This window comes from Mucilaginibacter rubeus (genome assembly GCF_014643835.1).
GTDB lineage: Bacteria > Bacteroidota > Bacteroidia > Sphingobacteriales > Sphingobacteriaceae > Mucilaginibacter > Mucilaginibacter rubeus.
Genome location: NZ_BMKD01000003.1, coordinates 346,029 through 461,371, shown reverse-complemented (window position 1 = coordinate 461,371; position 115,343 = coordinate 346,029). Strand labels below are relative to the sequence as shown.

Sequence of the window (115,343 nt, the reverse complement as noted above, 5' to 3'; positions counted from 1 at the left end):
CAGCTCCTAACGGGGGTCAAGTGGTTCGTCAGGATCAATTTGTTTGGCTTCTTCTACCGGGTAATATTCAACTTCGGTCTCGGAGTTACGCTTGGCCAGTTTGTAAGGCACATAGTTCAGTTCCTTTTGGCAGCGAGCATCCATATTCATAATAAAATCGGCTTGTGATTTATCGGTTACCACAATACCGGGCTTATTGGCAGGGATGCCATATTTATAAATGAGCCTGGCACTGTTACGCATATTTGTTGTAGTATGACGTGCATGAGGTTCAATGATGATCACATTTTCAGGAATATGAAGGGTTTTCATTAAATAAACCTTCATTTCCCCGGCTTCATTATATTTTGTTTTATATGGATGCACATTGCCGCCCGATACAATGATAAACGGGGCTTTGCCCGCCTTATATTCCTGTACCGCCAGCCTGCAACGCAGCATCCCCTCCCCGCTCAATGGCGATGTCAAATTATCCGGACCAGCGCCAGGTACAAGAATATTTGAATAAGGATAATCGGCCCATTTAATGGTTTTGATACGGGTTACGGCAGCTTTGTTTGCGTTTAGCTCCATTGGCTCGTAATTGGCAGGGTCCTGCCTTTCGTTGATCTGCAGATAGAGCAGGGCTGCCTGCATAGCGGGTTCAAAAAACAGCTTTGTTCCTTTAATATCACCTAACAATGTAGCAGAAGCATCATACATTAGCGTAAAATATGCTCTCGATTTAATATTGTAGCTGATAGAGTCTATCTGCGGATAATTAGGCTTTTTGCCTTCAGCATAAACGCCAATAGTGTAATTGATGCTACCTGCGTCCTGCTCCCATGCTTTTATAAGCAATTGCTCGGGCGATAGCTTTTTATACAAGCTGTAAAGACCCGATGGGATCAGTTTCGATTTAACCATCCTGTTAAGCGCGTTACCTGTTTTATATAGTGCTGCAAGCCGGTCGCTTACGGTTTTGATGTCATCATCAGTTAGTTTTGCCGCAGTTACTAAGCACGCCGCGTCTTTACAATCAGTGAGGGAAGTGCTAAGGGCGCTTAGCTTTTTCTGAGTGAGCTGTGCCAGTTCAGGATCGTTTTTAAGTAAAGTGCTTACTTCGGCATCCTGCTCAAGTAAAGTCAGCAGGCCGTAGTTTTTAATCTTTATATAATCTGTCGGGCCATTTTTAACAGGGGCCTGGGTTTGCGCGAAGGCACTTATACCGCCTAATCCAAGCATGGTTAGTAGCAGGAGTCTTTTCATTAAGCTGCTTTTTAACAAGCCGCAAATAACGTCTAAGCAGATAAACTCAAAGTTAACTACCGGTAACTTTCCTCTTACAAAACAGGCCTAATTTCAATTTTAATTAAGATATACCATCTTTAGGCGTAAAAAATCCATATCAAATTTGATATTTGCAAAAGCTGATAAATCTTTCAACCTTCATCTATGGAAAATACTGCCTTATTAAAAGCCATTATTGAAAATGCTATCGATGGCATTATTACTATCGATGAACGGGGGATTGTCGAATCTATCAATCCTTCGGCCTGCAGGTTATTTCAATATGAGCCTCATGAAGTTATCGGCAAAAATGTATCGATACTGATGCCCCAGCCATACCGGCAGGAACATGATCATTATATCAATCGATATCAAACTACCGGTAAACCACATATCATTGGTATAGGTCGTGAAGTAACAGGCTTGCGTAAAGACGGCACCCAATTCCCGTTCAGACTTGGGGTTAGTGACGTAAATTTTTCGGGGCGTAAAATATATGCCGGTTTTATACACGACCTTAGCCGTGAGAAGGAAGCAGAGGACAAGCTAAAGGAATACACATCACACCTGGAGGAAGTGGTAGAGGAACGCACGCTCTCCTTAAAACAATTTGTTCTCGAACTGCAAAAAGCCAAAGAAGAAGTGAGCCAGTCCCTCGAAAAAGAGAAAGAACTGGGACAATTGAAAAGCCGTTTTGTTTCCATGGCATCGCATGAGTTTCGTACGCCACTAAGCGCTGTTCAATTATCGGCCTCGCTTATTGATAAATATGCCGAGCCTTTGCACAGCCTGCAGATTAGCAAGCATGTTAATAAAATCAAAAATGCCGTTGGCAACCTCACTACCATTCTGAATGATTTTCTCTCGCTCGAAAAACTGGAAGCCGGCCGTATTGAACCATCATACACCAGGTTTGACCTGGTTAAGCTGGCCGAAGAGCTAACTGAAGAAATGCAGATTATGGCCAAGCAAAACCAAAATATCCTTTATCAGCATACAGGTACAGATAGTATGGTTTACCTCGATATTAACCTGCTCAAAAACTGCATCATCAACCTCATCACAAACGCCATCAAATATTCGGGCGAAGACAGCTTTATTGAATTTAGTACTGAAATAAATGCTTCCGGCTGTTCCATTACTGTAAAAGATAATGGCATAGGCATTCCCGAAAGCGACCAGAAGCATTTATTTGAGGCATTTTTCAGAGCGCACAATACAGGCAATATCGCGGGTACCGGTTTAGGCCTTAATATTGTGGCCCGGTACACTGCCCTTATGAACGGCAGGGTTGATTTTCAAAGTAACGTAAACGAGGGTACTTCATTCACCATTTCATTTTCCGCATCATGAACCAAAAAATCCTGATCATCGAAGATAACAACGATATCCGCGAAAACGTGGTAGAAATACTGGGGTTGGCCGGTTACACGGTATTTGAAGCCGATAATGGTAAAACCGGTATTGAACTGGCCGTTAACAACCTGCCAGATGTAATACTTTGCGATATCATGATGCCCGAGCTTGATGGTTATGGCGTTTTATTTATGCTGAATAAAAATCCCGAAACCGCCGCCATACCTTTTATATTTTTAACCGCAAAGGCCGAACGGATTGACCAACGCAAAGGCATGGAAATGGGTGCCGATGATTACTTAACCAAGCCTTTTGATGATATTGAACTGCTAAACGCCATTGAAAGCAGGCTCAGGAAAAAAACTGCCCAGCAAAGCTTTTATAGTCAATCGCTCGAAAACCTAAACTCAATTGTATCGAAGAATAGCGGTCTCACCGAACTTAAACGTATTATTAGCGAACGCAAGGTACGCCTGTTTAAAAAAGACCAGGTAATTTATTACGATGGTGATAAGGGGAATGGCTTGTACCTGATATTGAAAGGCAGAGTTAAAACCGTTAAACTGGCAAACGATGGCCGTGAGTTGATGACCGCCATCCACTCTGCCGAGGAATACCTTGGGGTAAATGCCATGCTCTCGAACGAGGCTTACACAGATACAGCAACCACCCTGGAGGATAGCCAGCTGTGCCTGATCCCGAAAGATCAATTGGACAACCTGCTCAATTTATACCCAGATATTGCGCGTGAGTTTATCAAACTGCTTTCTAATCATATCCGCGACAGGGAAGAGCAATTATTGCAGCTTGCGTATAACTCAGTACGAAAAAGGATGGCCGATACCCTGGTGCGACTGCATAAACAGCAGGGTGGGGATTTCAAAATTTCGCGGGAAGACCTTGCTGCTATGGCCGGTGTGGCAACTGAAACTGTGAGCCGTACCCTTACCGATTTTAAAGATGAAAACCTAATCGATAAAAAAGGGAGCCAGATCACCGTGCTTTCGCCCGAACGGCTGGCCAAAATGAAAAACTGACCGCTGCTATTTTTAGATGATCCTGCTCATTCACTGAGCAATGACTTGATTACAACAAACCATTTGCACCCCTGTGCAACCTATTTTTGTATCAACACCAACAGCTCCTGTGGCGTTTCATAAGTTGTACCTTTGTAGCTGAGTACTTTAGCGCCAACGCATACGGTATCAACGGTTTTGGTAGTGTGTGTAATATAGATCTTCCCGCGCACGTCCGGTTCTGTACCGTCACTCACCATTTTCATACCGGTTAGCAATTGCATTACACTATCAACGCCCGGCTTTTTATTAAAGTTTTTTTCTTTCCCTTCGGGGAAGTAATAATCAAACTTATCGCAGGTGATCCTGAACTGTGTTTCGCGGCCAAGCTCGGTGAACTTAAATTTGATGGATTGGACATCATCATTTGAGCTGGTTTCGCTTTTGCAGGCCGCAAATGACAGTGCTGCAAGGAAAATAAGTTTATAACTTTTCATTATCAGTTCGATATTACGGTTCCAATAAAGTTAAGGTGTTTACCAATAGAATAAAAGTTGATATAAAAATCCTCTCAGGGGGCAGGGACCTATTTCAATTCATCCAACACCCTAAACATTTTCTCCTTTATACTCCTGTTCGGGCCGCTGAAATTATTAACCATGATAGAAAAACAAAGCTCTCGGCCGTTTTTGGTTTGATAACCGGCATAACACAACACATTATTGATGCTGCCGCTTTTCATTTTCATATCATTATAAACCGGCAGACTTGTATAAAAATCAGCAAACCAGCTTTCCTTCTTTGCCGATTGCAGGATGCGGGCCAGCGTTAACGTAGTTACCCTGTCACCGGGCGAAAGGCCGCTGCCGTCGTAAATATTCATGCTGCGGGTATCTATACCTTTGGCCGCCCAAAACTTTTGTACCTCATCCACACCATTTGCCGTTGTAGGCTTGCGTCCCTGTTTCCAGGCTATGGTTTTGAGTAACTGCTCGGCGTACAGGTTAATACTTTTCTGGTTAAGCCAGTAAATTATTTTGCTTAAAGTTGGTGATGATATAGTTGCCAGATTTTTAGCATTTACAGGCAATGGCAGGTTTTTAGCGCTCAAAGTATTGGCTGACTCCGGCTCATTACCGATAATGATACCTAAACTCCTCAGCGTATCATTGAGCCGCAACGCAGCATCATAAGCAGCATCAGGGACAGCGGCCGAAATACTTTTTTTCTCCTGATCAACAGCATAAGTTCCGCGCAGATATATTACTTTACTGCCAACCGGTAAAAAAGCATAAGCATTATCGCCTGAGCCGGCAGAACCATTTGTCAACTCGCTTTTAAATGCAAGGTATGGCATCAGCGGAACAGTACGTGATATGCCAACCGGGTTACCAACCGCACCCGTACGCAGCTTTATATCAAATTGATTTTCGCGCCAGCAAAGACCCGATGTACCGGCTCCGTAATAGTTACCGATGTCCTGCCAGATCCAGCCTTCGGGGATGGATTGTGTACCGAAGATGCTGTCATCGCCAATGATGCGGCCGTTAACTTTTTTGATCCCGGCCTTTCGCAAGGCGTCGGCCATAAGGGCCAATACATGCCCCTCTTTGGTTTGCTCATAACGCCAGCTGCCCAGGGTTGGGTCGCCGGCACCTTTAATGACGATATCGCCGGTCAGGGTGCCATCGGCCCCAATCTCACCGGTATAACCCAATTGCGTTTGATATTGAAAATCGGGACCTAAAATATTAAAAGCCGTAATACTGGTAATGGTTTTAAGCGTTGAGGCGGTAGCCAAACCCATGTTAGGGTTACCGCCAAACACCTGTTCCCCGGTTTTGGCATCAAGTACGGTTAATGATACTGAAGCATAATTGCACTGGCTATCCGCCTGCAACCTCCCAAAAGCATTTGATATTTTTTGCTGAAGCGTTTGCGCCGCAACAGACTCTCCTATAAATAAAAAACTAATTACCAGTAAGCGCCTCATCCTGTTTTTTAACGTTCCGTTGCGAAATATAATATATGGGCACACCAATCAATACAATAATTAAGCCCGGCCAGGTAAACTGCGGTTTGTAAATGATCAACAATACACAAAATATCAGTCCCATAATAATGTATATGGCAGGCAAAATTGGGTATCCCAATGCTTTATAAGGGCGCTCAGCATTTGGATGTTTTCTCCGCAGAATATAAATGCCGAAGATGGTAAGAACATAAAAAATAACCACTACAAAGGATATCATATCCAACAAATCACCGTAACGGCCGCTTAGGCAAAGTATCGAAGCTACCACGGCCTGAATCCATAAACCAAACTCGGGCACGCCAGATTTATTTAATTCACCTGTTTGTTTAAAGAATAACCCATCTTTTGCCATAGTGTAATAAACCCTTGCACCCGAAAGTATCAGGCCGTTATTGCAGCCAAAAGTTGATATCATGATCATTATTGCAATGATATAAGTACCGAGATTACCAAATATGATATGCGATGCAGCTACAGCAACACGGTCTTTATCGGCAGTTGCGATATCATGCATAGATAGCACGCCAGTATAAGCAACGTTAGCTGATACGTAAATGATAGTTACTATTAAAGTCCCTAAACCAAGACTTAGGGCAACATCCCTTTTAGGGTTTTTCATTTCACCTGCTATAAAGGTTACGCTATTCCATGCATCACTACTGAATATCGAACCTACCATCGAAGCTGCAATAGCACCCATGGCAGCAGCAAGGGTAAGACTAACAGTTGTATTATCCGCTTTAAGGTTATGAATATCCCAGGCGTTACTCCAGTTGGCATGCCATATTTCAGGCTTTAGCGCTACAAAACCAAATATGATCAAACCAAACAAACTTAAAAGCTTGGTAAGTGTGAATGTGGTTTGGATAAGTTTGCCACTTTTTACTCCTTTGGTATTAATATAAGTAAGTAATACAATGATGAAAATTGACATCAACTGAGCGGCGCTGATCTTTAAGAAACCGAGTTGAAAAAGAATGTTCTCCTCGCTAAGCGGATGAATCAAATAAGCAGCAAACTTACTAAAGGCCACCCCTACCGCCGCAATAGTACCTGTTTGGATCACTGCAAAAAAGCTCCAACCATATAAAAAAGCGATGAGCTTGTTGTAAGCCTCTTTTAAATAAACATATTGGCCGCCAGCTTTGGGAAACATACCGCTCAATTCGCCGTAGCTAAGGGCCGCGGTAAGGGTCATGAAACCGGTGATAACCCAGATAGCTATCAGCCAGCCTGCCGAGCCTACGTTACGGGTAATATCTGCACTAACAATAAAAATACCTGAGCCTATCATGGATCCTGATACCAGCATGGTACCGTCCAGCAAGCTAAGCTCATGTTTCATTTTTGGTTGCGATGAGTTTTTCGCCATATATTGTTTTAGGGTTTAAATCTCTAAACTATTCAAAAAACTTTAATATTAACGATCACTATAGTAAATAAATAAAATTACTATTTTGCAATCACCAATTGTTATTACACACTGTTAAACCAAGCAGTACTACTTTATTAAACCAAATTTGTGATATGGATTTTCTGAACAATTATTTAATTTATTTAATTCCTGTTTTGGGGCTTATCGGGATCCTTGTTATGGCTATTAAAGCCGCCTGGGTTACCAAACAAAACGCCGGTGACGGCGACATGGCCACACTCGCCGGTTACATTGCCGATGGCGCTATGGCCTTTTTACGTGCCGAATGGAAAATATTAGGCGGCTTTGTTGTGGTTGCCGGTATTTTGCTGGCATGGTCGGGCACAACGGTTACCACTTCAAGTCCTGTTATTGCCATATCATTTCTGATAGGCGCGTTTCTATCTGCCTTTGCAGGTTATCTGGGGATGCGTATTGCTACCAAAGCTAACGTACGTACTACACAGGCTGCACGCACCAGTTTGGCACAGGCATTAAAAGTATCATTCACCGGCGGAACAGTAATGGGCTTAGGCGTTGCCGGTTTGGCCATTATTGGTTTAGGATCGCTTTTTATTGTTTTTTATCAGTTTTATGTTGTTAAAGTAGCAGGCAGCAGTGTTAACGGCGAAGCCATGGCAAAAGCGCTTGACGTTTTAGCCGGTTTTTCATTAGGTGCAGAATCCATAGCTCTGTTTGCCCGTGTTGGCGGCGGCATTTACACAAAAGCGGCCGACGTAGGTGCCGACCTTGTTGGTAAAGTTGAAGCCGGTATCCCCGAGGATGACGTGCGCAACCCGGCCACCATTGCAGATAACGTAGGTGATAACGTAGGCGATGTTGCCGGTATGGGTGCCGACCTTTTTGGCTCGTATGTAGCCACCATGCTTGCTACCATGGTATTGGGACGCGAGATTGTATCGCACGATAATTTTGGTGGTATTGCCCCCGTATTGCTGCCAATGGTAATTGCCGGCCTTGGCTTGATATTTTCGATAGTGGGCGCGGCTATGGTGAAAATCAAATCTGAAACCGACAGTGTGCAAAAAGCATTGAACATAGGTAACTGGGCATCAATTATACTAACTGCTATAGCTACATATTTTGTTGTACAATGGATGTTGCCTTCGGGCGAATTTCACATGGTGCGTGATGAAGTTAACGGGGTGGTAAAAACTGACGTGATACCTTTTACAAAAAACGGTGTTTTTGGATCGATATTGGTTGGCCTGGTAGTAGGTACTTTAATGTCGATTATAACCGAGTACTACACCGCCATGGGTAAACGACCGGTATTGAGCATTATCAGGCAGTCGTCAACCGGTCACGCTACCAATATTATTGGTGGTTTATCTGTAGGCATGGAATCAACCGTGTTGCCTATTCTTGTTTTGGCATCGGGTATTTATGGGTCATATTATTTTGCCGGTTTATATGGTGTAGCTATTGCCGCTGCCGGTATGATGGCAACAACGGCCATGCAACTGGCGATAGATGCTTTTGGGCCAATTGCGGATAATGCCGGGGGTATTGCCGAAATGAGCCGCCTGCCCGAAGAGGTTCGTCACCGTACCGACAACCTGGATGCTGTTGGCAACACTACGGCCGCTACCGGTAAAGGTTTTGCTATTGCTTCGGCAGCATTAACTTCACTGGCTTTATTTGCGGCTTTTGTGGGTGTTGCAGGTATTGAACATATTGATATTTATAAGGCCAACGTACTGGCAGGTCTGTTTGTTGGCGGAATGATTCCGTTCATTTTTTCTGCTTTAGCTATTGCGGCGGTGGGCAGGGCGGCTATGGCCATGGTAGAAGAAGTTAGGCGCCAGTTCCGCGAAATTCCGGGTATCATGACTTACGAGGGTAAACCAGAATACGAAAAATGTGTGGCTATCTCCACCAAAGCGTCGATCCGCGAAATGGTTGCCCCTGGTTTAATCGCACTGATCACCCCTATTATCATCGGTTTTGCCTTTGGCCCCGAAGTGTTAGGCGGCTTGCTGGCCGGTGTTACCGTATCGGGTGTATTGATGGGGATTTTCCAAAGCAATGCAGGTGGTGCATGGGACAACGCCAAAAAATCATTTGAAAAAGGCTGTGATATCAATGGCGAGATCTTCTACAAAAAATCAGAACCGCACAAAGCATCAGTAACAGGTGATACTGTAGGTGATCCGTTTAAAGATACTTCAGGCCCATCCATGAACATCCTTATTAAGTTAATGTCGATAGTTTCACTGGTTATTGCCCCGCACCTGAACAGCCATCCGGCTGCAACCAGCGCAAGAATCCAAAAAGAAATGAACAAACAACCTATGAGCATCCATATGGTTGTTAAAGTAGAAAAAAGCGTTTAATAGTTTTTATAGTTAATAAAGAGAGCCGCCTGTTGAGGGCGGCTTTTTTTGTCTGAACCAGAATTTATACGATTTGCCGGATTATCGGTTTATTAATAAGAACGGGCCGCGGAGAACATAGACGAGATTTGAGAACCTCTATTTAACATAATCCCTTTCACCTTTCACCTTTCACCTTTCACCTTTCACCTTTCACCTTTCACCTTTCACCTTTCACCTTTCACCTTTCACCTTTCACCTTTCACCTTTCACCTTTCACCTTTCACCTTTCACCTTTCACCTGTATTCCAGAATATCCCCCGGCTGGCAGTCAAGCGCCTTACATATGGCTTCGAGTGTTTCAAAACGGATGGCTTTCGCCTTGCCTGTTTTTAGGATAGAAAGGTTTGATATGGTGATCCCTACCCTGTCGCTCAGTTCATTTAATGACATTTTTCGTTTTGCCATCATCACATCAAGATTTACTATTATCGGCATGACTTAAATAGTTAAAGCTTGCTCCTCTTTAAGCCTCGCCCCTTGCTTAAATGCTTCGGCCAGGATAAATATCAAGATAGCAAATACCAGCGTGCCAAAATTAAACGCCGATGTATTGATGATTTTTAGCGGCACATGCAATTTAGCTATTAACACCTGATAGGATACCTGCTGCCCTATATAATCAGTCAATGTAAACAGCAATAACAGCATCCCTGTGCTTTTGATCAGCCTAATACATCGCTGCTCAAATAAAGTACCCTCTACAATATTTACAATAACCTTATTAATAAGATAGGCTATTCTTATTACTATCAGAGTTGTAATAAGTATCAGCCCAGTTTCAATCGCGTTTAATGGCCAGCTTACAGATATATTATCATTATTAACTACTATATCACTGTTTATAATTATATTCTTTAAAGTATAGTTTTCACCTATCTTCATTTCGCCCCCATTTTTTTGCGAAATGAAGCTTCCGTCAATAGTGGCTTGCAATGTTGGACCGTATCTTTTAGCGCCATCTATTGTACCTATTCCATCATTGTATCCATCCTTAAACCCCTGCCAGAAATCGGCAGCCATATTCTGAAAAACAAACAAACCAAACACTATATAAACAAGTATTTGCAGGGCACGTACCTTTTTCATTACACTACAATATTAATTCAATTCAAATAAAAACAATATTTATTAAATAACAAAATAAATTCATTGTTTTACAATAAATTTTATGCGATATACATAAATTTAAAATTTTGAATATAAAATTTTACACTGGTATTGCTATTTCTGATTTATATGTTTTATTTTAGAAACAAAATATTAGCTTTGCACGTTCTATTCAGAATATAACGAATAGAGAGGTTTATTAAATAGATGAGACAACTCAAAATAACGCAATCCATTACCAATCGCGAGTCGCAATCGCTTGATAAATATCTGCACGAGATTGGTAAGGTAGACCTAATAACCGCCGAAGAAGAAGTAATTTTAGCGCAAAAGATCCGCGAGGGCGACCAGGCGGCATTGGAGCGTTTAACCAAAACTAACCTTCGCTTTGTTGTATCTGTTGCTAAACAATACCAAAACCAGGGCCTCACACTGGGCGATTTAATTAACGAGGGTAACCTCGGCCTGATTAAAGCCGCCAAGCGTTTTGATGAAACCAAAGGCTTTAAATTTATATCATATGCTGTATGGTGGATCCGCCAGTCAATATTGCAGGCTATTGCCGAGCAATCGCGTATTGTGCGTTTACCGCTTAACCAGGTAGGTTCATTAAGTAAGATCAGCAAGGCTTTTTCAAAACTTGAACAGGAGTACGAGCGCGAACCATCGCCTGAAGAACTTGCTGATATATTGGAGACCACTGTTGATAAGATCTCCGACACACTGAGTAACTCTGGTCGCCACGTATCAATGGATGCACCGTTTGTACAGGGTGAAGAGAATACATTGCTTGATGTACTGGAAAACCAGGAACCAAACACCGATTCGATCCTGATCAATGAGTCATTATCTGAAGAGATCAAACGTTCACTATCAACCTTAACTGAGCGCGAGCGCGAGATCATTGTATTGTTCTTTGGCTTAGGCACCAACCATCCGCTTTCATTAGAGGAAATTGGTGAGAAGTTTAATTTAACCCGCGAGCGTGTGCGCCAGATCAAGGACAAAGCCTTGCAACGCTTGCGCCATACTTCAAGGAGCAAGATCCTGAAATCATACTTAGGTTAATCAAAAAATTTAAAGGAGATATTAAAAGCCACCAGTTATGTAACTGGTGGCTTTTTTCTTTAGCATGGTTAGCTGCAATACAACAACTGCCGCCCCTCAACTACTAATGACGATTTATCAAAATGACTTAATGACTAAATAAGCCGCCTGTCAAAACTAAAAGGCTCTCTTTTTAAAAGTTTAATATTAAAGGCATCGGAATGCAAAGGATTAAGCAGATAATTAAACTCGGCAGGTACAATTGATGAGGGTACTTTCATTAATAAGTATTCCTGCTTTTTCAGAAAAGCATCTCCAAGCTCGCGCAAAATTACCGGCCCGGTGATATCCCGCCAATCCGCAGGTAGCTGTTCAACCTCAACAGTAATTATTTTACTATCGGGAACTTCTATTTCAGTAAGACAATAATTTCCCGGAATTATCAGCGGATCTAAATGTACCAAAACCTCAAGCACTGCTAACGACCGGGATGAAGCAAGATAAAGCATCGGCTTACCTTCACTATTCCACCTACCTCCATACAAGCGAGCCCCAGTGCCGCTCAGGTCGGCAGCATAATTGCATTTGGTAATACGGTAAAGTATCATCAGGCAAAAATACCGTGCTCTATACGGCCAAGCTCTTTAAAAACCATATCGAAGCCGGCTGATGTATCCAGGATAGTTACAGGTGCCTCGCCCCTGAAAACTACCGATGGCGTTTTAACCCAAATCTTGAATTTATCCATCGATTCAAAAACCTCCTCGCCGCGGGTATAAAGCCGTGCAAGTTCAATAGCCTTTTCGGCGTACTCGGTTTTGATAATGGCGTCATCCTCGTAGCGTTGTAAAGTACGCTCAGAGATATGTAATATATTGGCGAGCTCCTGGATGTTTAGGGAGATTTTTTTTGCGAAGGAAAGCAAAGCGCTTTTAGCGATCCCTTTACGTGCAAGACTGATAATATCAAAATCACTTAAATTATTAATGTCAGACAAAGCATCTGAATTTGATTGATTTGACTTATTTTTTACAACTATATCTTGCTCAAAGTCTATTTTGCTCGATCTATAAGCAGGTACAGCTTGTAATTCTTCAGCATTAATGGCACGCAATTTCATACTGAGGTCTTTCAACCGCATAATACGCTCTCGTGATTTGCGAAGCTGATCTTCAATAGATTCTGTCGACTCATTAGCTACTTTTTTGCCAATTCTAACTTCTTTCTCTACCGTTATTTCCAAATCGCCTAAAAGCTTATCTATAGGAGATTTATCCAATTTTTTAGCTTCAGCTGCGTTTTGTTTATGGAAAACCTTTTTTGACATTTATCCAAATATAACTACCATTTGTCGCATTTACAAATATCAAGCCAACAAAAAAGCGATAAGTTTTAACCTATCGCTTTTTATCACTGAGTCATTGTTCATTAAGTTATTGACCTGTGATTTTAAGACTTACGAAGTTTTGGAAACTTCGTAAGTCTGGTTAAGAGTTTATTCTGCTATTATCAAAAAATAGTTCTTCTTACCTTTTTGAGCTACGATGAATTTACCGCCAATCAAAGCATCTGCATTATAAACATCATCGGCAGTACCTATTTTGACTTTATTGATAGCAACACCACCACCTTGTATCATCTTTTTAGCCTCGCCTTTTGAGGCAAAAACAGCTGTTTTAGCAGCTAAAAGATCAGCAGCATTAATGCCCTGCTCCAGTTCACTCAATGCTATATTATAATTAGGTACACCGGCAAATAAGTCTAACACTTCCGCATCGCTAAGCTCATTCAAAAACTCAATCCCGATATTCCCAAATAAAAACTCTGATGATTTTATTGCCTTTTCGTATTCGGCCTCACTATGCACACGGATGGTGATATCCTTAGCCAGTGCTTTCTGCAATACTCGGGTATGTGGTGCAGCATCATGCTCAACCTCCATCGCTTCAATAACCTCACGATCAAGCAGAGTAAAAATGCGGATATATGACTTAGCGTCAACATCGGTGGTGTTTAACCAAAACTGGTAAAACTGGTATGGCGAGGTGCGTTCGGCATCAAGCCACACTGCTCCGCTTTCTGTTTTTCCAAACTTGGTACCATCAGCTTTTTTGATAAGGTTGGTAGTTAAGGCAAAAGCCTCACCGCTATCTTTGCGACGGATTAGCTCAGTACCGGTAACAATGTTTCCCCATTGATCGCTGCCACCCATTTGCAATGAGCAGTTATGGTGCTTCCATAAGTAGTAAAAATCATAGCCCTGTACCAACTGGTAAGTAAACTCTGTGAACGACATACCTGTGTCGCCTTCCAAACGTTTCTTCACCGAATCTTTGGCCATCATATAGTTAACCGTAATGTGTTTACCCACATCACGGATAAAATCAAGAAAAGTAAAGTTTTTGAACCAATCGTAATTATTTACCATTTCGGCACTGTTGACACCGGTATTAAAATCGAGGAAACGGGTAAGCTGCTTTTTTACGGCTTCCAGGTTGTGCTGCAGCACATCCTCTGATAATAAATTACGCTCGGCAGATTTGCCCGACGGATCGCCTACCATGCCGGTAGCCCCACCAACCAAAGCATATGGTTTATGACCTGAACGCTGAAAGTGGATCAGGGTCATGATCTGGGTAAGGTGACCAACATGCAATGAATCGGCAGTTGGATCAAACCCGATATACCCCGAAGCCATACCTTTATTTAACATATCCTCGGTTCCCGGCATTTCGGTATGCAGCATGCCGCGCCAGCGTAATTCTTCAACAAAGTTCATATCAAGTTCTGTTTCAAAAAGGTGCAAATATAAATGAAATTGATACACTAATTTTCACTAATTGAATCGAATTTCACTAATTGCAGATACCCCCTTTGAAAAATTCGTGTAATTCGATTTAATTATCTATTCGTGAAAAAATCCGTGCTTATATAGGTTAACTACAGGTAAAATCTGTTTCAAATAATTACTTATATTTCGTATCTTGAGCAAAACCGGGTATTTTGCAAGGCAAGGCTTATGAATTTTTTATCGCATTTTTATTTCGACAGGGATACGACCAACTGTTACCACGTGCTGGGAACGGTGCTGCCCGACCTGCTGAAAAACGCCGATAAAAACATCATCCTTCATCCCGAAAAACTGCACCACACTGATAACAAGGTTAATTCGATCATAGCAGGATGGAACAAACACCTTGATGTCGACCGGTATTTTCACTCATCTGCTTTTTTCACCACCCGTTCGCATGAGCTTAAAAAGTTGTTAGCCCCGGCCTTAATAAACTCGCCGGTAAAACCATTTTTTTTAGGGCACATCGCACTTGAGTTAATTATTGATAACCTGCTGCTGACCACTGGCAAAATAAGTGTCACTGAATTTTACGACCATTTAGAAGGTTGTCAGGACGATAAAATAAAAAGCTTTTTAACCTTTGCCGGGCTTGAGGATACTGCCGTTTTCTTTAAATTTTATGAAGGTTTTAAAAAAAGCCAGTATCTGCATACTTATGCCGAAACGCACCAGATTGCCTATGCATTAAAACGGATCTGTATGCGCGTTTGGAAAAACCCATTCACACCAGAGCAGGAGGTGATCATGGATGAAATATTGAGCAGTTACCGCGAGGAAATGCTGAATGATTTTATGCAGATTTTTCAAGAGATAGAAAATAAACTCAACGCAAATTAAAGTTTGTCTTTATATTTACTGGTTAAAAAACCTTATCTCAATGAAAAAAACAATCTGCATACTGTTATCGGTATATTCAATTTTAACCTACTCCTGTAAAAAAGACAAGAAGGAGACCGCATCGATAATAGGAAAATGGTATTGGGTTGAGCAAACCTATGATGATTACACTAATGATAAATTGACTGATCATCGTGATTATACCACTACGCTTGACCCGCTTAGTTATTTTGAATTTAAAGTCGATGGCACATTCATTGAAAACCCCCAAGATCGTAATGGGCTTTTTGAATATGGCAAATATCAAATTGCTGGCGATAGCTTATTTGTAAAAAGGGATATTGACCAAAAGGCCACTCGGTATGCTATAAAAAAAATTACAAGCTCAAGCCTGGTCATACATTTTTCTGGCAGTTCCTCTATATACCGGGGAGAAGTAGAATACACTATGAAAAGGCAATAATTATTTGTTAACTGGCCTTAATATTAAGACTTACAAGAGTGGCAATTAGTATCAAAAGTTATTCTAACTCGTTTCTGACCTAAAATTGCCTGAATATAAGCAATTAACATTAAAAAATTTCTTTTTTCAATAAAATATATCCGTACCTTTGCAGTCCCAATTAACAAATTGGGAAAAGGAGAAAAATTATTTAATGGCAAAAAAACAAGAAGCAGAAAAAGAATTAAAAGCGAAAGAAGCTGAACTGGGTACAGTTAAAGCGGCTGGCGAAAAAGAAACTATTGAATCAGAAGCTGATTCAATATCAATTGAAGAGATCAAATCAAAAATCGCGGCTACACCAAGCGAAGATTTCGACTGGGATGCTGACGACAAAAAATTTGGTAACTACAGCGATGACGACCGTGAGAAATTTGAGAAATTGTATGATGGAACTTTCAGCTCTATCACCAAAGGCGAAATCATCACCGGTACTGTTGTTAACGTTAACAACAAAGATGTTGTACTTAACGTAGGTTTCAAATCAGACGGTTTAGTATCAGTATCAGAATTCCGTGACACACCTGATCTGAAGATCGGTGACAAAGTTGACGTTTTTGTTGAATCGCAGGAAGATGCTAACGGTCAGTTAGTACTTTCACGCAAACGTGCAAAAACTCAAAAATCATGGGAGCGCATTAATTCAGCCCTTGATAACGATGAAATCATCACCGGTTTTGTTAAGAGCCGTACTAAAGGTGGTTTAATTGTTGACATTATGGGCGTTGAAGCCTTCTTACCTGGCTCACAGATCGATATCAAACCTATCAGGGATTACGATGTGTATGTAGGTAAAACTATGGAATTCAAAGTTGTTAAAATCAACCACGAATTCAAGAACGTTGTGGTATCGCACAAAGTGCTTATCGAAGACGATCTGGAAAACCAAAAAACTGAAATTGTTGCTCGCCTTGAAAAAGGTCAGGTATTGGAAGGTACCGTTAAAAACATTACCGACTTTGGTGTATTCATTGACCTTGGTGGTGTTGACGGCTTACTGCACATTACAGATATTTCATGGGGCCGTATTGAGCACCCACGCGAAATTTTGGCATTGGATCAAAAAATCAACGTTGTTGTGCTTGACTTTGATGACGAGAAAAAACGTATCGCTCTTGGCTTGAAACAATTAACCCCTCACCCTTGGCAAAGCCTTTCTGAAGACATTCAGGTTGGTTCAAAAGTGAAAGGTAAAATCGTTACCGTTGCTGATTACGGTGCATTCCTTGAAATCATCCCTGGTGTTGAAGGTTTGATCCACGTATCAGAAATGTCATGGTCACAAAACCTGCGTAACCCTCAGGAATTCCTGAAAGTTGGTGACGAGATCGAAGCTCAGGTATTGACTTTAGACCGCGAAGAGCGCAAAATGTCACTAGGTGTTAAACAATTAACTCCTGATCCATGGCAAAACGCTGCTGAAAGGTACGCAGTTGGTACTCAGCACGTAGCTACAGTTAAAAACATGACCAACTTTGGTGTATTTGTTGAACTGGAAGACGGCATCGACGGCTTAATCCACATCTCTGACCTTTCTTGGTCTAAAAAAGTTAACCACCCTAACGAATTCACTAAAGTTGGTGAAAAATTAAACGTGGTTGTACTTGAGCTTGATGTTGAAAACCGCAAACTGAGCTTAGGCCACAAACAGCTTGAAGAAAACCCTTGGGATACTTTTGAAACTATCTTCACTATCGACTCGATCCATGAAGGTACTGTTATCAAAGTAACCGACAAAGGTGCTATCGTAGCTTTACCTTACGGTGTTGAAGGCTTTGCGCCAACCAAACACTTAGTTAAAGAAGACGGTAAGAGCTTAAAAGCTGAAGAAGCTGCTGAATTCAAAATCATTGAATTTAACAAAGAAAACAAACGTATCGTTATTTCACACTCACGTATCTGGGAAGAAGCCCGCGCTGATGCCCGCGTACAGGAATTTGAAAACCGTAAAAAAGAAGCAAAAGCTGCTACTAACGCGGTGAAAAAAGTGAAAGATTCTGTTGAAAAATCAACTTTAGGCGATCTTAGCGTATTAGCTCAGTTAAAAGAGCAAATGGAAGGTGCTGAAAACAAAGCCCGCAAGGCTGCACCTGCTGCTAACAGCTCTGAAGAAGAAGCATAATTTTAGCTTAAGCAATTATATAAGCCCCTTTGGTTATCCGGAGGGGCTTTTTGTTTCCCTTTTATTTTATTGCGCTCATTTGCAATGAGCGCTTAATAGGGCTTGGCAATTGTATTGCCCGTGGCGTTATAAACGCAAACCCGTGTTATGCACTCGTTAAAAACGAGCGCGAGTTAGTTTTGTATATTTGGGATATGACCACCGGCGAAACCAACCTCAATACCCTACTTAAAAACATGACACCCGTAATTAATGAAGGTGACTATGTTTATTTCACAACATCATCATTAAGTAACATTAACACTGATGCTATCATAGCTTTTTTTTTAAAGAACAGGAAGCCGTAACCCTCATTCTAAAAAAAGAAACAGCCGATAAGCTAAATCTTGAATACAGCTATATTGCCGCCTGGATCACTTTAACCATCCATTCATCACTGGAAGCGCCTGGTTTAACCGCTGTATTTGCAACTGCGCTGGCCAATGAAAATATCAGCTGCAACGTAGTAGCTGCTTATTATCATGATCATATTTTTGTCGCGAAAAAAAGATGCAGAAAGGGCGATGTTGACTTTAAGAAAACTTGCCGAATAACTGAATTGTAAAAAGTCTCCCCTATCGGGGGAGATTTAGAGGGGGCTTTTGAAAACAAATTATTACTTTTGCCCAAATCCACCCATACGATGCAAAATCTAACACTGCTCGACGGACAAAAGTTTCAAATTACCATACAACGTTTATGTCGCCAGTTAATTGAAAATCATAACGACTTTTCAAATACAGTATTAATTGGTATTCAGCCGCGTGGCATTTATTTAGCCAAACGCGTTGCAGAAGAACTTAGAAAAATCCTTCCCGATAAAAACATACTGCAAGGCGATCTTGATATCACCTTTTACCGCGACGATTTCCGCCGCCGCGAATCACAACTGGTACCTAATCAAACAAAAATAGATTTTATTATTGAAGGTAAAAAAGTGATCATGATGGATGATGTGCTGTGGACAGGCCGTACTATTCGCGCCGCTATGGATGCCATGCAGGCATTCGGCAGGCCGGAGAAAATAGAGCTACTGGCTTTGGTTGATCGCCGTTACTCGCGCCACATCCCGGTATCTGCCGATTATGTGGGTATCGAGGTCGATTCTATCGCATCACAAAAAGTGGTAGTTAGCTGGAAGGATACTGACGGCGAGGACAAGATCGTTCTTGTTTCAGAGGTACAGGAATAAAATATAATATACACAAAGCGTCATTGCGAGGTACGAAGCAATCCCAAATTGTACAGAGCTATCATGCAAGAAGTCTCTGCTAATCGGGGATTGCTTCGTACCTCGCAATGACGGAATAAAAATAAAAATTCAGAAATCGAACATCCGAAATCCGAAATCAAAATAACATGGCAGGACTGAGCACACGACACTTATTGGGTATAAAAGATTTGAACCAAGCAGATATTGAGCTGATATTTGAAACTGCGGATACCTTTAAATCTGTTTTAAACCGACCGATCAAGAAAGTGCCGTCGTTACGGGATGTTACCATCGCTAATATTTTCTTTGAAAACTCAACCCGTACCCGTTTATCATTTGAACTGGCCGAAAAAAGGCTTTCGGCTGATGTGATCAACTTCGCGGCCTCATCATCCTCTGTAAGCAAAGGCGAAACGCTGATCGATACAGTAAACAACATCCTGGCTATGAAGGTTGATATGGTAGTAATGCGTCATCCGTACGCAGGCGCCGGGATCTTCCTGTCAAAACATGTTAAAGCACAAATCGTAAACGCAGGAGACGGTGCACATGAGCACCCTACCCAGGCCTTGCTTGATGCTTTCTCTATCCGTGAAAAATACGGCGATGTAGCTGGAAAAAAAGTGGTGATTGTGGGCGATATCCTGCACTCACGCGTGGCACTTTCCAACATCCTTTGCCTTAAACAACTGGGTGCCGAAGTAATGGTTTGCGGCCCAACCACGCTTATTCCAAAATACATAGGCTCGTTAGGTGTAAAGGTTGAACACAACCTTATTAAAGCCCTTAATTGGTGCGATGTTGCCAATATGCTCCGCATTCAGCTGGAACGTCAGGATATTAAATATTTCCCTTCACTAAGGGAATACACCATGCTTTTCGGGCTTAACAAAACCATTCTGGATTCGCTGGATAAAGAAATCACTGTGATGCACCCCGGCCCTATTAACCGTGGTGTGGAGATCACCAGCGATGTGGCCGACAGCAAACAGTCTATCATTCTCGACCAGGTAGAAAATGGTGTTGCCGTACGCATGGCTGTACTTTACCTGCTGGCCGGACAAACACCAACCATATAAGCGCATGTTTCAGATATGAAATTCAATTTTAAAACATATCTGAAACATACTTACAAAACCGAACTGGTTTATCTTGCCGTTATTGTTGCACTGTATTTTTACGACCACAACAATATCATCTTTCTTTTATTTTTCCCGTTCTCGTTTGTACAGGGTTACTATCGTTATCAGTATAAATTAACCCAGGCCGAAAAACTTAAGGCCAAAGGCCTCACCGAAGAGGACATCGACAACATTAGCTTTGTAAAAAAGTGGGAGCACTCGCGCCAACGCGGTATGTGGAACTATTGTATCATCGACGGCGGGTTTATTTTCGGATTGGCAATATCCCTTATCACAAGTGTAGCCTGGCTAATTTTCAAAGGCAAAGACATGCACACATTACTTGCCGAACCCGGCGATATGTTTGCTTTTATCGGTTTTAATTATATCATCGGAGCCGGTATTGCCGTTATCATATTCCGTATGAAATGGAAATACAATGAGAAACGTTTTGTGCGCCTAACCGATCCTTTGGCCGATAATTACTTTGCCAAAGATTACCAGGATATTTAAGTCAGTAGTCGTAAGTCAACTTTTCCCTTCAGGATAAAGACTAAACGACATTAATTAAACACGAATTATTTCATGAAACTCAGGTTCTGCTTTATCTTACTTTTATTTTCCCCTGGCATAATCTTTGCCCAAAGCCATCAGCAGTTCAAAACCGATTCGGTATTTGTGCTGGTGAAGAAATTCTTCAATGCCAAACAAGCTGACTCCATTTATACCTTAACCGGGCCTAATTTCAGGCATGCCGTAAGTGCGGGCCAGTTCCGCAGTCTTACCGAGCAACAATTGTTCCCCTTAAATGAAATTAAAGGTTCAACGGTAATCAGCTTTGTTAACAATAAAGTAAGTACCTACAAACTGGTATTTCAGTCGGCAACATTGCAACTGCTTATGAGCCTCGATGCAGGTAATAAAATTGAACTTTTTCTGTTTCAGCCATTTAAAGATGTCACAGCCGATAAAACCACACAGGTACCTACCTCCAACAAACTGCTCAACCCAATGGATAAACAGGTTGATGAAATTGCCCGCCCGTATATTCAAAAAGTAAATACAGTAGGTTTGAGCATAGGCATATTAAAAGACGGACAGATCAGCACTTATAATTACGGAGAAACCGCCCGCGGCAATAACCAGCTACCAACGGGCAATACAATCTTCGAAATTGGTTCTATTACCAAAACATTTACCGCTACTTTACTGGCTTATTACGCCAACGAGGGCAAAGTAAAGTTAACTGATCCCATAACCCAATACCTGCCCGATTCAGTAAAAACCAATGTCGCACTGAATGATATAACTTTGCAAACGCTAAGCAATCATACTTCTGGGTTGGCAAGGATCCCGGAAAACCTTCAGTTTGATTCTGCCAGTGCAGCAAATCCCTATAAAAGTTATAATAAAAGGCTACTGTTTAGTTATCTAAAAACCTGCAAACTCAACAGTAAGCCAGGAGAACAATACGCATACTCCAATTTGGGAGTTGGTTTATTAGGAATGATACTATCACAGGTAAGCGGCAAAACATTTGATCAGATGGTGCAGGAAGTGATCTGCAGTCCCTTGGGGATGAAAAATACAGTACAGCATTTAAGCGCTTTACAACTGCCCCATTTTACCAAAGTATACAGTCAATACGGTAATGCAACAGTAGCCTGGGATTTTAACGCCCTTGCCGCCTGCGGGGCCCTCCATTCAACGGTAAATGATTTGCTGATATATGCAAAGGCAAACATGGCAAATGGTACAGACAAGCTATCAAAGGCTTTTGAGCTAACCCACCAAATCACCTACAGCAAAGATGCCAAAATAGCCCTCGGCTGGCACATTATTTTGGTTGATGGTGTAGAATACATTTTCCATAACGGTGGCACTTACGGCAGCAGTAGCTTCCTGGCTTTTAATGCTGATAAGAAACTGGCAGTGGTTATACTATCCAATGCTGCTGAAAGTACGGATGCTGTGGGGACGGGGATTATTAAGAAGTTGCAGGCGGAGGGGAAATAGAACAAAAGAAACAGGGATTATGCGATTTCCCTCTCGAGAGTAATGGCCCATGAATTGACAGTTCCCTCCCTTGGGAGGGGTGCGTTAGGATTCTGTGTTGGCAGGGAGGTGTTTCTACGCCTTGATAACGATTAGGTATCTCGCTTAAACCCCTCCCTACACCCTCCCAGGGGAGGGAATCGCTCAATCCCCGCCCTTAAATTTCTCTAATTGTCTAATGCTGGTCTATTACTCTCAAGGGGGGAATTTAATCACTCGCATAAAAAGAGCCCGAAAACTTTTCAGTTTTCGGGCTCTTTTCTCTTCGCACTATCCAAAAGGCTGAATCTAATCGAACTTCAATTTATTAATATTTCAAGGTCGATCCGTTCCTGATCTCGTCTGAAGCTACTTTTACCAGCTTGTCATCAGGTTTCAGGTCGCCACCGAAGATCTCGATACTATCGCCATTACTCAGGCCTTTTTTAACATCAACCCAAACGGCCTTATGATCAACAACTTTTATCACAAACACCTTTTCGGTCGAAGTTGCTACGGCTGTTTTAGGTACAACATAAGTACTGTCGCCGGCAGGCAATGGTACACTTACTTCGGCAAACATGTGCGGGATCAGCTTTTTGTCTTTATTGTAAACGTCCATTTCTAAACGTTCGGCACGTAATTTTTCATCAAGCGCACCTGCTATACGTTTTACCTGGGCGGTAAATTTTTGGCTTGGCAAGGCTCTTACGGTAAAATTAACTTCACTTTTGTTGCTCAATGCGCCTGTGTAAATTTCAGGCACTGATACCACTAAACGTAAACGGCCCTGATCCTGAACTGTAAACAATGGATCGGTACTTTTTCCTCCTGGACCAACATAGGCACCCAAGTTAACGTTACGACTGGTGATCACGCCATCAAAAGGGGCGCGGATCTCCAGGTAAGCCAAATTAGCTGATACTTCTTTTAAGCCGGATTTAGCGGCATCAATATTGGCCTGATCGGCGTTCTTTTTAGCTTCGGCTTGCTCCAGGTCGTTTTGTGAAACAGTACCCGGCGTTTTGCTGGTGCTTACCAACCTGTCATAGGTGGCTTTGCTGGCAAAGTAAACCGCTTCAAATTGTTTAATGCGAGATTGCGCCGCAGCCAATTGCGAGTTAATTTCCGGCGCTTCAAGCACAGCCAATAACTGGCCCTGCTTAACTTCTGAACCGATATCAACCAAAAGCTTTTTAACATAGCTGTTGGTTTTGGCATACAGGTCAACTTGTTGGTAAGGGATCAGCTCACCAGGTATGGTGATGTTGCTGCTTAACCTGCCTTTGGTTACCGGCACAATTTGTACAGTGGGCGTTTCAACAGCTTCCTGTTGCTCCTGCTCTTCCTGTTGTTCTTTCTTTTCTTTATCATCCGAGTGGCAGGCACTCAATGAGCCTATTGCCATTGCTAAAACGGCAAGCAGCAGTATTGATTTATTTTTTAGCTTATTCATGGTGGTGCAAAGGGACATAAAATTTACTTTCTTTATCTTCCGGGTCTAATGAAACAGATTGAGTTGTGGCATTACCTTGTACCCAGGCAAAAACCAATGGTAATATCAGGAGCGCTGCAAAAGTTGAAGCGATAAGTCCGCCAATAACGGCGCGACCTAATGGTGATGTTTGATCACCACCTTCACCTAAGCCGGAAGCCATCGGGATCATACCTACAATCATGGCCAAACTGGTCATCAGGATAGGACGAAGACGTAACGCTACAGCTTCACGGGCCGACTTCAGTGCATCGCCGTTGTGTTTACGCAACTCTTCGGCATTGGTGATCAGTAGCACTGCGTTGGAAATAGATACACCCACCGACATGATCATACCCATGTATGATTGAAGGTTAAGTGTAGCGCCGGTGATTTTTACCAGCAGCAATGAACCAAACAAAACAGCCGGCACAGTTGATAATACCACCATCGACATTTTGAACGACTGGAAGTTTGCAGCCAGCATCAAAAAGATCACCAATACGGCTACCAATAAGCCCGATTGTAAGCTATTAAGCGTATCGGTAAGGGTTTGGCTCATACCATGCATCTCAACTGTTAAACCGCGCGGTGGTTTGCCTAATTCGTCAATGGCTTTCTGCACATCATTGGTTGCAGTACCCAAATCCTTTTTGTTGATGTTTGCCGTTACTGATAATGTTGGCACAGCGCCTACGTTATCGTTTTCGCCAAAGGTGGTACCTGTTTTAACATCAGCTACATCACCCAAAACCGGGCGGGCCTGGTTTGCCAGTACAGGGATCTCCTTAACATCATTCAAACTGGCCATCTGGTATTCTGGTACCTGTACCTGCACAAGGTAGCTTAAGTTTGATTTTTCATCAATCCAGTTATTCTTTTCGGTAAACCTTGATGATGAGGTTGAAGCTACCAATGAACGTGATATATCATTTAAACCTACCCCAAGCTGTGCGGCCCGTTGCCTGTCGATATTAATATCGATAGTTGGATAATTAAATGATTGACCTATCTGCACATCGCGCAGGTATTTGATATCTTTAAGTTTATTGATAACCTTAAAGGCATACTCAACATTTTGCTTTTTGTTTTTACCGGTAATAGCTACTTCAATAGGCGTTGGCGAACCCTGGCTCAGGATCTTATCAGTCAACTCAATCGGCTCAAATGATAGTTTAACGTTGGGTAACTGTTTTGCCATCTCGTGCCTGAATTTTTCCTTCAGGTCATCAAGATTAACCTTATAATCCTCCGTTAAACTCACCTGCATCACAGATTCCTGCGGACCAGCCATAAACAGATAGATAGGGTTGGTTGAGAATGATGAAGGGTGCGAGCCAACAAATGTCGAAGTTATAGCTATGTGGTTTTTACCCACAATATCGCCCAATATATGTTGCGCCTTAACAGCTATTAATTCCGTACGCTCTAAACGCGTACCATCAGCAGCCCGCAAACGTACCTGGAAGGTACCTGAGTTTACCTTAGGCAACACGTCACGGCCTATGATATTGAATAACAGGAAAGCAAGGCCAAAGGCAACGATTACATAAATCGTTACCAGTATCTTGCGGTTAGGCAACATGCGGTCCATTAGGCGCATGAAGCTATCCCTGAATTTGTCAAAGCGGGTTACCTCGTCGCCTGTATGTTCAAGGGCAGCCTTCATGGCTTTTTCTTTTTGTTCCCATGGCTCACCTTCATCCTCCAGTGCAAAACCATCTTTATGGCTGTGGTCTTCATGTTTGTTTACCATGATCCAGTTGGCCATGATTGGTACAAAGGTTTGCGCCAGGAAGTAAGATACGATCATCGAGAAACCGATAGCCAGCGCCAGCGGCAGGAACAATGCTCCCGGAATCCCGTTCATGGTAAATGCAGGTGCAAACACCGCCAGGATACAGAACAGGATCAACAATTTAGGGAACGCGATCTCCTTACAGGCATCCCAGATAGCCAAAGCTTTCGGCTTGCCCATATCAAAATGCTGGTGAATATTCTCAATTGTCACCGTCGACTCATCCACCAAAATACCTATCGCCAGCGAAAGCCCGCTAAGCGTCATAATATTGATGGTTTGGTGTGCCAGCGACAGGAAGAAAATAGCCGAGATAATACAGGTGGGGATAGTAAGGATCACGATAAGCGCCCCGCGTTTATCACCTAAAAACAGCAATACCATAAGCCCGGTAAGTACCGCCCCTATCGCGCCCTCTTCGGCCAAACTTTTTACCGCGTTAATTACATAAACCGACTGGTCAAACACGAACGACAGCTTCACATCATCGGGTAGTAAGGCCTGGAATTTTGGCAATGCTTTTTTCAGGTTTTGCACTACTTCCCAGGTTGAGGCCGTGGCCGATTTGGTGATTGGCAGGTAAACCGAACGCTTACCATTAATAAGTGCATAGCCGTTGGTGATATCGGCGCCATCTTCTATAGTGGCAACATCCTTCATAAATACGGTTTGGATCCCATTTTTATAAAGCGGGATATCTCCAAAATCCGGGATTTTCTTTATCGTGGTGTTTGAAGGTGCAAGGTAGTTGTAATCGCCTATACGCACGTTACCTGCCGGGGTGTTCTGGTTATTCTCGCGCAGGGCGGCCACGATCTGGTCGGGTGTTAAATTGTGCGAGCGTAACAGGTTTGGATCGACCTTAATCAGGATAGTACGCTGGTTACCACCAAAAGGAGCCGGCGCAACAAGGCCGGGGATTGAGGTAAATGACGAACGTACGTAAACCAAAGCATAATCGAGCAATTCGTTATTGCTTCGGGTAGCGCTGCTCAACACCAGCTGACCAACCGGCAGCGTTGAGGCATCAAAGCGCAAAATGAAGGGTGGCTGCGAGCCCTGGGGGAATGCGGCCTGCGCCCGGTTGGTGTAACTCGTGACCTCCGCCGCGGCCTGAGCCATGTTTGTGCCCTCGTAAAAAGTAACTTTTATTAATGTTAAGCCTTGTATGTTTTTTGTTTCGATGCTTTTTACGCCCGATACGAAAAGCAATAGGTTAACATATTGCTTACCAAAGTAAGCTTCCATTTGGTTTGGGGTGAAACCGCCGTATGGGTGCGATACATATATAACCGGCAGGTTCAGATCGGGAAATATATCGATCTTGATAGTCCGTACCGCATTTATACCGAAGAAGAACAGCCCGGCTACTATAACCAATATGGTAATTGGTTTTTGCAGCGCCCCTTTTATCATTCCCATTGTATATGTGTGTAACTGTTAAAAATTATTGATAAAAATCCCGAAATCGCCGGTAGCTGCTGATTTGAACAGCAGCGCCTGCCATACATTGTTCAGGGCTATGTATTTGTCAACCTCGGCCCGGTTAAGGGTATAAAGCGCCTGTGTAAAATCAACTATATTTGATAGTCCGTTTTTGTACAGTGTATATTTTTGAATGTAAGCGTTGTTAGCGGCCGATACTTCAACCGGTACCTCGTTTACATTTTTAAGGGCATTGCTTATGCGTGTTTCGGCCAGGGTACGCTGCGCTTCCAGTTGCTTATCAACCAGTTCGTAGTCGTTTTTCAATTGCTCTGAAGTGAACTTTTGCGATTGAACCTGGTAGTGCGTCCTGAAAACGTTTGTAAAGTTCCAAATCATGCCAATACCAAACAGATAGTTATAACGGGTTGGATCAACACCTGCACCATAGCTGCCGGTATAGCTTGATTGATCAACGCCATAATCCGACTTAAAGCCCGATCCCCTGCCCTGGTAAACACCAAACAAGCTAAAGGTTGGCAAGGCGAAAGTGCGGAGATATTTAGCCTGCTGATCGCTCACGTTTACCCTGTTTTGATAGAATTTCAAAGTTGGATGATCGGTCGCGGCAACAGCACTTAACGCTTCCAGGTTATTGGGCTGCCTGGTAATGAAAGCGCTATCCAATTGAAATTCCTGCGCGGGTATCCCTAAATAAATAGATAGCTGATTACTTTGGTCCTGCACGGCTTGCTGTGAGTTGGTAAGCGCTATTTTGGCATTAGATACCTCGGCATTGGCCAATGATGAATCCACGCCCGGATTTAAACCGTTCTTTACGCGGGCAACTACTACCTTTTGCAGTTCCATCGCACGGTTGAGGTTATCCTGCTGTGCTTTGGCAAGTTGCTGAGCCGCAAGGAGGTTTAAGTAAGTAGCAGCAACACGTACCTGGTGCTGAAATTGCTCCTGTGCAAGATCTGTTTCATCGCGCGATACGATGGTTTTCTGTACGCCGATCCTTTGCTTTGATCTGCCGAAGGCGAAAAAGTCCCAGCTAACGTTGGTTAAATAGAGGGCCCCAAAAGCGGCATTCCAGTTCTGTTTGGCCAAAGCTGGCCCCGATGAGGATACCGACAAGCCACGGTAACCATACGATGGTCCGTTTTGGCCGTTCACTGTTCCGTAGTCCTGCTGCGCGGAGAAATTTACATCCGGCAGATACTCCGTTTTTGTTTCTTTGAGGTATGCCTTAGAGGCGTTAAGCTGGTTTGCCTTCGACTTGATGGAAGCATAGTTAGCAAGGGCCATTTGTTCAGCATCCTTAATGGAAAGGACTTTTTGCTGAGCTTGTACGTGTAAGACATATGAAACACTCAAAAAAAACAGGAGTAATTTTTTTGAATTTGTGTTTAACATGAGGTGTATTTTATACACGGCAAATGTATATCTATATGATTCATGAAAAAAATGAATTAATTTTGTGTAAATCATTAGCAAAACTAATAATGAATATTGCACTACATCATTTCAGGTTAGTTGATACTATTTCAAAAGAGGGTTCGCTGACCAAAGCAGCAAGCGCTTTACACCTAACTCAATCGGCCCTGAGCCACCAGTTAAAAGAGCTGGAAAAGGAACTGGATATAGAGGTGTTCCATCGCCAGGGAAAGAAGCTTCAGCTTACCGAAGTGGGTTATCGTTTTCTACGAAGTTCGGAAAAAATATTGGCCGAAATACGCACCCTTGAAGAAGATATTAACAACTATAAAAATGGCAAAACAGGCAAGCTCAATATCAGTATGCAGTGTTATACAGCGTACCACTGGCTGCCTGGTGTAATTAAGGATTTCAAGAGCCAATGGCCTGATATTAACATAAATATAGTTTCGGATGCCAGCCGCCGACCGCTCGAATACCTCATGCGTGGCGACCTTGACCTGGGTATTGTGCGCACCCAAATGGTGAACACACAAATCGTTTATGAACCCATTTTTGAAGACCGCCTGATATGCATTTTACCGGCCGATCATCCGCTTGCAAAAAAGGCCGTTATTGACATCTGCGACTTCCAGGATCAGGAGTTAATTCTGGCCCTTTATGACCCCTCTTACCAGGAGACTCCGGTCATCGAAACGCTGATCCAGGAGCAGCATGTAAAGCCCAAAACACTTAACCGGATCCACTATACTGATGCCACTATTGAGATGGTAAATGCAGGCCTCGGAATAAGCGTTATGGCCGACTGGATAGTGAAGCCATACCTCCCCGGTAAACACATTGTTACAAAACCATTACATCACAGTATAGCAAAACGCACGTGGTATGCCGCTACTTGTAAGGATACACCGGTAATTCAAAACTTTTTGAGCTGTTTAAAAAACCATTTCTGCAAAACCGAGCTACTATGTAATAATGTTGAAGAGGTTGCTACTTACCCCGAACTGCGTGCGATATAGCATGCTGCTACTTTCTATATTTATACTCAACGGCCTTCATGCACAGGTTGCATTAAGGCCGTTTCCGCAACATTGTAAGTATACTTCCGGTACAATCAAGCCCAATCACCTCAATCAGCAACAGTTGGATAGGCAGGTAACCAGTTTTTACGATCAATGGAAACACAGGTATATAAAACCGGGCTGCGATAAAGAACAGTTTTATGTTTGGTTTGAAAAGCCCGGGAAAGAGTGCGTATCCGAAGGGCAGGGTTACGGTATGGTGATTACCGCGCTAATGGCCGGGTATGATAAACAGGCAAAAACCGTTTACGACGGCTTGTATAATTATTACAAAGCTCATCCGGCCAAAGCATCCCCTTATTTAATGGCCTGGGCCCAGCTAAAGAACTGTAAAAACCACGACCGGGATGCCGCCACCGATGGTGATATAGATATCGCATATTCCCTTCTGTTAGCTGATAAGCAATGGGGAAGCAAAGGCCATATCAACTACCTGCAGGAAGCCAGGATCGCGATGGCGGCAATTATGCACTATGAAATCAATCCTAAAACGTTTTCTGTTTTATTAAGCGATGGCAGCGACGGAGATAGCGAAGATTATTATGATATGCGCGCTTCTGATTTTATGCCTGCCAACTTTAAAGCATTTGAAAGTGCCTCAAAAACCGGTAAATGGCAGAAAGTCATTGATAACAACTACCGCTTATTCGGCTATCTGCAAAAAAACTACAGCCCGGATGCAGGCCTGGTGCCCGATTTTATCAGAGGAATAAAGACTAAAGCCCGGCCTGCTCAGCCCAACTACATGGAGTCAAAGTATGATGGTTATTATAATTACAATGCATGTCGTGTTCCATGGCGCATAACAACTGATTATTTATTATATGGCGATAAGCGCGCAAAAGCTTTTGTAAACCCGATAAACCGATGGATCAAAGAAACTACCAACGGCGACCCTGATAATATTTCGGCAGGGTATACGCTTGAAGGAAATGATATTAAAGGGCGATACTTTGAAGCATTGAGTTTTATTGCTCCCTTTACGGTATCTGCCATGGTCGACAAAAGTAATCAGCAGTGGCTTAACAAGGTATGGGACTATCTCGTGGCTTTTAAACTGAAGGATTATGATTATTACGATAATACTATCAAAATGTTGGATATGATTATTGTGAGTGGGAATTATTGGAAGGTGGAATAGCGCCTCCAACTGTTCATGTCATTGCGAGCGTAGTGTGGCAATCGCACGGAGGCAAGGCCGCTCTGTATAGTATACGATTGCCACACTACGCTCGCAATGACATGGTTTTAATTACTCATAATCCAACAACATTTCCGCCGCCCTTAAACCACTGGTAAGCGCAGCCTCAACGGTCCCCATAGCTATACCCTCATATAAATATTCGCCTGCAAAAAACAAGGTATCGCCTATTGGATGACTCAAAATCTTCCTTGCTTCAGCCGTTTCTGTGGTATCGTAGCTGTATGATCCGCGCGAAAATGGATCGGCTGTCCAGTTGATTACATTCCAGGTAAGGAGTTTTTCTTTCAGCTTCGCGATATCTATCTTAAAGATATTCGAGATAGAACCAAGGGCTTCTATCAGCATATCTTCATCGCTTGTATTTATACGGGCTGCAGCGGGTGGCCCGCCAAGCCAACCGGTAAGCAGCGGGCGATGTACAGGCATCTGGGTCCACCAAACGGGTATGACCTCGTTTGAAAACAGAAAGCCCATATCTTCGAGATCGGCACCGGTCATTTTCCGGGTTTCATCGCTGTACCAAAACGCTTCGTCAAATTCAAGCAAAACTTTGATCACCGCACCAAAGCCAAGCGATTTCAACGCATTAATATAATAATCAACCGGGGGATCAAAACTCAGGGTGCCTTTCAGTCCCGCTTCGGCCTGTAAAATTCCAAGCGGTACAGCAATCAGCAATTGTCGGGCCTGATAGGTTATCCCTATGTCTGTGCTTACCGTAACATGATGTTGGCCCCAGTCAATGTCTTTTGCAACGGCATTTAGGTAGATATGCCCACCTCCCTGTTTAAATTCATCTGCCAGGTGGCTGATCAACCGGCAATAACCACCTTCCACACGGTATTGCGCATCTTCGTGCTCATTTTGCCATTCTTTACGGATAGAAAAGGCGCTGGCTTTTTTTGGATCGGCGTTGTCATAGCCAGATACATATCCTCTCACTGATTCACGGAGACCTGCATACTTTTCGCCCGAAAATTCCTGTTGCAGGAACGCTTCAATACTCATGTCATGCTTCAGCTGCATAATGCTTTCCAGAAATTCGTCCCAATGTTCAATAACGTGCCCTTCGGCTATAAACTTCCCATCTTCATATTTCCACATAGAGGCCGAGGCCGGATTATATTTAATGCCGGCTTCATTAAGCAAGCTTTGGGTTATGGGTAAATCACCATGAATAAATTCGGCGCCCAGCTCTGCAGGTTCTAAAGATGTACCATGTTCCAGCGTATGGATCCGACCTCCAAGTCGGTTACGCCCTTCAAGCAATACAATATTCTTCCCAGCTTTGGCAAGCGTACGGGCGGCCATCAAGCCGGCTGCTCCTCCTCCAATGATAATTACATCTGTATTTTCCATATGTAAAATGCGTTGAGCAAGATAAGCAGATTTTTAAAGCTCCGCCTGTATGACAAGTCATTCTTAAACAAAATTTAACTTTGAAAACAGAACGCGGCACAAGTCCCCCCAACCACTATCCAAACACACAAGACTTGCGCCAAAGACAAAAAGCAAAGGCTCAAAGCCGCTAAGAAAAAATCTTTGCGTCTTCGCGCCTTTGCGAGAATATTAAGTTTAAAAAGTTTTACGGTAGCGTTATCACCTGCTTATCCAAATTCCAGCCTTCAAGTAATATCGTTGGTTTTACCATGCCCAATTTGGCTACAGGAGCGCTAACGGATACCGTGATGCTTTCACGCGGCGCCAAGCTAAAGTAATTGCCTGTCCAGTAGCTTGGCATTACCTCCTCACCGTTTTTCATCAATTGCGGGCGGACAAAAAATGCCAGTTGATTGGAGTTATTGGTGAACTGCATAGTCCATTTATTTTCACTTACTCCTTTTTCAGCTTTGATCACTTTGCCTTGTACCTGCGCATGTTTCATATCATTCAATGATGTAAAGTCATCAGTGGCCGATAACCAGTAAACATTATGTGATACATTTTTGCCTGTGGCATTAGTTAAGTTTAATACAACAAAGCTTACGCCTTTGGTATTGGCAAGTGCATCTTTGAGCTGGATCACTTCCTTAACTCCGGTTTGTGCTAATCCTACATTGCCAACCTTTTCTGATTTTATCAGTTTACTGTTGATATCATAAATATCGGCCGTTGCAGCTAAGCTGCCTGTTGCATGGTGCGTACGGTTGATGACAGCTATCGACGAATTATCATAATTATATTGAATGTGAACAGGTTCGCAAGCATTTTGCATTGTATAGTAGCCTGCGTTAGGTTCAAGGTACCAATCGTAGATCTGCCATATTACACTTGGCAAGGCCGCATTTAACTTCCAGAGCATTACGCCGCCGGTTTCGTTCAGTTTATGACCATCGGCTTCAAAAATACCCTGGTAGCCTACGGCGTTCATGAGCTGCATCTTGTCCGAAAAATTAACGATGCTACTTGGTTTGCCATACCTTTTGGTCATTTCTTCATAATACTTATCATATTTACCGGCTCCGGTTGCCGCGTCATGGTAGCCCCATGAATTATTAAGCGGGAATGGCAAATTTGTATCCCAAACCAAATTAGGGATGATCTTTGGCAGGGTAGTATAAGGCGGCTGCGACGGTAAGCCTGTTTCATCCTTAAATACCCAATCCTTAGCATCATCGGCCAGCTTATAATAGTCTTTAGGATCCTTCCACTCGTACGGGCCACCGCTGTAAACACCCGATGGCATCTCATCAGGCCACGAGCCCTTCCAGCCGGCAGGCAGTTTGGCAAAACCCGATGAACTTGGAATGAACGGACGCGTACCATCTAAAGTGATGATATCATTACGCATTACATCATATAGCTCTTTACGGGCATGGCCTTCGTTCCCTCCTGTCCATACCAATAAACTCGGATGGTTACGGATGCGATAGATGGTACTTTCTACGTTTTTGATGAATACGTTACCTGCCAGCGGCCAATCAGGCGAACCTTTAAATTCGCCCTGGGTATCGCCGGTGATCCAAAAATCCGACCATACCATCTGCCCGTATTTATCGGCAGCATTCCAGAAAGCGTCCGGCTCAGTAACGCCACCGCCCCAAATACGTACCAGGTTAACATTAGCATTGCGGCACAGGTGCATCTCATAATCATAACGGGCCGAATCGCGGTTCACCATCATATCCGGTACCCAGGCGCCACCTACCAAATGCACTTCCTTCCCATTAACATAAAACTTACGGCGTACAAAACCATTGGCTGTAGTTTCGGCTTTTGAGGCCACCTTGCGGATGCCAAATACAAAAGTGGTATCGTCACTTACAGTATTCCCTTCAGCGTACTGCATACGGATCCGGTATAAGTTTGCTTTACCATAACCGTTAGGCCACCATAATTTAGGCTGATGGATTATCAGCTGGCTAATCTTATCGGCATTTAAGTCGACCGCTTTTTCGGCACCGGCTGGTACAACCACAGACTGGCTAAACTGAACCGGTACGCCTGCAAAATTTTCGGGCTTTATACTGATGGTGAGTTTACCACCACGCGTTGCAGTTGTATTGTTTGTTAATGTCAGGTTTAATGAAAGCTTTGCTATGCCGGTATCGGGCAGGTTTGGCAGATCAGTAACCAGTTTTGGCCTGCTAATAGTCACGGCACCGCTTGTACGCAGAAAAACCGGCTGCCAGATCCCCATATTACGGTCGCGCACGGGCGGGATCCAATCCCATCCTGATGAGCAAAGCATAGTTACGTTTTTGCCGATATCACCCGTTGGCCCCCCATTTTCATAAAACGGACCGAGGGCTTTCAACTGCTCCTTTGCAGGATATCCCGGATAATCAAGCGGATAAATTTTTACGGCAAGGGCATTTTCAGCACCAGCTTTAACTATATTGCTTACATCAAGGTTATGTTCAGCAAACATACCAGCCATCTGGGTACTGTCGGCAATTTGCTTGCCGTTAAGCCATACAGCTGCCCGGTAGTTGATACCTTTAAAGATCAATTGGAAACGACGGCCTTTATCTGCGGCAGGCACTTTAAAAGTAGTGCGGTACCAGTATGGTTTTTTCCAGGGATTAGGGTCATTGGGTAAATGACTGTATTGTTCCAGGTTATATTCTTTATTAAACTGATCGGAGGCATCAGGGATCAGCATATTATTAAGGCCCTGGTATGGGTCTGGATAAATGTGATTGGCCACCAGTCCGGTGAGTACTGTAGATGGTACTTTTACAGGAAACCAGTATACCGGCGAGTGGTATTGTGTATTGGAAAGTTCAGTGCCTGGTGCACTTACCAAAGCCGATGATTGCAGATCGAAATTGCTTAATTTAACTTGTTTTACAACTCCTGATTGTGCCGAAACAATGGCGGGCAAAACACAGGCTGCCATAACACTTAAAGCAGAGCGGATACTTTTGTTCATTTAGTATATCAATAAATAAGTATGGCAAAACTACTTAACATACAACCAGATACAGCGGTACTTATTTATCAATTTATTGTACAAATGATACGTTTTGGGGCTTTAGTAATCAATTTACCAGTTTCTTATCAAGACAACCTCTGTCCTTGTTAAAACGGTTAATGAAACCCTACTTCTTGATTGTTTTATTCTGCAGTACAATAATTGGCTCGTACATATCCCAGTTGGGTTTATAATCCTTTTGGTTCATCAGGCCCTGCGCCCCTACTGAAAAATTGCCCAAAACCAGATCAGTATCGCCATCGCCATCAATATCACCGGCTTCCATCGAAATCCAACGGCCTAATAAATTAACCGGAACCTCGTGTACTTTAAACTTTCCCGGACTAACCTGCTCGTGATAGGTAAAACCTTCGGTAGGATGATATTTATAATCAGGAAAGAAAGCTATTACAGCAAGATCAAGATCTCCATCCTTATCAAAATCGGCGGCTATTGCTTTGGAGCAGCCGTTGATATGGTAAAAGTAGGTTTGTATAAATTTCCAGTTGCCTTGATTGGTAAATATATAAACTCCATGATAGGGCTTAAATATAGGCGAGTAATCATTGTTATCGCCGCAGGTATATACAATGTCGAGTTTGCCGTCATTGTTAACATCCACCAACTGGAAACTGCTCGACCCATATACAGATGGAAAACGTATGATATTTTGGGTAGTAAATCCTCCCTTTTTATCGTTCAGAAACAGCCAGATCCCTTCATCGGCCTGGGCAAACAGGCAGGCAATATCAGGCCAGCCATCGCTGTTAAAATCGCCGGTATAAACTATTTCAGGACCAGGAACTGCACGGATGATCTTTCTTTTGAATGTATGATTAGTTTGTTGCTGTAATAGGAACAAACCACCCCGGTCGCGGCCAAAACCGCAACTAACATAATCCATCAGGCCATCTTTGTTAAAGTCGGCCGCCGCACTTTTAACCGGGCGTGGCAGACTATCGGCCATTAGGGTGGTATCTTTTGATTTCTTGTCGAGATTAATATGTGTTAAGGTTCCTTTGAGTTGATCATTAGGCGGAAGTATCCCGATGCAGGTAACTACGACGCTGTTAGGTTCGGTTGCCGATTGATAAAAGGTAGCATCGGTTATTGGCGAATGGAATTTTTTTATCAGGGTAGCTGTAAGGTCACTATTCCAGCGGTAAAGCTTATTGCCGGCATCTCCTGCATAAAAGTGCTTATCAACATCATTAAACTTAACCATGGTGGTCATGGCCTCCCCTGATTTTGTGTCAACATTAACAGGTCTTTTCACCGAAAATATAGCCGAATCGAGTAAAGCATCCGGTTTGGGAATTTTTAGTTTTTTGGGTGAGGCGTACTTATAGTACACAACAATCTTTGTCCAGTCAGCAAGAGACAGCGTGGCCCCCGGACCTGCTATATACTGGTCCATAAAGGAGCGCATGCCAAGTTTTGCTCCCATGGCCGGTAATATGTGCTTGTCCCAGGTGGCACTATCCAGTAAAGAAGCATCGGGTGGTTCATGGCAGCTGCCGCAATGTTGGAACGCCGTTTTTTTAGCGTCGGCCAAAAGTTCTTCGTCGCTCGGTTCATTATCGCCGCAACTATTCAATGCGGCAATAACAACAGCTGCGAATATTATAGTCAGCAACAATACGTTTCGTTTTATTATGCTCACCCCTCCTGCTTTCCTCATACAGTTCGGTATCGCTTTACTTTTTGGTGTGATTTTCAAGCATTATCAATGGCAGGTGCTGGTCCCAATTAGGTTTAAAACCATCCTGGAACATAAAACCATCTGCATAATTACCTAATACAATGTCGGGTTTGCCGTCCTTATTCAAATCTGCAATTTCCATGCACATCCAGTGGCCAAGCTTGCTAATTGGCAAAGCGTGGGGCTTAAAGTCTAAAGGTTTAGCCTGTTCAAAGTAAACAAACTCTTCGGCAGGCGTATTTTTCATATCGGCAAAGAAAGCTATCGTAGCAATATCGATATCTCCATCACCATCAAAATCGGTGGCAATGGCTTTAGTACAACCATTTATAGGGTAAAACCAGCGTTGTTTAAAGTTCCAGTCGCCCGTGTTGGTAAAAATGTATAAGCCGTGGTAAGGTTTCAGAATCCTCGAATCACGGTAGTTGTAGCCGCAGGTTAGTACCAGGTCAAGTTTGCCGTCATGATCCATATCAACCAATTGAAAACTGCTTGAACCATAAACCGGCGGAAAATATAGCAGGTTCCGGGTTGTAAATCCTCCTTTTTGATCATTCAACAACAACCAAAGGCCTTCATCGCCGCTTCCGGTTAACAGCATTACATCTGTCCAGCCATCGTTGTTAAAATCGCCGGCTAAAGCTTGTGCAGCGCCCGGCTTGTCATAAATGGTTTGTTGCTCATACGTATGATCCTTATTTTGCTTAAGCAGGTAAACGCCTCCTTTAAATTTGCCCTGACCGCAAACTACAACATCCTGCAAACCGTCCTTATTAAAATCGCCTGTTATTGTGCCAACAGGCCGGGGCAAATCAGATGCAATGTAAGTTTGCTCGTTATTAACATGCTGCGCATCAAGGTTCACTTTAACTACTTTACCATTCGGAAAATCAACCGGTGCCATACGCCCAATACAGGCGAAAAAGCCTATATTATTCCCGGCACTATCCTTGTCAAAACTAACCCCAACTGCGGCTGATGGAAATTTGGCGAGGGAGTCCATTTTTAAATTACTGTCCCAGGTATACAATTTTTCATCCACAGCGTCGGCACTATACATACGCCCTGTAGCTGCATTGGCAGCAAGCATAGTAGTAAAAGCGGTATAACCTACCCGTGCAGGCTTTTTAAGTGTAAAACCAGCCCAATCATTTATTAATGGGATTGGCTTTTTAGCCGGCAGCAAGGTGTCGGGTGCAGCTTTTTTATAATAATCTAAAATGGCTGTCCATTCGGCAATAGTGGCGCCGGTAGTATCAAGCGGATTATCCTTATAGTATGACGAACCGCCATAAGTTGAAATATGCAGCAGCGGGGCCATATTAACCAGCGTGTGGTTAAGCCAAACATCCTTAGGTAATGCATCAACAGGCACTAACGAGTGGCAGCGGGTACACTTTAATTGTACCAGGTTTTTACCATCAACTATCACATCGCCGGTAAATTTATAAGGTTGATATGCCGGTTTCCGCTTGCAGCTATTGATGAGCGTTAAACCGGCTAATATTGCAGAAAATGAAAAAAGGTATGATATGGTTAATAAGCTTTTTTTTAAATTCATAAAATAGCTCAGCCCTTAATTTTTAAGTTTTAATTTTTTCCAGATATATTCGCCTACCTGTTTGCCCTGTACAGCGCCCTGATTAACGCTGTTCCGGAAGTGGATGCCGCCGTAAAACCTGCTTATTGAAGTTTCGTCGGCAGCTTTCAAAAATGAGTCGAAATGGCGCTGCATGCCTATGTAACGCAGATCGCTGGTATCCTGATAGGCAAAGTTATCGCCAAATAAATGCGTAAGCACCACAGCCGAGGCCCCACTGATATCGCTGTGGCCGCTCGGATACTCGGGGAATGGTGGTGTTTGCAGCATTGGCAACCAGTCGTGGTCAATTTTATCATTGATAATGGTTACCGGTCTTATATAATTAGTTTCATACTTAACCTGCCAGCCGCAAATAAAAGCATCAAACAAAGCTATTGAGGTAAGTGCATAAGCCTGCGCAGTTTTTACAACATCAGCATGGGTTTGCTTGCAGGCAATTGCGGTTATGCCGATCCAGTGACCGCCCGGGGTGATTTTCTTGTTAGCAAACATCATGTGGCCATTATGCTCAATAACAAAAGGATTATCATCCCAAAACTTTGCAATAGTTTTTTGCTCGGGCGTAATGTTTTTGCTTTGGTTATACACCTCCATTGTTTGTCTAAAATACTCGCTGTTTTTATCCTCGCTAAAAGCAGGTGGCGGAGGCAAAGGGAACATGGTTGAGGTGTCAACGGCGAAAGTATGCATAGTACCCCAGCAAAACTCAACACCATCCAGGTAATCGGGAGGAGTAGGATGCCAGTTACCCGGATTATCGTTGCCCAAAAACCTTGGCTTGCCACGGGTTTGGGGATAATTATCAACTGCTGCTCTTTTTAAGATGTACTTGCCAATTTTTTCGCCAAATGCCATTGAGCGGGCATAGGTTGAATCATCCATGTTGTCTTTATACATGGCGTAAACCTTGGCCTCATATTTTTTGAGCGAATCGATAGAGAAGGTAACCTTATGAGCTACTGCAAAAAACGCTGATGTAGCCGCAAGCGTATAATTATACTTTACCCCTGCCTTTGGTTCGGGAGGTTTACCAAAGCCCCGCAGCTGAGCTGTAATTGAATTGTATCCGGGATTAGAATAACGTATTGCCTCATAAGCAGCCAGCGAGGTATATCCATAAATACGGCTTGCTACGGGAGGGCTGAACACATCATAAATAATAACCTGCGTAAGCTGATCAATGTTGTTATGTATAACATCAGCATCTTTCATCATCGGTGTTTTTTTAGGCTTACTACCGCAACCTAAAACAAGGGCACAACCCGCAACGGCTATAAATATTTTAAAGCATCTCATTTATAATAGTTTATTTAATTGGTACATTACGTTGATGGCCATAACTATCGGTTACAGTTATCGATGCCATGTTATCATCAATATTAATGAATCTGCCCGATTGCGACAAGAAAGAATTACCATTATAAAACTCCTGTTTAGCAGTTTTACCATTTTTGTATTTTATGGTTGCAAATGCATCAAGCGGCTGCAGATTATAGGTTTTAACTGGCCGTTTCAGTTCAAACAATTTCATACTGTCACGATTTTGAGTAGCTGCCAACAGGTAGTTACCACGGGCTCCTTTAAGCTTCACCAGGGCCTTGCCATTGCCAGGAATATAAATACCGCTTTGCATAATGCTGAGCGGTTTAAAGCCACCTTTGCCATCTCCCTTTAGCAATAAACCATTAAAAGCATCATAACGGCCAGTTGCAACCTCAGTGCCGTAGTCATTGCCGTTCAGTGCAACATCAAGGTTGCCATCTCCATCAAAATCATCAACAGTAATGCCGCATAGTTCAGACATTTGCGCTTCAACCGGGAGTGGAATAGCCGTAAACTTCCCTCCCCCGTCATTGCGTAAGTATACCGATTGCAGGTAGTTCACTTTTAAACGCAATGCCCCCTCACGCATTTTTGGGGTTATCACCGAATCCATTGTCGCTGTTGCAAATGACCTATAATTCTGGAATCTGATACGCATGCTGATCATTTGCTTCACAATATCGTCGCGCCCGAAAGCCGGAAATTCCTGCAATTGGCCCTGCTGATCTTTCAGGAAAACAGAGGGGAAAGCATCGTAGCTGCCATTCTTATCAAAATCCTTAGCAGTAATATAAATCGGGTATTGATCGGTTGCTTTATAAAAAGTATTGAGGCCGGTATTGCCTATAATGTAATCAGTATCTCCGTCGTGGTCAAAATCGCCGGAGGCAATTGTATTCCACCAACCAAGCTTATTTTCAACGCCGGTGCTTTGCGTTACATTTTTGTATATGCCATGATCGTTTTTAAGGAATGTGATCGGCATCCATTCGCCGGTAAGAATCAGGTCGGGCCACCCGTCATTATTAAAATCGGTAAATGTGGCATCGCAAACCAAACCTATATTATTCAATTCTTTTGCCGCTGATGCGGATACGTCGGTAAATTTGATAACGCCGTTCTTGCTATCGTTACGCAAAATAAAACTTGAAACCGGCTTAGGATAGTTCCAGGGATCCACACGGCCGGAGATAAACAGATCCATTTTGCCGTCGCGGTTTATATCTGCTGCTTTTACACACAGTTTGCTGGTAAAGTTTTTAGGCAGGGCATCGGGTTGCAGTTTGAAGTTGCCTTTACCATCGTTAACATAAAGCCTGTCCTGGTAATTTGATGAACCAGGCTCGCTTTCATAACCGCCGCTGGCAACGTACAGATCAAGGTCGCCATCGCCGTCGGCATCAAAAAGCAACATACCTTCGTCTTTCACTCTTACAGGCGATATCATATGTGCCATATCGTTGGGATCTCCAACCGGGATGATAGTTTTAGGTTGAGGCACTAAATCGCGCTGAATAAATTTTCCGCTGGCTTGCTGCAATAATAACTGAGCCGGATATTTTGTAGTGCCGCCTACCACCATATCATCAATGCCGTTACCATCTACATCGCCAACCGCTACGGCCGGCGTATATTCCGACAGTTTATGCGGAAGCAGTTTCTGAACATTAAAATCGATATAATCCTGATCATTATGTTTATAGGTTATTCCTGCCGATTGAGTGACATCTTTAAACAACGCAGTGTTATCAACAGAGGGCTGTTTATTGGTATAATTAAGCTTCGCATCGCCAATTTTAACCTGGAGTGTTTGATTCGTTTTAACATGGGTAAGCACCTGTTTTTTACCGTTATCCCAGCGGATCACTACCGAATCGAGTTGAGATATGTTACCCAGGCCAAAGTGGGCGATATCCTGTATGGTTGATAAATAACCACGGTAAGGTGTATTTTCATAATATTGATGTTTGCCGTGATCGTAATAAATATCGGCAAAAGCACCAAGACCGTTCAGGTTTTTAGTACCGCCGTGAAACTGTATATGTAAGTAGTTACTACTGTTTGTTGCTTTATTACGGGAGGTGTTTCTGTACACCATGGCTTCATCATTAATATTGTTGATCACCATATCCATTGCGCCGTCATTATCCAGATCGGCATAGGCACATCCGTTTGAAAACGAGGGAGCATCAAGCCCCCAGCTTTGGGTTACATCTTCAAACTGCACACCATTGGTATTGCGGAAAGCATAGTTGGGTATTTTCACAATCGGGATTTGGTCAAGCACCTGTTGGGTTGACGCTACCGAATAGGCCATTTGCCTGAAAGTTATAAAATCATGATCAGTTACATCGCGCGGATAGCCATTGGTTATTACAATATCGCGATACCCGTCATTATCAAAATCGGTTATCATGGGTCCCCAGCTCCAGTCTGTTTGTCCAACACCACTTAAAAAAGCCACATCGCTAAATGAGGGGTCGCCAATAGAATCATTACCGCCAATTCGCGGGCCGTTGTTTAATTGTAAAGTATTACGGGTGTATTGATATTGATATTGATACCTGTCGAAATTTTGAAATATCTGGTAATTATTAGGCGGCATGAACATCTTTTTACGGTAGTTATCCTCGGGGTTCATGTCAACCTCAAAAACATCGGCAAGACCATCGTTGTTTACATCCTCAATATCCTGCCCCATGGAGCTGAAGGCGGTGTGCTTAAAATACTCCTTCACTTTATCTCTAAAAGTGCCGTCGCCGTTATTGATGTATAAAATGTTATCGGTTAAAAAATCGTTGGTTACGTAAATGTCTTTCCAGCCATCTCGGTTAATATCTACAATGGTGGCAGCATGTCCATAGCCTTCGGTCCCAATGCCTGCCCGTTTGGATACGTTGGTATAAACCGGGTGTTTTAACGCCGGATCCCAGTCGCAGCGGTAAAGCTGCCCGGTACTCCGGTGACTTCCATTAGTTATTATCGGCCTGAAAGTACTTTGATTATCTCCGGCTACAGCCTCATTAACGGTGAGGTACATATCCAGGTCGCCATCGTTATCATAATCAAAAAACGACGCCATGGTTGAGTGAAGTTTTACATTGAGGCCATACGCTTTAGCCATTTCTTTAAAGCGCGGTACGCCGTCGTTACCTATTCCCTGGTTTACATAAAGCAGATTAGTGCGCTTAACCGAATCATCAAGCAAAGTATAGCACACATATATATCCATAAGGCCGTCGTTGTTGATATCAACAACAGCCACTCCCCTGCCCCAGCCGCCACTCCCCTTTACACCGGCTACGTCGGTAACGTCATCAAATTTCATATCGCCCTTGTTAAGGTATAGCTTATTTGATGTAGTATTGGCTACAAAGTAGATATCCTGCAGGCCATCATTATTAAAATCGCCTATGCCCACGCCACCGCCATTATACAGGTTAAGTTTGGTAAGCGGGTTTATGGTGTCATTTTCAACGATTTTATTATTGAAGGTGATACCCGAGTGCGAAGAAGGTACCTGTTCAAAAAGTGTAGCTTTTTTACAGGCACTAAATAAAACGGCAACCAGGCATATAAAGGGAAGGGTATACTTCATTATTGGTTAGTAAACTATAAAAAAAGGTGGAGATAACTATCTCCACCTAAAGTTAAATATTTAAAATCAATGGTTAATTAATAACCAGGGTTTTGTTTCAATACACCTTGTCCGGTTGATGCAGACAAATCAATTTCACTTTGCGGAATTGGATAGTATTCGTTTCTGCCTTTGGTGAAATGAGCGCCTTTTAGCTGTAGGTTGATATTGATATCATATGCAAAGAAGGCGTTGATCTCATTTGCCATGCTTCCAGTACCCTGATCCCAGCGTTGTAAGTCAAAGAAACGCTGACCTTCCATCGCCAGTTCAAGCTTACGCTCAAAATGTATGGCTGTACGCGCATAATTTTTATCAGCAAACACACCGGCAGGGTAAGGTTTGATCAGATAATTATCAGCCGGAGTAGTTTTAACTGTATACTCAGATTTTGAGGGATCATAAGCAGAGTTTTTGTAAACCCACCATGAACTGCCGGCAGCACGGTTACGGACTAGGTTCACATAATCCAAAGCTTTATTAACATCCCCAACTTCAACTTCGGCTTCAGCAGCCATTAAAAGTACATCACTCCAACGCATCAGGTTTACGTTATTTGAAGTAACCTCGTTAGCTGCCCAATAGTTTTCGGTACTTGAATTGGTACCTTTTTCGGCAGACGAGTAAACGTTTTTACGCGGGTTAAATACACCGTCTGTAGGGTCACGGATCCAGGCAGCCGGAGGATTACCCCAATCAAGATACGGAATATTTGGGCGGCCCATGGTGATATCAATACGAGGATCTACAGTACCGGTATATGGATTAGTCTTTCCACTAACTAATTGACCATCATTAAAAGTAGTAAACAACGGCAAACCACTGGCATCCGTTTTAAATGAGTTAGCCAGTGATTGAGATGGATTAAACCAGCCGCAGCAAGCGCCAGGGCCTCCGGTATAGGGAAAGTTAAGCTCATCACCGGTATTACCATTGTTACCACCCGAGTTATCATTTACCGAAGCCTGTGCTGCAAAAACTGATTCGGGGCTATTTTTTTGGGCAGCCTGCGGACTAAAGTTCCTTTGAAAGTTCACGTTTAACGCAAACTTGCTACCGTCACCTTTTATCCCGTTTGGTATTAAGTCATCAAACAGCTTCTTGGCTTCTAAAAATTTATGCTGAAACATTTTTGCTTTTGCCAAATATGCAACGGCAACCCATTTATTAGCGCGGCCTTTTTGTGCCTGGGTAACAGGAATATTGTCAATACCGGCTTGCAAATCAGCTTCAATATTTGGCCATATATCCTTGTCGTTAGGCAAGTTGTAATTGGTGGCAGTTTCGTCAACATAAGGAATCATGTTATACATTTTTTTAAGCTCCATATAATAATACGCTCTTAAAAATTTAGCTTCACCAGTTATCCTTTTAACATCATCAGCGCCTATATCTTTCGCAAGGGCAAGCGTACGCAAAACGTCATTTGCACGGGCCACACCATCAAAGCATAATGTATACTTTGAAGTGATATACGGATTTGAGGTTGCTAATGTAAAATTACCCACCGGCAATGCGTCGTTACCGCCGTCTGATGGTTCAGAGCCTTTATAGGCATCTCCGGCAGCCACGCTGCCAAATAACCAGTTAGAACCGGCCGCGTTAATACCGCCGCCGCGACCGCCTACACCATCAAGCAATGAATAAGTGCCTATAAGCAAACTCTCAACACCTGTTTTATTAGCTACGATACTCGGGCTTAACGACCGTTGTATAGGCCTGTTCAAAATATCCTTCTGGCAGGCGTAAACCATACACACTAACAATACGGCTAATGGTATAATTACTTTTATGTTTAATTTTTTCATAACTTTTATGATAATATAACTATTAGTATTAGAATGTTGCGTTTACACCAACGTTATAAATTTTCTGATTTGCAGGATAGTTACCGAAATCAATTCCGAAGCTGGTGTTATCCTGTAAGTTTGAATTTTGAAGCTCGGGATCTAAACCTTTGTATTTTGTTATGGTAAATAAGTTATTGGCTAATAAATATACCCTTATCCTGCTGACACCTAAACTTTTAATTTTTGATTGAGGAATAGTATAGCCTAATGTCAATGATTTAAGTCTTAAGTAAGATCCATTTTCAACATAAAATGAGTTGAATACGCTCGAAGTACTTAAGTTGGCATTTCTGCTTAACTGAGGTACAGTTGCATGGCTGTTATCAGCACCTTCGCGCCAAACATTAGGACCTAAAATGTCGGCGCTTACGTTGCCGTTAAACACCTGAGGGAAATAAGTCCAGTATTTAATATAATTAACTACTTTATTACCATAAGTACCGTAGAAGAACGCATTAAAGTCGAAACCTTTGTAGCTTGCTCCTAAGGTTAAACCACCGGTAAATTTAGGGTTAGGATTGCCTATAAACGTCCTGTCCTTATCATCAATGGTGCCATTATGGTCTACATCCACATATCTGAATGCACCAGGTGCTTTACCAGGCTGGGCTGGCGCAGCATCAACTTCGGCTTGGTTTTGAAATAAGCCCGATACCTGATAACCAAAAAACTCACCTACAGGTTGGCCTGGCTGCAACCTAACAAAATTTTGCAAACGGGTTGAGCCTGAGCTGTTGTAGTCTTTATATTTCAGGCCACCGCCCAAAGCAACCATTTTATTTTTGTAATGGCTAAAATTTAATCCTATGTCATATCTCAATCCGTTACCCGCCGTACCGTGGTAACCGAAGTCAATATCAATACCTTTGTTACTGATGTTACCACCGTTTACATAAGGTGCAGATGCGCCACCTTGCGGTGCGAACAATGATGAAGGGAATAGTAAGCCAGATATATCTTTTTTATACAACTCCACAGAAAGGGTAAACTTGTTATTGATAAAAGTTGCATCAAAACCAACGTTGGTCACCTTATCAGTTTCCCAGGTTGTTGATTCATTACCAATTTGAGATTTATATAAACCGGTTAAGGTTGAGTTGCCTGTACCTGTTATATCGTAGTTAGCATTACCATTTGATTTTGCGTATAAACTATAAGCATTACTTTGGCGCTGATTAACACCCGATAACGAACCCAGGGTTCCGTAACCTCCCCTGATTTTTAAGTCATTCAGCCAGCTTACGTTTTTCAGGAAGTTTTCTTTAGAAATACGCCATGCACCAGTTATTGAACCAAACGTACCATATTGATGGCCAGGAGCAAAGAACGATGAACCATCATGACGAATAATACCACTGATATAATATTTTTCATCATAGTTATAGTTAACCTGACCGAATTGTGAATATAATGTGTTGTTGTAAAGCTGGTCGACAGCGTTTGTTGGTGTACCATCACCATTTTCTACAGTTACGTAGTTAGGATCATAGCTTAGCGCATAGGTAGTATTACCAGCTCTTATACCACGGCCATAATTTGTAATAGCCTCAGTTGCAACGAAAGCTTTAATACTGTGTTTGCCAAATTGCTGGTTGTAGCTTAATTGATTGGTCCATGTGTATGAGCTGTTATAGCCTGCAACCTCAGTGAACGAATTGTTGGTGGTATTACCTTCAGAGTTTTCATACGCGGTTGGGGTAAAGTAGTAGTAGTAGTAGTTATCTACCGTTCCACCAAACTGGGTGCGCACAGTGAAATGTTTCAGGAAGTCAACCTCAGCAAATACGTTACCGGTAATATCCCAGTTGTTGTTCCTGTCGTTTTTTGTACGTTCCTGACGGGCAACCGGATTGCTTGAGTTACCCAAAGACCCAGGCCGTGTACCCGCATAGTTGCCCATGATATCGTAAACCGGAATTATAGGTGGTTCACGATAAATATATGATATGCCGTTGCCTTCATTTTGGTTGTTGCTTACATTGGGATTTCTTTTGTAGAAGATGTATGCGTTTTCACCTACACGAATATTTTTTCCAACATTAAAATTGGTATTAATTCTTGATGAATAACGCTTAATGTAAGTATCAATAAGCGTACCCTGTTGATTATAGTAACCTATCGAGAACAAATAAGTCGATTTTTCGCTACCACCGCTTGCAGTAATGTTATGGCTTTGTATAGGTGCAGGTTTAAACACTTCATGAAACCAATCTGTACCTACTTTATTTGCCCTGGTAATATTATTTACATCCAGCTTATCTATGCCGTTCGGACCCAAACGGTCGGGGTTCAACGGTTTCCCGGTAAGTGTGTTCAGGTTGTACCAGTCAGCGGTAGTACCAGGGTCACCTACATGCGCACCTGCAGGCTGTATAAAATCAGGTATTGTCCAGGTTTTAGTGTTCTTTGGATCAAACTGGGTATTTGTAGTAAGCGCATTTGAATTTTTAAATGATTCATACACCGCTTGCATATAAGTTTGAGTGCCCGCAAGTTTAAAACCATCCGCAAGCGGCCTTTGGGTACCATACATGCCATCATAAGTTATAGTGGCAACACCAGATTTACCTTTTTTAGTAGTTACTACAACTACACCGTTTGAACCACGTACGCCGTAAACCGACGCAGCACCGGCATCTTTTAATACCTGGATTGATTCGATATCGTTAGGGTTAACGTTATCAAGGTTACCTTGTGTACCGTCAATAATTACCAGCGGGGCTGTGCTGTAAATAGAACTGATACCACGAATATTAACAGATGTTCCCCCACCCGGGTTACCGGAATTGGTAACTGTTACACCGGCTGCCTGGCCCTGAAGTAAAGAGGTTGTGTTACCAGAAGGCACAGTTTTTAAACTCGCCACGTTAACAACCGCTACCGAACCTGTAATGTCCTTTTTACGTTGTGAACCGTAACCAGTAACAACCACCTCATTAAGCGTGCTGCTGCCTGATTGTAGCGTAACCCGAAGGTTTACATCGGTACCTACCTTGACTTCGGTAGTTTGATAACCGATGTAAGATACTACCAGTGTATTGCCCGGGCTTAGGGTTAAGGTGAATTCACCATTAACATCAGTTACAGTACCTGTACTTGTACCTTTGACGCGTATAGAAGCGCCAACAACAGGTAATTTATCGTCGGAGCCGATAACTTTACCTTTGTACTTTGTTTGTGCTGTAACTACCAATGAAGATACCAGGCAGCATAGCAGCAAACCCAAGTATCTTCCTTTTAGGAGTAAACTTTTAAACATGAGATTGAGATTTAGTTGATTAATATATTTGATTTAAGCTTTTAAGTCGATAATTGGTATTGCTAAGTTTTAAAATAGAAAATTGCACACTTGCGGGTAGCCTGTTTGAACTGAGCGATTGTGAGATAAGCTCTGTTAAACAGATTAATGGAAGATGAAGTGTTGGAAAGTAAAAAATGTAAAAGTTTTATCATATGAACTTCTCTCGTATAATTTTTTTTAAACTTTTTATCCGTGTAGTCACCTTTTTTATGCTACCGCAACCGAAGCAACATTAAAGTTAAAATGTTATAATAATATTAGATTTTGAACGATTTCTGCCAAAACAGAAATTTATATTGGCTATGGAACTAATGTAATTAGTGTGTACTGTATACACAAGTAAAATAGGTAGATTTACAAATTAATTATTTATAGGTCGATTTATCCACTAAAATTACAAATTGAGAATATTTCATTAATACATTGCTAACACATGGCCTACTTTTTTAAAAATATCGTATTGTAAAAGTGTTGCTATTATTCTGTAACCAGTGCAAAAAAGTTGTTGAAACAATAAATATTACCCCAACCGAGCTGTTATCTTAAATATTTTGCCCTTAGTTTAATGTGCGGGCCCTCCCTGCCATAATTTACCAAAGTGTTAAAATATCATTATACTTTGCAAATACTGTCAGGTCAACATTTATTATTAATTATACAATAATAAATGTTAAATATACATTTACCCAAGCAGTACTTTTCAAACAATAAATGTTCAGATTACATTTATTACAATCGATTTCACGCCATTATACAACATTTTATACACTTTTTCCAAAACAAAACGGCACCGGTAAACTTTACTTACCGGTGCCGTTCAGATATTTTCGTGCATCAAAAAATACCTTTACTATTTTTAACAAAGTGCTAAAAATGTATTACACTTTAAATGGCACTATTTAGCCCACCAAACCGATGTATTATGCGTATCGGCCGAGTTGGTTCCTATTTCAACTACAAATTCGCCTGGTTCCCAGTCATACTTAAGCTGCGTGTTATAAAACTTCAATAGCTCCGGAGTAATAGTGAAGCTTACCTGTTTTGACCCACCCGGCTTAAGGCTTATTTTTTGATAACCCTTAAGCTCTTTTACCGAACGGCTGATACTTGCTACAGGATCGCTTATATATAACTGTACCACTTCTTCCCCCGCATATTTACCCGTATTGGTTACTGTAACAGTAGCCGTTAAGGTTTCATTACCTTTTAATTTGGTTTTGCTTACGCTAACAGCGCTGTAGTTAAAGGTGGTATAGCTTAAGCCGTAACCAAACGGATAAAGCGGATCGTTTGAAATATCAAGATAATTTGACCTGAATTTTGAAGGACCGCCTTTGTATGGCCTGCCCGTGTTTTTGTGGTTGTAATAAATAGGTATTTGCCCTACGCTGCGCGGAAATGTAGCAGTTAATTTACCGGCCGGGTTATAGTCGCCAAATAATACATCGGCGATGGCGTTACCGGCCTCGGTGCCGGGCGCCCAAACGTCAAGTATCGCGTTAGCATGCTTATCTTCCCAGGTTAGGGTAAGCGGACGACCGTTAAACAGCACAATCACCATCGGTTTGCCCAGTTTTGAAAGTTCCTTCAGCATGTTTTTCTGGCTTTCGGGAATATCGATATCCGAGCGGCTTGACGATTCGCCCGACATGCTTTGGGATTCACCAACAACAGCCACAATCACATCCGATTTTTTAGCAGCGTCAACCGCTTCTTTCAATAATTCGTCAGCCGGCTTAGCATCTAAAGAAACCATTCCGGGACCAAAGTTCAGCCTTTTAATAAACAAACTATCTTCAGTTACATTAGCACCTTTAGCATAGTTAATGGCAACATTGTTACCCACAACATTTTTAATACCTTCCATTACGCTCACCGATTTTTGCCACTCGCCGGCAATAACCCATGTACCCAGCATATCGCGGTGATTATCGGCCAATGGGCCTACCAATGCGATGCTACCGCCTTTTTTAAGCGGAAGCGTTTGATTATCATTTTTTAATAATACGAAGGAATGTTTAGTAATCTCTCTTGCAGCTGCGCGGTTCGCAACTGATAGCTCTTCTTTAGCCTCTTTACCGGCATCCATCGATTTGTAAGGGTTATCAAACAAACCTAATTTGTACTTAGCTTCCAATACACGCTGGCAGGCCTGGTCAATTTCCTGCTGGGTGATTTTCTTTTGTGTAAGTGACTTTTTCAACGTTTTCAAGAACCCCTCTCCTACCATATCCATATCCAAGCCGGCTTTCAGCGCAAGGGCAGATACTGTTTGCAAATCGCCAAGGCCATGATCTGTCACTTCGTTTACAGCGGTATAATCAGATACCACGAAACCTTTAAAACCCCATTGTTTTCTTAATAAATCGGTTAACAACCATTGGTTAACTGTTGCAGGCACACCATCAACTGTATTAAATGAACTCATGAAACTGCCCGCACCGGCATCAACTGCTGCTTTATATGGCGGCAGGTAATCCTGGTACATTTTAATGCGGCTCATATCAACTGTGTTATACTCACGGCCGGCTTCTGCGCCACCGTAAAGTGCAAAGTGTTTAACGCAGGCCATCACGGCATCGGCATCTTTCATACTGGTACCCTGGTAACCCTGCACCATAGCTTTTGCCACTTGTGAACCATACCATGGGTCTTCACCCGAGCCTTCAGAAATACGGCCCCAGCGCGGGTCGCGGGCAATATCAACCATTGGCGAAAACACCCAGTTCAAACCTTCGCCGGTTGCTTCTTTAGCTGCAATTTGTGCCGACTGTTTGATCAGGCCCATGTCCCACGTTGCCGACATGCCCAAGGGGATAGGGAAAATAGTACGGTGACCGTGGATCACGTCCAAACCAAAAATAAGCGGAATGTGCAGCCTTGAGTTTTTAACGGCTATATCCTGGATCTGGCGGGTTTGTGCTGTACCCCAAACACCAAACACTCCACCAATTGATCCATTTTTTATATTTTCTTCAACCCCTTTATTTACTACCGATCCTGTTGTTGCCGCTCCGATGGTTACCAGGTTTAACTGCCCAATTTTTTCATCGAGTGTCATTTTACTCATCAGGCCTTTAACATAGGCATTCATTTTTGCATCTTCGGTTTTGCTTTGGGCCAATACCTTATTATAAGGCATCAACGCCAAGCAAAGTGGCGTAATGGCTATAACAAGCCGACTTGAAAAATACTTTTTCATTTTTTAATTTATGTGGGTAGTAAATAATTGGTTAACAAATATGACTAATAATCAGAGCATTTCATTGCGCCTTTAAATATTTTTGACAATTTTAGAAACAGGATGCTACGGCATTTATCATAGTGTATTAAGTACACAATTGTAAATATTATAATTAAAAAATCAAACTTTATTTGTACAATAGCACAAATGTTAAGTAAACAGCAACTTATTGAGTACAGCGAGGATGCCCGCAAAAATTACGTAAACCACATTTCTATTGATTGTGTTGTATTTGGATTTCATGAGGGGCAAATGAAAGTGCTGCTATTAAAAACCCATGACGAAGAGAAGTGGTATTTGCCCGGCGGTTTTGTACTTAAGGAAGAACCGATAGACAATGCCGCTGTAAGGATACTACAGGAACGTACCGGTTTAGATAAAATATTTTTACAGCAGTTTCGTGTATTTGGTGATCCCGACCGTTCAAAGGTCCATAACGATATGTATGCCGATATGCTGCCAAAAGAACAAAACTGGTTTTCTGGCCGGTTTATATCTATTGGCTATTACGCGCTGGTCGACTTTTTTGGCGTTATACCCCACCCCGATCAGTTTTCGGAGCTTTGTGCCTGGCGCGACCTGGATGACATGCCCGAGATGCAGCTCGACCACGAAAATATTTATAAAAGCGCTTTGGATGCCTTGCGCCTGCAGCTTAACTATCAACCCATAGGTTACAACCTGATGCCGAGAGAATTTACCATGCCCGAGCTGCAAAAATTGTATGAAGCCATTTTAGGTAAAAAGTTGGACAGGCGTAACTTTCAACGCCGGATCTTAGCTTTTGGCATCCTTAACCGGTCTGAAGAGCCACGTAAAGGCGGTGCGCATAAGGCGCCGTACCTGTATTCGTTCGATATAGAAAATTACCAACACGCCTTAACCGAAGGGTTTAAAGGCGGTTGGTAATTGCCGATAAAAGGGTTATGGCTCACGCCGCGGCTATCGCCCGTTTTAATGTAAAATAAAATGTACTGCCCGAACCTATTTCACTATCCACGCTAATTTTACCTGCTTGCGCCTCAATAAAATCCTTGGCGATGGCAAGGCCTAAACCCGTGCCGCTTTGCTCGGATGTAGCATTAGGCACCTTAAAATAGCGCTCAAACAAACGGGGCAGATATTGCTGTTCTATTCCCTTGCCATGATCAGTTACCGAAAACTCTATCTCATCGTTCTTATGTTTTTTAACAACCAGTTCAACTGTCGATTTTTCGTGGCTATATTTTATAGCATTCGAAAGCAGGTTGATGAGCACCCAGGTTGTTTTATCCAAATCGGCATGTACTTTGGGGAGGCTTTGATCGCATTTCACCTTAATTTCTACATGCTTTTGATCGGCTATAAACTTAATGGCTTTTACGGCATAATCCACAATATTTTGAGGATGCGTACTGCCGAAGTTAAGTTGTAATTTACCTGTTTCAACCTGTGCCATATCCAGCAGCTCGCCGGTGATGAGCAACAGGCGGCGGGTATCGTCTTCTATATTACCTATCAGCTGGCGCTGCTCGGCATTTACTTCGCCTATACGTTCATCTTCCAATAATTTCAGGCTCATTTTTATGGATGAGATAGGGGTTTTTAACTCGTGCGATATGGTAGCGATGAAATTAGTTTTTGCCTCATCCAACTGTTGATACTCGGTAATATTTTTTAGGATAATCACTTTGCCTATCACTTTATCCCTGCTGCTTACCGATAATGATTCGCGCGAATAAAAACCTTCGCGCTCATCAGCAAAGATCCGAAGCTTTGCCTGGTCATTAACAAGCAGCTTGCGCATCAGGTCATTTTCGATGGCAATATCTGGCGCGTATTTACCGTTGAGCTGATCTGGCTTCATGCCGATCAGGTTGCAGGCCACCTGGTTGGCAAAAATGATAACACCTTTTTCGTCAAGACCAATAATGGCATCATGCATGGAATTGATAATAGTTTCAATCCGCTTTTTCTCAAACAGGATACTGGCCAGGTTACTGTTTTCAAACTCATCAAGCTTGCGGGTCATGTTATTGAAAGCCTGGCCCAGTTCGCCAAACTCATCGTCCGACTCAAAATGAATCTGCTGATGGTAGTTTTTGTTTGATACCTCTTTAATACGGACCGTAAGCTCCTTAATTGGGTTGGCGATGTATCCCGGGAAATTAACCGCGAAACTGAATGCCACCAAAAACAAAAACGCGCCTAAAAATGCCACCAGCAACGACCCTCGTTTTGAAGTTGTGTTAGCTATCTCATTCTTTCGCGCGATGGCATCCATGTTGAGCTTCATTATCCCATATACCTGCCTGTGCAGGCGATTGCGTAAGTCGTCTTCGGTTATTTTATTATCAGGTTCCTGCGTTAAACGTTCAAAAATAGCACGCAAAGAATCAGTAAGCTGCAGCTCGCCAACCTCGGTAATATTATGTTCCTGCAATACCAAATTGTCATTTATCGTTTTTTGTTGGTCTGCCGATAGTTTGTCGGTGCGCGAATCAATAGCGGTAAGTATATTTTGCATATACTTTACTGTTTTATAATTATCCTTTAATATAGCACCTGCATCGGCAGATAACCGATTTAGGAAATATATCGACATTCCGCAGCAAATTATTGCCAGTACAAACAGGAAACCTATCCCTGCCCGGAGTTTATTTTTTATTGTCATGGCTATGAAAGTATTACAAGGTCAATATCAGTTTTCGACATTTTATTTAGTAGCTGTGTAAACACCGCTGTTTTCATGATAAGCTGGTAAAATTTAAACCGCGGCTTGCCGATGCAAATCGTGGTAATATCATATTTTTCGGCCGTTTCCCAAATAGTACGTGCTACGTGATCGCTCTTTATCTTAAGCACTTCACCACCCAATTGAGTGGCCAGTTTCATATTATTTATGAGATGCCTTTGCGTGGCTAAGTTAATTTTATCGCTGCTCTCGCGCGAAGTTTGCACATACAGCAAATACCATTTGGAGCGATAGTATGACGATAACCTTGCTGTTTTACGGATAATAACCTTAGCCGACTCATCATTGGTACTGATACAAGCTAAAAACAGCTCGGGCCTTAGCTTAATTGTTTTAGGCACCTCAATATCAATTTTCCGCTCTACCTGGTGGGCCACCTCACGCAGGGCCAACTCGCGCAACTGCAAGATCCGCTCCGCCTGGAAAAAGTTACTTAGCGCTGTCGGGATCTTTTTCTCATCATAAATTTTGCCTTCTTTAAGTCGTTCAATCAACTCATCGGCGGTAAGGTCGATGTTTACCACCTCGTCGGCCAGTTGCAGAACCTTATCGGGTACACGCTCGTGGATGGTTGCACCGGTTATCCGTTCCACTTCCTCATTAAGGCTTTCCATGTGCTGAATGTTCACCGCACTGATCACGTTAATGCCTGCATTCAGGATCTCCAGTACATCCTGCCATCGTTTTTCATTGTTGCTGCCCTCAATGTTGGTGTGGGCAAGCTCGTCAACTATAACCACCTCGGGGCGCAGGCTTATTACAGCTTTCAGGTCCATCTCCTCCAGCTCCTTCCCCTTGTAAAACAGTTTACGGCGGGGTATTACAGGCAAACCTTCCAGCAAGGCATGGGTTTCTTTACGGTTATGGGTTTCGATGTAGCCAATTTTCACGTCGATACCATTGCGCAGCAGGGTTTGGGCCTCCTGCAGCATCCGGTAGGTTTTGCCTACACCGGCACTCATGCCTATATATACCTTGAACTTTCCGCGGCGCGATTTTCTGATCAGCTCCAGGAAATGCTCTACAGATTGCTCTTTAGTGTCCTCATTCATAAGTCGCCTTTGAATCTTCCTTTAGTTTTTATGGTGTTCCATGCCGGTCAGGCTTTCCGCTCACTTTGCACATGCTTTAGTCACGATGCCTGGATTTGCTGTAATAGTTAAGCATTTAATTGCTGCTAAAACCCATAAACGGCTGCCAGCACAAACTGTGATGCAGACTTTGTCAGATCACCATTGCGTGCTTTAAACTGCTCTACCGATCCGTGATCCAATCTCACCTCGGGTATTAATGTTAACGGGCCTGCTTTAACGTTAGCAGTAAGCGTTGCCGCTGTAACCGATTTACCATTTACCGGCCCTGCAATTGCGGTATAAGTACCTGTTTTATGCTTAAAATATTCGCCCCTTAAACCAAGTGTAACATATTTTGAAACTGCCAGTTGCGGATACAAAGCTACGCCCGAAAAACCGCCGGTAACACCTTTGTTTGCCGAAAAGTCGGCCGCGTTCAGGCCAAGCTTAAACGCGTTTGTTATTTGATAGGCAGTTGTTAAATCAAACTCGGTGCCTACAATCCCTCCGGTAATTACGTTTAAATAGGCGGTCCAGCCCTTAACCGGGTTTAATATCAGCTGAGCGCCAAAACTGTTTACTTGATTTGACGACCGGTAATAATTCCAATTATCATTAAACACACCGGCCATCACGTTCACTTTATCCGAAAACGAATATGCGGCTTTAAAACCCGCGTTTTGAAACGGGCCATTGGTAAACAGATAAGAGGTTGAGTAGTTAAAATTGCCAACCGGGCTCACAACTTCATAACCTATAAAGGTAGCCATATATCCAGCAGTAAGTACAAATTTATCTGTTACATCATAAGCCACATACAAGTTTTGAATATGATACGAATCGCCATCAGATCCGTTTGGTATCGACTGGCTTTGTCCTCTCGGACCAAATGATAACTCGCCTACAAAAGCGGCCCTGCCAACCTTTTTCTTTAAACCCAGATCTATCATCCCGATAGAAATTGAATTGTGATCCGTTGCAAAACTCGTCGGGATCTGCGATCCCCTGTTCGCGAAATCATACTTAAAATAGGTATCAACCGAGCCATAAACCACCAAAGGCGCATCGGATGTGGTTTTGACCGTATCCTGAGCCTTAACTATAAAAGCACAGGTTAACATCGAAAATATCAATAGCAGGAAAAATTTCATTTAAGTAGGTATTAAAATTTCCGGGTTCCTTATTGGTAACCCAAATTGTGTTTGTATCCTCGCCGTTGCTAATTATTGCTAACCCCGGCGAGGATTTGAGCTGCGCTAAAACCGCGGCAGCCTGGTTTTTACTTCTTCAATCCATCCAAAGCTACATTCAGCTTTAATACATTCACTTTAGCAGGACCAAACAAACCTAACAAAGGCTGCTCAGTATGCTCATCAACCAGTTTGTTTACGGCATCAACTGATAAACCGCGAACTTTAGCTACACGGGCAACCTGTACTTTTGCTCCGGCTGGTGAAAGATCAGGGTCCAAACCGCTGCCTGACGCTGTAACCAGTTCGGCAGGAATTTGTGAGCGTGTTACGTCAGGGTTATGTTTCAGGAAATCCTCAATCCTGCCTTCAACCTGTTTCAGGTAATCAGGATTTGACGGGCCTTTGTTTGAGCCTCCTGAACCGGCAGCATTATAATCAACTGATGACGGACGACCCCAGAAATACTCGTCTTTAGTAAACTTTTGACCAATGTTGGCGTAGCCAACTACACGGCCTTTGTATGTAATGGTTTCACCATCGCCTTTACCCGGGGTAAATTTACCTATACCGGCTATAGCTAAAGGATAGATGCCTGCTGTTAATACTATCAGTATTAGGGTAAGCTTGATGGATGGCAACAAATATGTTTTCATTTTATTTAATTTTTAAAGATGAGTTTGGGAACGTGGGGTTTGTGACGGATGGTAGTTAAAGCTTATCTGTCGCCCTAAAACCATACCTCACGTCCCCGGCTCATTTAGTTTTTATATGAATAATGAAACAGCTAAATCAATTAATTTAATGCCTATAAAAGGTATAATAATACCGCCTAAGCCATAAATGAGCAGGTTACGGCGTAACAACGCACTTGCGCCTATCGGTTTATACTCAACGCCACGCAAAGCCAATGGTATCAGCAACGGAATAATAATAGCATTGAATATCACCGCCGAAAGTATCGCCGATTGCGGACTGTGCAGGTCCATAATGTTCAGCGCTTTTAAGGCGGGCATTGATACCATGAATAAAGCCGGAACAATGGCGAAATATTTAGCTACGTCGTTTGCTATACTGAAAGTTGTGAGCGTACCACGTGTCATCAGCAACTGTTTACCTATTTCCACAATCTCGATCAGCTTGGTTGGGTCGTTATCCAGATCCACCATGTTACCGGCTTCTTTGGCAGCTTGAGTACCGCTGTTCATGGCTACGCCAACATCGGCCTGGGCAAGTGCGGGGGCATCGTTTGTACCGTCGCCCATCATGGCTACAAGTTTACCGCCTTGCTGTTCTTTCTTAATGTAGTTCATTTTATCTTCGGGCTTGGCCTCGGCAATAAAATCATCCACACCGGCTTTCTCGGCAATAAACTTGGCGGTAAGTGGGTTATCGCCGGTTACCATCACCGTTTTAACACCCATTTTACGCAGGCGTTCAAAGCGTTCGGCAATACCGGTTTTAATGATATCCTGCAACTCAATCACACCCATGATCTTTTCATTTTGTGATACAACCAATGGCGTACCACCGTTTGATGAGATCTTTTTAACATTCTCCTCTACATCTGTTGGAAACGGGTTACCAGCTTTTAAAGCAATATTACGGATGGAGTCAAAAGCACCTTTGCGGATGCGTAAACCATCGGGGGTATCTAAACCGCTTGAACGGGTTTCGGCAGTGAATTTGATAAACACTGAATCGGCTGGAGCGTGGATTTTTAGTTTGTGCGGACCTTGCTCGGCCAGCTCTACAATCGACTTACCTTCAGGGGTTTCGTCGGCCAGTGAACTTAATACGCAAGCCATTACAAACTCCTGCTCATTTACCCCTGCTGTTGGGTAAAAGCTGGTTGCTTTACGATTACCAATGGTTATGGTACCAGTTTTATCCAGTAATAAAGTGTCTAAGTCACCCGCTGTTTCAACAGCTTTACCACTTTTGGTGATCACGTTGGCGCGTAAAGCCCTGTCCATCCCGGCAATACCGATGGCCGATAAAAGGCCACCGATAGTGGTAGGGATCAAACAAACAAACAACGATATAAAAGCGGCTATAGTGATGGGCGTATTTGAATAATCACCAAATGGCTTCAGGGTAACGCACACAATAACGAAGATCAGCGTAAAACCAGCTAATAAAATGGTTAAGGCTATTTCATTAGGGGTTTTCTGGCGTGATGCACCTTCTACCAGCGCGATCATCTTATCCAAAAAGCTTTCGCCCGGTTGGGTAGTAACCAATACTTTAATCCTATCGGATAATACCTTGGTACCGCCGGTAACTGATGATTTATCACCACCGGCCTCGCGGATCACCGGGGCGGATTCACCTGTAATAGCCGATTCATCAATGGTAGCGATACCTTCAATAATTTCACCGTCGGTAGGGATATTATCCCCTGTTTCGCAAATGAAAACATCACCTTTTTTTAGTTGTGACGACATCACTTTTTCTTCCTTACCGTTAACCAGTAAGCGGGCAGGTGTCTCTTCGCGGGTTTTGCGGAGACTTTCGGCCTGGGCTTTACCACGTGCTTCCGCAATGGCCTCGGCAAAGTTGGCAAACAGCACAGTTAACAATAATATAATGAATACCGTAAAGTTGTAGGCAAAGCTACCCTGGCCTTTATTGGTCAGCGAAAATATGCTCACAATGAGCATTACAACTGTACCGATCTCTACAGTAAACATTACCGGGTTGCGGAACAGCACACGAGGGTTTAACTTGATAAAGGATTGTTTAAAAGCATCCCTCATCTGATCACCCTGAAACAATGTATTTTGAGTTGAGTTCATGATTATTTTAATGAAAAATGTTCAGCAATTGGGCCTAAAGCCAGTGAAGGGAAGAATGACAACGCTGCAATGATCACGATCACCGCGAAGATCATCAACCCAAAGGTTGAAGTATCACTCTTCAATGTACCGGCCGATTCAGGTATATATTTTTTGTTAGCCAACAATCCGGCAATAGCCAGCGGACCAATTATTGGCAGGAACCTGCCCAATATCATCACGATGCCGGTGGTATAGTTCCAAAAGATATTACCATCGCCCAAACCTTCAAAACCCGAACCGTTGTTGGCTGCGGCTGAAGTATACTCGTACAACATTTCGGAGAAACCATGTGTACCGGGGTTATTTAACCAGGCCGAAGGTTTAACAGCCCAATCGGCACCGGCTACGTTAACCACATAATATGATGATATGGCCAAGCCTACAAGGATAATGAACGGGTGAAGCAAAGCGATCAGCGAAGCTATTTTCATCTCCCTCGCCTCTATCTTACGGCCTAAAAACTCAGGCGTACGGCCAACCATCAGTCCTGAAATAAATACTGCTACTATGATAAATATGTAGAAGTTGAGGATACCAACGCCGCAGCCACCATAAAAACAATTAACCATCATACCCAGCAGCATCATAGTACCTGATACCGGCATAGCACTGTCATGCATGGAGTTTACCGAACCTGTAGAGATAATAGTAGTCACGATGCTCCAGTAAGCCGAGTTAGCCGGACCAAATCTTACTTCCTTACCTTCCATAGCACCGGTTGGCTGGCTGATACCCATTTTTGCGATGGCAGGGTTTCCGTTCAGTTCGGCATTCATAGTCGGGATCAACAGCATGAGCATACCCAGCGTCATTACGCCGAAGATCACATAAGCGAATTTCTTTTTATTGAGATAAAAACCCAATGCAAACACCAACGCGATCGGGATAGCAACCTGTGCTACCAGCTCGACAGTATTGGTTAAATAGTTAGGGTTCTCGATAGGGTGGGCGGAGTTTGCGCCAAACCAGCCGCCGCCGTTGGTACCTAAGTGCTTAATAGCAACCAGAGGTGCAACCGGTCCGCGGGATACGTGAACAGTGTCGCCCTGCATACTGATGAAAGTATCTTTACCTGCATAGCTGGTAGTCATGCCGTTAAAAGCGAAGATCACGGCTATTACAAACGAGATAGGCAATAATATACGGGTGATTGATTTTACAAAATACTCCCAAAAGTTGCCCAGCTTATCGGTAACCTTATCTTTCATGGCCCTGAAAACAACCACCAGCGCAGCAATACCTGTAGCAGCCGATACAAAGTGTAGGAACATAAATACAAAGTGCTGTGTAAAGTAAGTAGCACCGCTTTCGCCAGAGTAATGCTGCAGGTTACAGTTTACCAAAAAGCTGATGGCAGTATTGAAAGCTGTATCAGGCGACTGCCCTGGGTTAGCATCGGGGTTAAGCGGCAAATGACCTTGTGCCATTAAACACACAAAGGCATATACCAGCCAAACGCTGTTGATGGTAAGCAGTGCCAGCAGGTGCTGTTTCCAGTTCATTTCGCGTTTGGTGTCGATACCGCTGAAACGGAAAATAAAGCGATCAAGCGGGGCGAGAAAATCGAGCCAGGTTTTTTCGCCCTTAAATACCTTAGCTATGTAGCGGCCAAGGGGAATGGCGATGGCTAAGGTGAGCAGGTAGGTGAAAATTACACCCGTTAGTTCAGTGTTCATAGTTTAATTTTAAAATTTTTCGGGTTTAAGAAGTACGTATACCATGTAAATGAACACGGCTATTGCTACGATGAATAATGCTGCCATGATTTTAGATTTTTTCGAAGTACGTTACAGATTTAAAAAAGACCCAGAATACCACTACAAATGTGGCCAGGTAAGCGATTGTGAGTAAAGCATCCATTTTTATGTGTTTTGCAAAGGGCTTTGCCAAGTGGATGCCAAGAAAAATTATTATTATATAAAAAACTGATTGTTAATTATTTATACAAGTATCAAATTAAGATTTTATTTATTTAGCAGGAATTCAGCTATCATTTTGATAGGTGATTATCAAAGTGGAATTACATTTCTCCTTATCATGGCATTATGATATCTTCGATCACTTAAATCTTATTTTTATGGGACAAAGCGCGTCATTATATCAGGTTACCAACGCCGACTTTTTGAAAATAGCGGATAACCTAAACGATCTTAACCTATTTGACATCGCAAAATCAAGCAGGCACTTCGATAAATCTTTTGAAGGACTTCGGTTTGTGCTTTCAAAAAACAGGGATACCGAAACTACAGACCTTGTACAGGAAATATTTTATCCTGTTTTGTTTTTAGGAGAAGAAATAGACTACGCAAATTTTGACTTTGAAAATACTCCGGACGATTTCGACAGCGTTGCCTTATATTTTCATGATCCATCGAAAGTAGCCCTGATCAACCAACTTCTCGAATTGGTTAGTAATGACGATTTTGTAAAATCATTTAACGCCGATGAGTTAAATACGAATGATATTTATCCGGGTAAGGTCTGGAGCACAGGCACAGGCGATGACCACGCGTTCAATATAACGCATATGCTTCAGGAATTTATCAATCTGAAAAAGGTGTTCAACAGTGCAGCGATTGGTAATGATTATGTTATTTGTACTATTGGGTAACGAAAAATAATGTTTTTTATGAAGGTATTTGTGCGCTGTATAACAACGAAACGGAGCTATTGGAAAGTCATATTTACCCCAAATTTGTTATAAAGTATACAAAAAAGAGACTGGGTCGAAATACCTGCGAAAGTTAGCTGGGCCAAATGTTAGACAACGGAATGAGTATTAAACTATATCTTTAAGGGAGGGCAAAACAGGAGTTTTCTTTGCGAGAAAAGTGGTTTACTGAGAATATTTATGTACCAGCGTAACTTGGTCTAATAACAGTGGCCTCTGGCCTGTGTGTACGGCAGCCAGAGGCCGCTTGATAGTCGACACCCGGAGAGTTGTCTGAACTCGAATTTTTAGAATTTAAGAATTGCCAGAACCAAAGAAAGATTCAATAGATTCAGGTTCAGACAATCCGAAATTACTCCAGGTTATATTCCTTCAACTTCCTATACAACGTAGCCACACCAATATTCAGTAAATGCGCAGCTTCCGCCCTATTACCATGAGTATGGTTCAAAACCCGTTGAATATGCAGTTTCTCTACAGAAGAAAGGTCAAAAGCTGAGATTGGTGCACCGCTTTTCACCTGTTGCTGCTGAACTTCATAAGGTAGCAGGCTCTCATCAAGCACATTGCTATCGGTCAGGATCACCGCACGTTCTACAATATTCTTCAACTCGCGGATGTTACCGGGCCAAGGATAGGCTTCCAGTTTTTCTATGAACTCGTCGCTGAGGGTATTTACCTGCTTTTTTACTTTAAGGGCAAAATGCTGCATAAAGTATTCGGCCAGCAGTTTGATATCTTTTTTACGCTCGCGTAAGGCTGGCAGCGTGATCTGGAATACTGAAAGACGGTAATACAAATCAGACCGGAAATGGCCGTCATTGATTTCGTTGAGCAAATTACGGTTGGTAGCTGCCAGAATCCGTACGTTAACCTGGGTGGGTTTAGTATCGCCAATTTTAATGAATTGCTGCGATTCAAGCACACGAAGTAGCTTAGCCTGCAGATCGTGATCGAGCTCACCTATTTCATCTAAAAATATAGTGCCGCCGTTGGCCTCTTCAAAAAGTCCTTTTTTATCTTTAACTGCTCCCGTGAATGAACCAGCTTTATGACCGAACAGTTCGCTTTCCAATAATTCCTTAGTGAATGCGCTGCAATTTACCGCCACAAATGATTTTGCGCTGCGGTTGCTGGCCTGATGAATAGCTTCGGCAAAAATTTCCTTTCCGGTACCGGTTTCACCCAGTAATAACACAGTAGTATCGGTAAGTGCCACCTTTTGGGCCAGCTTGATCACATCACTGATAGCAGTTGATTTACCGATGAGCCTGTCAAAACCAAACTTATCATTCAGCTTGCTTTCCAGTTCTGCAACTTTTTGTTGCAGCAGGGCTTTATCCATGGCCTTGCTTACCAGCGGGATGATCTTTTCGTTATCATCCCCTTTGGTGATATAATCAAATGCACCGGCTTTTATGGCTTTTACGCCATCATTGATAGTTCCGTAGGCCGTTAATACGATGATCTCGGTGTTGGGATAGTTTTTTTTGATGGTTTCAGAAAGGGTGATGCCATCAATATCAGGTAGCTTTACATCGCTTAATACCACATGTATGGTATCCTGCTGTAATTTTTTAAGGCCCTCTTTGGCTGTAGCCGCAGTAATTACCTCATGGCCTTCCAACTGCAGAATGCGCGCCAGCAAGTTACGGAGGCGTTCTTCGTCATCGATAATTAATAGCTTACCTTTTTGCATCGTGGCAAATATGGTAATTTATTTTGAACCTTGATTTTTAGGATTTAAGGATTTCTTGATAGAATAGTCCTAAATAGTCTCATTCAAAACCTCAGGGAATCCCATAATCAAGCGAATCAAGGTTACCAACGGTAACGCCTTGTCGCCCGCATCAGTTGCCTGTGGCGTTTAGCCTCATAATAATCGCTGGTTACAAGGATAGAATGAATCACGCCCGGGATCCAGAAGAAAAGGGTTAAAAATATATTCAATATAAATGCACCTATCCTGCCGGTGGTGAGGATGGCAAGCGGTGGCAGTAAAAAGCACAGAAAATATCGCATGGCAGTAGTTTTAATGTTTAAACCATTTAGACAATGCGCCGGGAAATTTGTTACTGCTTTATTTCTTCACCAAGATTAGGTGGCAACTGGTCGCCAAAAAAAAGCGCTTTCAATTCAGTAGCATCATTCGGGTTCATTTTTCCGCCTAATATTAACCTCAATTGGCGGCGGCGAAGCGCACCCTCATACAATGCGCGCTCTTTATCCGTTTCAGGTACCAGCTCGGGCACGTTTGTCTTTTGGCCATCTTTATCCAAAGCAACAAAGGTATAATAGGCCTCATTACTTTTTACTTTAGTGCCTGATGGAATGTTTTGCGCCCATACATCCATCCTTACCTCAACTGAAGTAGTGAACGCGCGGGTAACCTTTGCTTCAATACTAATCACATCACCTAACTTTATCGGTGACTGGAACGATACGTTATCTACTGAAGCTGTCACCACGATCCTGTTACAGTGCTTTTGTGCCGAAATAGCAGCGGCAATATCCATCCAATGCAGCAGACGGCCACCCATCAGGTTGTTTAAAGTGTTGGTATCATTGGGCAATACCAGTTCGTTCATGATGGTGTATGATTCCTGCGGCGATTTTCCGGTCATATTCAGTCTGCTTTTGGGGCAAAGATAGGAAAAAACCTCACCCCAGCCCTCTCTTTTGGGGATTGGCTGAACGTACCTTGTAAATGTTTTGCCCCTGCCGAAATCCCTTTGCCCTGAAATAAAAACATGTCATTATAAGAAGAACGACGAAGCAATCGCACGCAATACAGGGTGACCGTGCTTTCGTACCATTGCTTCGTACCTTATAATAACGTGTTTTTTGTTTACTACTCCGTCTTCAAACTCTTTACCGGGTTCATCAGCGCGGCTTTCACGCTCAAAAACGAAACCGTTGCAAAGGCAACCAGCAACACCAGGAAAAATGGAATAACAAACAGGAAGGGGTTGATATCCATCCTGAAAGCATATGTTTGCAGCCATTGATGAATAGCGTACCAGCCTATTGGTGCCGAAATCACAAACGATACCACTACAAGCAGGGCGAAGTCTTTATACAACAATCTTAAAATACTGTTTACTGAAGCTCCCAGTACCTTGCGTATGCCAATTTCCTTGGTGCGCTGTACAATGGTGTATGATACGAGGCCAAATAAACCTAAACAGGCCACAAAAATGGCGATGCCGGTAAATACGCCAAACACCTGCCCAAAGCGCTGATCAGTTTTGTATTGCTCGTTAAAATGCTGATCTAAAAAGAAATAATCAAACTGGTCGCCTGGGAAAAAACTGGCCCAGGTTTTCTTTAAGTCGGCGATGGTTTGCGGCATATTGGTTGTACTTACCTTTACCGATACCGGGCCCCGAACATCAGGGATACAACGGAAGATCATGGAATCGTAGGCATCATGTAAGGATTGCTGGTGAAAATTATCAGCCACTCCTATTATCTCATAAACCTGTCCCCAAAAATCGATGCGTTTGCCAAGGGCATCGGCAGGTTTGCTAAAGCCTAACTGTTCAACCCCTTTTTTGGTGAATATCACTTTATGTGGTTCATCTCCAAACTCTTTCGAAAACTTACGACCGGCTATCAGTTTGATATCATAAGCGTTAAGGTAGTCATAGTCGGCACCAATAATGCGGTATTGTTTGCTTGTGCTTTGATCGGAGCCAACCAACTTAATACCGCCAGCGTTCCATTGCACAGGTTCGCCGGGGATAGAAGTAGATACGGTTACACTTTTAACGGCAGATTGCGCCAGGCATTCGTGTTTAAATGAGCTCATGCTACGGTAAAACGAATCTACCTTAACCAACGGAGCTTTAATGACCAGTGTTTGATCTATTTTTACCCCTAACTTTTGGCTTTGCATGTATTTAAGTTGTTTGAACACTGTAAGCGATCCTATCAGTAAAAATATCGACGCAGCAAACTGGAATACCACCATTGCCTTACGTAATATCACTCCCCCTGGCGATGCCAGGATCTTGCCTTTCATCACCTCAACCGGCCTGAACGCCGATAATACAATGGCCGGGTAAAAACCGCTGAAGAATGAGCCCAACACAAAGATTCCCAAAACAGCCAACCAAAAAGTTGCTTTAGCAAATAACGTAAAACCCATCTGCATGCCGGAAATATTGGCAAATGCAGGCAAACAGGCCATAATGATAAGCAATGCCAGGCCAATAGCCATGGCGTTAAGCATCATGGCCTCCAACATGAACTGGGTAATCAACTGTGCTTTTGCCGAGCCCAAAGTTTTACGCACCCCAACCTCTTTAGCCCGGCCAATACCTCGGGCAGTAGCCAGGTTGATATAGTTGATCCATGCTATGATGATCACAAAAATAGCGATGCCCAAAAGCAGGTACACCGACTTGCCATCTCCATTGGGCTGAAACTCCAGCATCCTGTTGGAATACAGGTGGATATCCTTTACCGGCTGAAGTGTATAAATGCCGCCTTCGCCCGTACCAGGATATTTATCATAAGCTTTTTTTACTACAGGGATAAACTTAGCTTCCAAAGCACGCGGATCAACTCCCGGTTTAAGCAGCAGGTAAGTTGTGCAGCCGTCACTCAGCCAGGCATTATCGAGATTAAAATCTTTATTAGGCGGATTTTCTTTAAGCAGCGTAGCGTAGGATTGCATGATATCGAAATTCATATGCGTGTTGGCAGGCATATTTTCCATTACGCCGGTAATTTTAAGCGGCTTATCTGTATTAATATACAAGGTTTGTCCCACGGGATTTACGCCATGAAAAAGTCTATCGGCAATTTGCCGGGTAATTACCGCGGTGTTGGGTTCTTTAAGTGCGGTATTTCCGTCGCCGTTTATTAGCGGGAAAGAAAATGTTTTGAAAAATGCATCGCTTACATAGTAAACATTCCGGATCACCATTTTCTGATCCCTGTAATTGGCTATGGTTTGCCCTGCTCCTACAATCTTTACGTACTCTTCAATATCGGGGAGCGCATTTTTAAAAGCTGTGCCGGGTGCAAAGGCCCCACCGGCCCACTGAGTGCTCAATTTGCCATTGTTGTACCTATCCTGGTTAATACGGAATACACGATCTTTGTTGACATGGAAATCATCGAAACTAAGCTCAAAGCTAACATATTGCAAAATGAGCAAGCAAGCCGCCATGCCAATAGCCAGTCCTACTATGTTTATAGCGGAGAAAGCTTTGTTTTTTGAAAGGTTTCTAAAAGCAACCAGCAGGTAATTTTTAAGCATAATTGTGGGGTTTATACTGGCAATTCAGCTAATCGCGTGCCTTATTTTTAAATTACTGATTATAAGTAACTTGCGTCGAAACCAATCTACGAAACTGTTCGTTTTCGCACAGTGATTGTGCGGTTGTGATGATTTAGTGATTAGTGGTTGGAGATTAGAGGTTAAGCTAAATTCCTTTTTTTTGGAGCAAGTATTGTGTGGTTAGAGGTGTGGGCCTACCGGTTCCTTATGTTCCCCCGGAGGGCTCTTAAAGAAGACCCTGAGGCTTCATGGAATTTCTTATTCACTAATTACGGTCGCTTATATTGCAAAAGTTTATTAAAAAAACTGTGTATTTTGCTTGGCGGGTATTTCGCGGCCCTCTTCGAGAGACCCTGAAGAGACGAAAATATAGTGATAGCAAGCTAAAGAAATGCGGTAAAAATGCCTATTTTGTTTTTTTATAATTAATTTCATATATCACTGAACCTCAGCACAATCTTTTATGGACACGGCAATCGAACAAATATTCAAGGTATTCAATCATATTGTTAGGGAGCTACAGGTTTATTTTACCAGCGGTATTTTGGTGTTATCAAATATTTATGTAATTGATTTCTTCTATTACAATTGTTCATTGTTTAACACCATCAATCAGAAACAATTCCTGATTCCCGCCATAATAATCACGTATGTTATAGGGCACATTTGTATGGCATTTTTCTATATACTATTAGAATGGAGAGGACTCGATAAAAAGCTTAATAAATTAATGGGGTTCAGTTATATCATTAAGTCTTCAGTCCTTCCAAGTATTTATAAAAAAGATAAAGAAGCATATGTCCATTTTATTGAAAGATATATAGTATTATCTATGATGCGTTGGAACTTTAGCGCTGCTTTTTTTATTAATTTCCTTATTGATCTCTCTTTTACAATTTTCATCAAATATTACTGGCAAGTTGTTCTTTTAACAACCTTGAGTTTAGTAGTATCTTTTATAATGTTTGTTTTGACAAGTAAAACGGAAAAAGATTATGCAGGAAGAATCCAATCAATGGAAAACCTGTAACCCGCCATCCTACTGATAAAAGCGAACTTCCTTCCCCGGCGCAAGTATTGTGTGATTGGAAGAGCGGGGCTTACTTGTGCCCTTAGCATTAGAAAGTTCGTTGTCCGGGCAATAAAAAAAAGGGGTGGGCACAGGGAGACGGACGGTCGACTATTTAAAAAAACAACACGGGTTATGGTGGATTCCTTACTTTTGATAATGTCGCTAAAAATAGTAATAACATCTACCTTCACTTACAACTCAATATCGTCCAATGATAAAAAGAATGGCCGCCATCTTCATCCTAAACCTGTTTACCTGTAAACTAATAGCCCAGCAGAACACAGGGCCGGTTAAAACAACCCATCAGGATACATTAAAAGGGTCAGTAACACCTGAAAGGGCATGGTGGGATGTGCTCCGTTACGACCTGACTGTAAAGCCAGATTACATTAATAAAACCATCAGCGGTAAAAATGTAATTCAATATAAAATTGTAAAAGCAAAGCACACCGCACTAATGCAAATAGACCTGCAATCGCCCTTAAAAATAGATAGCGTAAAAGCAGGAGGCGCAAACTTAACATTTACAAAAAACGGCGATGCATGGTTTGTAAAGCGCCTACAACGGTCAAAAAATAACATTCAAAACATTACGATTTACTATTCGGGCAAACCAAAACAATCAGTTAACCCTCCATGGGATGGTGGTTTGGTATGGCAAAAGGACTCTGTAGGCAGACCATGGATGGCTGTTGCCTGTCAATTGCCGGGGGCAAGTGTATGGTTTCCATGTAAGGTTTACATTGGCGATAAACCCGATAAAGGAGCTTCGGTTACTATAATTACCCCAGATACATTAGTCGCGGTATCAAATGGAAGGCTTCAGCGACAACTTAAAAATACAGACGGCACCTCAAGCTACACCTGGGCCGTGAACAACCCTATAAATAATTATGGGCTTACCTTTTATATAGGGAAATATGAACATGTAAGTGACAAATTTAAGGGCGAACGCGGCAACCTTGATCTGGATTTTTGGGTACTGGATTATAACCGGGAAAAGGCAAAAGGTTACATGGTTGCCGAAGTTCGAAAAACTTTAACATCATTTGAGCACTGGTTTGGCCCATACCCATTTTACAGTGACGGCTTTAAGATGGTTGAAGCACCGTACATAGGAATGGAACATCAAAGCGCTATCGGCTATGGAAACAAGTTTAGATTGGGTCGCTTTGGCCTTAATCCCAAACGGCTAACTTATTGGGATCAAAAAACCGACCGGATGATAGTTCATGAAACAGCGCACGAATGGTTTGGCAACAACATAACGGCAAATGATCCTGCCTACGGCTGGTTACAGGAAGGCTTTGCCGGCTATGCGGAGGAATTGGTTATTGGCGATCTTTACGGGCCAAAGGCGTCCCACGATTTCTTTTTGAGCAGGACTACCAATCGGATAGGCAACAAGGCTCCGGTAATTTCTCCCGACAATATTTTTAAAGACGGAGGTGAAGACGCCTATCTGAAGGGTTGGGTTTTAATCCACATGTTACAGGCTATTATCAATAATGACGGTAAATTCAAGGAAGTGTTACGGGGACTTAACAGAAGCTTTTATCACCAATCGGTAAATTCGGCACAGATAGAAAACTATATCAGTAAGGTCAGCAAAAAAGATCTCAGCAAGATATTTGGCCAATACTTAAGAACCACGCAGATCCCTGTATTGGAATATAAAATTGATGAAAAAAGCTTCGAATACAGATTTACAAATTGTATAGACGGTTTTACCATGCCCGTTAAAATCAAATTGATTGATCAACGTTGGATTACCCCCTCAACGAACTGGCAGTCACTGAAATTAGAATATCTTCCTACTGTCGACTCAGTAGCTATTGATCCTGATTTTTATATCCAGGCAAAAATCGTTAAATAACTTAATTATAAACCAGGTACCTGGTCCGCCTTACAGATTATTGGACAAAATAAACAAAAGAGATATTATTACAGGCAGAGCGTGGTAATTGCAGGAGGATAGAAATGCCTTCTAATATCTAAGTTTATCTCACATCAGCTCATTATCCTTTTTAACATGATAAGCCTTGTACGATAAGTAAAACAAGGCCAAAGCTGGCAGAGCGCCAAGGATTATCCCAACTGTATTAGGCTTTGGATAGGTAGACACTATTTGCACAATAAACAATATCGTGGCAACTATACCACCTATAAGATAAAGATATTTGAATTTGGGGTTCATAGGTCATTTACATACTAACAACAGGGCATCCTTAACTTGTTTACTTAGTTTTGAAAGACTTACGAAGTATTTGGAACTTCGTAAGTCTTTCAAAGCTGCTTACCGTTTCAATTCATATTTAGCAGGCACATCAGGTACCAGTTTAAATACCGCAGCCGCAAGCGGCGGTATAGTAATTTTGATAGACTGGCTTTTGCCATGCCAGCTTACCTGATCGCTGTTTACAGGCTCATAATTGATGATGCCGCTGCCCCAGTATTTTTCATTATCCGAATTAAAGATCTCTTTCCACTTACCGGCAGCGGGTACGCCTATGCGATAATCACGGCGTACAACAGGGGTCATGTTCAGAATGATCATCAGGTCGTTTTTACTGTTGTGTCCCATCCGGCGGTAAACCAGTATGGAATCATTGGCATTGCCGCCGTCAACCCATTCAAAACCCTGGTGCGAAAAGGCTTTTTCATACAGCGCAGGCTCTGTACGGTATAAATGGTTCAACGCCTTAACTGTTTCGCTAATACCCTGGTGATTTGGATACTGCAGCACATGCCACTGTAACGATTTGCCGAAATCCCATTCATCGCCCTGCCCAAATTCGCCGCCCATAAAGAGTAGTTTTGAACCGGGGTGTGTGAACATGTATCCGTACATCAGTCTCAGGTTAGCAAACTGCCTCCACTCATCGCCGGGCATTTTGCGCAACATACTACCTTTACCATAAACAACCTCATCATGCGAGAAAGGCAGCATAAAGTTTTCGGTAAAGGCATATATGGTGCTAAAAGTTATTTCGTTATGATGATATTTACGATGGATAGGATCCTCATGAAAGTAATCGATAGTATCATGCATCCAGCCCATCATCCATTTCATACCAAAGCCCAGGCCACCTAAATAAACCGGGCGACTAACGCCGGTAAATGACGTAGATTCTTCAGCTATGGTTTGTACCGATGGAAAATGGCTGTAAACAGCTTCATTAAATTCTTTCAGAAATGATATAGCTTCGAGGTTTTCGTTACCACCATACCTGTTAGCTTCCCATTCGCCATGCTTGCGCGAATAATCAAGGTACAGCATTGAGGCCACCGCGTCAACGCGTAAACCATCGGCATGATACCTTTCCAGCCAAAACAGAGCGTTGCTGATCAGAAAAGCCCTTATCTCGTTTCGGCCGTAGTTAAAAATATATGATTTCCAGTCGGGGTGAAAACCTTTGCGGGCATCGGCATGCTCATAAAGGTGTGTACCGTCAAATTTATACAGCGCATGGATATCTCCCGGAAAATGCGAAGGCACCCAATCCAGGATTACGCCAATACCGGCTTTGTGGAATTCTTCAATCAGGTACATCAGTTGTTGTGGTGTACCGTAGCGTGATGCCGCTGCAAAATAACCACTTACCTGGTAACCCCAGCTCGGATAATACGGGTGTTCCATAATAGGCATAAACTCCACATGGGTGAAGCCCATTTCCTTTACATAAGGCACCATTTTTTCGGCAAGTTGAGTGTAAGTTAAAAACTCGTCCGGACTTTCGGGATTACGCGCCCATGAGCCCAAATGCACTTCGTAAACCGAATATGGCCTGTCGAGCGCGTTATGTTCATGACGGTTCTGCATCCAATCCTGATCCTTCCACTCATAAAAAGTATCAGCAACTATAGAGGCAGTACGCGGCGGCAGTTCCCAGCGTAAAGCAAAGGGATCGCTTTTTTCCAGGTCTTCGCCGGTTGATGATTTAATATAGTATTTATACGTTTCGCCATTGCCAACATTTGGAATAAAACCTTCCCAAATACCCGATGAATCCCAGCGGGCATTCAAACTATGCGAACCGCGGTTCCAGCCGTTAAAGTTGCCAATTACCGCTACGTATTGTGCGTTTGGAGCCCAAACGGCAAAATAAGTCCCAATAACATCCTGATATTCCACTACATGCGAGCCCAGTTTTTCGTACAGCTTATAATGTTTGCCCGACTTAAATAAACTGATATCAAAATCCGTAAAACGGCTGTATGGTTCAACGGCTTTAAGCTTTACAGGTTGCGGGGTAATTTCTGTCGGGTTATTGGCATTCACCGCTTTCGACTTAACCGGCGCAGCTTTTTTAACGGCTGAAGGCTTTTCGGCAGCCGCTGTTTTTGTTTTAACTGCTTTTTTAGGTTCCGGGGCTCCTGTTTCAGGCGTTACTTTATCGGCTTTGACCTTAGTGACGGCTTTTTTTTCCTTTACAGGCTTTGTATCCGGTAAGGGGTTCTCGGTTTTAGTTGTTTTTTTGGCCATGATATAGATAACCTGTTAGGGTGTTAGTAAATAACCCAAATCACAGGAATGAGTTTGGTTTATATGTAATCAAATATAACAGGATTAATATATTATGCAGGGTTTTGGAGATTTATTTTTGAAGGGAAGATTGTCTGAATCAGAATTTACCGAATTTGAGAATTAACAGGATAACTTGTCTGAACTGATTTATTGAATTAAGAGAATTTATTAAATTTACTAAGCATTCTGTCCGTTCATCTAATCCAATAAATTCGAATTCATACAAAAAACGCCATTGCAGTAGCAATGGCGTTTTAATGAGATAGCCTTAACGTGAGCAAAGCTATAAAGGTTTTTTTTCTTGATTTACAAGGCTACAGCTACCTTTAACCTTTTGCTCTTCAGCTTTAACCTCTTCTAAATACTATCTGCTTATTTCAATATGTTTAAAGTTTTTACTGTATTTAAATTCTACCGTTTTATCATCATTTAGTTGAAATTCTTTTACCTCTTTGCCATCTACTTTTATTTTTGATGGCGTAAACGGCAAACCTATCAGGTTAAAATGATAGCCGTCATAGCGTGGGGTATACAAACCTTCCAGGCTCTGATCAATGGTTAAATTTTTGCTGCTGCCATTTACCACAAACTTTTTCTCCAGATAAATATCCTGCTCGTAAGCAAAGGTTTCGCCGTAATCTTCAAACAGGAATGAATTTACTTCATAATCGGTATAGTAAATATTCAGCTTTACTTCTTCAATCTCTTTGTGGCCAACATACTGCATTACCGGGTATTCAGGGATTACCGAACCTGCTTTAATGAATAGAGGCATGGTTTCAAGTGGGGTATCTACTGATACTTCCTGGCCGCCGTTAACAACCTCGTGAGTCCAGAAGTTGTACCATTTACCTTTAGGCAGGTATACGTTGCGTTTGATCTGGCCCGGTTCCATTACAGGGCAAATCAGGATCTTATCACCATATGTAAACTCATCCTGGCGGAAGTGGTTTAGCTGTGTGTCCTGCTCATGCATCACTATCGGCCTCAAAATAGGGAAACCATAGCGGTGATGCTCCCAGAAAGTGGAGTACAGGTAAGGGATCAAGCGGTAACGCAGTTCGATAAACTTACGGTTGATGGCAGTGAATGGTTCACCAAAACTCCATGGCTCGCGCTCTTTGGTATCACCTGCCGAGTGCGCACGCATAAACGGCGAAAAGGTGCCCATCTGAATCCAGCGGGTAAACAGTTCGCCATCGGGCTCACCACTAAAACCGCCAATGTCGGTGCCGCAAAACGGTATGCCGGATATCGACAAACGCTGACACTGGATATTACCCAGCTTAAGGTGTTCCCATGAGGCCACGTTATCACCGGTCCATACCGATGAAAAGCGTTGTACGCCCGAGTAACCTGCCCTTGTAATAGTAAAAGGGCGTTTGTTTTTCATGATCTTGCGCAAACCCTCGTAGGTTGAGCGTACCATCTGCATACCATAAATATTATGTGCCTTGCGGTGCGAGCCGCGGTAACCATCATACTGGTGGCGCACATCATCGGGGAAGGTGCCGGCACCGAATACAGCGGGCTCATTCATATCGTTCCAAACACCGGCAACGCCCATTTGAACCAATTCGTCAAACAAACCGCCCCACCATTCGCGCACTTCAGGATTGGTAAAATCTGGAAACTGGCAACGGCCCGGCCATACGTGCCCCTCCATAAAGTAATCATCGCTTCGACGGCAGAAATATCGCTTCTCCTTACCCTCTCTGAATACCTCGTAGTTGTCATCCACACGAATCCCCGGGTCAATAATTACCACAGTTTTAAAGCCATCAGCCGCAAGCTCGCTGATCATTTTTTTAGGATCAGGGAAATACTTACGGTTCCAGGTAAAGCAGCGGTAACCATCCATATAATCGATATCCAGGTAGATGCCATCACATGGGATCTGGTTTTCGCGGAAACCTTTAGCTATCTTCCTAACCTTGGCCTCCGGATAATAGCTCCAGCGGCATTGATGGTAACCCAATGCCCAAAGCGGCGGCATGGGGTGTGTACCGGTTAGGGTATGATAGCTTTTTACCACATCCATCATGTGCGGCCCGTGGATATAGTAATATTGCAGTTCCCCGCCATCAGCCCAAAAACTTGTTTTAGTCCTGTCTTCGGCGCCAAAGTCAAATTGCGCTTTAAATGTATTATCAAAAAAGATACCGTGTGCTATACCCTCGTTTACGCTGATGTAAAAAGGGATACTGCGGTACAAAGGGTCCTGGTTCCACTGAAATGAATAGGCATCAGTGTTCCAGTTTTTTAGCCTTTTGCCACGCAGGTTAAATTCGGTTGGTTTATCGCCTAAGCCAAAGAAGCTTTCGTCGGGTGCGCAGGTTTTGGTGCAAAACACATAATAACCGCCCGCCTGCACGTTCTCTTCCCAATGCATTGGCACAGCATCGATGCTGGTTACATGGTTACTGCTATCTGAAAAAGAGATAAAGAAATCCTTTTTGCGGATATGGCAGTTCACTTTATAAGTAGATACCCGAAATTCATTATCATCTTCATGCAGAGTAAAACCTGCCGCCTTGGTTGGCAGCTTAGGCACCCCGTATGAAAAATCGTCTAAAAAAACGCTATGCGGCGCAAGCCTCACACGGATAATCTCGTCGGTAACAACTATTACTTCAACTTTAGCATCGCCATCAGTAAAGTAGAACTTATTCCCCACCTGATCGGCATGATTAGGTACACCGAGATACTTTTTTACAACCGGCTTAATACCATCGGCAGGGTTATTAAGATGGTGAAATTCCTCTTCTTCTTCAAGTAAGTTTTCTGCTTCAATTAACTTACTGGTTATCAACTCCGGATTTGGGGTATTACTTTCCATTCAAACAAATTAGTGGCTTCTGCAAAGATGTATAAAGTGTACTTACTACGCAATATACAATAATTGAATTAACGAAAAACCATTAACCGTGCCAAATCCTTAATTTTTATTCAATTTGCAGCTTCAATTATTTGAATTTTCTTACCATCCTGAACAAAAAGAACAGCTATCGCCCCCAGGAACATAAAAATACCGGCCATTACCAAAGCATAAATGGCATGCCCGCTGTATGCATACTTCACTATCGGACCACCAATAATGCCATTAACTATTTGCGGAAAAGTAATAAAGAAATTAAAAATACCCATGTATACGCCTATCTTTTTGGCTGGTATTGAGCTCGATAGAATAGCATAAGGCATAGCAAGGATACTACCCCAGGCTAAACCAACCCCGATCATTGACAAGATCAGCAAACGGGGATCAGGAATAAAGAATACTGAGATTAACCCTAAACCGCCCATAGTTAATGAAAACGCATGTGCTTTTTTTCGGCTCAGTTTTTTAACTATGCGGGGCAATAGCAAAGCATACACTGCCGATACTAAATTATATACACCAAACAATACATTTACCCAGTTGGCAGCATCATTATAGGCCGCAGAGGACGTATCCCCCGCCGGGATGTGGTAAACGTGGTCAACAACTGCCGGGGTAGTAAATACCCACATAGAGAAAAGTGCAAACCAGGAGAAAAACTGTACCAACCCTAATTGCTTCATAGTTTTGGGCATGTTGACCAGGTCGGAGAAGATCTCCAACAAACCGCCCTTATGCCCAGATACCGTTTCGTCCTTCTCATGAAAGGTTGCATAAACTTCGGGGGGATATTCTTTTGTGCGGACCACAGTCCACAAAATAGCGCCTATTAAAACCGCGGCACCAATGTAAAATGAATACAGCACATTATTAGGCACAATGCCCTGATTGGCTGTTTTGGCTATTCCAAACCATTCGGCAAAAACATAAGGTAACCACGAACCAATTACAGCGCCTACACCTATCAAACAGGTTTGCATGGAAAAACCGGTTGTATGCTGACTATCGGGCAGGTTATCGGCTACCAAAGCTCTGAATGGTTCCATAGCTACGTTGAATGAAGCATCCATGATCATCAGCATGCCCGCGCCTACTACTATCGGCGGGATCAGCGCTGCCAACATAGATGAGTTGGGCATAAAAAACAATGCCAAACCCGATAAAATAGCGCCTGTTAAAAAATACGGGCGGCGCCGACCGAGACGGTTCCAGGTCCTGTCGCTGTAATGACCAATGATGGGCTGAACAACCATCCCTGTAATAGGCGCGGCCAGCCAAAACCACGACAGATGCTCCACATCGGCACCAAAGGTTTGGAGGATGCGGCTGGCGTTACCCGTTTGTAAGGCAAAACCAAACTGGATGCCCAAAAAGCCGAAGCTCATGTTAAAGATCTGCCAAAAGCTTAACCGTGGCTTTTGCGCGATGGTTGGTTTACTCATAATTGGTTTTATAATGTCAGAATCAAAATTCACAGATTTTTTTGGATTTTCAGAATATCAGGGTGTCATGCTGAGCCTGTCGAAGCATGGCGGCGAAGGCCTCTGCGCGCGACCCTTCGACAAGTTCAGGGTGGCAGGCCCGCATGGAACACTATGACCTTTCACAACATGACAAGCATTCTGTCAATTCTAAAATTCTGTAAATTCTGATCAAAACTCCAGCAACAATCCGCCCATGGCTGGCAGGCTTACTTCAACACCATTACGTATATCGTCGGTATTGAATTTAGCGCCGCTTAGCAGGTCGGTGAATTGTTTATGGCCGCTTTGGTTTAATTTTGTTAACAGGTCTTCCGGAAGCTTCACGGTTAGTTTACGCTCGCTTCGGTTAAAATTGGTTATCACTAATATACGCTGGTTATTTGTATAACGAGCGTAGATATACAAACGGGTGTCAAATCCCGGTTGATGCTCGTTAGCTATCATCAGTTCATAAAACGCGCCTGATTTAAGAGCCTCGCTGTTATGCACTGCAGTAAGCAAGCTATGGTAAAAGCCGCGAAGCTTCTGCTGATCTGCCGATAACTGCGCCCCATCGTACTCGTGATTATTAACCCATTTTTGATGCTCGGGCACTCCCCAGTAATCAAATATAGAAGTACGGCCATCATTGCCGCTAAAACCCTCGGTACCAATAGCAGGCTCCCCTACTTCCTGGCCAAAATATACCATCACCGGGCCAGTATTTAACGTGGCTGTTACGATCATGCCCGGTACAGCCAGCCAAGGGTTACCTGCGAAATCATTTGAGGCAATGCGCTGCTCATCATGGTTTTCCATAAACCGGAGCATGTGCTCGTCGATGCCTTTGCTATCGTGGTTCCAAACTGCGTTAATTTCCCAGGTTGATGAATTGTGCTCATCGCGGGTTAAGCGTTTGATGGCGTCATACAGGCCTACCTTATCATACAGATAGTCGAACTTGCCTTTATAAATATAATCGTTATATTTTCCTTTATCGTAAGCCTCACCAATGAATACCAAACCAGGATATTCGGCTTTTAGTTTGGGGATCACCCACCCCCAAAACTCAATCGGCACCATCTCCACCATGTCGCAGCGGAAACCGTCGACGCCTTTTTCGCTCCAGTAATGCAGGATATCATAAACCTTATTCCAAAGTGGTGGGATAGGGTCAAAATAGCCGCGACGGTGATCCATATAATCAACACCATAATTCAGCTTCATGGTCTCAAACCAGTCATTAATTGACGGGGCAGCACTGAACACATCATTGCCGGTTGCCTTAGCCGGGTTCTCATCAAATTTGCCATCCTTCAGCGGACTATTAAACTCGTCACCTCCCGGATTATAACCCGACGGTACAACAAAAGCCTGACCAGGGATGTAATAAAAATCGTTCTTCGGGCTAAAACCCTTGCTCTTATCATCATCCTCCCCAAAATCGCGCACGCCTGCAGGTTTAACATCTGATGCATAAGTGCGGGCTACGTGGTTGGGTACCAAATCCATCAATACTTTTAAGCCGTTGTTGTGGGTACGCTTGATCAACGCTTCATACTCACCTATCCGGTTGTGTACGTCAACTGCCAAATCGGGATCGATATCGTAATAATCCTTAATTGCATAAGGCGACCCCCCCCTTCCCTTTACTATATCCGGATCATCGGCTTTAATACCATATTGCGAATAATCAGTCATGGTAGCGTGCTCAATTACGCCCGTGTACCAAACATAGGTAAAGCCCATTTTCTTTATCTCCTGCAGGGCCTTATCGTTGATATCGTTCAGCTTGCCTACACCGTTTTCCTCAATAGATCCATTAGTTTTATTAATTGTGTTGGTATTGCCAAACAGGCGGGGCAATAACTGGTATATGATGAGCTTATGGTTGGTAGTTTGTTCCATGCGTTTTTTTGTATGATGTGGTTTTACCTGTGCCAACGTAATGACGGGCAACATTGTTGCAGCAATAAAACAAGTAAATAGTTTATTGCTTTTCATTACGCTTCAACAAGTAATTCATCATTAGCTTTCACTAACTGCTCTTTTCCGTAAACCAATACCGTAGTTTCAACATCCGAGGCATTCTTGATCTGCACACCCTCCTTGCTCACCTTAATATTCAGCAATGCACCGCGGAAACCAATATGGAACGAAAACGACGACCATTTTTCTGGAATGAACGGCTGGAACGAAAGCTTGCCATCCCTTACACGCATACCGCCAAAACCTTCCACAACCGCCATCCAGGTACCGGCCATGGAAGTAATATGACAGCCATCTTCGGTATCGTTGTTGTAATCGTCGAGGTCTAAACGGGCAGTGCGCAGGTAAAACTCATAAGCACGCGCCTCATCGCCGAGCTTGGCAGCCAAAATTGCGTGCACACATGGCGATAACGATGATTCATGCACCGTACGCGGCTCGTAAAAATCAAAGTTGCGGCGAATAGTATCTATATCGTACTGATCTTCAAAAAAATAAATCCCCTGCAGTACGTCAGCCTGTTTAATGTAGCATGAACGCAAGATCCTGTCCCAGCTCCATTTTTGGTTGATAGGACGTTCGGAAGCCGGCAGATCTTTTACCAGGATCTGTTCTTTATCAAGGTAACCATCCTGCTGTAAAAACACCTGGCGTTTCTCGTCGTATGGGTAATACATCTTTTGGACGATATCGTTGAAACGGCCAAATTCGGCTTCCTCATTCAGGCTTACCTTGCTCACCAATGCGGCGTATTTTTCCGGATCAGCTGCTTTTATTTTATCAGCAACATCAACAGTATATTGCATACACCAGGTTGCAATAGTACTGGTGTACCAGTTATTGTTTACGTTGTTCTCGTATTCGTTTGGCCCGGTTACGCTCAGCATTACGTACTGCTGTCTGTCCTCCGACCAGTTAACCCTTTGCGACCAAAACCTGGCTATGCCTAACAATACCTCAAAACCGTAATCGCCTAAATAAGCTTCATCGCCGGTATAACGCACATAGTTATAAATAGCAAACGCAATAGCTCCATTACGATGGATCTCCTCAAAAGTGATCTCCCATTCGTTATGGCATTCGGTACCATCCATCGTAACCATTGGATATAAGGCAGCGCCATTTTTAAAACCAAGCAATTGTGCGTTTTCAATGGCTTTACCTAACTGTTTATAGCGATAAAGCAGCAAATTGCGGGTAACCCTTTGCGGTGCTGTTGAAAGGTAGAAAGGCACGCAATAAGCCTCGGTGTCCCAATAAGTAGAGCCTCCGTATTTTTCACCGGTGAAACCTTTAGGCCCAATATTCAGGCGGTCATCTTCGCCGGTATAGGTTTGGTTAAGCTGGTATATATTAAAGCGGATGGCTTGTTGTGCCGATACATCGCCATCAATAATAATATCATTGTGTTTCCATTTTTCGGCCCAGGCAGCAGCTTGTTCGGCCAGCATGGTATCAAAGCCTTTCGCACTAATTCGGGTTAATGTGGAATTTAACTGATCAACCAGTTCTTCGGGCTTATAGTTTTGGGATGACAGGTTAGCGGCGTATTTAATTACCGTAATACTTTCGCCCTGTTTTGCCTCTAAGCTAATCTTAGCTGCTACGTATTTTTCTTTTTCGATAGCCTCCGTAGCTGGTTCAATAACAACACCACCTTGCAGGATGTTAAACTTCATACCGGTAGCAACAACAAAGCCTGTTTTTTTGGTGCGCATTACAATGTAACCGCCATCGGTTTGTGTGCCCTTGCTTACCTCGTCCCAAAACTTTTCATCGTAGTTAGAGTCTTTGTTTACCACATCACCATCAATGGATGGTGTTAGCGTAATAGCACCGCTGAAATTTAACGGAGTAAACGTGTATTTGATAGCGCCTGTTTCATCATCGGCCATGCTGCAAAAGCGGATAGCCTCTACCTTTACTTCTTTACCCGACGCGGTTTTAGTATGAAAATCTCGTTTCAGGTAACCTTCCTTCATGTTCAGTTCCCGATGGAAGCTCATTACCTCGCATTTGGCAAGGTCAAGCTGTTCGCCATCAATTACAATATCGATACCTACCCAATTGGCTGCGTTAAGTACCTTGGCAAAATATTCGGGGTAACCGTTTTTCCACCAGCCCACGCGGGTTTTATCCGGGTAATAAACCCCGGCCACGTAGTTACCCAGCAAAGTATCGCCGCTGTAAGCTTCTTCAAAATTGGCACGCTGCCCCATACGGCCGTTACCCAAACTGAATATGCTTTCAGAAATTTTATTGTAATGAGGATCGAAACCTTCTTCAATTATCTTCCACTCATCAGCTTTTATGTAGTTTTTCATTGAGTCACTTTATTTAACCGTCATTGCGAGGGACGAAGCAATCGCGAACTGTACAGGGCGTGCATACAAAGCCGCTCTGCCTATCGGGGGTTGCTTCGTTCCTCGCAATGACGATTCATTTAATATCATTACAACTTATACAATTTATCCAGTGTCATTTCATCCAAACCCTTAATAACCAGGTTGGCGCCTTTCAGTACATCCGGTGAACCGATGCCTACCACTTTCATATCACCGGCAATGGCCGCTTCAACGCCTGCAATGGCATCTTCAAAAACCACACATTCTTCGGGCAGCACGCCGAGGGCTTGTGCACCAGCCAAAAACACTTCCGGATCGGGCTTGGCTTTGCTTACCTTGTTGCCATCAATCACCGCGTCAAACATATCGGTGATGCCAATTTTTTCTAATATTGTCATGGAATTTTTGCTGGCCGAACCTAATGCGGTTTTAAGGCCCACCTTTCGGCAGGTTGTCAAAAATTCTTTAGCTCCGGGCAAAATCTCTTCAGGTTTCATCTGGTTCACCATTTCCATATACCAGGCATTTTTTTGGGTGGCCAGTTGCTCCTGCTCAGCTTCGGTTTTGGTAACGCCGCCCCAACCTAATATCAGTTGCAGCGAACGTACACGGCTTACACCTTTCAGTTGCTCGTTCTGATGCTCGGTAAAATCAAAACCGAGCGAGTTGGCCAGCCTTTTCCAGGCTTTATAGTGATAAACGGCAGTATCAACAATTACACCGTCGAGGTCAAAAATACAAGCTTTTATAGTATTCATTTTTTTGGGTAAAACACAGGGAATTAGTCCCCTAAGATATTATTTTAATGGGTAACACCGGGTATTAATTCTAATACTAAAGTTGTCTTAGCCGGTATGGTCAGCTTATCCAAACCAATCACCTCATCCGTTAGTACATTCTTGGCTTTTTTGGCATCTCCAATGCGCTCAAAATATCGTGCAGTGGTGGTTTCCTGGTCTTTTTCGCTGCTGTTGAACATGATCATTACCGTTTTTTGAGCATCGTACCTGAAATAAACATAAATGCCATTTTCGGGTACAAACTGCATCATTTTGCCGGTTTGCAAAGCGGTAGCGCCTTTGCGGTAATTAGCCAGCTTGCTCACGTAGTTAAAGGCATCGTTCTCTTTTTTATCGCGGCCTTCGGCAGTAAACTTATTTTGTTTATCACCGGCCCATCCTCCCGGGAAATCCTCGCGCACTAAGCCATCGGGATTAGAATAATTTTTCATCAGGATCTCATCGCCATAATACATTTGCGGTACACCACGCATGGTAAGCAGCATAGCCATTGCCGATTTGTATTTTGTAATATCTTCGCCTACCACGGATAGTAAACGGCTCATATCATGGTTATCCATAAATATAGTATTGCGGGTAGCGTCCTGGTACAAAAAGTCCTGTGCTATTACGGAGTATAAGCGGCCAACGCCGTCTGTCCAGCCATCTTTTCCATTAATAGCTTCGTAAATAGCATCTTTTAAAACAGCATCTGTTACGCCGGGAAGCTGGGTATCAAAGCCACGGTTAACGGTATTACCCTGTGTAAAAAATGCCTGGTTAGCAGCCGACCATACCAGCGTTTCGCCAAATATGGAAAGCTTCGGAAACTCTGCCTTAACATCTTTTGCCCATTTGGCCATGTAAACCGGCTCGTTATAAGGGTAGGTATCCAGCCTGAAGCCATCGATACCTGCATACTCCACCCACCAGATGTGGTTTTGGGTAAGATAGTTTTGCACGTAAGCGTTGTTCTGGTTCAAATCGGCCATACGATGGTCAAACCAACCATCCTGCATCAATTTCCGGTCCATCGGCGAAGCATGTGGGTCCATCACTGCCGCGTCGCGGAAGTTTGATTTGGTATAGACTGGCCATTGGTGTACCCAACTTTTCATTGGCATATCCTGTATCAGGTAACCTTCGGTACCGACGTGGTTATGCACCAGGTCTTTAATGACTTTTAAACCCATGCTATGGCATTTTTCAACAAACTTTTTGTACAGATCGTTAGTACCGTAACGGGGGTCGATCTTATAATAATCGGTAACCGCATAGCCATGATATGACGCGCTGGGCTCATCGTTTTCAATTTCGGGGGTAAGCCAGATGGCGGTCACACCTAAATTTTTCAGATAATCAAGGTGGTTCATGATGCCCTGCAGGTCGCCTCCATGACGACTGAACATGGAATCGCGGTGGATGCCGCGCTCGCGCAGGTTATCAAATGAGTCGTTGGCTGCATCGCCATTGCTAAACCTGTCGGGCATAATCAGATAGATCAGGTCTTTACTTGTAACACCCTGTATCCTACCCGCAGACTTATCGCGCTTGTTGAGCGTATAACTGTAAGTAAGATCCTTTTCACCGGCTTTTTTAAATTTTATCGGGAACGTTCCCGGAATAGCTGATGAAAAAATTTGCAGGTCGACAAATAAATAATTTGAATTTTCGACTTTATGCACTGCTTTAAGCTTAACGCCGGGATAGCTTAAAGATACGCTGCGCGATGCGATGTTGCTGCCATGAACCACCAGTTGCAGGTTAGGATTGCTCATGCCAACCCACCATGACATAGGCTCAATGCGCTCAAGTGCAGGCATTTGTGCCTTTACACCCAAAGCAGCCAGCAAGCAGCATAAGGTGGATAGTAAGGTTTTTCTCATATAAAAAATGATAAAAGGATAATTGGTTGGGTTACAGAAAGCCTGCAACCACGTTCCAAATTTATAATAAAATTAATTGCTTGTATGAAAAAAAATAATTCACGCTAATTATTTCGAATTAGAGCGAATTACACGAATTTGCTTATCCATCATAATTTGTCGAGCCCGAAGCATTCGTACTAATAAATTCCCATACTAATTTGGCTAATTAAATTACATTAATGCCTCTACGCAATAATTCATGTAATTCGATTAAATTGTATTGAACATGCAAGACATTCGTGTTGAAATTATTTTCTATCTTTATTTGGATTGATTACAAATAATACCAATATTTGCAACGTTATATGATTGCGACCACCGAACTAACTTTATGGACCGACGTTTTCAGCACCAAAACAGGTGCCGTTTACCAATGCGATGCGGAGCGTTGCTGGTATGTCGATTTCGCCGGTAAGGTTGCCCGGTTTGATCATCGCAATTTCTTAAAATTACGCAAAGCGGTTTATGCCATCGACATTGAGCAAAAGTTGCTGAACACCACTACCGATCCTGACGTGGAGATCATTTTCATCTGCGCCTGCGACCATTGTTATGTACTTTCACTGGCTCAGATCATCAGCCTGAGAGAGCTTTTAGAAGGTACTTTTGTAATGCTGGAACTCAACCACATTATCCACGACCGCCTTTACAGCAACTCACTGTAATTAGACTAATTATCAACACAATTTAGATTAATTTCATATTGTCTTTAAATTAAACTAATATGTCTTTACCGCATTATTATTGTATATAATTTCCTGCAATAAGACATATAACATTAATTTATCAAGACCATGAAAGACCTACTCCGCATAAAAAGCCTGATATCATCAGATATCGAAGCGCTTTTAAATCAGCAAGTTAAAAAAGAAGCATTTTCGTCGTCAGCATATTTGGCCATGGCATCATGGTGCAATCGCAACGGTTATGATTTTTCATCCGAATATTTTTTCAAACAAGCCGAAGAGGAGCGCCATCACCAGCTAAAATTTTATAAATATATCCTTGATATGGGCGGCAATGCTGTATCACCTGAGGTAACCGGCATTAAACAGGAATATAATTCATTCCGCGAAGTGTTTGAAGACGCCCTCGACCAGGAAATCAGCGTTACCAACGCTATCAAAAACATATATGCGCGCTGCATGAAAGAACAGGATTTTGTTACTATGGAGTTCCTGAACTGGTTCCTGAAAGAACAACGCGAAGAAGAATACAAAGCCCGCCGCGCCCTCGAACTGTTTGAGGTTATCGGCGAAGAAGGTACCGGCAGATGGCAGATTGACAAGCACGTTGGTCAGATAAAATATGATAGTGAGGCTTAAGCCCCACCCTGCCCCCTCCAGAAGGAGAGGTTTCCAACCAAAATGCCTTTCGATAAAAGAAAGGCATTTGTTTTAACATCTTATTTTAAGGAGACTGGATCGTAAATCAAATGATGCGGTTTTTTTTGTTTTGGTGGCTCTTTCCTTTTCATATGATACCTTCGGCATTACCCTGCAAACACAAAAAAACCGGCGATTGCTGGCCGGCTTTTTATAAGGTCGAAAAAAAGCTTATTTTCTGAAATCGGTCGATTTGCTGATATTCTCGAAAGCAGCCAGGTCTTTCTGAACGGCTTCGATCTTGTTTTGCGCCATAGCGAATGAATCTGAACCCAGGAATAAGTGCAGCGGGCGCTCTCCCATTTCAGCCACCTTGATGAAGGCTAAAGCCGCATTTTCGGGGTCGCCGGGTTGGTTGCCGATCACTTGTTCGTTGTGGATCACTTCCAGGTCGCGGGCTTCCTTATAGTCATTGATCGGGTTTACTGCGGTGCGCAATGAGCCTTGCAGCAGGAAATTGGTCTTGAAATAGCCGGGATAAACGATGGTGGCAGTTACGCCCAGTGATTTTGCTTCAGCCGAAAGCGCTTCGGTAAAGCCGGCAACCGCGAATTTGGTGGCGTTGTATATACCCCATCCGGGGAAAGTGCCCAGGAAACCGGCTATTGAAGAGATATTAAAGAATGCACCTGATTTCCTGGCGCGAAATATCGGCATTACGTTACGGATCACATTTAGCGAACCGAATACGTTGACGTCGAAGTTTTTGCGGGCTTCGTCGTCGGACAGTTCCTCCAATGTGCCGAGCTGCCCGTAACCGGCGTTATTCACAACTACATCGATCGTGCCTAATTTAGCAACTATCGCAGTAACCGCTTCGGCTACACTGTTATTGTCGGTCAGGTTCACCTGCAGCGGAAGAAAATCATCGCCACTGTAGCCCACCTCGGTACGTAAGGCTTCTGCATCCCTTGAAGTAGCCGCTACCTTGTAGCCTTCAGTTAACAACCGTTTTACTAAACTTAAACCTAATCCTTTTGAGGCTCCTGTAACGAACCATACTTTCTGTGTTTTCATTTTCTTGATCATTAATTGTATGGTACAAAATTGCGCAGGAAGGCCCTGAAGGCACTTATTCGAATCACAGGAAAATTTGTGAGTTTCAAATATGAGTGGAAACAGCCGCATTTCTGCGGAATTCTGAAGGGGAAACAAGGGCCTTTTTCTTGAATAGGGAGGTAAAGGCGGCCTGGCCGGAGAAGCCCAGCCCATCGCTGATCTCATTGATACCCCAGTCGGTTTGCACGAGTAAGGATTTGGCCTCATGGATCAGACGATCCTGTATATGTTCCCGCAGGGTTTTTCCTGTCTGATTGCGAACAAGGGAATTCAGATAATTGGGGTGCACATGCAGTTGGTCTGCAAATTCAGCCGCCGTTTTAAGCTTAACGTAGGAGTCGCGTTCCTGTACCTGAAAGGATGATTCCAGTAAGGATAAGAAACGGTAGATATAGCTATAACCTTCCGAAGCCTTCGTGCGAATCAGGTTCTTGCCAGCGCGCCGGCTTTCGAGCAACAGCATCTGCAACTGTAATAAAATCGCCTGCTTTTTATCGTCGCTGTTACCGCGGTCTTCCCGGTGCATCGTTTCGAAATAACCGTTGATCGTGGCCGACTGTTCGTCGGTCAGTTGGATCACCGCCTTATCAGTCTCAAAGTTCGGGAACTGCCGGAACAACTGAAGCACATGGTCGGCTTCGAGCCCGAAGTAGTTCGGATGGATCAGGCAGAAATGTCCACCTGTCTCTGCTGAGGTGGTTTGCCAGGACATGATCTCGTCGGGGTGGAGAAAAGCGATCTCATTCCGCCTCATTTCGTAGCGGTGAAGGCCGATGGTCAAAACTCCGGTGCCCCGGGTCATATGGAAGATCTTGTAAAATTTACGACGGTGCGGCGATATATAATCCTTAATCGGGTAAGTGTCCCGGTTTTGAATGACAAAGTATTGCGAATCAACCGGGTAATGCTCTACGTTGAGCAATGGCTGCTGGTAGTTGTCCGCTGCGAAAGTTTCCAATGGCATACGGGGAATCGTTGAATTTTCCATGGGCCCGGGGTAATGTAATTTGATTCGCACAAAATTAGTGAATTTTAACAGTGCTGTCCAAGCCTGACAAAGCCGGGGCTCATGATACAGCATCTTTGGAAGAAGTCACTCAATCAGATCCATCAACTTCAACACCTCTTTAGGGTGATATTCTTTCAACCAGGTGTTGCCGGGCTGGATACTGCACACAGGAGCATATTTACACCTGTCAGTGCATTCGGTTTCAATTACCTCCAACTCTTCGGGGGCGTGATGATGTTTAATGTACGATTTTGCGATCTTGTACATTTCCTTACCGCCTCGTTTTCCGCATTTGCTGCCTACGCATACGTACAACACTTTATCAGGTATGGTAAATTTGCTCATAATGGCAATTATTAAGAATATGTTAATAATCAGCAAAGTTAATGCTTTAATGTCCCAATCGTATCTGAACCGGGATTTAATTGGATTTACAAGATTGAAAGGGCTTTATTACAGTGCCGCTGTCCAATTCGATACGCATACATCGACATGGTGCCGATGCCAATTTTTTTTAATTGTATATTTTAAAAGATAAATTTGAAATTTAATGTAGGGGTTAAGCCAACCCATTAGCATTAAACAAAGCTAAGTATATGAAAGCAATTGAAATTATCTCCATCCCAGTAACCGACCAGCAGGCAGCCAAAGCGTTTTACCTAAAAATTGGTTTTGAAATATTAGTTGAAGCTAACTTTGAAAAACAAACCTGGATCCAGATGGCATTTCCGGGCTCGCCTGTTTCCATCACCCTGGTAAACTGGTTCCCGGAAATGCCTGCAGGTAGTGTACGCGGCCTTGTAATTAAAACCGACGACCTGGATAAAGATATAGCAGACCTTAAAGCCAAAGGCCTTGAAGTAGGCAATGTTGACACAACCCCATGGGGCCGCTTTGCCACTGTTAAGGATCCCGACGGAAATGCGTTGAGCCTGCATGCGAAATAATTTCAGATGCGCAAATATGCAAATTTTGAATGCGCAGATTATTTGTTAGATAAGCTCATCAAATCTATCTGCACATCTGAAATCTGCACATCTATAAATTCATCTGCATATTTGCGCATTTGAAATCTGCACATCTATAAATTCATCCAAAATCCGCACATTAATATATGACATTTAAAAAGTACTCTGCCCTACTTCTCCTCATATTACTTATAATTGCCGGTTGTAATCCCAATAATACCAAACAACCCGATGCCAGTGTTTATAAAGTTGTGAAAATAAAAGATGGTGATACTTTGGGTTTGCTTACCGGCGATAACCAGCAGATTACTGTGAGGCTTGCCGAAATTGACTGCCCTGAAAAATCGCAGGCCTTTGGACAGGCAGCTAAAAAATTCACTTCCGATCTGTGTTTTGGTAAAGAGGTGAGATTAATTGGCAACGAGCATGATCGCTATGGCCGTACTGTTGCGCAGGTAGTACTTATCGATGGCACCAATGTAAATTATGCGCTGGTAAAAAATGGCTACGCATGGCAGTATAAAGCCTATTCCAAAAACACCGAACTGGCTGCTCTGGAACAACAGGCCCGCGAAGATAAACTTGGTTTATGGCAGGATGCCAATCCTACCCCGCCCTGGGATTTTCGCCGGGAAAAGAAACAACCTAAGACAGACTCACTTCAAACTCCTAAACCTAAAAAACATTATCGCAAGCGTAAGCCAAGACTTGAATATGCAGCCTAAATGGTTAACTTTAGGGGCATCATCATCCAAGCAATGAAGTTTACCAAAGCATTCATATCTATCTTTTTCACATTACTGCTCATTTGGGCACTGCAAACTAAAATAAGCCTCGTTCCACCATTAGGAAAATTCCTGAGCCCTGCTGATGGTTTTTGGCAAAATGCCGAAAGCAAGCACATTTTGCCAACGCTCGACCTGAAACTTAAAGGCTTACAGGGCAAGGTTACCATTAAATTTGATGAGAATCATATCCCGCACATTTTCGCACAGAACGAGCACGACCTGTACTTTGCCCAGGGATATATGACCGCAACCGACCGTCTTTGGCAAATGGATATCCAAACCCGGCAGGCAGCAGGCAGGCTGGCTGAAGTTATTGGCCCCAAAGTATTGGATATTGACCGCTATCACCGCCGCATGGGAATGGTTTACGGCGCCGAAAAAACAATAAAGGCAATGATGGCCGATCCAGTAGTGCGCAACATGATCCTGGCGTATACCGATGGCATCAACAGTTATATCCATCAGCTAAGCCCGAGGAGTTACCCCATAGAATTTAAACTCCTGAACTACGCCCCCGAAGACTGGAAACCTATCAACTGCGCCTTTTTGCTTAAGCTAATGTCGGAAACATTGGCCGGCGGCTCAAACGAATTTGCCATGACCAATATCCTGCGCAAATTTGGCCCGGCCACTACAAATGATCTTTTTCCCGATTATCCTATGCACGAAGATCCCATCATCCCCACAGGGACAAAATGGGATTATTTTAAACCACTGCCCATTCCCAAACCATCTGCTAATTTTTTAGCCGGCATGGCAGATAGTACAAATACTAAACCCCGTGTTGAAGGTATCGGCAGCAATAACTGGGCTGTAGCGGGCAGTAAAACAGCAAGCGGGTATCCTATTTTAGCTAATGACCCGCATCTTAACCTCACACTACCTTCTATCTGGTACCAGGTACAGCTTTCGGCGCCGGGTATGAATGTTTATGGCGTATCATTACCGGGTGCGCCCTGTGTTATTTTAGGTTTTAACAATAACATCAGCTGGGGTATTACCAATGTTGATGCCGACGTATTGGACTGGTACCAGGAAAAATTCAGGGATACCAAAATGGAGGAATACTGGTACAACAACAAATGGAATAAAACTACCCGCCGTGTTGAAAAAATTGAAGTACTTGGTCAAAAACCGGTTTATGATACAGTAGTTTATACGCATCATGGCCCGGTTGTGTATCAAAACAATGCTCAAAAAGCCGATGGCCCTGATTTTGTTCCGGTTGGGCATTCTTTAAGGTGGATAGCGCACGAATCATCCAACGAACTGATGGCTATGTACCTGCTTAATACAGGCAAAAAATATAACGATTACCGCAAGGCGCTTACCTTTTTCAGCGCCCCTGCTTCAAATTTTGTTTTTGCCAGTAAAGACGATATCGCCATAACGCCAAACGGTAAATATCCGCTTAAATACAAAGACCAGGGGAAATTTATTTTAGATGGAACCGATCCTGCCGACGACTGGCATGGTTGGGTACCATTTGAGCAGGATCCCACCATTAAAAATCCGCCTCGGGGATTTGTAAGCTCAGCCAATCAGTCGTCAACAGATCCGTCTTATCCTTATTATATCAACTGGTCATTTGCACCCTATGAACGCGGTAAACGCATTAATGACAGACTTTCCGTTATGACCAAAGCCACCGTTGATAGTATGCGCATCCTCCAAACAGATGTTTACAGTATCCGGGCACAGGACATTTTACCAACCCTACTTAAATATATCGACCCAACCAAACTTAATGCTGCACAACTTAGTGCTTACGATCAAATCAATAAGTGGGACAAAAATTTTACGCCGAATTCAATAGGTGCCACTGTATTTTCCAACTGGTGGTCGCAATTGTACAATGCTGTGTGGGGGGATGATTTTGCAGATAAAACCCTGCAAAACAATTTTCCTTCTGTAGATCGCACAGAAAAGCTACTGCTTAATGAGCCAACTTCCAAATGGTTTGATGACATCCGCACACCGGCAAAGGAAACCGCGGCGGACATCGTTAATAAAGCTTTTGCAGCTGCGGTAAAGGAAATTACCGACAGATGTGGTAAACCCGGAGCAAACTGGCAATGGGGTAAATTTAAAAAAATGGAGATAGCGAGCCTTTCCCGCCAACCGGCTTTTGGTTCGGGTAATTTTGAATCGGGTGGCACAGCATCAACAGTTAATGCCCTTCATGACGGCCATGGCCCTTCATGGCGTATGGTGGTGCAAATGGGTCCCAAAGTAAAAGGTTACGGTATTTTTCCCGGCGGCGAATCAGGTAATCCCGGCAGTTTTTTCTATAACGATATGTTCAAAACCTGGAATGAGGGGAAGTTAAAAGAACTGCTTTTCATGCAATCAGTAAATGAACAGTCACCACGCATTAAATCAACTTATACATTAACCGGTAAATAATAGCACTATGTTGTTCTTCATCATACTTATACTTTCATTTGCCAGCGGATATTTTTTACCCTGGTGGATAGTTGCCGTCATATCATTTTTAACGGCCCTTTTTATTGGCACAACAGCAAAAAGTTCTTTCTGGCAAGCCTTTATAGCGGTTTTGATGGTGTGGATAGTACTGGCTCTCTTTAAAAGCATACCCAATGACCATATCATGGCTACAAGGATAGCCCACTTATTTCATCTGCCTGGCTGGGGCTATATATTAGCTGTAACCGGCATTTTAGGAGGCTTAGTAGGTGGAATGTCGGCACTGTCCGGACTACTGCTTAAACGGGCATTTCAAAAGCATTAAAACAAAAATACCCGGAACTTAGCCGGGTATTTTTGTTTATCAGCGCATTGTTTTTAAAACGCGGTCAATGTTTCTTTTAATGTTTTAACCGCCTCGGTATTGCTGCTTGCCTGCGCAAAAATATCCTGCGAGGTGGCTTTGGCTCCATAATAAGCAGCATTTGAATCCTTATCAATGCCCAGGTTTGAGCCATTGATAGTTATCCCGGCAAACAAACCACGGCTGCGTGAGTATGAGTAAACCTCGGCCTGCAGCTTATAATCGGTACTTGCAGTCGAACTGCGGCCAACAGGACCGGCTGCTGCAGAAATATCGCCACCAATAGTAAAATCGCCATTCTTGACTTTGGTTAATACACCTTTATGGCGGAACACCAGTACCAGGTCAACGGATTGTACGCCGATTTGTAAGCCAAAGCTACCGCCTGTTAAGGTAACAAACACCGGATCACTCCATTTGCCATTACCCAGTTTCACCATGGCTACGCCTTTACCACGTTTACCGCCAATGCCAAATCCGGCATTGATGAGTTTGGGGATGATAACAATGCCTTCGTATTCTTCCAATAGCTGATGCGGGATGCTTTCTTTCATCTTGGCAAACTCTTTCAACACATTTGACGAATTATGGATGCGTTCTGTCTGCTTGCTGTCATCGGCCGGTTTTGCCGATATCATTACAAAAAAGAGACCTAACAAAACCGGGAGTCTCAAGAATTTTAATGTTTTCATGGGGATGGATGATTAATATTATTAATTATATATTCAATACTTAACTAACCCCCAAAACACGTACTTGTTTTTTAATTTTATGTAATAGGAACGTCAAACACGCTCAATTTTGCATATAAAACAACATGCCTGGGCATTTCTGGCATGCAAATATTCAACATTATCATTTTCGGCAAATATTTCGCTAATTAATTCATCAACATCGGCATCACCAACAGGCCGGGTTAAAACCATTTGCTGCGCTTTGCTGTAACCTATGAGCGACAGCGGGAAACTCTTTTTATTAGCCTTAATCTCCGGCGGGAAACGATAAATATCGCTGTACTCCTCCACATCTTCAGCGTGAATAAAAATAGGTCCCGGCTGGTTATAGGCATTTTCGATTTCAAAAGGCGAGTGCTTTAGCAACAGGCGTTTATCAACATTAGGTTCAAAGGGTTTAAGTGAAACCCGGCATGGCCCAAGCCCGGTAGCCAGTTGCTCAACCACTTCGCCTCCAAAATCGTCGGTCATGGTTGTCCTTACTTTTTCGGCGAATGATTTTGATAGCGGTACAATTTTAAATGTATTCATGATAATTATTTTTTAGATAGATCAAAGTTCGCGCGATAAACAAAGCGTTTCAACCCGAAACTTGCGAAGTTTATCTGAACCTTGATTTATAGAATTGAAGGATTCATCGGATGCCAATAAATAGTTCGAAAGTAAATCCGTTGATCCCAAAAATCAATTTAATCCCGGTTCAGATAATCTGCACATCTGAAATCCGCACATCTGCACATTTACTTATCTTTGCCTCAATGGACAAACCAGGTAAACAGGAAATATTTTCTATCAGCACCGAAAAGCAATTTAACGACGCTGCCTTGCGGGTTTTCAACTACCAGGCACAGCATAACCCGGTTTACAGCCAGTTTATTGAAGGATTGAAAATTGATCTGTCATCAATTACATCTTACAGCCAGATCCCATTTTTACCTATTGAGTTTTTTAAGTCACATACTATATTAAGTACCGATGCGCCCGTTGAGGTAACCTTTACGAGTTCAGGTACTACCGGGATGATCACCAGCAGTCACCGGGTTACAGATAAAACCTGGTATGAGGAAAGCTTTCGGCGTGCCTTCAATATTTTTTATGGTGATATCAGGGATTTTACCGTACTGGCTCTGCTCCCGTCCTACCTGGAGCGTGAAGGTTCATCGCTCATTTACATGGTTGATGACCTGATTAAACAATCAAATCACCCGGATAGCGGTTTCTTTTTGTATAATCATGACGAGCTGTTTCATCAACTTAAAAAACAGCAGGATGCCAGGAAACCTACGCTTTTAATAGGTGTTACTTTCGGTCTGCTCGATTTTATTGAAAACTACCAGGTCAACTTCCCTGAACTGGTTGTAATGGAAACCGGCGGCATGAAAGGCCGTCGTAAGGAAATGATTCGCGAGGAGCTGCACGCCATTTTGGGCAAAGGCTTTGGTGTAAAGCAGATCCACTCGGAATATGGAATGACGGAGCTGCTGTCACAAGCTTACTCCAAAGGCGACGGCATTTTCAATTGCCCGCCATGGATGAAGATCATCATCCGGGATACTAACGATCCGCTCAGTACGTTACAAACTGGTAAAACAGGCGGCATCAGCGTTATTGACCTGGCCAATATCAATTCCTGCGCGTTTATTGCTACGCAGGATTTGGGCAGGATTTACCCTGATGGCTCTTTTGAAGTATTGGGCCGGTTTGACCAGTCAGACATCCGCGGATGTAATTTGTTGATTGCTTAATACCATTTGAGAATCAAATGTTAAGAATCACGTTTCAGGAAAACTTGATTCTTAACATTTGATTCTTGACTCTTTAACAGGTATAATTGTTATTTTTGCGCGCATCATAAATGCTAAAAATATGATTGAGAAATTTTTAAACGAGGAACAGGACCCTAAAACAGTTGAAAAGGTTTATTCACGCCTTGTTGATCTACTTTCTTCAGGCGAAGAGGTTATCTACATTGCCGTTCAGAAAAAGCCGCTGGTAAATCTTTTTCCTGATTGTATAGCTATTACCAACAAGCGTGTGCTGTTTTTTACCCCAGCCAACCTGGGGCTATCTATCAAGTTTGTTGATTTTGTTTGGAAAGATATCGTTGACGTATATACCAAGGAAGAAATTATCGGCTCCATTTTCAGCGTAAAAACCACCGGTGGCGCCGAAATGGCAGTTGATTACCTGCCTAAAGTTCAGGGCCGTAAATTATACCAGTACGCCCAGGAACGTAAGGAAGTTGAGCGTGAAGCCCGCCGCCAGCGCGACCTGGAACAAAAACGTGCCGAATCGGGCGCTATCCAGCTGGAAAATTCGCCTGCAGGCGCTTTTGTAGCACCGGCATCGCCTCAGCCGTTTTCTCAACCAAATGGCTATACAGCACCGGCCGCACCGGTAACGCCACCCGCACCAGCCGCGGCACCGGCTCCTGTTGTACAGGAAACACCTCCGCCTGCCGCACCAAAGCCTGATGAGCTTACCGAAAAACTAAAAAAACTAAAAACCTTGTTTGATAATGGCCTTATTTCGCAGGAAGAATATAACGCCAAAAAACTTGACCTCTTGAGTGACTTATAGTCTTTTAGGGGACATCGTACCCTTATAAAAAAAGAGGCTGTATCAATGTGTGATATAGCCTCCTTTTTTTATCTATAGGCTGGCAATTAATCTCTAATTACCAACCTCTAATCTCTAAAAAGAATTAAAGCGCTAAAACCTCTTTAACACGGTCGGCAGCTTCTTTCAGCAATATTGCCGAGTAAACTTTCAAACCCGAGTTATCGATCAGTTCTTTTGCTTCGGCAGCGTTTGTGCCCTGTAAACGAACAATAATTGGCACCGGGATATTACCGATCTCTTTGTAAGCATCAATTACACCTTGCGCAACACGGTCGCAACGAACAATACCACCGAAGATGTTGATCAGGATGGCTTTTACGTTAGGATCTGAAAGAATGATATTGAAACCAGCTTTTACAGTTTGCGCGTTGGCAGTACCGCCTACGTCAAGGAAGTTGGCAGGCTCGCCCCCGGCAATTTTAATGATGTCCATAGTAGCCATAGCTAAGCCGGCGCCATTAACCATACAGCCTACGTTACCATCAAGCTTAACATAGTTGAGGTTTGATTTGCTGGCTTCAACCTCGGTTGGATCTTCCTCATCAGTATCACGCATTGCAGCGTAATCCGGATGACGGTAAAGCGCGTTATCGTCAAGGTTTACCTTTGCGTCAACAGCTAAAATTTTATTATCAGAGGTTTTTAAAACGGGGTTAATTTCAAATTGCGATGAGTCGGTACCTTCATAGGCTTTATATAAAGCAGCAATGAATTTGGTCATGTCTTTAAATGCTTCGCCTTCAAGGCCAAGATTAAAGGCTATTTTACGGGTCTGGAAGCCCTGTAAACCAACTTTAGGATCAATCTCTTCTTTAAATATAAGCTCAGGGGTTGAGTGTGCAACTTCCTCAATATCCATACCACCTTCGGTACTGTACATGATGATGTTGCGGCCACGTGCGCGGTCAAGCAATACGCTCATGTAAAACTCTTTGGTTTCACTTTCGCCCGGATAGTAAACATCCTGTGCAACTAAAACTTTCTTAACTTTTTTACCTTCAGGACCAGTTTGCGGAGTTACCAGCTGCATACCTAAAATATTGCCGGTATGTTCTTTTACCTGCTCGATGTTTTTGGCAAGCTTAACGCCGCCCCCTTTACCACGGCCACCTGCGTGGATTTGTGCTTTGATCACTACCCAGCTTGAGCCCAGGTCTTCTTTCAATTTTTGGGCAGCCTCAACAGCCTGCTCAACAGTATCGGCTACAATGCCTTCCTGAACTCTAACGCCATAGCTTTTTAATATAGCTTTACCCTGATATTCGTGAATATTCATGTTTTGAAGAATTTGCGGTAAAGCTACAATTTTGTTTGAAACGGTAAACACCTTGTTTCAGTTTATTTGCCCTTATCGGGGTAAATAACATTGTATTTACAAAGGATGCAAAGTACGGGAAACTTAGGGAATTGAATATTAAGCACGCTAAGGCGCAACGCCGCAAAGAAAAAGTGGTACAATTTGTTTTCAGTTGAGAGCCTCCTTAAATCATTTCATTTAGCTCTTTGTCAGAATCAGGATTTACAGGATTTTAAGATTAATAGAATGTTCGTGAAATCAGAAAAATCGGGTGTCAACATAATCAAGAATCATCAACGGTAAAAATCGGTGAAATCATAAATCAATCGGTGTAATCCCAACAAAATAAATCCAGCTAATCCGTTAACTTTGCCAAATGCTTAAAGCCAGATCTATCCATAAATCATACGGACAGTTACAAATATTAAAGGGCGTTGACCTTGAGGTACAAAAGGGCGAAATCGTAACCATCGTTGGGGCTTCAGGTGCCGGAAAAAGCTCATTACTTAACATATTAGGTACCCTTGACCGGCCAGATTCGGGCACTTTAACCATTAATGATATTGAACTAAACAAACTAAATAACAAACAACTAAGCGATTTCCGGAACCGGCAGATTGGTTTTATATTCCAATTCCACCATTTACTGGCCGAGTTCAGCGCTCTTGAAAATGTTTGCATCCCAGCCTTTATAGCGGGAAAATCAAAATCTGAAGCGGAAAAAAAAGCGGCTGGGTTGCTTGACCTTTTGGGGTTGAAAGACAGGTTGCACCATAAACCTAACCAGCTATCGGGCGGCGAGCAACAACGGGTAGCTGTGGCGCGTGCGTTAATCAACAATCCGGCACTTATTTTTGCCGATGAGCCTTCAGGCAACCTTGATTCGGTAAACGCGCTCGAGCTTCATGAATTATTTATTAAGTTGAAGAATGATTTCAGGCAAACCTTTGTAATTGTTACTCATAATGAAGATCTTGCAAACTTGTCAGACCGCACAGTTACAATGAGGGATGGTTTAATTGTTAACGGTCAATAGCCATATGAGCATTTTAATTACCGCCGCCACAACGGCTCAAGCCTACCAGCTCAAAAACAAACTGGAAGGAAAAAATATTATTTTGGGTGATCATATGGACCTGCCTGATTTTATGATAAAAACCGGCAAAATGATATTGTTGCCCAATCCAGCTTCGGCAAGTTATACACATGAAATGCTAACGCTTTGCCTGGATAAAAGCATCGATTCGGTTTATTTATTAAGGCCTGATGAAACAATACTCTTGCTAAAGGCCGAAACCCTTTTTAATGAATACGATATAAACCTACACGTAATTGCTTAATGGACTATAAGGATATTGATAAACGTAAAACAGCTTTTATTTTTGAGTTAGATAATGTGCTTTATCCGGCAAAGGATTATTACTTTCAGGCTTATTACCTGTTTGCAAACATGCTTGAATATATTGAGCTGATAGATGCAAAGGCAGCAACCAAAGTATTAACTGATACGTATATAGCTGAAGGGAAGGATGCCGCATTTAACCGTTTAACGGAGCAGTTCCCGGTGGCCGAACAATACCGCGATAAATTTGAGAACCTGCTTTTAACTGCCAAATTACCGCTAAAACTGCTTTTATATCAAAATATACTTACCTTAATGCAGGATATTGTGGTCGACCGCAAAAAATTGTTTATTGTAACTAACGGCAATGTTCAGGAACAGGTAAATAAAATTAAACAAACCGAATGGCACGGGCTGGAAAAATATCTCCGCTGCTATTTTACCGAAGAAACCGTACCAAAACCCGAACCAGATGTAATTAACCTGCTTATTCAGGAACATGGCCTCCAGCGTAAAGAAATAGTGATGATTGAAAATTCGGAAACAGATAAGCTTTGTGCCGAAGCCAGCGGCATTGACTGTATCAGTGTTGAAGACTTTTTATAGTATTACCTATAACATACTTACTAACAAGGCGTTTTAATACTTAAACTCAAGTGTATGAGAAAAATATTTTACTTTTTAGCCCTTATTTCCGTTGCATCGATATCTGCCTGTAAAAAAAATAAACCTATTAATAACGGCGATGATGGTACTACCGGCCCGCCAAGCACCGGTACCGCTCTTGATCGTATAAGAGATTCTGTTTTTTTATATCCACAGGAAACCTATTTGTGGTACAACCAGCTTCCAACCTATAAAAACTTTCAGCCCCGTAATTATGTCAGTACTGATACTATCACCGGGTTAAGCAGCGAGGTTGACCATTTATCGCAATATGCCATAAATCCGGCAAGCTCTCAACCGTATGAATATTATGATAATACCGGCACGGCCAAATATTCGTTTATTGATGATGGATCCGTATCAAATGAATTGAGCGGTAATGGCGGCGACTTCGGTTTTTCGGTATTCTACCCTACGCGGTCAGATTTGAGAATCAAATATGTATACCCTGGTTCACCTGCTGATAAAGTAGGTATTAAACGCGGGTATCAGATCACCAAAATAAATGGGCGTACCGACCTTGCTTACGATGACGGAGGTTCGACTACCCAATTTGTAATACAAGCCTATGCATACAGCAAAACTATCAGCATGACATTGGCCAGACCGGATAATACTACCGTTGATGTAACGCTTAATACTGCTAACTATACCATAAACCCTGTTATTACTTATAAAACACTGGACGCCGGCTCGGGCAAAAAAGCAGGCTACATGGTTTTTAATTCTTTTACTGATAAAACCAATGCCGGTCCTAAAATATTAGAGGCCTTAAACAGCTTCACTGGTATTTCCGATTTGATCGTTGATTTAAGGTATAACGGTGGCGGATCCGTAGAAACTGCAGAATACCTTGACAACCTTTTAGTACCATCGGCTAAGAACGGCACTAAGATGTATACAGCTTATTTTAATGATAAGCTTACAAACGATAACTATACCTTGTTTAAAAACCTTTACGAAATACCCAAAGGATTTTTTTCGGTAAGCAACCAAACTGTTAATTTCCAAAAACAAGGGTCACTTAATTTAAGCCGGATATTCTTTATAGTTGGTAGCGGTACTGCCTCAGCAAGTGAGTTAACCATTAATAACCTGATCCCTGAACTGGATGTTGAATTGATCGGCTCTGTCACCTATGGCAAGCCTGTTGGTTTTTATGGTATTGATATCAATAAATACCAATTGTATATGCCAATGTTCTCCACAAGAAATTCGGCAAACAATGGCGATTATTATACCGGTATGACACCAGGACAAGGCATTTATAAAGGTGTTAGTGCTGTCGACGATCTGACGAAAGATTTCGGCGACCCTACCGAAGGTTTATTAGCACAGGCTCTAAGTTATATCTCTACCGGCAAGTATAAAACCGGTTCAGTAACCACACAAAGCCTGGCTACCTCATCAAAAAACGTGCTTTCGGCCGATCAGAAACGTGCGATGGAACAGAGGTTCACCCGCAGCAAAGTAAAAGGTTTGATGCTTAAAACACCATCGGTGTTTAAAAAGAAGAAATAAAATTTTTCCGTATCATTTAAAGGTGGAGGGCTGAAAAGCTTTTCGCCTTTTTTATTATGCTAAAGCTACGCTTGCCGTTGTTGATGTTGTCACCAACAACTTTATGCTATGCGTACCGACTTTAGTGGTTAATAAAATCCTACAGGTATAACAAGTCGTTGGTGACAACACCAACAACGGCGAAAGGCGCGAGCTTTTAGCTTTCCGCCTTAGGCTTTAAGCTCTAATCAGCCAGCTCTCTTAAATCAACGGGAACAACGCGGGAAATCCCCTGCTCAACCATGGTTACGCCGTAAATAACATCTGTACTTGCAATAGTTCGTTTGTTGTGGGATACAATGATGAATTGAGAGTCTTTGGAGAAGGTACGGATAATGTTATTGAACTTATCAATATTGGTATCATCAAGCGGCGCGTCAACCTCATCAAAAATACAGAAAGGTGCAGGCTTAAGCAGGTACAGCGAAAAAAGTATAGCGGTTGCCGTAAGGGTTTTTTCCCCTCCCGATAGTTGGTTGATGGATAATGGTCGTTTACCTTTTGGCTTCGCGATGATATCGATATCTGACTCGAGCGGATGATCAGGATCAGTCAGGATCAGATCGCATGAATCCTCTTCATTAAACAGCGAGCGGAATACTTTAATAAAGTTTTCGCGCACCATAATAAACGCGGTCATGAACTTATCTTTCGCGGTATCATCAATCTCCTGTATGGTAGCCAGCAATGATGCTTTGGCTTCACTCAGGTCTTTCTTTTGCGCCTGGATAAAAGTATAACGCTCATTCATTTCGTTATAAGCCTCTACCGCCATCGGATTTATGGCGCCAAAATCATCCAGCTGTTTTTTTAGCTTTTCGGCTTTCTCGCGCAGGTCCTGCTCACTTTCACCTTCGGGTACTTCGCTTTCCGGCAGGTCTTCAATATCTATATTAAACTCAACCGAAAGACGCTCTTTCAGCGCGTTCAGATCTATCTTTAAATTATTTCGTTCGTCGCGCAGCTCATTCTCAATAACTTCGCTGTTTTCTTTTTTGCGCCTCAATGAGCTTACCTGACTCTCATTTTCGGTGATGAGGCCGCGCCATTGATAGTACTCCTGTTCGGCTTGTTGTGTGGCCTTTTCCAGATTTTCCTTCTGCTCGTACATCTCCAACAAGTTGTCATCCGAGTTATCGGCCAGCTTCAGGTTTTCCTGTATGGCAACCTTTACCTTTTCGAGTTCAATGGTGTTTTGACGGATCCGTGTATCAAGGCTTTCCTGCTGAGTGTCACGATAGTCGAGGTCTTTCATTAAACCCGACACTTTATTTTGCTGCTGATGGAAACGGATATTTTCCTGGTTGTAAGCGTTCGATTGAACCGATACGTACTCATTAAGCTCGTTAAAAGCCATCTGCTTATCGGCCAGCAAATCGCTTTGAATCTGACGCTGGGTTTTCAGTTCGGCCAGTTGCGGCTGTAGGGCAGCCATTTCATCTTTTATACCTGCAATTTTGCGGGCGATATCTTCCTTACGGTTAAGGCTGTTTTCAATAAAAGTTTGATATTGCTCCTGGCGCGTTTTTACAGTGATCAACTCGTTATTTAAACGGTTCAGGATCTGTTGCTGCTCATTAATCTCAGCTGCCTTGGTTGAACCGCGTAATGCACCAAGTTTATTTTGCAATTCTTCGGATTTTGTTCTGAATGCGCCCACCTGGTTCTCTATCCCACGGATCTCCTTAGCTAAATTCTCCAGGTTTTTAGCACGACCGATCCTTTTACCCTCAAACAAACCAACCGAACCACCGGCCATGGTATGTTTTGATTTATTGAACTTACCGCTCTTGCCGATTAACACAACGCCCTGCGGTAAAGTTTCGCTATTGATCTGGCCTTCTTTATCGTCATCAACCAGGTAAACACCTTTAAGCAGGTAATTACAAAGCGGCAGGTAACGTTTTTCAACCTCAATAACACTAAGTGCCGGGATAGCCCCCCCCTTTTCGAAGCTGATTTGTGCAGGCGATTCATCAGCGTAGTTATTCAGCACAAAGAAATTTGCTCTGCCCTTTGCCGAATTGCTCAACAGGCTTATAGCCTTTACTGCATCGTCGTAGCTTTCAACCACGTAATAGTTCATGAGCGGTTCAAGGTAGTTTTCAATGGCTACACGAAACTCCTCCTTACAAAAAAGCACATCGCTAAACAAAGGTGCATTTTTGGCCCAATCGGTGTTCTTTTTCAGGAACCTGATAGATTCGGGGAAACCCTCCAAGCTATCAACCATACTTTTGGTAAGGTTGTATTCGTTTTGCTTGGCATCAAGGCGACGGCTCTCTTTTATAATGGTATCCTTAACCGAGTTCAACTCAACATCGGTTTCGGCAATTTGTTCTTTTAGCTTATTTTCAAACTCAACAGCCTGCTGAAACTCATCGTCGAGTGTTTCCTTGCGGTATTGCAGCTCGGCAACCACCTGGTTAAAGTGCGAAAGTTCCACCTCTTTATTGGTGGTATCTTCCATATTACGCTGGCTTTCCTGCTCCAAAGCCTGTTGCTGAATTTGCAATATATCCAGGTCTTTTTCTGCCTTATAAGCCTGATTTTGCAGGCGGGTATTGATATTGTTAAGCTCGTTGAGCTCATTACGGGCTTCGGCTTGTTGTGCACATAATTCATCAACGGCTTCTTTTAAATCAGAAAGTTTGCTTTGGATGGTTTGCAGCGCTTCATCCTCGGTGGCCTTTTCCTCGTTTAAGCGTTTAATGTTATATAAAACGTGGTTCAGCTGGTTTTTATCGCGTTCTAACTCTTCAGTCAGACGCGATTCTTTATCTTGTTGAAACTTCAACTGTTCATTCTTGATCTTCTTTTCGCTTTCGTAAGCCCGGATCTTTGAAACAAACTCATTGGTTGTTTTTTGCTGCACCGAAAGGTTCTTTTCTTTGGTGATACTATCCAGCTTTTGTTGTTGCAACGTTGCTTCCAAAGTATCTATCTGGATAATAATATCGCCTTTCTCGGCTTTATGCTTTAGCTCCTGCTCCTCTATCTTTTTCAATGATTCGCTAAAAGCCACGATCCTGAACGAAGCCAGCATAATGCTCAATGTTTTATACTGCTCCTTGAGACGATAGTATCGTTCAGTTTTCTTCGCCTGATTCTCCAGCGATTTGAGGTTTTTCTCAATCTCAAACAGCAGGTCATCAACACGGGCCAAATCGGCCTCTGTCTCTTTCAGCTTACTGAAAGTTTGCTTTTTGCGGAGCTTGTATTTAGAGATGCCCGATGCTTCCTCAAACAGGTTACGGCGTGAGCCCTCCTTATTGGTGATGATCTCGTCGATCATCCGGAGCTCGATGATAGAATAGGAGTCGGAGCCGATACCCGTATCCAAAAAAAGATCGGTAATATCCTTTAAACGGCACTGTACATCGTTAAGTCGATATTCGCTTTCGCCCGTGCGGTAAAGCTTACGGGTAAGTGTTACCTGCGAATAATCGGTTGGCAGTACGTTTTTTGTATTATCAAAAGTGAGGGAAACTTCAGCAAGGTTAGCCGATTTACGGCTTTTGGTGCCGTTAAAAATAACGTTATCCATTTTCTCCGAACGGAGCATCCGGGTGCTTTGCTCACCCAAAACCCAGCGGATACTGTCAACAACGTTCGACTTACCACAACCGTTAGGCCCGACAATAGCGGTAACGCCCTCATTAAAATTGATGGTTATTTTATCGCCAAAACTCTTGAAGCCTTTGATTTCTAAACGGGTAAGCTGCATTTAATTTATTAAGTACCTTGCAAAGTCCAAACCTCCAAAGTAATTATAAATAATTGAGTTTTGAAAGTATATTTTGATTTGAGGTGAAAGGAAAAAGGCGAAAGGAAAAAGGATAAAGGCAAAAGGTTACTGGCAGGGTTTGTATAACGTCACTGCTTTGTTCCTACCGATGACAACTCAAAAAGGGTGTCATACTGAGTTCATCGAAGTATGGTGGGCAGGCCTCTGCACACAACCGTTCGGCAACTCAGGGTGACAACTCCTTTTTTGCCATTTACCTTTAGCGGCCCGGACTTTTAGATATTCGCAATGACAATTATAATTTAAACCCTTATCTCCCCCTTCAAATAAGTAACCGCTTTGCCACTCATCAACACGCGGTCACCTTTAAGCTCGCACCAAAGTTCACCGCGGCGGGCTGAGAGCTGATAGGCATGAAGCTTATCTTTACCAAGGCGTTTTGCCCAGTACGGGATCAGGTTACAATGTGCAGATCCGGTAACCGGGTCTTCGGGGATGCCTGCGCCGGGGGCAAAAAAGCGTGAAACAAAATCAGAGTCATCGCCGGGTGCGGTAGCTATGATCCCTACCGTATCCATTTTTGACATGGCGAAGAAATCGGGCGTAAGCTCCCTGATATCCTGCTCGGTTTCATAAACAATGAAATAATCACGCGAGCGCAAAAATGCTACGGGCTGCTTTTCACCAAGCGCTTCGGCCAATCCGTTTGGAGCCTCAATTGGAATAGGTGGCCTTGACGGAAAATCCATAGTATATTTATCGCCATCGCGCTTTACAATTAGCGTTCCGGCCTTTACGGTTTCAAAATGAATTACATCTCCCTCATATCCCAGCTCCGAAAACAGGATATGAGCAGATGCCAGGGTAGCATGTCCGCAAAGATCTATCTCATACTCGGGCGTAAACCAGCGAAGCTTATAACCATCGTCGTTTTTCACAAAAAAAGCGGTTTCGGCAAGGTTATTCTCAATGGCTATCATTTGCATGGTAACATCGGGCAACCATTCATTAAGCGGGCAAATAGCCGCCGGGTTACCGCCAAAAAGCTTATCGGTAAATGCGTCGGCCTGGTATATGGGGATGGTCATAAAAATATTGTATTTTAGCTAATATAACGAGGTGAGAATCAAAAAGCAAGAATATGAGAATCAAGATGCGAGAATACGAGAATCATGATGCAAGACTGTGAGAATCAAGATCTTTCTTATCCAGCTTCTTTATTTTTTTTTGCTTCTTTATTCTTGTATCTTGATTCTTGCAATCCTGCTTCTATAATTGTTCGATCCATAAAACGGAATTACCCGAATTATATTGGTTAGGTTCGTAAAGTTTATTGCCAGGGTCTATCATCCATTTACCATCCACAATAAACTTGTACAGTTGCTTGCCTGGCTTCAGGTAAACACTTACAGTCCACTCTTTACCGTTAAAAGCAAGTGTGTAACCAAAATCATCAAAGTTATTAAAACTGCCCGCTAAATGAACCTTTTTAGCATTATTGAAACCGCTTAGCTTAAACGTATAATTTGGCTTCACCGAAATATATGAATTAACAACGCCGCCCTCCATCATATTACGAGGGTTTTTGGGGTCGGTGATCCAGTTATCATCCACAACAAACTTATAGCCATAATTGCCCGGCGGAATAATTAAGGACGATGCCCAGCCCGTTTTGGTTTTGGTAAGCGGGATCAAGCCATGCTCCCAATTATTGAAGCTTCCACCTACGTACACTTTCTTTGCGCTGGTATAACCGTCAAGCTTAAACACAACCGTTTCGCCAAGGTTCAGTATTGAGTTTGTATATCCATCAGCGGCCTGGATCTTATTGGGATTAGCAGGGTCGGTGATCCATTTGCCATCAACCAGGAAACGATACGCCTGTGTGCCTTCGTGCAGGTAAAGCTGTTTTTGCCAGCCTTTGGGGCTTTTATCGAGGACGATATTGTTAGCGTCCCAATCATTAAAGCTCGCCGCCAGTGTTATTTTACGGGCATTGACGTATCCGTTCAGCTTAAAGGTGTAGTTATAACGAAAGTATATCGAATTATCGTCATGATCGCTCACCAGGTTGTTATAACGGTCGCTGATCCAATGGCCATCCACAATAAATTTATATTCATATTTGCCGGGTTTCAGCTTTATGTCGGCAATCCAACCGCTGTCGGTTTTGGCCATGATACCTTTAAGGGTGCTCCAGTTATTGAAGTTGCCTGATAGCAGTACCCTTTTACTTTGGGCGTAGCCGGGCAAAAAGAAACGGGTTAAACCAGATGCTAATTCATGAACAGTGACTTTAGCAAAGTTATTGATACCGAAATTAACATCAGCCGGATACCCCGGCGACTCATTATCATTGTTATCTATTTTAGTAGTTATCAGGTAAGGAGTAACTTGTGGGTTCAGGTTAAGGGCCTCAAGCGGCCTGTCGAACTCTATTACATTTCCCTGTTTTTCGGCCATTGTCCAGCCGTCTTTTTTCAGGGCGGTAAAATCGCCCTTCAAAATAGCAGCGGCATTTGCACCTTTTAACCCGGCTTTTTTGAGCAAGCTATCTACCTCCGCTTTAGTCGACCGCATATCAATGAGCAGCCTCAGGTTATCGCCGCCCATAACCAGCTTACCGCGTTTTTGCGCGCTTGCAGACAAAGCCATGCAAACCATCGCAAAAAAAACAATAACTATATAGGCCCCTCTTTTCATTACTGATTATTGTAAATGTACATTTCAAATTCTTTTTTAACAAAGTTGATAGTGAATATGCCCCTTACAAAGAAATCGTAACCCAATACACCATCTATTGTGTAACCATAAGCGTTCCCCATTTTTTCGAGATTGGTGATCAGGATCCGGTTTTTCATATACTTGCGGTCGCCCACAACCAGGTTATCAAAACGGGTATAGATCACCTCGATAGAAGTACCGCCAATCCCCATAATTTTTGAGCGGCTAACTACCTCCATATCGGGCATTAGCTTTTTTGATCTCCTGTAATCGAGCAAGCTGGTTTCTGCGGCGCTGTCAAAAGCGAACCAAAGCGAATTATCGTTAACAGTACCCTTCATTAAAATAACATCATTAAGTATGCGGAAAGGGCTTACCATAAACCGGTCATGAAATACTTTCTCAGCCGGAGGGATATTGCCGTTTTCGTCAAGCTTTTGAATATATAGTGTATTACGGAACAGATCGATTGTAATGGCAAAATCTGAAAATAACCGGGTACCCAGCAATCCCAATATTTTGATCCCTTTGCTGTTTTCGATAGAAGACAGATCGGTAACATCGGCCCTGAGCCTTGGATAATGTAGGTCAAGGATGTTAAAATTACGGATATAAGTAGTAAAAGAGCTGCCGGCAACCCCGTTGATTCCTGCAGATTCCTGCTCAGCTACGTGTGGCAGATCCCTAAAATAGGTTTCATTTAAAACCAGGTACGGCGCGCCGGTATCCAGCACAAAATTACCTTCAAGGGTATCGATCTGAGCTTCAATAAGAATTAGGTTCCCAGCCCTTTTTATCGGAATGACTAAAGTTTTAAAATCACCGGTGGGCGATGGATCAGGATCGGGCTTTGCATTTTTAAAGGTGATGCCATTGATAGTCACTTTCTCGCTGCCCGCCGCACTGAAGCAACAGAAAACTAAAAAAAAGATCAACAGATAAACCTTAGGCATCGTATTAAATACTATACCTAATAGACCCTCATTTTATGCCTTAAGTTACACAGTCTAACAATTAAATAATGTGACTGATGTACCGGTACCTGATCAGATCATCAGGGTTGTTGATGGCTTTGGTGCTCCCGTCGGTAATTAGTACTATTCTATCGGCCACGTCAAGGATATTATAATACTGATGATCGGTAACAATGATACCTTTTACCTTAGCGCATTTACGAATGATACCCTTAAACATTTCCGCCTGCACCGGCGAAACATGAGTAAATGGCTCATCGAGCAATATAAAATCTGCCCGGCTGTAAATACACATCAGGGTTTCCAATTGCCTGAGTTCTCCGCCGGATAGCTGGCCGGGCTTTTTGTGATGATGATCCTGGTAAATTGACAATGAGGTAAATTCATCAGTAAATTGAGGATCGATAATGGTACCAGCAAGGCTTTGGATCTTTATATTTTGCGGCAGATAATTGTGCTGGGGCAAATAAGCTACCCGACCATCGTCATAACCTTTATAAATGTGTTTATCGTCGATGCTGACGTGCTTGTAAGTTGGCTTTAGGCTACCGAAAATAACCCGCAGCAGCGATGACTTGCCACAACCGTTGCGGCCAAGCAAACCTACCACCTCACCCTGGCGGCAATCGAGATAAATATCTTGTAAAATCTTGCGTCCATCAAACTCGAGGTGAACGCTGTCGGTTTTTAAAATATACTGACCCAATATTTTACCAGTTTTAAGAGCGATAACAGTATTCCGTAGGCCAGGGCATCGCACGTAAGGGCGTACAGGTATAACCTGTCGATCCCGTAACCTGCATTACGGAAGTAGAAGAAGGTTTTAGTTGAGTTGTAATTATAATACCGGAAGCCGATGATTAAACCATAACTCATTATTTTAAAAATGTATGATTCTACAATATTAACCTCTCCGCGAAACAAATAGTAGATGCAGATCATGTTGATGGTCATGCACCATAACAACATCGACTTATAAAAATACCAGGTGATTTTTATGGTGTTACGCATTCAGCTAATCATGACAGGTGAGCTAAAATAACGCAGGTTGTGGCTTAAAATTTTCCTCGCAGGCAATTCTATTTTGTTCGCCTGCTGGTTCACCTGGCGAACAGGTTCGGGGATGCGGTAATTGCCGACACAGTTTTTGATGAGCCCGGCACTTTACTCCACACTGATGTGTTGTTCCAGCGATCTGTAAAACCGGACATACTCATTTTTATGTTTACGTCCACGCTTACTTTAGCGTTGCTATGTAAGCGCGGACGCTTGAAGGGAATTACATATCCCCTTTGCTCACAAACCTTATTCAACCCGCTCCTTTAGCGCTGCTTCCCAGCCTATTATTGCGTTTTTACGGGTACTGCCCCAATGATACTGACCTATTTCGCCGGTTGATTTTATTACCCGGTGGCAAGGGATCAGGAACGCTACGGGGTTACTACCTACCGCTGAGCCGACTGCTCGGTAAGCATTTTCGCTGCCTGCTTTTTTGGCAAGTGAGGCATAAGTGGTTAATCCGCCGGGAGGTACTTTCAATAACGTCTCCCACACCTTGATCTGGAAATCGGTTCCTTTTAAATGCAGCTTGATCTCGTCCAAACGGCTCCAGTCCTGTGTGAAAATAAACAAGGCATTTTGCTGGATTCTGTCAACTAACTGGTTGTATCCGGCGTTTGGGAAACTTATTTTCAACTGCTCCAAAGCTTTCTCTTCCCCATCATCAACAAAAGCCATATGGCAGATACCTTTGCCCGTTGATGCCACGATCACCTTACCAAAAGGCGTATCGGCAAATGAATAATTGATCTGCAGCATAGCCCCGCCGTTGCGGTATTCGCCAGGGGTCATACCTTCTACCTTAATGAACAGGTCATGCAGTCTGCCACCTCCCGAAAGCCCTGTCTCCAGCGCGGTATTAAAAACATTGGTGTTGTCCTGCTTTAATATTTCCTTGGCATGTTCTACACTTAAATATTGCAGAAACTGCTTAGGCGTTACCCCCGCCCAATCCTTAAACATCCGCTGAAAATGGAAGGGACTTAAATTAACATGTTCCGCAACTTCATCCAGTTTAGGCTGTGCCTTAAAATTCTCCCTGAAAAAGCCAATCGCATCGGCTATGCGGGTATAATCTATCTCTTGTTGAGTTTTCATAAAGCCTTATATTTAAATAATTCAATTGTGTTTTTTAGTATTTATAACACAAAGGTACCGGCCTCGCCCATGCTCAACAATCCGATTCTTGCGGAGTTTTCAGGCGATATGCTCTTCGATTATCTTGCTTAAAACTACCGCATTATTTAATTTCGGCTCTTTTGAAGAAAACACCAGCGTCACTGTTTTATGCTGCCTGATATAATCTACCAATTCATCCAAAACCTTTGCACCCTCAATTTCGGCGCGGTATTTTTGGTTAAAGGCTTCAAATTTTTCAGGATCATGGTTATACCATTTTCTTAGCTCGTTAGATGGTGCTACACCTTTAAACCACTTGTCAATCCGTTGGTCTTCCTTTTTTATCCCCCGCGGCCAAAGGCGGTCCACCAAAACTCTAACGCCATCTGCCTCGGCATAAGGTTCGTAAACCCGTTTAAGTTTAATCTCCATGATATGTATTTAATAATTTCTCTTCAATGAAACCGACAGTATAAATTCCGCAAGAATCGGATTGCCCGCCAATCTGCCTAACGATAGTTTTGGTCCTATTCAAAATAACAAAAATGACACCGGAACAAACACTTAAAGATCGTATCAAAAATCTTGATTGGGATCAAATTAATAAAACATTACATGACAACGGTTTTGCAATTGTTAAACAGGTTTTAGGTGAACGCTACTGCGATACATTAATCAGCGATTATGACGCAGATGCTTACCGCAAAACCGTCAGCATGGAGCGCTACAGATTTGGATATGGCGAATACAAATATTATAATTACCCGCTGCCTGCTATTATAACCGATTTAAGGGAGAGCGTTTATCCGTACATCGTACCTGTCGCCAATAAATGGATGAAAGAGCTTGGTATTGACAAACGATTCCCTGGCACCCATGAAGAAATGAAACAGTTAAGCCATGAAGCCGGGCAAACCAAACCCACAGCCCTGATATTGCAATACACAGAAGGCGGATTTAACACCCTGCACCAGGACCTTTACGGTGAAGTATATTTCCCCGTCCAAATGGTTTTCATGCTCGATCAGCACAACAGAGACTATACAGGCGGCGAATTTGTAATCACCGAGCAAATTCCGCGGGCGCAATCAAAAGTTAATGTACTTACTCCTGACATGGGTGATATGGTTTTATTGACCACTAACTTTAGGCCGGTAAAAGGCAGCAAAGGTTATTACAGGGTAAATATGAAGCATGGTGTAAGCCCGGTTCACAGCGGTAAGCGCCATAGCCTGGGCATTATATTTCATGACGCGCTGTCTTAAACTGATTGATGTGACTTTGATCCTCACCATTGAAAACAACGTATAACATGCTGCAGAACCGCGTAAATCCATTTGGACAACTTATTAAAACGACAGCGCGAGGTTCCTGGCTCGGTAACCGGGGCGTAATCCATAATGAAGACAAGGAAATTGTGCGCGCTTTTAAAATTAAAGCCTGGATAACCTGCGCTTTGGAGTTCAGGGGCCGACACCGGGAAATCATGCAGTCCGACCGCTGGACTGAACTCTTCTTCCTTGATGAAGCCACGGCATTTTCAGCAGGGCACCGGCCTTGTTTTCAATGCAGGTATAAGGATCATCAGCGATTTAAAGAGTTTTGGCTAAAAGGCAACCCTCAATACGGTTTTGACATGAAAACACCGGTAGCCAAAATAGATGACATTTTGCAGGCAGAGCGCATTACAGCTGATAAGTCAAAAGTTACCTATCAAGAAAAACTAAAAGCCCTGCCTAACGGCACATTTGTAATTTATGATGACAAATCACATTTACTCAAAGATAACCTGTTGTATTTATGGAGCCCTGCCGGATACCAAAAAGGAATAAGGCTCCCCAATGTGGATATAATCACAGTACTAACTCCCCGGTCAATTGTGAACATGTTCAGTGCAGGGTATGTACCTCAAACGGGGCTTTGAATATCCTTTAGCGGCCTGCCATAATCTCAGGAGTAAATAATTTCCAATGCCCCTCAGAAATAACCTCGACGGCTCCGTCAATCACTTTAATCGCGGTTTGATCGTCAATAGCGTATGATTGTACTGGTATGGAAGCAGCCAGTTTCTCAATATTGGCCAGGGAATTGTTCGGGAACCACTCATGATCCAAATGCGGGTGGATAGCAAAGTCAACAAAACTTAATGACTTATCACTATCAGCCGGCAGCATATGGTTGCCATAGGTAGTACCAAAGCGGGTCATGATCATACTACCGGCACTCAGGCCAACATATACCATCTTTTGTAAAAGCGAGGGCAGCAGATCCGCCAGCCCGGATTGCTGCATCCAATAGGTCAGGTACTGGCAGTCTCCACCACCTACCAGTAAAGCATCGGTTTCCCGGAGCATATCAACCCATAACTCTTTTTTGATACTGGGTAAGGCGGTAAGTTCCAATAAGCCCAGCGACTTCCAACCCAATTGGCAAAAGGGATCACCTAAGGACCCGCAAATAACCCTTCGTACTATGTCGCCACCGTTGGGTATAGCGTATATCGCGGTAGGGATAAAAAGGGCGTTCGCTTCGGCAAACGGTTTGCCCAACAGCTCTATCAAAGCATTTTGAATACTCATATTGCTGATTCCGGCAGATGTAAGAAGTAGCTTCATAATTTGTTGGATTATAATCAATGTTAATAAAAACGCTGAATTAAATTCATAAAATATCCAAAACTCCCCCTCCATCCATTCAATTACCTTGTTCGTCGGTACAAAATTTCAGATTAAAACCTCAGGGCTACCTTTACACCATCAAATAATAATTTGATCAGTGATAAGGTTTAGGTGATAGCCCCCAAACAGCGAGTGCAAGGGGGCTTTCTTATATAATCCACTCATCCCTATTTTTAGGTAAAACACGCCGCTACCCCGTTCATCTATACAATTTCCCAATTCACCGACACATGGTTGTTAAAACCCCCGCTCATCTTCACCTTTGATTTATAATTCAGAAGCAGGGACACTGAATTATAGTTTTTTTCGTATAAGATGAAGCACCTGTGCAATGTACAGGTGCTTTTTTTAAATTCGATGCTAAAATATGTGCCAGCCAGTAGCTCCGGCATTGATGAATAAAAGAATCTTAAAATAAAATGATCCGCTCAAAAGCAACCACTTTTTTCATTCATGCTGCAGGCTGGCTTGTGTTTTTAGGGTTCCCGCTATTATTCATGAACCGCACACAGCAAAGCAGTGCCGGCACCTATACCGTCCTGTTTTCGCCTTACTACTGGCTGTTTTGTCTCACCTATATATTTATGTTTTACCTGAACGCCTGGTATCTGGTGCCAAAGTTCGTGTTCCGTAAAAGATATGTCTGGTATGGGCTTATTGTGCTATTACTTTCAGGCTTTGTTTACTTTTTGCAGCCTTTTGATAACCTGCTCCTTCACAACCTTGTTAAAGGGAATAAACCTGTAGCAACAACAGCCCCTAATCCACAGCCTATAGGGCCGCAAATTACGCTTACGGGCATTGACAGCTCAGCACCTAATCAGCAAAACATGCCTTTTGGCCCGTTGCCGCACGAAGATCTGCGGATGCAGGACCCCAGCCTTAAACCCACCAACCGCATTATTTTTATTCATCAATCCGGTAATATTGATATGGTAGGCTTATTTATTTTTATCATTGTAATGGGACTGAGCGTTGCCATTGCCACGGTTCAAAAATGGCAGCTTACCGAGCAGATGGTTACCCGTGCCGAGGCCGAAAAAGCTCATGCCGAACTCTCTTTTCTTAAAGCCCAGATCAATCCTCATTTTTTATTCAATACGCTGAATAATATTTATGCCTTATCGGTTACCAATAGCGAGCATACTTCCGAGAGCATCATGAAACTCTCTAACATCATGCGCTATGTAACCGATGAGGTAACGGAGGATTTTGTTTTACTGCAAAATGAAGTTGATTGTATCAACGATTATATCGATCTGCAACGCCTGCGACTCGGCAAAAAAACAAAGCTTGATTTTGAAGTTTCGGGCAAGATTGACAATCAAAAAATTCCGCCCCTGATACTGATGACCTTTATTGAAAACGTTTTTAAATATGGCGTAAGTAAACACCAGCCATCAGTTATTAATATCTGCTTAAGGGTAAACGGCAACCAAATGCTGTTCATCTGCAAAAATACCATTTTCGAAAAACGACCTGCCACCGAACGGAAAGGGATTGGCATTGCCAATAACCGCCAGCGCCTGCAACATATTTATCCTAACAAACACCGGCTTGACATTAGCATAGCCGATGGCAATTTCATTGTTGAACTGGAGATTAACGCTTAAACTGTTTATAATGCAATTAAAATGTGTAGCTATTGATGACGAGCCGCTGGCCCTTCAAATAATTGAAAAATATGTAGCTGAATATCCCGCGCTAACATTGGTTAATACTTTTGAGGATGCCATATCGGGCGGGGAATACCTGAAAATGAACAAGGTAGATGTGCTGTTTATAGATATTAACATGCCTGATATTACCGGTATCGACCTGGTAAAATCATTGACTGATAAACCAATGATCATTTTTACCACTGCCTACAAAAATTACGCATATGAAGGTTACGAACTGGAAGCGGTAGATTATCTGCTGAAACCAATCAATAACCTGCGCTTTGACACGGCAGTTCAAAAAGCAATTGGTTATTATCAGTATAAGCACGCCGATACCACAAACGAAGGCGACTTTCTGTATGTGCATTCAGAATACAGGCTCATCAAGATCAATATCAAAGACATTGAATATATTGAAAGCATGCAGGATTACATCAAGATCCATATATTGGGTGTAGCCAAACCCATACTAACACTGATGCCATTGAAAAGTGCAATTGAAAAGCTGCCTGCG

General features: G+C 42.9%; 90 protein-coding genes (1 of these 90 only partly in view). 35 read left to right on the top strand and 55 right to left on the bottom strand.

Translation table 11 applies throughout. The features are described from left to right. Nucleotides 1-6: 6 nt before the first annotated feature. Nucleotides 7-1,248 (bottom strand): YdcF family protein, encoded by a 1,242-nt coding sequence (locus IEX80_RS12160; RefSeq protein WP_188833047.1) that lies wholly within the window; start codon nucleotides 1,246-1,248, stop codon nucleotides 7-9. A 186-nt stretch (nucleotides 1,249-1,434) separates the two neighbouring features. Between IEX80_RS12160 and IEX80_RS12155 the strand changes: the two genes are divergently transcribed. Beyond that, nucleotides 1,435-2,622, top strand: a complete 1,188-nt coding sequence (locus IEX80_RS12155; protein WP_090523281.1) for a PAS domain-containing sensor histidine kinase — start codon at nucleotides 1,435-1,437, stop codon at nucleotides 2,620-2,622. Further along, entirely contained in the window at nucleotides 2,619-3,662 is a 1,044-nt protein-coding gene (locus IEX80_RS12150) for a response regulator (RefSeq protein WP_090523277.1), read from the top strand. The genes IEX80_RS12155 and IEX80_RS12150 overlap by 4 nt, the downstream gene beginning before the upstream one ends. Nucleotides 3,663-3,742: 80 nt before the next feature. On the opposite strand, the gene IEX80_RS12145 is transcribed toward IEX80_RS12150, so the two are convergent. The 3 genes from IEX80_RS12145 to IEX80_RS12135 all read right to left on the bottom strand — a co-directional run bounded on the left by IEX80_RS12145 (nucleotide 3,743) and on the right by IEX80_RS12135 (nucleotide 7,048). After that, the gene (locus tag IEX80_RS12145; protein WP_176623192.1) at nucleotides 3,743-4,138 is read right to left on the bottom strand and encodes a hypothetical protein; all 396 of its coding nucleotides are present in this window, start codon (nucleotides 4,136-4,138) and stop codon (nucleotides 3,743-3,745) included. Between the two features lie 89 nt (nucleotides 4,139-4,227). Beyond that, the gene (gene dacB / locus IEX80_RS12140; RefSeq protein WP_188833046.1) at nucleotides 4,228-5,634 is read right to left on the bottom strand and encodes a D-alanyl-D-alanine carboxypeptidase/D-alanyl-D-alanine endopeptidase; all 1,407 of its coding nucleotides are present in this window, start codon (nucleotides 5,632-5,634) and stop codon (nucleotides 4,228-4,230) included. Beyond that, on the bottom strand, nucleotides 5,612-7,048 hold the full coding sequence (locus tag IEX80_RS12135) for an APC family permease (protein ID WP_090523263.1): 1,437 nt from the start codon (nucleotides 7,046-7,048) through the stop codon (nucleotides 5,612-5,614). The genes dacB and IEX80_RS12135 overlap by 23 nt, the downstream gene beginning before the upstream one ends. Before the next feature lie 155 nt (nucleotides 7,049-7,203). Here IEX80_RS12135 and IEX80_RS12130 point away from each other — a divergent pair, with 155 nt between their 5' ends. Next, nucleotides 7,204-9,447 (top strand): sodium-translocating pyrophosphatase, encoded by a 2,244-nt coding sequence (locus tag IEX80_RS12130; RefSeq protein WP_188833045.1) that lies wholly within the window; start codon nucleotides 7,204-7,206, stop codon nucleotides 9,445-9,447. A gap of 276 nt (nucleotides 9,448-9,723) precedes the next feature. On the opposite strand, the gene IEX80_RS12125 is transcribed toward IEX80_RS12130, so the two are convergent. Both IEX80_RS12125 and IEX80_RS12120 read right to left on the bottom strand, forming a co-directional pair. Next, nucleotides 9,724-9,924 carry a helix-turn-helix domain-containing protein gene (locus IEX80_RS12125; protein ID WP_090531574.1) on the bottom strand — a complete coding sequence of 67 codons (201 nt, stop codon included), beginning with the start codon at nucleotides 9,922-9,924 and terminating at the stop codon, nucleotides 9,724-9,726. A 3-nt stretch (nucleotides 9,925-9,927) separates the two neighbouring features. Continuing rightward, complete coding sequence (locus tag IEX80_RS12120; RefSeq protein WP_188833044.1) at nucleotides 9,928-10,575, bottom strand: DUF2975 domain-containing protein; 648 nt, start codon at nucleotides 10,573-10,575, stop codon at nucleotides 9,928-9,930. Between the two features lie 228 nt (nucleotides 10,576-10,803). On the opposite strand from IEX80_RS12120, the gene IEX80_RS12115 reads away from it, so the two are divergent. After that, nucleotides 10,804-11,664, top strand: a complete 861-nt coding sequence (locus tag IEX80_RS12115) for a sigma-70 family RNA polymerase sigma factor (RefSeq protein ID WP_090466905.1) — start codon at nucleotides 10,804-10,806, stop codon at nucleotides 11,662-11,664. Between the two features lie 134 nt (nucleotides 11,665-11,798). On the opposite strand, the gene IEX80_RS12110 is transcribed toward IEX80_RS12115, so the two are convergent. The 3 genes from IEX80_RS12110 to tyrS form a co-directional block, all read right to left on the bottom strand. Then, nucleotides 11,799-12,251 (bottom strand): RES family NAD+ phosphorylase, encoded by a 453-nt coding sequence (locus IEX80_RS12110; RefSeq protein WP_188833043.1) that lies wholly within the window; start codon nucleotides 12,249-12,251, stop codon nucleotides 11,799-11,801. Continuing rightward, nucleotides 12,251-12,970: a type II RES/Xre toxin-antitoxin system antitoxin gene (locus tag IEX80_RS12105; protein ID WP_229701613.1), complete on the bottom strand. Its 720-nt coding sequence runs from the start codon at nucleotides 12,968-12,970 to the stop codon at nucleotides 12,251-12,253. The genes IEX80_RS12110 and IEX80_RS12105 overlap by 1 nt, the downstream gene beginning before the upstream one ends. A 168-nt stretch (nucleotides 12,971-13,138) precedes the next feature. Then, a complete protein-coding gene (gene tyrS, locus IEX80_RS12100; RefSeq protein ID WP_188833042.1) occupies nucleotides 13,139-14,422 on the bottom strand; it encodes a tyrosine--tRNA ligase in 1,284 nt (427 codons plus the stop codon). A 240-nt stretch (nucleotides 14,423-14,662) separates the two neighbouring features. On the opposite strand from tyrS, the gene IEX80_RS12095 reads away from it, so the two are divergent. From IEX80_RS12095 to IEX80_RS12060, 9 genes are all read left to right on the top strand, one after another. Then, nucleotides 14,663-15,334 (top strand): hypothetical protein, encoded by a 672-nt coding sequence (locus tag IEX80_RS12095; RefSeq protein ID WP_090531567.1) that lies wholly within the window; start codon nucleotides 14,663-14,665, stop codon nucleotides 15,332-15,334. Nucleotides 15,335-15,374: 40 nt separating this feature from the next. Further along, a complete protein-coding gene (locus IEX80_RS12090) occupies nucleotides 15,375-15,797 on the top strand; it encodes a lipocalin family protein (protein ID WP_090531564.1) in 423 nt (140 codons plus the stop codon). Between the two features lie 193 nt (nucleotides 15,798-15,990). Next, nucleotides 15,991-17,958, top strand: a complete 1,968-nt coding sequence (gene rpsA, locus IEX80_RS12085; RefSeq protein ID WP_091218204.1) for a 30S ribosomal protein S1 — start codon at nucleotides 15,991-15,993, stop codon at nucleotides 17,956-17,958. Nucleotides 17,959-18,152: 194 nt separating this feature from the next. Further along, complete coding sequence (locus IEX80_RS27800) at nucleotides 18,153-18,305, top strand: ACT domain-containing protein (protein WP_218117124.1); 153 nt, start codon at nucleotides 18,153-18,155, stop codon at nucleotides 18,303-18,305. Nucleotides 18,306-18,310: 5 nt separating this feature from the next. Further along, a complete protein-coding gene (locus IEX80_RS27985; RefSeq protein ID WP_354437283.1) occupies nucleotides 18,311-18,562 on the top strand; it encodes an ACT domain-containing protein in 252 nt (83 codons plus the stop codon). A 78-nt stretch (nucleotides 18,563-18,640) separates the two neighbouring features. Beyond that, nucleotides 18,641-19,189: a bifunctional pyr operon transcriptional regulator/uracil phosphoribosyltransferase PyrR gene (pyrR, locus tag IEX80_RS12075; protein ID WP_090531558.1), complete on the top strand. Its 549-nt coding sequence runs from the start codon at nucleotides 18,641-18,643 to the stop codon at nucleotides 19,187-19,189. A gap of 167 nt (nucleotides 19,190-19,356) precedes the next feature. Further along, nucleotides 19,357-20,289, top strand: coding sequence for an aspartate carbamoyltransferase catalytic subunit (locus IEX80_RS12070; protein WP_090531556.1), 933 nt, complete (start codon nucleotides 19,357-19,359; stop codon nucleotides 20,287-20,289). A gap of 15 nt (nucleotides 20,290-20,304) precedes the next feature. After that, the gene (locus IEX80_RS12065) at nucleotides 20,305-20,844 is read left to right on the top strand and encodes a hypothetical protein (RefSeq protein ID WP_090531554.1); all 540 of its coding nucleotides are present in this window, start codon (nucleotides 20,305-20,307) and stop codon (nucleotides 20,842-20,844) included. 72 nt (nucleotides 20,845-20,916) lie between these two features. Then, a complete protein-coding gene (locus IEX80_RS12060) occupies nucleotides 20,917-22,347 on the top strand; it encodes a serine hydrolase domain-containing protein (RefSeq protein ID WP_188833041.1) in 1,431 nt (476 codons plus the stop codon). Between the two features lie 346 nt (nucleotides 22,348-22,693). Here IEX80_RS12060 and IEX80_RS12055 read toward each other — a convergent pair whose 3' ends face one another. The 3 genes from IEX80_RS12055 to IEX80_RS12045 are packed head-to-tail and all read right to left on the bottom strand — an operon-like array spanning nucleotide 22,694 to nucleotide 28,481. After that, a complete protein-coding gene (locus tag IEX80_RS12055) occupies nucleotides 22,694-23,821 on the bottom strand; it encodes an efflux RND transporter periplasmic adaptor subunit (protein ID WP_176623177.1) in 1,128 nt (375 codons plus the stop codon). After that, nucleotides 23,814-27,059, bottom strand: a complete 3,246-nt coding sequence (locus IEX80_RS12050; protein WP_188833040.1) for an efflux RND transporter permease subunit — start codon at nucleotides 27,057-27,059, stop codon at nucleotides 23,814-23,816. Before IEX80_RS12050 ends, IEX80_RS12055 begins: the two co-directional genes overlap by 8 nt. An 18-nt stretch (nucleotides 27,060-27,077) precedes the next feature. Next, a complete protein-coding gene (locus IEX80_RS12045) occupies nucleotides 27,078-28,481 on the bottom strand; it encodes a TolC family protein (protein ID WP_176623173.1) in 1,404 nt (467 codons plus the stop codon). Between the two features lie 89 nt (nucleotides 28,482-28,570). On the opposite strand from IEX80_RS12045, the gene IEX80_RS12040 reads away from it, so the two are divergent. Further along, nucleotides 28,571-29,521: a LysR family transcriptional regulator gene (locus IEX80_RS12040; protein ID WP_188833039.1), complete on the top strand. Its 951-nt coding sequence runs from the start codon at nucleotides 28,571-28,573 to the stop codon at nucleotides 29,519-29,521. A 1-nt stretch (nucleotide 29,522) separates the two neighbouring features. Further along, the gene (locus tag IEX80_RS12035) at nucleotides 29,523-30,725 is read left to right on the top strand and encodes a family 8 glycosyl hydrolase (protein ID WP_188833038.1); all 1,203 of its coding nucleotides are present in this window, start codon (nucleotides 29,523-29,525) and stop codon (nucleotides 30,723-30,725) included. A gap of 111 nt (nucleotides 30,726-30,836) precedes the next feature. Here the strand turns inward: IEX80_RS12035 and IEX80_RS12030 are convergent, their stop codons facing one another. From IEX80_RS12030 to bglX, 9 genes are all read right to left on the bottom strand, one after another. Then, entirely contained in the window at nucleotides 30,837-32,156 is a 1,320-nt protein-coding gene (locus IEX80_RS12030; RefSeq protein ID WP_354437284.1) for a flavin monoamine oxidase family protein, read from the bottom strand. Nucleotides 32,157-32,373: 217 nt separating this feature from the next. Beyond that, on the bottom strand, nucleotides 32,374-35,163 hold the full coding sequence (locus tag IEX80_RS12025; protein WP_188833037.1) for a glycoside hydrolase family 2 protein: 2,790 nt from the start codon (nucleotides 35,161-35,163) through the stop codon (nucleotides 32,374-32,376). 169 nt (nucleotides 35,164-35,332) lie between these two features. Then, nucleotides 35,333-36,886: an FG-GAP repeat domain-containing protein gene (locus IEX80_RS12020; protein WP_188833036.1), complete on the bottom strand. Its 1,554-nt coding sequence runs from the start codon at nucleotides 36,884-36,886 to the stop codon at nucleotides 35,333-35,335. Nucleotides 36,887-36,902: 16 nt separating this feature from the next. After that, entirely contained in the window at nucleotides 36,903-38,468 is a 1,566-nt protein-coding gene (locus IEX80_RS12015) for an FG-GAP repeat domain-containing protein (protein WP_188833035.1), read from the bottom strand. A 15-nt stretch (nucleotides 38,469-38,483) separates the two neighbouring features. After that, nucleotides 38,484-39,806 carry a vanadium-dependent haloperoxidase gene (locus IEX80_RS12010; RefSeq protein ID WP_090531535.1) on the bottom strand — a complete coding sequence of 441 codons (1,323 nt, stop codon included), beginning with the start codon at nucleotides 39,804-39,806 and terminating at the stop codon, nucleotides 38,484-38,486. Nucleotides 39,807-39,816: 10 nt separating this feature from the next. After that, nucleotides 39,817-43,431: a VCBS repeat-containing protein gene (locus IEX80_RS12005; RefSeq protein ID WP_176623161.1), complete on the bottom strand. Its 3,615-nt coding sequence runs from the start codon at nucleotides 43,429-43,431 to the stop codon at nucleotides 39,817-39,819. Nucleotides 43,432-43,508: 77 nt separating this feature from the next. Next, complete coding sequence (locus IEX80_RS12000; RefSeq protein WP_090531531.1) at nucleotides 43,509-45,278, bottom strand: RagB/SusD family nutrient uptake outer membrane protein; 1,770 nt, start codon at nucleotides 45,276-45,278, stop codon at nucleotides 43,509-43,511. 28 nt (nucleotides 45,279-45,306) lie between these two features. Further along, nucleotides 45,307-48,579 (bottom strand): SusC/RagA family TonB-linked outer membrane protein, encoded by a 3,273-nt coding sequence (locus tag IEX80_RS11995; RefSeq protein ID WP_090531529.1) that lies wholly within the window; start codon nucleotides 48,577-48,579, stop codon nucleotides 45,307-45,309. Between the two features lie 937 nt (nucleotides 48,580-49,516). Further along, nucleotides 49,517-51,823, bottom strand: coding sequence for a beta-glucosidase BglX (gene bglX / locus IEX80_RS11990; protein WP_188833034.1), 2,307 nt, complete (start codon nucleotides 51,821-51,823; stop codon nucleotides 49,517-49,519). A 189-nt stretch (nucleotides 51,824-52,012) separates the two neighbouring features. Here bglX and IEX80_RS11985 point away from each other — a divergent pair, with 189 nt between their 5' ends. Then, nucleotides 52,013-52,774: an NUDIX hydrolase gene (locus IEX80_RS11985; RefSeq protein ID WP_090531523.1), complete on the top strand. Its 762-nt coding sequence runs from the start codon at nucleotides 52,013-52,015 to the stop codon at nucleotides 52,772-52,774. Nucleotides 52,775-52,796: 22 nt separating this feature from the next. Here the strand turns inward: IEX80_RS11985 and IEX80_RS11980 are convergent, their stop codons facing one another. The 7 genes from IEX80_RS11980 to kdpF all read right to left on the bottom strand — a co-directional run bounded on the left by IEX80_RS11980 (nucleotide 52,797) and on the right by kdpF (nucleotide 61,465). Continuing rightward, entirely contained in the window at nucleotides 52,797-54,518 is a 1,722-nt protein-coding gene (locus IEX80_RS11980) for a HAMP domain-containing sensor histidine kinase (protein WP_090531521.1), read from the bottom strand. Nucleotides 54,519-54,520: 2 nt separating this feature from the next. Continuing rightward, entirely contained in the window at nucleotides 54,521-55,651 is a 1,131-nt protein-coding gene (locus tag IEX80_RS11975) for a sensor protein KdpD (RefSeq protein ID WP_188833033.1), read from the bottom strand. A 125-nt stretch (nucleotides 55,652-55,776) separates the two neighbouring features. Next, complete coding sequence (locus IEX80_RS11970) at nucleotides 55,777-56,823, bottom strand: outer membrane beta-barrel protein (protein WP_176623157.1); 1,047 nt, start codon at nucleotides 56,821-56,823, stop codon at nucleotides 55,777-55,779. A gap of 128 nt (nucleotides 56,824-56,951) precedes the next feature. Beyond that, nucleotides 56,952-57,518 carry a K(+)-transporting ATPase subunit C gene (locus IEX80_RS11965; protein ID WP_090531515.1) on the bottom strand — a complete coding sequence of 189 codons (567 nt, stop codon included), beginning with the start codon at nucleotides 57,516-57,518 and terminating at the stop codon, nucleotides 56,952-56,954. 111 nt (nucleotides 57,519-57,629) lie between these two features. Further along, complete coding sequence (gene kdpB / locus IEX80_RS11960) at nucleotides 57,630-59,660, bottom strand: potassium-transporting ATPase subunit KdpB (protein WP_176623155.1); 2,031 nt, start codon at nucleotides 59,658-59,660, stop codon at nucleotides 57,630-57,632. A 2-nt stretch (nucleotides 59,661-59,662) separates the two neighbouring features. Next, complete coding sequence (gene kdpA / locus IEX80_RS11955; RefSeq protein WP_090531511.1) at nucleotides 59,663-61,378, bottom strand: potassium-transporting ATPase subunit KdpA; 1,716 nt, start codon at nucleotides 61,376-61,378, stop codon at nucleotides 59,663-59,665. Nucleotides 61,379-61,387: 9 nt separating this feature from the next. After that, on the bottom strand, nucleotides 61,388-61,465 hold the full coding sequence (kdpF, locus tag IEX80_RS27980) for a K(+)-transporting ATPase subunit F (RefSeq protein WP_083879072.1): 78 nt from the start codon (nucleotides 61,463-61,465) through the stop codon (nucleotides 61,388-61,390). Between the two features lie 314 nt (nucleotides 61,466-61,779). Here kdpF and IEX80_RS11945 point away from each other — a divergent pair, with 314 nt between their 5' ends. Then, complete coding sequence (locus IEX80_RS11945; protein ID WP_176623151.1) at nucleotides 61,780-62,313, top strand: DUF1877 family protein; 534 nt, start codon at nucleotides 61,780-61,782, stop codon at nucleotides 62,311-62,313. A gap of 412 nt (nucleotides 62,314-62,725) precedes the next feature. Here IEX80_RS11945 and IEX80_RS11940 read toward each other — a convergent pair whose 3' ends face one another. From IEX80_RS11940 to IEX80_RS11925, 4 genes are all read right to left on the bottom strand, one after another. Continuing rightward, nucleotides 62,726-64,072 (bottom strand): sigma-54-dependent transcriptional regulator, encoded by a 1,347-nt coding sequence (locus IEX80_RS11940; protein WP_112652208.1) that lies wholly within the window; start codon nucleotides 64,070-64,072, stop codon nucleotides 62,726-62,728. Nucleotides 64,073-64,194: 122 nt separating this feature from the next. Beyond that, nucleotides 64,195-64,395 carry a YqaE/Pmp3 family membrane protein gene (locus tag IEX80_RS27915; protein ID WP_090531506.1) on the bottom strand — a complete coding sequence of 67 codons (201 nt, stop codon included), beginning with the start codon at nucleotides 64,393-64,395 and terminating at the stop codon, nucleotides 64,195-64,197. 50 nt (nucleotides 64,396-64,445) lie between these two features. After that, nucleotides 64,446-64,997: an acyl-CoA thioesterase gene (locus IEX80_RS11930; protein ID WP_188833032.1), complete on the bottom strand. Its 552-nt coding sequence runs from the start codon at nucleotides 64,995-64,997 to the stop codon at nucleotides 64,446-64,448. A gap of 227 nt (nucleotides 64,998-65,224) precedes the next feature. Then, nucleotides 65,225-67,642: an ABC transporter permease gene (locus tag IEX80_RS11925; protein WP_188833031.1), complete on the bottom strand. Its 2,418-nt coding sequence runs from the start codon at nucleotides 67,640-67,642 to the stop codon at nucleotides 65,225-65,227. Between the two features lie 691 nt (nucleotides 67,643-68,333). On the opposite strand from IEX80_RS11925, the gene IEX80_RS11920 reads away from it, so the two are divergent. After that, a complete protein-coding gene (locus IEX80_RS11920) occupies nucleotides 68,334-68,693 on the top strand; it encodes a hypothetical protein (protein ID WP_188833030.1) in 360 nt (119 codons plus the stop codon). A 265-nt stretch (nucleotides 68,694-68,958) separates the two neighbouring features. Then, nucleotides 68,959-70,611 carry a M1 family metallopeptidase gene (locus IEX80_RS11915; protein ID WP_229701612.1) on the top strand — a complete coding sequence of 551 codons (1,653 nt, stop codon included), beginning with the start codon at nucleotides 68,959-68,961 and terminating at the stop codon, nucleotides 70,609-70,611. Nucleotides 70,612-70,740: 129 nt separating this feature from the next. Here the strand turns inward: IEX80_RS11915 and IEX80_RS11910 are convergent, their stop codons facing one another. The 8 genes from IEX80_RS11910 to IEX80_RS11875 all read right to left on the bottom strand — a co-directional run bounded on the left by IEX80_RS11910 (nucleotide 70,741) and on the right by IEX80_RS11875 (nucleotide 84,603). Continuing rightward, complete coding sequence (locus IEX80_RS11910; protein ID WP_090531498.1) at nucleotides 70,741-70,932, bottom strand: hypothetical protein; 192 nt, start codon at nucleotides 70,930-70,932, stop codon at nucleotides 70,741-70,743. A 99-nt stretch (nucleotides 70,933-71,031) separates the two neighbouring features. Further along, entirely contained in the window at nucleotides 71,032-73,221 is a 2,190-nt protein-coding gene (gene glgB, locus IEX80_RS11905; protein ID WP_188833028.1) for a 1,4-alpha-glucan branching protein GlgB, read from the bottom strand. A gap of 406 nt (nucleotides 73,222-73,627) precedes the next feature. After that, nucleotides 73,628-76,102 (bottom strand): TIM-barrel domain-containing protein, encoded by a 2,475-nt coding sequence (locus IEX80_RS11900; protein WP_188833027.1) that lies wholly within the window; start codon nucleotides 76,100-76,102, stop codon nucleotides 73,628-73,630. Nucleotides 76,103-76,212: 110 nt separating this feature from the next. Then, nucleotides 76,213-77,583 (bottom strand): MFS transporter, encoded by a 1,371-nt coding sequence (locus IEX80_RS11895; protein ID WP_188833026.1) that lies wholly within the window; start codon nucleotides 77,581-77,583, stop codon nucleotides 76,213-76,215. A 210-nt stretch (nucleotides 77,584-77,793) separates the two neighbouring features. Then, nucleotides 77,794-79,512: an alpha-amylase family glycosyl hydrolase gene (locus IEX80_RS11890; protein WP_229701611.1), complete on the bottom strand. Its 1,719-nt coding sequence runs from the start codon at nucleotides 79,510-79,512 to the stop codon at nucleotides 77,794-77,796. A gap of 95 nt (nucleotides 79,513-79,607) precedes the next feature. Next, a complete protein-coding gene (locus tag IEX80_RS11885) occupies nucleotides 79,608-81,917 on the bottom strand; it encodes a glycoside hydrolase family 65 protein (protein ID WP_188833025.1) in 2,310 nt (769 codons plus the stop codon). 128 nt (nucleotides 81,918-82,045) lie between these two features. After that, nucleotides 82,046-82,696: a beta-phosphoglucomutase gene (gene pgmB / locus IEX80_RS11880; RefSeq protein WP_188833024.1), complete on the bottom strand. Its 651-nt coding sequence runs from the start codon at nucleotides 82,694-82,696 to the stop codon at nucleotides 82,046-82,048. Between the two features lie 44 nt (nucleotides 82,697-82,740). Next, the gene (locus IEX80_RS11875) at nucleotides 82,741-84,603 is read right to left on the bottom strand and encodes a glycoside hydrolase family 13 protein (RefSeq protein ID WP_188833023.1); all 1,863 of its coding nucleotides are present in this window, start codon (nucleotides 84,601-84,603) and stop codon (nucleotides 82,741-82,743) included. A 347-nt stretch (nucleotides 84,604-84,950) separates the two neighbouring features. Between IEX80_RS11875 and IEX80_RS11870 the strand changes: the two genes are divergently transcribed. Both IEX80_RS11870 and IEX80_RS11865 read left to right on the top strand, forming a co-directional pair. Further along, nucleotides 84,951-85,310, top strand: a complete 360-nt coding sequence (locus IEX80_RS11870; protein ID WP_188833022.1) for a hypothetical protein — start codon at nucleotides 84,951-84,953, stop codon at nucleotides 85,308-85,310. 129 nt (nucleotides 85,311-85,439) lie between these two features. Then, complete coding sequence (locus IEX80_RS11865; RefSeq protein ID WP_129569350.1) at nucleotides 85,440-85,970, top strand: ferritin; 531 nt, start codon at nucleotides 85,440-85,442, stop codon at nucleotides 85,968-85,970. A gap of 231 nt (nucleotides 85,971-86,201) precedes the next feature. On the opposite strand, the gene IEX80_RS11860 is transcribed toward IEX80_RS11865, so the two are convergent. The 3 genes from IEX80_RS11860 to IEX80_RS11850 all read right to left on the bottom strand — a co-directional run bounded on the left by IEX80_RS11860 (nucleotide 86,202) and on the right by IEX80_RS11850 (nucleotide 88,443). Beyond that, nucleotides 86,202-87,047 (bottom strand): SDR family NAD(P)-dependent oxidoreductase, encoded by an 846-nt coding sequence (locus tag IEX80_RS11860; protein ID WP_090532034.1) that lies wholly within the window; start codon nucleotides 87,045-87,047, stop codon nucleotides 86,202-86,204. A gap of 85 nt (nucleotides 87,048-87,132) precedes the next feature. Beyond that, a complete protein-coding gene (locus tag IEX80_RS11855) occupies nucleotides 87,133-88,077 on the bottom strand; it encodes a helix-turn-helix domain-containing protein (protein ID WP_188833021.1) in 945 nt (314 codons plus the stop codon). Nucleotides 88,078-88,182: 105 nt separating this feature from the next. Further along, complete coding sequence (locus IEX80_RS11850; protein ID WP_090531477.1) at nucleotides 88,183-88,443, bottom strand: (2Fe-2S) ferredoxin domain-containing protein; 261 nt, start codon at nucleotides 88,441-88,443, stop codon at nucleotides 88,183-88,185. A gap of 251 nt (nucleotides 88,444-88,694) precedes the next feature. Between IEX80_RS11850 and IEX80_RS11845 the strand changes: the two genes are divergently transcribed. From IEX80_RS11845 to IEX80_RS27790, 4 genes are all read left to right on the top strand, one after another. Next, complete coding sequence (locus IEX80_RS11845; protein WP_090531475.1) at nucleotides 88,695-89,045, top strand: VOC family protein; 351 nt, start codon at nucleotides 88,695-88,697, stop codon at nucleotides 89,043-89,045. A 167-nt stretch (nucleotides 89,046-89,212) separates the two neighbouring features. Next, complete coding sequence (locus tag IEX80_RS11840) at nucleotides 89,213-89,791, top strand: thermonuclease family protein (protein ID WP_090531473.1); 579 nt, start codon at nucleotides 89,213-89,215, stop codon at nucleotides 89,789-89,791. 33 nt (nucleotides 89,792-89,824) lie between these two features. After that, the gene (locus IEX80_RS11835; RefSeq protein ID WP_188833020.1) at nucleotides 89,825-92,260 is read left to right on the top strand and encodes a penicillin acylase family protein; all 2,436 of its coding nucleotides are present in this window, start codon (nucleotides 89,825-89,827) and stop codon (nucleotides 92,258-92,260) included. Nucleotides 92,261-92,267: 7 nt separating this feature from the next. Next, complete coding sequence (locus IEX80_RS27790; protein WP_208102615.1) at nucleotides 92,268-92,606, top strand: hypothetical protein; 339 nt, start codon at nucleotides 92,268-92,270, stop codon at nucleotides 92,604-92,606. 53 nt (nucleotides 92,607-92,659) lie between these two features. Here IEX80_RS27790 and IEX80_RS11820 read toward each other — a convergent pair whose 3' ends face one another. Further along, on the bottom strand, nucleotides 92,660-93,337 hold the full coding sequence (locus IEX80_RS11820) for a lipid-binding SYLF domain-containing protein (RefSeq protein ID WP_188833018.1): 678 nt from the start codon (nucleotides 93,335-93,337) through the stop codon (nucleotides 92,660-92,662). A 93-nt stretch (nucleotides 93,338-93,430) separates the two neighbouring features. Beyond that, nucleotides 93,431-93,910, bottom strand: a complete 480-nt coding sequence (locus IEX80_RS11815; RefSeq protein ID WP_188833017.1) for a DUF1203 domain-containing protein — start codon at nucleotides 93,908-93,910, stop codon at nucleotides 93,431-93,433. A 227-nt stretch (nucleotides 93,911-94,137) separates the two neighbouring features. On the opposite strand from IEX80_RS11815, the gene IEX80_RS11810 reads away from it, so the two are divergent. Further along, nucleotides 94,138-95,124 carry a long-chain-fatty-acid--protein ligase gene (locus tag IEX80_RS11810; RefSeq protein ID WP_188833016.1) on the top strand — a complete coding sequence of 329 codons (987 nt, stop codon included), beginning with the start codon at nucleotides 94,138-94,140 and terminating at the stop codon, nucleotides 95,122-95,124. A 121-nt stretch (nucleotides 95,125-95,245) separates the two neighbouring features. Continuing rightward, entirely contained in the window at nucleotides 95,246-95,959 is a 714-nt protein-coding gene (locus IEX80_RS11805) for a PH domain-containing protein (protein WP_188833015.1), read from the top strand. A gap of 124 nt (nucleotides 95,960-96,083) precedes the next feature. Here IEX80_RS11805 and sucC read toward each other — a convergent pair whose 3' ends face one another. Then, nucleotides 96,084-97,277 carry an ADP-forming succinate--CoA ligase subunit beta gene (gene sucC / locus IEX80_RS11800; RefSeq protein ID WP_112658139.1) on the bottom strand — a complete coding sequence of 398 codons (1,194 nt, stop codon included), beginning with the start codon at nucleotides 97,275-97,277 and terminating at the stop codon, nucleotides 96,084-96,086. A 397-nt stretch (nucleotides 97,278-97,674) separates the two neighbouring features. Between sucC and IEX80_RS11795 the strand changes: the two genes are divergently transcribed. Genes IEX80_RS11795 through IEX80_RS11780 form a run of 4 tightly spaced genes read left to right on the top strand, consistent with a single transcriptional unit; the run spans nucleotide 97,675 to nucleotide 100,827 of the window. Continuing rightward, nucleotides 97,675-98,334 (top strand): ABC transporter ATP-binding protein, encoded by a 660-nt coding sequence (locus IEX80_RS11795; RefSeq protein WP_090531462.1) that lies wholly within the window; start codon nucleotides 97,675-97,677, stop codon nucleotides 98,332-98,334. A gap of 4 nt (nucleotides 98,335-98,338) precedes the next feature. Then, nucleotides 98,339-98,638, top strand: a complete 300-nt coding sequence (locus tag IEX80_RS11790; RefSeq protein ID WP_112658085.1) for a hypothetical protein — start codon at nucleotides 98,339-98,341, stop codon at nucleotides 98,636-98,638. After that, a complete protein-coding gene (locus tag IEX80_RS11785) occupies nucleotides 98,638-99,246 on the top strand; it encodes an HAD family hydrolase (protein ID WP_091163021.1) in 609 nt (202 codons plus the stop codon). Before IEX80_RS11790 ends, IEX80_RS11785 begins: the two co-directional genes overlap by 1 nt. Nucleotides 99,247-99,300: 54 nt before the next feature. Next, nucleotides 99,301-100,827 carry a S41 family peptidase gene (locus tag IEX80_RS11780; protein WP_188833014.1) on the top strand — a complete coding sequence of 509 codons (1,527 nt, stop codon included), beginning with the start codon at nucleotides 99,301-99,303 and terminating at the stop codon, nucleotides 100,825-100,827. 223 nt (nucleotides 100,828-101,050) lie between these two features. On the opposite strand, the gene smc is transcribed toward IEX80_RS11780, so the two are convergent. From smc to IEX80_RS11740, 8 genes are all read right to left on the bottom strand, one after another. Further along, nucleotides 101,051-104,593, bottom strand: coding sequence for a chromosome segregation protein SMC (gene smc / locus IEX80_RS11775; protein ID WP_188833013.1), 3,543 nt, complete (start codon nucleotides 104,591-104,593; stop codon nucleotides 101,051-101,053). Nucleotides 104,594-104,916: 323 nt separating this feature from the next. Then, the gene (locus IEX80_RS11770) at nucleotides 104,917-105,702 is read right to left on the bottom strand and encodes a PhzF family phenazine biosynthesis protein (protein WP_188833012.1); all 786 of its coding nucleotides are present in this window, start codon (nucleotides 105,700-105,702) and stop codon (nucleotides 104,917-104,919) included. Between the two features lie 181 nt (nucleotides 105,703-105,883). After that, nucleotides 105,884-107,317 carry an early set domain-containing protein gene (locus IEX80_RS11765; protein WP_188833011.1) on the bottom strand — a complete coding sequence of 478 codons (1,434 nt, stop codon included), beginning with the start codon at nucleotides 107,315-107,317 and terminating at the stop codon, nucleotides 105,884-105,886. Beyond that, nucleotides 107,317-108,291, bottom strand: a complete 975-nt coding sequence (locus IEX80_RS11760) for an aspartyl protease family protein (RefSeq protein WP_188833010.1) — start codon at nucleotides 108,289-108,291, stop codon at nucleotides 107,317-107,319. The genes IEX80_RS11765 and IEX80_RS11760 overlap by 1 nt, the downstream gene beginning before the upstream one ends. A gap of 61 nt (nucleotides 108,292-108,352) precedes the next feature. Then, a complete protein-coding gene (locus IEX80_RS11755; protein ID WP_176623099.1) occupies nucleotides 108,353-109,018 on the bottom strand; it encodes an ATP-binding cassette domain-containing protein in 666 nt (221 codons plus the stop codon). Continuing rightward, on the bottom strand, nucleotides 109,000-109,323 hold the full coding sequence (locus tag IEX80_RS11750; protein WP_139160014.1) for a hypothetical protein: 324 nt from the start codon (nucleotides 109,321-109,323) through the stop codon (nucleotides 109,000-109,002). The genes IEX80_RS11755 and IEX80_RS11750 overlap by 19 nt, the downstream gene beginning before the upstream one ends. A 294-nt stretch (nucleotides 109,324-109,617) precedes the next feature. Continuing rightward, nucleotides 109,618-110,469 carry a methylated-DNA--[protein]-cysteine S-methyltransferase gene (locus tag IEX80_RS11745; RefSeq protein ID WP_188833009.1) on the bottom strand — a complete coding sequence of 284 codons (852 nt, stop codon included), beginning with the start codon at nucleotides 110,467-110,469 and terminating at the stop codon, nucleotides 109,618-109,620. Nucleotides 110,470-110,568: 99 nt separating this feature from the next. Further along, the gene (locus IEX80_RS11740) at nucleotides 110,569-110,922 is read right to left on the bottom strand and encodes a DUF488 domain-containing protein (protein WP_218117122.1); all 354 of its coding nucleotides are present in this window, start codon (nucleotides 110,920-110,922) and stop codon (nucleotides 110,569-110,571) included. Between the two features lie 113 nt (nucleotides 110,923-111,035). On the opposite strand from IEX80_RS11740, the gene IEX80_RS11735 reads away from it, so the two are divergent. Next, nucleotides 111,036-111,755, top strand: coding sequence for a 2OG-Fe(II) oxygenase (locus IEX80_RS11735; RefSeq protein WP_188833008.1), 720 nt, complete (start codon nucleotides 111,036-111,038; stop codon nucleotides 111,753-111,755). 47 nt (nucleotides 111,756-111,802) lie between these two features. Beyond that, entirely contained in the window at nucleotides 111,803-112,414 is a 612-nt protein-coding gene (locus IEX80_RS11730; RefSeq protein WP_188833007.1) for a hypothetical protein, read from the top strand. A gap of 7 nt (nucleotides 112,415-112,421) precedes the next feature. Here IEX80_RS11730 and IEX80_RS11725 read toward each other — a convergent pair whose 3' ends face one another. Beyond that, the gene (locus tag IEX80_RS11725) at nucleotides 112,422-113,105 is read right to left on the bottom strand and encodes a Type 1 glutamine amidotransferase-like domain-containing protein (RefSeq protein ID WP_188833006.1); all 684 of its coding nucleotides are present in this window, start codon (nucleotides 113,103-113,105) and stop codon (nucleotides 112,422-112,424) included. Nucleotides 113,106-113,587: 482 nt separating this feature from the next. Between IEX80_RS11725 and IEX80_RS11720 the strand changes: the two genes are divergently transcribed. Continuing rightward, nucleotides 113,588-114,781: a sensor histidine kinase gene (locus IEX80_RS11720; RefSeq protein ID WP_188833005.1), complete on the top strand. Its 1,194-nt coding sequence runs from the start codon at nucleotides 113,588-113,590 to the stop codon at nucleotides 114,779-114,781. Nucleotides 114,782-114,791: 10 nt separating this feature from the next. After that, on the top strand, nucleotides 114,792-115,343 hold the 5' portion of the coding sequence (locus IEX80_RS11715; RefSeq protein ID WP_188833004.1) for a LytR/AlgR family response regulator transcription factor. 144 nt of this gene lie beyond the right edge of the window; only the first 552 of its 696 coding nucleotides appear in the window; it begins with the start codon at nucleotides 114,792-114,794; its stop codon lies off the right edge, out of view.

Excerpts from the sequence above, each read along its gene's own strand:
- IEX80_RS12160 (WP_188833047.1), bottom strand. The coding sequence starts at position 1,248 with ATGAAAAGACTCCTGCTACTAACCATGCTTGGATTAGGCGGTATAAGT.
- IEX80_RS12155 (WP_090523281.1), top strand. The coding sequence starts at position 1,435 with ATGGAAAATACTGCCTTATTAAAAGCCATTATTGAAAATGCTATCGAT.
- IEX80_RS12150 (WP_090523277.1), top strand. The coding sequence starts at position 2,619 with ATGAACCAAAAAATCCTGATCATCGAAGATAACAACGATATCCGCGAA.
- IEX80_RS12145 (WP_176623192.1), bottom strand. The coding sequence starts at position 4,138 with ATGAAAAGTTATAAACTTATTTTCCTTGCAGCACTGTCATTTGCGGCC.
- dacB (WP_188833046.1), bottom strand. The coding sequence starts at position 5,634 with ATGAGGCGCTTACTGGTAATTAGTTTTTTATTTATAGGAGAGTCTGTT.
- IEX80_RS12135 (WP_090523263.1), bottom strand. The coding sequence starts at position 7,048 with ATGGCGAAAAACTCATCGCAACCAAAAATGAAACATGAGCTTAGCTTG.
- IEX80_RS12130 (WP_188833045.1), top strand. The coding sequence starts at position 7,204 with ATGGATTTTCTGAACAATTATTTAATTTATTTAATTCCTGTTTTGGGG.
- IEX80_RS12125 (WP_090531574.1), bottom strand. The coding sequence starts at position 9,924 with ATGCCGATAATAGTAAATCTTGATGTGATGATGGCAAAACGAAAAATG.
- IEX80_RS12120 (WP_188833044.1), bottom strand. The coding sequence starts at position 10,575 with ATGAAAAAGGTACGTGCCCTGCAAATACTTGTTTATATAGTGTTTGGT.
- IEX80_RS12115 (WP_090466905.1), top strand. The coding sequence starts at position 10,804 with ATGAGACAACTCAAAATAACGCAATCCATTACCAATCGCGAGTCGCAA.
- IEX80_RS12110 (WP_188833043.1), bottom strand. The coding sequence starts at position 12,251 with ATGATACTTTACCGTATTACCAAATGCAATTATGCTGCCGACCTGAGC.
- IEX80_RS12105 (WP_229701613.1), bottom strand. The coding sequence starts at position 12,970 with ATGTCAAAAAAGGTTTTCCATAAACAAAACGCAGCTGAAGCTAAAAAA.
- tyrS (WP_188833042.1), bottom strand. The coding sequence starts at position 14,422 with ATGAACTTTGTTGAAGAATTACGCTGGCGCGGCATGCTGCATACCGAA.
- IEX80_RS12095 (WP_090531567.1), top strand. The coding sequence starts at position 14,663 with ATGAATTTTTTATCGCATTTTTATTTCGACAGGGATACGACCAACTGT.
- IEX80_RS12090 (WP_090531564.1), top strand. The coding sequence starts at position 15,375 with ATGAAAAAAACAATCTGCATACTGTTATCGGTATATTCAATTTTAACC.
- rpsA (WP_091218204.1), top strand. The coding sequence starts at position 15,991 with ATGGCAAAAAAACAAGAAGCAGAAAAAGAATTAAAAGCGAAAGAAGCT.
- IEX80_RS27800 (WP_218117124.1), top strand. The coding sequence starts at position 18,153 with ATGACCACCGGCGAAACCAACCTCAATACCCTACTTAAAAACATGACA.
- pyrR (WP_090531558.1), top strand. The coding sequence starts at position 18,641 with ATGCAAAATCTAACACTGCTCGACGGACAAAAGTTTCAAATTACCATA.
- IEX80_RS12070 (WP_090531556.1), top strand. The coding sequence starts at position 19,357 with ATGGCAGGACTGAGCACACGACACTTATTGGGTATAAAAGATTTGAAC.
- IEX80_RS12065 (WP_090531554.1), top strand. The coding sequence starts at position 20,305 with ATGAAATTCAATTTTAAAACATATCTGAAACATACTTACAAAACCGAA.
- IEX80_RS12060 (WP_188833041.1), top strand. The coding sequence starts at position 20,917 with ATGAAACTCAGGTTCTGCTTTATCTTACTTTTATTTTCCCCTGGCATA.
- IEX80_RS12055 (WP_176623177.1), bottom strand. The coding sequence starts at position 23,821 with ATGAATAAGCTAAAAAATAAATCAATACTGCTGCTTGCCGTTTTAGCA.
- IEX80_RS12050 (WP_188833040.1), bottom strand. The coding sequence starts at position 27,059 with ATGGGAATGATAAAAGGGGCGCTGCAAAAACCAATTACCATATTGGTT.
- IEX80_RS12045 (WP_176623173.1), bottom strand. The coding sequence starts at position 28,481 with ATGTTAAACACAAATTCAAAAAAATTACTCCTGTTTTTTTTGAGTGTT.
- IEX80_RS12040 (WP_188833039.1), top strand. The coding sequence starts at position 28,571 with ATGAATATTGCACTACATCATTTCAGGTTAGTTGATACTATTTCAAAA.
- IEX80_RS12035 (WP_188833038.1), top strand. The coding sequence starts at position 29,523 with ATGCTGCTACTTTCTATATTTATACTCAACGGCCTTCATGCACAGGTT.
- IEX80_RS12025 (WP_188833037.1), bottom strand. The coding sequence starts at position 35,163 with ATGAACAAAAGTATCCGCTCTGCTTTAAGTGTTATGGCAGCCTGTGTT.
- IEX80_RS12020 (WP_188833036.1), bottom strand. The coding sequence starts at position 36,886 with ATGAGGAAAGCAGGAGGGGTGAGCATAATAAAACGAAACGTATTGTTG.
- IEX80_RS12015 (WP_188833035.1), bottom strand. The coding sequence starts at position 38,468 with ATGAATTTAAAAAAAAGCTTATTAACCATATCATACCTTTTTTCATTT.
- IEX80_RS12010 (WP_090531535.1), bottom strand. The coding sequence starts at position 39,806 with ATGAGATGCTTTAAAATATTTATAGCCGTTGCGGGTTGTGCCCTTGTT.
- IEX80_RS12005 (WP_176623161.1), bottom strand. The coding sequence starts at position 43,431 with ATGAAGTATACCCTTCCCTTTATATGCCTGGTTGCCGTTTTATTTAGT.
- IEX80_RS12000 (WP_090531531.1), bottom strand. The coding sequence starts at position 45,278 with ATGAAAAAATTAAACATAAAAGTAATTATACCATTAGCCGTATTGTTA.
- IEX80_RS11995 (WP_090531529.1), bottom strand. The coding sequence starts at position 48,579 with ATGTTTAAAAGTTTACTCCTAAAAGGAAGATACTTGGGTTTGCTGCTA.
- bglX (WP_188833034.1), bottom strand. The coding sequence starts at position 51,823 with ATGAAAAAGTATTTTTCAAGTCGGCTTGTTATAGCCATTACGCCACTT.
- IEX80_RS11985 (WP_090531523.1), top strand. The coding sequence starts at position 52,013 with ATGTTAAGTAAACAGCAACTTATTGAGTACAGCGAGGATGCCCGCAAA.
- IEX80_RS11980 (WP_090531521.1), bottom strand. The coding sequence starts at position 54,518 with ATGACAATAAAAAATAAACTCCGGGCAGGGATAGGTTTCCTGTTTGTA.
- IEX80_RS11975 (WP_188833033.1), bottom strand. The coding sequence starts at position 55,651 with ATGAATGAGGACACTAAAGAGCAATCTGTAGAGCATTTCCTGGAGCTG.
- IEX80_RS11970 (WP_176623157.1), bottom strand. The coding sequence starts at position 56,823 with ATGAAATTTTTCCTGCTATTGATATTTTCGATGTTAACCTGTGCTTTT.
- IEX80_RS11965 (WP_090531515.1), bottom strand. The coding sequence starts at position 57,518 with ATGAAAACATATTTGTTGCCATCCATCAAGCTTACCCTAATACTGATA.
- kdpB (WP_176623155.1), bottom strand. The coding sequence starts at position 59,660 with ATGAACTCAACTCAAAATACATTGTTTCAGGGTGATCAGATGAGGGAT.
- kdpA (WP_090531511.1), bottom strand. The coding sequence starts at position 61,378 with ATGAACACTGAACTAACGGGTGTAATTTTCACCTACCTGCTCACCTTA.
- kdpF (WP_083879072.1), bottom strand. The coding sequence starts at position 61,465 with ATGGCAGCATTATTCATCGTAGCAATAGCCGTGTTCATTTACATGGTA.
- IEX80_RS11945 (WP_176623151.1), top strand. The coding sequence starts at position 61,780 with ATGGGACAAAGCGCGTCATTATATCAGGTTACCAACGCCGACTTTTTG.
- IEX80_RS11940 (WP_112652208.1), bottom strand. The coding sequence starts at position 64,072 with ATGCAAAAAGGTAAGCTATTAATTATCGATGACGAAGAACGCCTCCGT.
- IEX80_RS27915 (WP_090531506.1), bottom strand. The coding sequence starts at position 64,395 with ATGCGATATTTTCTGTGCTTTTTACTGCCACCGCTTGCCATCCTCACC.
- IEX80_RS11930 (WP_188833032.1), bottom strand. The coding sequence starts at position 64,997 with ATGACCGGAAAATCGCCGCAGGAATCATACACCATCATGAACGAACTG.
- IEX80_RS11925 (WP_188833031.1), bottom strand. The coding sequence starts at position 67,642 with ATGCTTAAAAATTACCTGCTGGTTGCTTTTAGAAACCTTTCAAAAAAC.
- IEX80_RS11920 (WP_188833030.1), top strand. The coding sequence starts at position 68,334 with ATGGCATTTTTCTATATACTATTAGAATGGAGAGGACTCGATAAAAAG.
- IEX80_RS11915 (WP_229701612.1), top strand. The coding sequence starts at position 68,959 with ATGGCCGCCATCTTCATCCTAAACCTGTTTACCTGTAAACTAATAGCC.
- IEX80_RS11910 (WP_090531498.1), bottom strand. The coding sequence starts at position 70,932 with ATGAACCCCAAATTCAAATATCTTTATCTTATAGGTGGTATAGTTGCC.
- glgB (WP_188833028.1), bottom strand. The coding sequence starts at position 73,221 with ATGGCCAAAAAAACAACTAAAACCGAGAACCCCTTACCGGATACAAAG.
- IEX80_RS11900 (WP_188833027.1), bottom strand. The coding sequence starts at position 76,102 with ATGGAAAGTAATACCCCAAATCCGGAGTTGATAACCAGTAAGTTAATT.
- IEX80_RS11895 (WP_188833026.1), bottom strand. The coding sequence starts at position 77,583 with ATGAGTAAACCAACCATCGCGCAAAAGCCACGGTTAAGCTTTTGGCAG.
- IEX80_RS11890 (WP_229701611.1), bottom strand. The coding sequence starts at position 79,512 with ATGGAACAAACTACCAACCATAAGCTCATCATATACCAGTTATTGCCC.
- IEX80_RS11885 (WP_188833025.1), bottom strand. The coding sequence starts at position 81,917 with ATGAAAAACTACATAAAAGCTGATGAGTGGAAGATAATTGAAGAAGGT.
- pgmB (WP_188833024.1), bottom strand. The coding sequence starts at position 82,696 with ATGAATACTATAAAAGCTTGTATTTTTGACCTCGACGGTGTAATTGTT.
- IEX80_RS11875 (WP_188833023.1), bottom strand. The coding sequence starts at position 84,603 with ATGAGAAAAACCTTACTATCCACCTTATGCTGCTTGCTGGCTGCTTTG.
- IEX80_RS11870 (WP_188833022.1), top strand. The coding sequence starts at position 84,951 with ATGATTGCGACCACCGAACTAACTTTATGGACCGACGTTTTCAGCACC.
- IEX80_RS11865 (WP_129569350.1), top strand. The coding sequence starts at position 85,440 with ATGAAAGACCTACTCCGCATAAAAAGCCTGATATCATCAGATATCGAA.
- IEX80_RS11860 (WP_090532034.1), bottom strand. The coding sequence starts at position 87,047 with ATGAAAACACAGAAAGTATGGTTCGTTACAGGAGCCTCAAAAGGATTA.
- IEX80_RS11855 (WP_188833021.1), bottom strand. The coding sequence starts at position 88,077 with ATGGAAAATTCAACGATTCCCCGTATGCCATTGGAAACTTTCGCAGCG.
- IEX80_RS11850 (WP_090531477.1), bottom strand. The coding sequence starts at position 88,443 with ATGAGCAAATTTACCATACCTGATAAAGTGTTGTACGTATGCGTAGGC.
- IEX80_RS11845 (WP_090531475.1), top strand. The coding sequence starts at position 88,695 with ATGAAAGCAATTGAAATTATCTCCATCCCAGTAACCGACCAGCAGGCA.
- IEX80_RS11840 (WP_090531473.1), top strand. The coding sequence starts at position 89,213 with ATGACATTTAAAAAGTACTCTGCCCTACTTCTCCTCATATTACTTATA.
- IEX80_RS11835 (WP_188833020.1), top strand. The coding sequence starts at position 89,825 with ATGAAGTTTACCAAAGCATTCATATCTATCTTTTTCACATTACTGCTC.
- IEX80_RS27790 (WP_208102615.1), top strand. The coding sequence starts at position 92,268 with ATGTTGTTCTTCATCATACTTATACTTTCATTTGCCAGCGGATATTTT.
- IEX80_RS11820 (WP_188833018.1), bottom strand. The coding sequence starts at position 93,337 with ATGAAAACATTAAAATTCTTGAGACTCCCGGTTTTGTTAGGTCTCTTT.
- IEX80_RS11815 (WP_188833017.1), bottom strand. The coding sequence starts at position 93,910 with ATGAATACATTTAAAATTGTACCGCTATCAAAATCATTCGCCGAAAAA.
- IEX80_RS11810 (WP_188833016.1), top strand. The coding sequence starts at position 94,138 with ATGGACAAACCAGGTAAACAGGAAATATTTTCTATCAGCACCGAAAAG.
- IEX80_RS11805 (WP_188833015.1), top strand. The coding sequence starts at position 95,246 with ATGATTGAGAAATTTTTAAACGAGGAACAGGACCCTAAAACAGTTGAA.
- sucC (WP_112658139.1), bottom strand. The coding sequence starts at position 97,277 with ATGAATATTCACGAATATCAGGGTAAAGCTATATTAAAAAGCTATGGC.
- IEX80_RS11795 (WP_090531462.1), top strand. The coding sequence starts at position 97,675 with ATGCTTAAAGCCAGATCTATCCATAAATCATACGGACAGTTACAAATA.
- IEX80_RS11790 (WP_112658085.1), top strand. The coding sequence starts at position 98,339 with ATGAGCATTTTAATTACCGCCGCCACAACGGCTCAAGCCTACCAGCTC.
- IEX80_RS11785 (WP_091163021.1), top strand. The coding sequence starts at position 98,638 with ATGGACTATAAGGATATTGATAAACGTAAAACAGCTTTTATTTTTGAG.
- IEX80_RS11780 (WP_188833014.1), top strand. The coding sequence starts at position 99,301 with ATGAGAAAAATATTTTACTTTTTAGCCCTTATTTCCGTTGCATCGATA.
- smc (WP_188833013.1), bottom strand. The coding sequence starts at position 104,593 with ATGCAGCTTACCCGTTTAGAAATCAAAGGCTTCAAGAGTTTTGGCGAT.
- IEX80_RS11770 (WP_188833012.1), bottom strand. The coding sequence starts at position 105,702 with ATGACCATCCCCATATACCAGGCCGACGCATTTACCGATAAGCTTTTT.
- IEX80_RS11765 (WP_188833011.1), bottom strand. The coding sequence starts at position 107,317 with ATGAAAAGAGGGGCCTATATAGTTATTGTTTTTTTTGCGATGGTTTGC.
- IEX80_RS11760 (WP_188833010.1), bottom strand. The coding sequence starts at position 108,291 with ATGCCTAAGGTTTATCTGTTGATCTTTTTTTTAGTTTTCTGTTGCTTC.
- IEX80_RS11750 (WP_139160014.1), bottom strand. The coding sequence starts at position 109,323 with ATGCGTAACACCATAAAAATCACCTGGTATTTTTATAAGTCGATGTTG.
- IEX80_RS11745 (WP_188833009.1), bottom strand. The coding sequence starts at position 110,469 with ATGAAAACTCAACAAGAGATAGATTATACCCGCATAGCCGATGCGATT.
- IEX80_RS11740 (WP_218117122.1), bottom strand. The coding sequence starts at position 110,922 with ATGGAGATTAAACTTAAACGGGTTTACGAACCTTATGCCGAGGCAGAT.
- IEX80_RS11735 (WP_188833008.1), top strand. The coding sequence starts at position 111,036 with ATGACACCGGAACAAACACTTAAAGATCGTATCAAAAATCTTGATTGG.
- IEX80_RS11730 (WP_188833007.1), top strand. The coding sequence starts at position 111,803 with ATGCTGCAGAACCGCGTAAATCCATTTGGACAACTTATTAAAACGACA.
- IEX80_RS11725 (WP_188833006.1), bottom strand. The coding sequence starts at position 113,105 with ATGAAGCTACTTCTTACATCTGCCGGAATCAGCAATATGAGTATTCAA.
- IEX80_RS11720 (WP_188833005.1), top strand. The coding sequence starts at position 113,588 with ATGATCCGCTCAAAAGCAACCACTTTTTTCATTCATGCTGCAGGCTGG.